Below are 113039 nucleotides of genomic sequence, written 5' to 3'. Positions count from 1 at the left end.
GCGAGCGATGCTACTGTTCCCAGTCAGGGAGTTTCGTAAAGAAACACCCACGAGAGCCCCAAAGAGGCTCTATCATATAACAATCGGGCAGTCAGCTGATAACAACCCGTGATCTTTGCAGAAAACCACGGATAAATCAGGCTTCGCTCGACACACTGGTTACCTGTCCGCCCGCTGGCAGGAAGCGGGATGCGAGGGGGAGAGATTGGTGGAGAGTAGCAGCGAGCGTCTGCTGACCCCAGGAGAGGTTGCCGCCCTCTTCCGGGTAGACCCAAAGACGGTTACACGCTGGGCTGCGGCAGGCCGCATCAGCAGTATCCGCACCCCCGGAGGGCATCGGCGTTTCCGCGAGTCGGAAGTGCACGCCCTTCTACGAGGCGAGGACGTTTTGACGGCCGACAGGCCGGCAGGTGAGTCCCCGCGCGTCTGACCGTGCAGACGGTGATCCTGCGACGGCAGGATCACCGCCGGCGCGACCCACTGTTCGCGTGCTTTCCGGCCACACTTCAGTACGGCAAGCATGGGGCGGCGCCAACCGCCGACCGTGGCTGGCGCCTGTCCGTTCGCCTCAGGCGTCCTCCTGCCGCGCCTTGAAGGCCAGGAACTCACGCTCCAGTTCGTCGTTCTCCTTCTCCCACTGGTTGCGGCGCTCGGCCAGCTCCTCCTCCGTCAGCGCCTCCGGCAACCACTGCTCGTAGTCCGGATCACCGGGCTGCACCTCGACGTACGCGTTCCCGATCAGACGCCCGTCTTCGCTGGTCAGGCTCTGCGGCACGCGCAGGGTCCCGTCCGCGAGCCGGATGACGTACATGTCCGATCACCTAGATTCCGTAGCGCCGGTTGAAGAAGAGCATGATGTCCAGCGCCATCCGCGTGTCTCCCCCGAGCATGTCCACGAGGGCCGGACGCTGGCGGGAGGCGATGGCGGCGAAGGCGTCGGCGAAGAACTCCTTGCGGCCGAGTCCCCCGCCCTGGCGGTGGAAGGTGGAGGCCAGCAGCGGCATGGCCGTGTCGTAGAGGCGGACGAACTCCGGCGAGTCGGAGACCCAGCCGCCGTACGCCGAGTCGATGTCGTCGATGGCGTGGCCGACCTCGTGCATCATCACGTCCGGGGTGGGTGACGGGCGGTCACCCACGACGATCTTGCGGTCGCCGTACGCGCCCGCGCAGATGTCCCAGGTGGCGCGGCCCGACGGAAGCGGGGCGCCGCGTAAGTAGCCCATGTCGTCGAGGTCCGGGACGCCGCCGTGGCCGACGTAGATGCCCTCCAGCCCGGCCGCGAGCTTCTCCTTCAGCCGCTCCGGCAGCCGGGCGAGGCTCTCCACCGCGCGTACGACGTCCGCCGACGGCGGGCCCACCCTGGCGTCCCACTGGCGGTGCAGGATGGACTCCAGCTTGCCGCAGTGGCGCAGGCCGTCGCCCATGGACGGCACGCCGGGCCGGTTGGGCTGGGCCCTGGGCTGGTCGTCGAGCTCGAAGTCGTACCAGGTGTAGCGGGGGCGTTCGACCACGGCCGCGGGCAGTCGCTCGCCACGCTCGCGCAACGAGAACCCGTCCCAGCTCGTCTCGGAGGGCCGTCGTACCTCGTCGCCCGGCCACGCCATCCGCTCACCCCGCTCATCACCCGGCCATCTCGTCCGCTCGCGCTCTCCGGCTCGCTCAGGCTGCCCTCTGGGCACGTCGGCGCCCCGGCCCCGGTTCTTGCGTGCCCTGGCGTCCGTACGGCTCTCAAGGGGCTTCTCGCGGGCGTTGAACCAGACGGAGCGGTCCGCGTCGCGGGGCGCCTCGCCGCGCCGCGAGAAAAGGTACGAGCCGCGCCGCCACCAACGGCCGCGCCGATGCCGGCCCTTGTCGCCAGACGCCTTGGAGTCAGAAAAGGCCATCGCACCTCTCAACGCCCGTGGAGTCCGGCGACTTCGCCGCATCGGCCTCCACGGTACGACGCATGTCTTCCCCTAGTCACCTGAAATGGGACATCGGGAAGCACGATCACGTCGCGGATGGCTTACAGTTCAGGAATGGCAGGTGTACTGATCGGCCTGGCGCTGCTGGTCTTCTGGCTCTTCTCGCTGTTCGACGTGGTCACCGCACCAGAAGATGAGGTTCGGAACGTACCAAAGGCCCTGTGGATCCTGATCGTCGTCCTGATCCCGGTGCTCGGCGGTCTGGTGTGGATGGCCCGCGGCCGTCCGCGGGCCCCGCGCGCCGCGTGGCCGGTGCCCCCGGGTCCGGGCGTGCCGAAGGGGCCGGACGACGACCCCGACTTCCTGCGCGACCTCGACCGCCGCATGCGTGGCGACGACGTCTGAGCCGATCAGACGTCGGCGTAGCTGTGCAGGCCGCTGATGAAGACGTTGACGCCGATCAGGTTGAACATCAGGCACGCGAACGCCACGAGCTGCACGATCGTCGCGGCCCTGCCCCGCCACCCGGCCGTCACCTTGGCGTGCAGGTAGGCGGCGTAGGCCACCCAGGTGATGAACGACCAGATCTCCTTGGGGTCCCAGCCCCAGTAGCGGCCCCATGCCCGGTCGGCCCAGAGCGCGCCCGCGATCACCGCGAACGTCCACAGCGGGAACGAGAACACGATCGCCCGGTGCGCCACCCGCTCCAGGTCGGCCCGCGAGGGCAGGCGTGACATCCCGTCGCCGCGCACCAGGTAGAGGACCCCGGCGACGCCGGCCAGCGTGAACAGGCCGCTGGAGATGATCGCGGCGCTGACGTGGATGGCGATCCAGTACGAGTCCAGCGCGGGCACGACCGGCCCGGCCGCCGTGTAGAAGAACTTGACCGCCAGGCCGAGGCCGAGGGCCGCCGTGACCATCACGAAGGCGCCGAGGAAGCGCACGTTGTAGCGGATCTGGGTGCCGAGGAACGCGGTCACGGCGGCGAAGCAGATGGCCACCACGAACTCGTACATGTTGCCCCACGGCCACCGGTCCACGGCCATGCCGCGGGTGACGATGGCGGCGAGGTTGGCCGCCCAGCCCACCCAGGCGAGCACCAGGGCCGCCTTGCCGGCCCTGAGCGCCCCAGATGACGGCTCCTTGGCCTCCGGGGTGGCGACGGCGCCGTCAACCGGGCCGTCGGCCGGGGGCGCCGCGTCGGCGCCGGCCGCTCCGACCGCGACCGGCTGCTTGAGCTCGGATCGCTCGGCGGCGGCCGCCTTGTCCGGCCGGGACCTGCCGAAGGCCAGCTCGATCGCGAACCCGATCATGGCGAAGAAGTAGAGCAGAACGGCGGCGACGACGAAAAGGTCGCTCAGCTCCGCGAGTTGCTCAGCGGACATCCTTTTCTCCTGCGGATAGAACCTTGACGATGTCGGCGAACTCCTCGGCGAAGCCCGCCGCGGAGCCCTCTGTGCGGGTGAGGCCGCCCACCTCGACCACGCCGTTCCCGAGCCGCACGAACACCCTGCGGCGGCGGATCATCAGGGACAGCGCGATGGCGACGACGGCCGTGGCGGCGGCGATCAGCACCGGCACGCGCCCGGGGTCGTACGCCGTCTGGAGCGTGATCCATTCCTTGACCCCGGTGAACTCCAGCTTGCCCGCCCCCTTCGGCAGGTCGATCGACTGGCCGACGGCGAGCGGCTTGGGCACGCTCTTGCCCATGATCAGCGGGGTGAGCTTCTTCATGAGCTCGGGCGGCGCGAGCTCGTAGACCGACTGCGGCTGCCCGGAGCGCAGCCCCAGGTCGCCGCTGAAGGCCCCGACGAGCTGCACCTCGGGGTTGAGCTCGCCGGGGAAGGCCGAGGCGTACGTGCCGTCCGTGAGCGGCACGCTGGTGGGCAGGAACTGCAGCAGGAACCCGAGCTGCGACGGCTGGGCGTCGGGCACCTTGACCACGCATCCCGAGGTCATCGTGGCCTTGGCCTCGATGAGGCACGGCACCGGGCCCTCGAAGGCGACCTGCCCCTTGCCGTCGGTGACCTTGAAGACGGGGGCGTAGCCGTTGCCGATCAGGTACGTCTGCGTGCCGTTGATCTCCAGCGGGTCGTTGACCTTGAGGTCGTACTCGCGGGCGGGCGACCCGGGCGAGTCGTTGACCTTCAGGCGGGCCGTGTAGTCGAGGGCCTGCCCCCGCTTCTCCCCCGTCACCTGGTAGGCGACCTTGAAGTCCTCCAGCTGGAAGGAGAACGGCTCCAGCGACTCGGCCGAAACCTGGCTGCCGGGGATGAACCGGTCGTAGGCGGCCACCGTGTTGGCGAACCCGTCGCCCTCGACGACCAGGACGTTGCCGCGGTAGCCGAACAGGGAGCCGAAGCCGACCGCGAACAGGATCCCCAGCAGGGCGACGTGGAAGAACAGGTTGCCGGTCTCGCGCAGGAAGCCCTTCTCGGCCGACACCCACCCGTCGCCGGTCACGACGCGGAAGCGCAGCTTGCGCAGCCGCGCGGCGGCCCTTCCGACCTCCAGGTCGCCCTCGAAAGAGGCGAAGTGCGGCAGACGGGACAGTTTCTTGGGTGCGGCCGGCGGCTTGCGGCGCAGCTCGCGCAGGTAAGTGGCGGTGCGCGGGATGATGCAGCCGATCAGCGAGGTGAACAGCAGCAGGTAGATCGCCGCGAACCAGACCGAGGTGAACACCTGGAAGAGCTGGAACCTGTCGTACCACTCGGCCAGCGTGGGGCTCTTCTGGTAGAGCTGCGCCACCTTGTCGGGGTCGACACCGCGCTGCGGCACCAGCGAGCCCGGCACCGAGGCGAGCGCGAGCAGGAAGAGCAGGATCAGCGCCGTCTTCATCGAGGTGAGCGTGCGCCAGCCCCATCGCAGCCAGGCGACCAGCCCGAACCCCGCCTGCTGCGGCGACTGCTCCTTCTCCAGCTCCTTGACGCTCATCAGATCACCGGCTCGAAGCCGCCGATCAGGCCCTGCATGGCAGCGATCATCTCTCCCCACAGCCCGGTCACGAGCAGTACCCCGACGGCCACCATCATGCCGCCGCCGATCCTGGTGATCAGGCGCGAGTGCTTGCGGATGGCCCGGAACGTGCGCAGGGCCTTGCTGTACGCGAGCGCCGCGCCCACGAACGGCAGCCCGAGGCCCAGCGCGTACGCGACGGCCAGGAGGGCGCCACGCGCGGCGCTGCCCTCGTTGAGCCCGAGCGCCAGCACGACGGCCAGCGTGGGCCCGATGCACGGCGTCCACCCCAGCCCGAACACCACGCCGAGCAGCGGCGCCCCGGCCAGCCCCGCGGCGGGCACCTTGTGGATGCGCACGTCCCGCATCAGCCCGGGGACGAGCCCCAGGAACGCGAGCCCGAGCAGGATGGTCAGCACCCCGAGCACCCGCGTGATGATCTCGACATGGTCCAGCATGACCGAGCCGAGCCCGCCGAACAGCGCCCCGCTGAGCACGAACACCAGCCCGAACCCGGCCACGAACAGCACCGCCCCCAGCACCAGCCGCCCCCGCTTGGGGTCGGCGCTCATGCCGGTCACGTACGACAGGTAGCCCGGCACCAGCGGCAGCACGCACGGCGACAGGAACGACACGACCCCCGCCAGCACCGCGATCGGCACCGCGAGCAGCAGCGAGCCCGAGGCCACGACGTCACTCATCGCGCACCTTGGTCACGGTGTTGAGCAGGTCGGTGTACTTGACCGCGCCGAGTGCCCGCGCCGCGATCCTGCCCTGCTTGTCGATGATCAGGGTGGACGGGATGGCCGCGGGCGGCACCGTGCCCTGGAAGGCCAGCGCCACCTTGCCCGGCTGGTCGAAGATGTGCGGGTAGCCGGTCTTCTCGGTGCGCTCGAACGCCAGCGCGTCGGCCTGGCGGTCCTTGAAGTCGACGCCGATGAACTCCACGCCGCCGGCCTTGGTCTTGGCCGCGACCTCCTTGAGCACCGGCGCCTCCGCCCGGCACGGGCCGCACCAGGACGCCCAGAAGTTGAGCACCACGACCTTGCCCTTGTGCGCGGCGAGCGAGGCGGTGGCCCCGTCGAGGGTCGGCCCCTCGATCGCGGGCGCGGCCTTGCGCTCGGCCGCGTCGAACACCTGCATCTTCCCGTCGCCGGCGACGAAACGGGTGTCGCCGGCCTGCGGCTGGCCGCCCTGGTTGCCCGCGCAGCCCGCGACCAGCAGGCCCAGGAGGACGAGAGAGATGGACTTGGCGCGCACGGAGGAAGATCTCCTTGTACTACAAGCGGTAGAGCTTGCAACTCTACCGGCGAGCCCCCTCGCCCCGGACATCAGGCCCCGGGAACGGACGGACCGGTCTGAAGCGACCCCGCGGGCTCGCTGTAGCCGACGCTGACGAGGCGGTCGCCGTCGAAGGTGAGGGTGGTGAGGCTGGCCAGCGCGCACTGCCTGCGCCGCGGGTCGTGCCAGAGCCGGCGGCCCTCGGCGGCCGACCTGATCGTCCAGATGGGGAGCTGGTGGCTGACGAGCACCACCTCGTGCCCGCGGGCCGCCGCCCTGGCGTCGTCGATCACCGACTTCATGCGCCTGACGATCGACGGGTACGCCTCGCCCCAGGACGGGCGCAGCGGGTTCCAGAAATAGCGGTAGTTGCGCGGGTTTCGCAGGATCGCCAGGCCCTGGCCCACCGGGCGGCCTTGGAGCAGGTTGCCCGCCTCGATCAGGCGATCGTCCTGGACGACGTCGAGGCCGAGCTTCTCGGCGAGGGGCGCCGCGGTCTCGAGGGCGCGCTCCAGCGGGGAGCTGTAGATGGCGACGATGTCACGGCCGCCCACGGCCTTGGCGACCGTCTCGGCCATGAGCTTTCCCGTCTCGGACAGGTGGTAGCCCGGGAGCCTGCCGTACAGGACGCCGGCGGGATTGTGCACCTCGCCGTGGCGCAGCAGATGGACGACGGTGGTTTCAGCCATGGTGCGCACAGCCTATCCGCTCCACCTCTATGAGCAGCGTGAGGCCCGGCGGCTCAGTTGACGGCCCAGGCGTTCTCCTGCTTCCTGCTCGCCTCGGCCAGCGCCTCCACCATGGCCCTGATCGCGGGACGGCGGGCCGCGTCCGTGCGCCACACGGCGTAGATGCGCCGGGTCTGGCGCGGCCTGATCGGCACGAGCCGCACGCCGTCCGGCACGCAGTCGCGGCCGAGCCGCGGCACGATCGCGCACCCCAGCCCGCCCCCCACCAGCGCGAGCTGGGTCGGGTACTCGTCGGCCATGCACGCGATCACGGGCTCCACCGAGGCGTTGCGCAGGGTGAAGACGAGCCAGTCGTGGCACACGGTGCCGGGAGACCCGCTGATCCAGTGGCTGTCGCGCAACTGGGCGAGCTCCAGCTCCCTGGCGTGGGCCAGCGGGTGGTCGGCGGGCACCGCGATGTCGGCCACGTCGTCGAGCAGCGTGGCCCTGGACAGGCCCTCTGGCAGGGCCATGGGCCGGTTGAGCCAGTCCTGGATGACGCCCAGGTCCAGCTCGCCCCTGGCCACCTCGCGCACCACCCGCTCCGGCTCGCGCTCGCTGAGCTGGACCCACAGGTCGGGGTGGCGCTCCCGGAGCGAGACGAGCGCGCCGGGCATGAGGCCGCGCACGGCCGTGGGGAAGGCCGCGATGTTCAGGCGGCCGACGACCTCGCCGCGCAGCGCCTCGAAGTCCGCCTCCGCCGTCTCGACCAGGGCGAGGATGCGCTCGGCGTGCTCGGCCAGCAGGCCGGCCGCGTCCGTGAGGCGCACGCCGCGCCCGTTGCGCTCCATGAGCCGGGCGCCGGTCTCGCGCTCCAGCTTGGCGATCTGCTGGGAGACCGCCGAGGGCGTGACCATGAGGGCGTCGGCCGCCGCGCCGACCGACCCGTAGACATGGACCGCATGAAGGGCCTTGAGCCGGTTCAAGTCCAACATGTAAGTCATCCTAAATGGTTTAGCGTAGAAAGTCTCGCTTGTCGTTGAATGTGTAGCGGATGAAAATAGATGCATGAGAATCCTTAAGACGAAGAAGCAGCAGCCGAGCTCCGTGTCCTACCTCAAGGTGCTGGCCGAGCAGGCTCGCGAGCAGCGCATCCGCTACCAGAAGCCCGCCCGCTGAGTGAGACCCCGCCACCTCGCCCTCGCCGTCGGCCTCGCGGCCGTCTGGGGCTTCAACTTCGTGGTCATGCAGGCCGGCCTGCGGCACTTCCCGCCGCTGCTGTACGCGGGCATCAGGTTCGCCCTGGCGGCGTTCCCCGCCCTGCTGTTCGCCGGCCGCCCGGGAGTCCCGTGGCGCTGGGTCGCGGGGGTGGCGGCCACCATCGGGGTCGGCCAGTTCGGTTTCCTGCTCGTGGGCATGCGAGCGGGCATGCCGGCCGGGCTGACCTCACTCGTCCTGCAGACGCAGGCGATCTTCACCGTGTTGTTCGCGGTGACGCTGCTCAGGGAGCGGCTCACCGCCCGCCGCGTGCTCGGGCTGGGCGTCGCCTTCGGCGGCCTGGCCCTGGTCGCGCTCGACTTCGGAGTGTCGGGCCCGCTCGGCGCCTTCGCCCTCTGCCTGGCCGCGGCGGCCGCCTGGGGCCTCGGCAACGTGGTTCAGCGCAAGGCCGCGCCGCCCGACTCGTTCCGCTTCATGGTCTGGGTGAGCGCCTTCTCCGCGATCCCGCTCCTGCTCCTGTCGCTCTGGCTGGAGGGCGTGCCGGTGCTGGACCCGGCCGCTGAGGGCTGGCTCTCGCTGCTGTACGTGGCGTTCGTCTCCACGCTCGGCGGCTTCGGCGTCTGGGGCTGGCTCCTGCGCCGGTACGACGCCTCCACGGTGGCGCCGTACACGCTGCTCGTGCCGGTGTTCGGCATGTCGTCGGCGGCGCTGGTGACCGGCGAGCCGATCTCCTGGCTGAAGCTGGTGGCGGCGGCCCTGGTCATCTCGGGCGTCCTGTACGCGGGCACGAAGCCCCGCCGCGCACTCGCGACCACCACCCCTTAGAGCACGGCGGCAGCCGCCTTCGCCGCGGCGGGCAGCGCCTCGGCCACGCGGCCCAGCGCCTCCTCGTCGTGGGAGGCCGACAGGAACCAGGCCTCGTACGCCGAGGGCGGCAGATAGACGCCCTGGTCGAGCATCGCGTGGAAGAACGCGGTGAACGCGGCCGTGTTCTGCGTCTTGGCCTCGGCGAAGTTCGTCACCTCGGCGTCCGTGAAGAAGATCGAGAACAGGTTGCCCGCCCGCTGCAGCCGGTGCGGCACCCCGGCGGCCGACAGCGCCTCGGAGGCCGCGTCGCCGACGGCGAGGGCGGCGGCGTCCACCCGCTCATAGGCCTCGGCGTCCAGGGCGCGCAGGGTGGCCAGGCCGGCCGCGCAGGCCAGCGGGTTGCCGGACAGCGTCCCCGCCTGGTAGACGGGCCCCTCGGGCGCGAGCAGGGCCATCACCTCGGCCCGTCCCCCGAAGGCCGCGGCGGGCAGGCCGCCGCCCATGACCTTCCCGAACGTCATCAGGTCGGCCTCCACCGGCTGCAGGCCGTACCAGCCCGCGGGCGAGACCCGGAACCCCGTCAGCACCTCGTCGACGATGAGCAGCGCGCCGTGGGCCGTGCACAGCTCGCGCAGGCGCGCGTTGAACCCGTCCTTCGGCGGGACGATCCCCATGTTCGCCGGGCAGGCCTCCGTGATCACGCACGCGACCTCCGCCTCCGCGAAGGCCGCCTCGACGGCCTCGACGGAGTTGTACGGCAGCACGATCGTGTCCGCCGCCGATGCCCCCGTCACGCCCGGCGTGTCGGGCAGCCCGAACGTCGCCACCCCGGACCCGGCCGCGGCCAGCAGCGCGTCGACGTGCCCGTGGTAGCACCCCGCGAACTTGATCACCTTCGACCGCCCGGTGAACCCCCTGGCCAGCCGCACCGCGCTCATCGTCGCCTCGGTGCCCGAGCTGACCAGCCGCACCTTCTCGACCGGCGCGACCCTGGCGACGATCTCCTCGGCCAGCTCCACCTCGCCGGGAGTGGCGGTGCCGTAGGAGAACCCGTCGGCGACCGCCCCGGACACGGCCTCGACGACCGAAGGGTGCCGGTGCCCGAGGATCATGGGGCCCCAGGAGCACACCAGGTCGACGTACCGGTTGCCGTCGACGTCGGTGATGTAGGGGCCCTGGCCGGAGACCATGAAGCGCGGCGTCCCGCCGACCGCTCCGAACGCGCGCACCGGCGAGTTGACACCCCCGGGCACGATCCGGCGGGCGCGGGCGAACAGGTCCTCGGAGTTCTGTGTACGGCTCACCCGACCCAGGTTAGCCGCGCCCCCACCCGCCCCCCGCACGCCCCCTTCGAGGCGACACCCTCACGACCTTGTCCCCGGAAACCCTCAGGCGCCCCGGACGGCGAGCCGCCGGGCGGCGGGGCCCGGCGCACGTCAACGGCGCCCAGCCGGGCGACGGCGGCCCGCAGAGGTCAGTCGGCCAGCCACTCCAGGATGCGCAGCGGGTCCGGCAACGGCTGCCCGTTGGGGGGCCGGAGCCAGGAGACGGGCTGCCCCGTCGGAAGGGCCGACGGGGGCGCGAGGACGTAGCTGTCGCGGCAGTGCCACCTCAGCCCGGGCGTGTCGTCGATCGTGGCGGGATCGCAGTCGAGCTGGCACGACCACCACTCGTCCTCGTCCTCCGGATTGCCCCGCGTGGCCACGTAAAACAAGACCCGGTCGCCGTTGGCGGCGACCGGGCCAGGGTGTGCTCCGGCGTTGTCGATCCGGGTGAGGGCCGACAGGCCGATGGCGAGCGGTACGTCGAAGACGTCGAACACGCGTCCGGTGGGCAGGATCACGTTGGCCTCGGGCTCGGCCTGCCACCAGCGCGTCAGCAGCGCCGTGTCCGTCGTGGCCTGCAGATTCCAGGCGGGCGAGAGCGGATGGGCGCCCGGATCGGGACAGCCGAGGCGGTCACAGGAGCAGGCACGCGGCCCGTGACGCAGCGGATGGGCCCCCGGCACGACGGGCCACCCCATGGCGGCGTATTCGAGCACGGTGCCGATGCGTGTCGGCCGCGACCGTTTTCTGGTACGCCGAGCCAGTGGTACCCCCACCATTGGTGTCTCCCGTCAAGTCCCCGCGCCTGAGGAGGTCCCGGCTCCGGGCAGCCATACGCGCCACGCGGGACACACCAGCACTTGTTATCGCACTCTAACGCACAGGCCTCACGAGTTGACGGGAAACCCCTTGGTTAGAGCCCTCGTGCCACTTCCGTTGCCCAGTACGTGAGGATCAGGTCGGCCCCGGCGCGCTTGATCGCCACCAGCGATTCGTTGATCATGCGGCCCCGGTCCACCCAGCCGTTGGCCGCGGCCGCCTCGATCATGGCGTACTCGCCGCTCACCTGGTAGGCCGCCACCGGGACGTCCACCTCGTCGCGCACGCCGGTGATGATGTCGAGGTAGGCCAGCGCGGGCTTGACCATGACGGCGTCGGCGCCCTCGGCGAGGTCGAGCCGGACCTCGCGCAGCGCCTCCTCCAGGGGCCCGGCGGGGTCCTGCTGGTGGGTGCTGCGGTCGCCGAACTGCGGCGCGCACTCGGCGGCGTCGCGGAACGGCCCGTAGAAGGCGGACGCGTACTTCACCGAATAGGCCAAGATCGGGACATCGCCATAACCGGCCCCGTCCAGGGCGGAGCGGATCGCCCCCACCTGGCCGTCCATCATCCCGCTCGGCGCCACCATCTGCGACCCCGCGGCGGCCTGGGCCACCGCGATCGAGGCGTAGCGCTCCAGCGTGGCGTCGTTGTCCACGTCGCCGGACGGGGTGAGGATCCCGCAGTGCCCGTGGTCGGTGAACTCGTCGAGGCAGGTGTCGGCCATGACCACGACCGCGTCGCCGACCTCGGCGTTCACCTCACGCAACGCCACCTGCAGGATCCCGTCGGGATCGTCGGCGGCCGAGCCCCGCGCGTCCTTCACGGCGGGGATCCCGAACAGGATGATCCCGCCGACGCCCGCCTCCGCCGCCTCGTGCGCGGCCTTGCGCAGCGAGTCGCGGGTGTGCTGGAAGACACCCGGCATCGAGGCCACGGGCTGCGGCTCGGCGATGCCCTCCTTGACGAACGCGGGCAGGATCAGGTCGGCGGCGTGCAACCTGGTGCCCGCCACCATCCGGCGCAGGGCGGGGCTGCGACGCAGCCGCCGCGGCCGGGCCACAGGGTACTGCGCGGTCATACGCCACTCCTCAATCGCGAGAACGCGAAGGCTAAGAATTCACCTGGCTCTTCTCCTGGCGCCACGGCGGTTCTGCGACGGCCGGCGCGGGGTGTCGCCCGCCGCCAGCGCCGCCTGGCGCTGCTTGGCTCCGTACTCGGCCACCGCGGCGGCCAGGGCGGAGGCCGACGGCTTGTCGGCCATCACGTCCACCCGGAGCCCGAACTCCTCGGCCGTCTTGGCCGTCTGCGGCCCGATGACCGCGATCACCGTGACGTTGTGCGGCTTGCCCGCGATGCCCACCAGGTTGCGCACGGTGGACGAGGACGTGAAGAGCACGGCGTCGAATCCGCCGCCCTTGATCGCCTCGCGGATGGGCGCGGGCGGCGGCGCGGCCCGCACGGTGCGGTAGGCGGTGACGTCGTCGCACTCCCAGCCCAGCTCGGTGAGCCCGGCCACCAGCGTGTCGGTGGAGATGTCGGCCCGGGGCAGCAGCACCCGGTTGATCGGGTCGAGCATCGAGTCGTACGGCGGCCACTCGGCCACCAGTCCCTCGGAGGACTGCTCACCCGACGGCAGCAGGTCGGGCTTGACCCCGAACTCGACCAGGGCCCGCGCGGTCGCGTCGCCCACGGCCGCCACCTTGAGCCCGGCGAAGGCCCGCGCGTCAAGACCGTATTCCTCGAACTTCTCGCGCACCGCCTTGACCGCGTTGGCGCTGGTGAAGGCCACCCACTCGTAGCGGCCCGTGACGAGCCCCTTGATGGCGCGGTCCATCTGCTGCGGCGTGCGGGGCGGCTCGACCGAGATGGTCGGCACCTCCTCGGGCACCGCGCCGTAGGCGACGAGCTGCTCGGACAGGCTGCGCGATTGCTCCTTGGTGCGGGGCACCAGCACCCGCCAGCCGAACAGCGGCTTGGTCTCGAACCACGACAGCTTGTCGCGCAGCCCCACGGCCTCGCCGACCACGATGAGCGCCGGCTCGGTGAATCCGGCGTGCTTGAGGTCGGGCTGGAGCCGGCCGAGCGAGGACACGACGGTGTACTGCTCGGTGGTGGTGCCGCCGCTGCTGACCGCGACGGGCGTGGTGTCGGACTTGCCGCCCGCGATGAGCGCCTTGCCGATGGCCACGGCGTCGCCGATGCCGTTGTAGATCACCAGGGTGCCGCGGCAGGCGGCGTGCGCGGCCCAGTCCTGCTCCTGCGCCGCGTCCACGATCCGGAACTCGGGGACGGCGCTCGCGGGCGGGATGCCCGCGTACGTGAGCACGGCGGTCGCGGGCGGCACGCCGGGAACGATCTCGAAGTCCACCTCCGCCGCGGTGCAGGCCGCGACCTCCTCGGTGATCGAGGAGAACAGCATCGGGTCGCCCTCGCACAGGCGCACCACGAGCTGGCCGAGCTTGGCCCGCTTGATCAGGTCGTCCTCGACGACCTCGACGCCCTCGCGGCAGTGGCGCAGCAACGGGCGGTGTTCTTCGTCGCCGAGCACCACGGCGTCGGCCTTGGCGAGCAGCTCGGCGGCGCGGAGCGTGAGCAGGTTGGGATCGCCGGGTCCCGCGCCCACGAACGCGACGAATCCGGAGGTTGGACTATCGGAGCTCAATGGGAATGCTCCCCCATCAATCTGTCGGCTCCTTCGGCGATCATCTCGGCCGCCAGGCGGCGGCCCAGGTTCGCGGCCTCCGAAGGAGATCCGGCGGTGGACTTGCGGACCGCCTCGCGGCCGTCGATGGCGACGACCACGGCGGTCAGGTTCAGAGTGTGCCCGTCATCGGCCGCGAAAGCACCCACCGGAGCGGCGCAACCAGCCTCGAGAGCCGCCAGCACGGCTCGCTCGGCGGTCACCGCGGAGCGCGTGCGCGGGTCGTCGAGAACGCTCAGGAACTCGATGAGGTCGGCCCTGTCGGACCTGCACTCCACGGCCAGCGCGCCCTGACCGGGAGCCGGCAGCAACTCCTCCACCTCGAAGATCTGTGCGATTTCGGCGTCACGGCCGATCCTGGTCAGGCCGGCCGAGGCCAGCACGACCGCGTCGAGCTCACCTGAGGTTACCTTGCCGATACGCGTGTCGGCGTTGCCACGGATCGGGACGTACTCCAGGTCGGGCCGAAGCGCGCTCAGCATGGCGATCCGGCGGGGCGAGCCGGTGCCGACCCGGGCGCCGGGCGCGAGGTCGGCGAACTTGCGCGGGCCGACCAGCGCGTCGCGGTGGTCGTGCCGGGCCGGGATCGCCGCCAGCGTGAAGCGCGGGTCCTGCTTGGTCGGCAGGTCCTTCAGCGAATGGACGGCGAAGTCGACCTCGTCCTCCATGAGCTTGTCGCGCAGCGCGCTGACGAACACGCCCGTGCCGCCGAGCTGCGCGAGGTGGGCCTTGGTGACGTCGCCGAACGTCGTGACACCCACCAGCTCGACCGCGCGTCCGGTGAGCCGCGTGTAGTCGTCGGCCACCATCTGGGACTGCGTGGTGGCCATCAGGCTACGACGCGTCCCCAGCCGCAGAGCTCCCGACGTCACAGCTCCACCTCCCTCACGGCCTCGGGCATCTTCGGATCGAGATTGAACAGCTCACGCAGCGCTTCCGCATAATGATCGCCTCCTGGGCAGGTGGCGAGTTGCTTGACACGCACAGTGGGCTCGTGGAGCAGCTTGTCGACGACGCGCTGCACGGTCATGGCGACCTCGTCGCGCGCCTTCTCGTCGAGGTCGGGCACCCGCATGAGCAGGCGGCCGAGCTCCGACTCGACCACGCTCGCCGCCTTGCTGCGCAGCGCCACCACGGTCGGGGTGACCTTGGCGGCCCGCTCGGCGTCGAGGTAGGCGCGCAGCTCCTCGGCCACGAGCGCGCGGACGGACTCGACGGCGTCGCCGCCGCGGGAGCCGATCCCGGACTCCTGGATCGTCTCCAGATCCACCAGCGTGACGCCGGGCACGGCCCGGACGCCCGGGTCGATGTCGTGCGGCAGCGCCAGGTCCAGCAGGAACGCGGGCCGGCTCAGCATGCCGGGCGTGATGACATGACGCCCGGCGCCCGTGCAGGTGATGACGATGTCGGCCCCGGCCAGCTCGTCGGCCACGGCGGCGAAGCCCACCGCCCGGCCGCCGACGGACTCGGCCAGCCGCGCGCCGCGCTCGTACGTACGGTTGGCCACCACGATGTCGGTGACCCCGGCGCGTGCCAGCGTGACGGCGGCCAGCGAGCTCATGGAGCCCGCCCCGACCACCAGCGCCCGCCGCCCGGCCAGGTCGCCGGCCAGGGCCAGCCCGGCGGAGACGAGGGAGGCGCCGGCCTGGTCGATGCCGGTCTCGTGGTGCGCCCGCTTGCCGACCCGCAGCGCCTGCTGGACCAGCTCGTTGAGAGTGGCTCCGACGGTGCCGTGGCGCTGCGCCAGCTTGAGCGCCTGGCGGACCTGGCCGAGGATCTGGCCCTCGCCCACGACCATGGAGTCGAGCCCGCACACCATGGAGAACAGGTGTTCGACGGCCCGCTCCTCGTAGTGCACGTAGAGGTGCGGCGTCAGCTCCTCGACCGGGACGCCCGAGTGGACGCCGAGCAGGCCGGTGACGGCGGTGACGGCGGCGTGGAAGCGGTCGACCGTGACGTAGACCTCGACCCTGTTGCAGGTCGAGACCACCATGGCCTCCGCGACGCAGGGATCCTGCTGCACGTCGTACAGGAGTTTGGCGAGCGCGTCGCCGGTGACCGAGACGCGCTCCAAAAGCGCCACCGGAGCGGTCCGGTGGCTGAGTCCGATAGCCAGAACACTCATTGACTGTCCACCGCCATGAGTGGCCCCCCAGCCTTGCGTTGCTCGTGGAACGCGAGAATCTGCAGTTCGATAGATAGGTCGACTTTACGGACATCGACGCCGTCCGGCACGGAAAGCACAACTGGGGCGAAGTTCAGGATGCTGGTCACACCCACGGAAATCACGCGATCGCACACTTCCTGCGCCGCGGCCGCCGGTGTCGCCAGAACCACGATCGAGACTCCACGCCGCTTGATGACGGCTTCCAGTTCGTCGATGTGCTCAACATTCAACCCCGCGATGGTGTCGCCCACGACTTCGGGGTCGGCGTCCACGAGGGCTGCGACCCGGAAGCCCCTGGAGACGAAACCGCCGTAGTTGGCCAGCGCCCGGCCGAGGTTACCGACTCCGACGATCGCGACCGCCCAGTCTTGCGTCAGGCCGAGCTCTCGGGAGATCTGATAGACGAGGTACTCGACGTCATAGCCTACGCCGCGGGTGCCGTAGGAGCCGAGGTGTGACAGATCCTTGCGCAGCTTGGCCGAGTTGACGCCGGCGGCGACGGCCAGGTCCTCGGAGCTGACGGTCGCGATGCCCCGCTCGGCCATCCCGTGCAGCGCCCGGAGGTACAACGGAAGCCTGGCGACCGTCGCCTCGGGAATGCCGCGGTCGCGGGGCTGGGACGGGCTCTTCACGTGCCGGAGCTCCAGGGGACGGGCGGTGTGGGGACCGCGTGAACGGAATCGAACCGTCTTTCAGGTTAATCCCTTTGTGAACCGATGCACAAAGTCGCGACGGTAGCGTGTGCGTATGCATCGCATCACGTTGCTCGGCAAGCCCGGCTGTCACCTGTGTGAGGACGCGCGAGAGATCATCGCCAAGGTGGCAGGCGAGCTCGGGGTGCCGTGGGAGGAGATCAGCATCGAGTCCTCCGAGGAGCTTCAGGAGAAGTACTGGGAGATGATCCCGGTCACGCTGATCGACGGCGTGCAGCACGACTTCTGGCGGGTCGACGAGGCCCGGCTGCGGGCGGCCCTCAGTACATGACCGTCGGGAGCGGCACCACCTTCGCGGCGTTGACATTGAGCTCGATGACGTTGGTGGCCAGCACCATCGCCTGCCGCTCGTTGAGGAACCTCTCGACGTGGGGCTGGCGCTGGTGGTCGCCGTAGGCGATCTCGTCGCGGTAGAGCTCGTAGACGATGCGCTGCAGGGGCGCCGACTTGACCGCGTGGCAGGCGTACACGAGCGTGTCGGGCTCGCCGCGGCGCACGGCCTCGACGGTCGCCTCGGCCAGCCGGTCGAACGCCTCGCCGGCCCCGTCCATGATCGTGAAGACGGTGAGCAGGCCGTAGATTTTCGGTGAGGGCTTGCCGGAGCCGGGCTGCTGTTGCTGCTGCGGCCCGGGCGAGAACAGCTCGGCGCCCGGGTAGACCGCGCCGGTCCCCGGCATCGCGAAGTCGGGGCGCTGGGGCGGCGCCTGCGCGGCGGGCGGCGCGCCGTTCATGATGTAGCCGGTCGAGGGGCCCGAGTCGGGCGGCGGCGCCATGCGCGCGGCGTAGTCGACCCCCTGGTCGCCCGCCCGGTATTCGGCCACCAGATCGCCCAGGCCCGACGACCTGCGCGGCGGGGCGGGCGGGAGCCCTGGACCTCCGGGAACGGGCTCCGGCATGCCCCTGGGGCCCGGCGGGGGCGCCTCGTCGCGGAACATGGGCCGCTCGTCATGGTGCTGCGCACGCTCCTCGCGGCGCTGAGAGCGATCGTCGCGGCGCGAAGGGCGCTCGTCGCGGTCGGAGTCGAAGTCGTCCTCGTCGTCGTCCTCGTACGGCGCCAGGGGCCGCAGCACGGTGTACCAGACGGCCGCCGCGGCGACGGCCAGCAGCGCCGTGGTGAACAGCGCCGGCACCGTGAACCTCATCGCGCCCACGAGCGCCATCCCCGAGGGGACGATGACCGCCGACGCGTGCAGGTTGTCGGTGTCGTACTCGTCACCCTGGCGCCACTTGAGCCCCGCCACGACGAGCATGCCGAGCATGACCAGGACGTCGACGACGTGCACGCCGAGCAGCAGCTTGTCGGGGATGATCGCCCAGAATTGGGCGGCCGCCGGCAGCGACTTGCCCAGCTCCTCGCTCTTGAGCGGGTCGAAGATGAGGATGGCCACCGACACGATCGTCAGGGCGATGCCGAACAGCCATGCGAGGAACCTCGGCGGCGCCTTCTCCGCCAGCAGCTGGACCATGCCGACGGCCAGCCAGAGCGGCGCCAGCAGCGATCCCGTGATCTGGTAGATCCGGAACGTGACCGAGCCGAACCCGAAGACGTAGCCGACGCCGATCACGGCCAGTGACAGGCAAAGAGACACGACTGCAACGGTCCAGGCGATCAACCACCCCTCAGGCTCGTCGCGAAGTCGTTGAATCAGGGCGCCCACCGCGATCGCGGCCAGGAGGGCGCCCGCGAAAGCTATGACAGCAACGAGGATCTCCATGGTGACTCCAATGCTGCCGGACGATGCCTCCCAGCCGGTAGCCGAAGAGGGAACGGGTCGGGAGACACGGTATCCGCCGATTACGCCTAGTCATGCCAGCAAGCTGTGGATTGTGGAATTTCCGGTTGATTTCTAGAGTGTTCGAGCACGCCGCACCCCTTACCCGTAGGGATACCGGATGCCTGACTCGTCACCGTTCGCCGGGCTGCTTGCGCCAGCGGTCGCTGTGCCTGCCCGGACGGGCGAGCCCGCCGTGCGTGAAGAAGTGCCCGACGACATCCGCACGCTGGTGCTGCACGCCAAAAGTGGCTGCACCGATTCCTTTGGCACGCTCTACGACCGATATGTGGATCTGGTCTACCGCTACATCTACTTCAGGGTGGGGTCACACCAATTAGCCGAGGACCTCACCAGCGAGACCTTCCTGCGCGCGCTGCGCAGGATCGGCGACTTCACGTGGCAGGGGCGCGACTTCGGCGCCTGGCTCGTGACCATCGCCAGAAACCTGGTCACCGACCACTTCAAGTCCGGTCGCTACCGGCTGGAGATCCCGACGGGCGAGATCATCGACGTACCCCTCGACGGCTCGCACATCCCTGAGAACGCCGTGGTCAACGCCATCATCAACGACAGGGTGCTGCGTGCCGTACGAGATCTCAATCCCGAGCAGCAGGAGTGTGTGGTCCTGCGCTTCCTGCACGGCCTCTCGCTCGCGGAAACCGCGCTGATCATGGGGAAGAAGAGTGGAGCGATCAAAGCGCTGCAGTTCCGTGCCGTCCGGGCGCTGGCCAGGGCACTTAAGCACGATCTGGCGTAACTTCCCCCATCCGCACCTCGTTAGTCAGATGTCACTGCCGGATCAGTCAGGGAGCTGTCATGGGTAGGGCGCGCAGGGAGCGGGAGCTCGTGCTCGAGCATCTCGCGGAGCTGCGCAGCCTGCCGCTCGGCGGCATGCCCGAGCCCGCCTTCCGCGAGCGGCTGCGCGCGGAACTCCTCTCCGGCGCGCTCCTGGACGCCCCCGAGCCGGAAAGGCCCGCTCACCGCCGCCCGGCGCGCCGAAGGCCGCTGCTGTCGCAGCTGGCCACGCTGGCGCTGGCGGCGACCATGATGATCTCCTCCTTCGCCACGTACCAGTCGGTGCCGGGAGACTCCCTCTACCCGCTCAAGCGCGCCGCGGAGAGCACGCTCGTACGCCTCAGCAGCGACGACGCCGAACGCGGCGAACGCGAGCTCGACTCGGCCAAGACCCGGGCCAGGGAGGTCGCCACCCTGCTCGGCTCGGCCGAGGGCGGCCCGCTGGTCGGCAGGACGCTGAAGGACATGGAGGAGTCGACGCGCTCGGGCATCAGCAGGCTGGAGCGGGCGGAGCCGCGCTCCCCTAAGATCAAGACTTTCGCCCGCGACCAGAAGAAGGTGGTCGGGCCGATACTCACGCAGCTCGACGAATCACAACTTGCCCAGGCGGAGGGATACCTTGACTACATCGAGGGTCTGGTCGCGCCTGGCTAGGAAAGTAAGCTGAGCGCCATGTGGCGGCTAATTCGACGAGGACACGAGGTGGCGCCCGAGGTCGCCGGCGAGGCCGCGGCGCAGGCGGCGGCCACCGTCGCCCCGGTCGAGCCCGACCTGGAGGCGGCGGCGTTCTTCGACGTCGACAACACGATGATGCGCGGGGCCTCGATCTACCACTTCGCCAGAGGGCTGGCGACGCGGGGCATGTTCACGACGTCCGACCTGATGAAGTTCGCGGTCGGGCAGGCCGTGTTCAGGCTGCGCGGCAACGAGAACCCCGAGCACATCGCGGTCGCCAGGGAGACGGCGCTGGCGTTCGTGGCGGGGGCCAAGGTCGACGACGTCGTACGGCTCGGCGAGGAGATCTACGACGAGGTCATGGCCGACCGCATCTGGGGCGGCACCCGTTCCCTCGCCCAGAGCCACCTGGACGCGGGCCAGCGCGTCTGGCTCGTCACCGCCACCCCCGTGGAGCTGGCCCGCGTCATCGCGCAGCGGCTCGGCCTGACCGGCGCCCTCGGCACGGTCGCCGAGACCCGCGACGGGATCTACACGGGACGCCTGGTGGGCGACCTCCTGCACGGTCCCGCCAAGGCGGAGGCGGTGCGGGCCCTGGCCCGCCACGAGGGGCTCGACCTGACCCGCTGCACGGCCTACAGCGACTCGGCCAACGACCTGCCGATGCTGTCGCTGGTGGGCTCGGCGGTGGCCATCAACCCGGACAGCGAGCTGCGCGAGCACGCCAGGAAGCACGACTGGCCCGTCAAGGACTTCCGCACCGGCCGCAAGGCCACCCTGACGGCCCTGCCCATCGCGGCCGGCGTGGGCGCCATAGCCGGCGGCATCGCCGCCGGCATCGCCCTCCGCCGCCATTACCGCAACTCCATCTGACCTTTTACGGCTGAGCACGGGCGGCTCCAACCGCCGCACGGGGCCGGCCCCCGTCCAGGGGGACGGTCACCAGGCGTGCGGGGCCGGGCGCCGTCACGGCGAGTCCTTCACCCGCCGAGGCCCTTGAAGAGCTTGGCCGCCTCCGGTTGTCTCCACTGCAGGCGGTTCTTGTCCGCCGGATACGGCTCCCAGGGGACCGTCGTGAAGTGCAGCTTGGTGCCTGACAGCTCGCCGGCCAGCTCGTACATCGACTCCAGGTCCAGATCGGTCTTGACCGACTTGCGCATCTCCTCCAGGAACGACTTGAGCAGCTCGGGCGAGGAGAACGCCGACCGGCCCTTCTTCAGCATCGCCAGCACGAGGGTCTGCTGCCGCTTCATCCGCTGGATGTCCGACCCGTCGCCGTAGTTCCGCAGCCGCATGTAGCCCAGTGCGGCCTCCCCGTTCAGAATGCTCTTGCCGGCCGGCAGCTTGAGCTTCGACGCCTTGTCGTCCACGGCCCTGGGCAGCGTCACCTCGACGCCCCCGATCGCGTCCACCATGCCCTTGAAGCCCGCGAAGTCCACCTCCACCGAGTGCTGGATCCGCAGCCCCGTCAGGGACTCCAGAGTGCGCTTGAGACAGCCCGCCCCGCCGGTGTCGTACGCGGAGTTGATCATGTCGACCCTGGAGGGCGACGAGCCGCAGCGGGGGATCGTGACCATCGAGTCGCGCGGGACGCTGACGGCGGTGGCGCGGCCGCGGTCGGCGGGGACGTGGACGATCATGATCGTGTCGGACCGCTTGCCGGCGTTCCGCCTGGCCATCTCGGGGCCGTACTTGGCGTTGCCGTCGCCCTCGCGGGTGTCGGAGCCGATCACCAGCACGTTCCGCGTGCCGCTCATGTCCACGGCCTGCGAACCGGCGGGCGGCGCGGCCGTGGGGCGGCCGCTGACGAGCACGGCGGGCACGGCGACGGCGCCGGCCGTGGCCACCGCGACGAGCCCCGCCGTCCACCAGGCGGCCCACCGGCGGCGGGGACGGCCGCGCAGCAGGCGTTCGCGCTGGCGGACGAGCGTCGCGGGCGCCTCGTGCCCGATCTGCGCCCCGAGGTCCCGGAGCAGCTTCAGGTCGTCCATCGTCACTCCTCCTCCATGGGGTTGGTGTCGCCGAGTGCGGCCCGCACCTTCCGCCTGCCCCTGTTGAGGCGGGAGCGCACGGTTCCGATGGGGATGCCGAGCGCCCGCCCGACCTCCTCGTACGTGAGATCGCCCCAGGCGATGAGCAGCAGCACGTCCCGGTCCTTGGCGGGCAGCGCCGCGAGGGCCCCGGCCAGTTCGGCGCGGACGGCCTGGGCGGTGACCCCGGCGGCCACGCGGTCCGCGGGCGACTCCACGTCGGAGTCGACAGGGGCGCGCAGGAGGGCCCGGTAGCGGGCCGCCTCCTTGCGGTGGTGCCGGGAGATGAGCTTGGTGAGGATGCCGAACAGCCACGGCCGGGCGTCCGGGTACGCCAGGTCGTAGCTCTTCCTGCGCGAGAAGGCGACCAGGAACGTCTCGCCGACGAGGTCCTCGGCCGGCTCGGGGCCGAGGCGTTTGGAGACGTACCGGTAGAGCATCGCGGAGTAGCGGTCGAAGAGCTCGGCGAACGCCTCGGGTTCGGTCCACGAGGCGCTCACGAGCTCCGAATCCGCACTCCTGGTGGCGGGTTGCGTGATCATCTCCGCCCTTCTGTGGGAGATCGGTCACGGATGTCTCGCCACAACCCGCCTAAAGGGTTCACACTTCTTTGAGCTGACCGCCGTCGATCACGAACTCGGCGCCGGTGGTGCTGCCGGACCGCGGCGACGCGAGCAGGACGACCGCGTCGGCGATCTCCTGCGGGTGGACGAGCCGCCCCGTGGCCAGCTTCATCATGGCCGGAGCGACCTCGGCGATCACGCTCTTCTTGTCGGAGCCCACCATGCCCGCGAAGACCTCGGCCGCGCCGCCCTCCTTGGTCCACCAGTCCGTGAGCACCGGGCCGGGCATCACCGTGTTGACCCTGACGCCCTGGGGCCCGTACTCCTCCGAGACGGCCTTGGTGATCTGGTTCACGGCCGCCTTGGCGGCGCCGTAGTCGACGTTGATGGGGCCGGCCTGCCTGCTCATGGTCGAGGAGACGTTGACGATCGAGCCGCCGCCCCGCTCCAGCATGACGGGCAGGGCCGCCCGGATCATGCGCACGACCGAGAACAGGTTGAACTCGAACATGGCCGCCCAGTCCTCGTCGGAGGGCGTAAGGAACCCGGCGCGCGGCAGCGTCGCCCCCGGCGGCGGGCCGCCGGCGTTGTTGACCAGGATGTCCACCCCGCCGAACTCCTCCATGGCCCGCGCCACGACCCGCGCGGGCGCCTCGGGGTCCATCAGGTCGACGGCCACGTGCACGACCTTGTCGGGCAGCTCGTCCGTACGGGTCCGCGAGGCCGCCACGACGTGGGCGCCCTCCTCGGCCAGAGTGGTGGCCACGGCCAGTCCGATGCCCTTGGACGCGCCGGTGACGACGGCGACGCGGCCGGAAAGCTGAAGATCCATGGGATTCCTCCCGGTGTTCGGCGAATGTGTCGCCCGTTGAACACCGGTGGCGCCCCGCAGGTTTCACACGAAGGGCGGGAAGGCGTGCCCCCGGCGCAGCCGCAGCTCGTTGAGCATCTGCTGGATGACCTCGCGTACGTGGTCGGTGAGGTTGAAGACCAGCATCGGGTCGTCGGCCGCGGACGGCTCGTACTCGTCGGTGCGGATCGGCTCGCCGAACTCGATCATCCACTTGGACGGCAGCGGCACCAGCCCGAGCGGCCCGAGCAGCGGGAAGAACGGCGTGATCGGCAGATAGGGCAGCCCGAGCATCCTGGCCAGGAACTTCAGATCGCCGAGCTTGGGATAGATCTCCTCGGCCCCCACGATCGCGGTGGGCACGATCGGCACCCCCGCGCGGATGGCCGAGGCCACGAAGCCGCCGCGGCCGAACCGCTGCAGCCGGTAGCGGTCGGCGAACGACTTGCCCACACCCTTGAAGCCCTCGGGGAACACCCCGACCAGCTCGCCCTTGCGCAGCAGCCGGTCGGCGTCCTCGGGGCAGGCCAGCGTGTGGCCGGTCTTGCGGGCCAGGTGGCTGAGCACCGGGAGCTGGTAGACCAGGTCGGCGCCGAGCAGCCGCAGCGGCCGGCGGGCCTCGTCGTGCAGGGCCACCTGCAGCATCAGTGCGTCGACCGGCAGCGTGCCCGAGTGGTTGGCGACGACCAGCGCCCCGCCCTCGTCGGGGATGTTCTTGAGCTTGACCGTCTCGACCCTGAACCAGTCGTTGTAGAGCGGCCTGATCAGCTCCAGGACCACCTTGTCGGTCAGCTCGGCGTCGTAGCCGAACTCGTCGACCTCGTACTCGCCCTCGACGCGCCTGCGCAGGAAGGCCAGCAGCCCGGCCACCCGATCGGGCTCCTCGAACGACGGCGCCGCGCTGATCGGGATCACCACGGCGTCCTCATGCTCCTGGGGAACGCTCAACTCCGCACACCTCCGAGCGGGTGCAGGCCGTGCGAGCGCAAGAAGTCGTCGAACGCCGCCCCGGTCGTGAACTTGGGCTTCCATCCGAGCGCCGCCTCCAGCGCGGAGGTGTCGACCGCGCGCCCATGGCACATCAGCCTGACCTGCTCGGGCGAGTATTCGACCAGCCCGATCCTGCGTACGGCGTTGCCCAGCACCTTGAACGCGGGCGAGGGCAGCGGCATCGAAGGCCGGCCCGCCCGCCTGGCGCACTGCGACAGCAGCAGCACGCCTGCCCCGGCCACGTTGAACGTGCCGGGGTGGTCTTCGGTCGCCATCCGGCGCAACACCTCGACCGCGTCGTCCTCGTGGATGAACTGCAGTCGCGGGTCGAAGCCGAACACGGTCGGCAGCACCGGCTGGGTGAAGTAACGGGTCAGCGGCGAGTCGACGCCGGGACCCATGAAGTTGGCGAAGCGCAGCATCGACACCGTCACGTCGGGACGGCGCCGGGCGAAGCCCCGGACGTAGCCCTCGACCTCGACCGCGTCCTTGGCGTAGCCGTGGGTGGGGCCGTCGTGGGGCTCCAGGTCCTCGGTGAACACCGCGGGATCCCGCGGCGACGAGCCGTAGACGGCGGTGGTGGAGCGGACCACCACGCGCCGCACGGTCGCCGACCGCTGGCAGGCACCGAGCAGTTGCATGGTGCCGATCACGTTGTGCTCTTTCATGGCGACCCTGCCACCGCTCCTCGACGGAGCGCTGACCAGGCTCATGTGCACAACAGTGTCGATGTCGGCAGCCGCGATCACCTGAGCGATGTCAGGGCTGCGCAAATCCACCCGGACGAACTCAGTCCGGCCGAGAGAGATGCCGCCGTCCCGCGTCAGCCAGGGGGGCGGCACGGTGTCAACTCCAATGACGCGGCTGATGTCCGGGTCGGACGCAAGAACGCTCGCCACCCGGGCGCCGATATGGCGCGAGACCCCGGTGACCAGCACAGTGTGGGTCATCAGCGCCTCGCAGCTGCGTAAGTTACTTCTTGTTACGCCGCTGGATGCGCGTCTTCTTGAGCAGCTTGCGGTGCTTCTTCTTAGCCATCCGCTTGCGGCGCTTCTTGATCACAGAGCCCACGGGACCCCCAGGTACTGATAGCAAGTCTGACCGGAGTGCGAGCGCACACCGGCTCACAGACTACCGGCGATCGACGGTGGATCGCCCCACCGGGGGGTGAGAGCCCGGTCGCGCCTTCCGGCGGCCGGGCCTCTCCCGGGACAGCTTTCACGACATTCACGACATGACGGGTCACGTCGCTACTTCAGCCTGCCTCGATGTAGGCCTCCCGCAGATAGTCGTGTACCGCCTGCTCAGGCACCCTGAACGACCGGCCGACACGGATGGCCGGCAACTCGCCAGAGTGGACGAGCCGGTACACCGTCATCTTGGACACCCTCATGACCGTCGCCACTTCCGCGACGGTCAGGAACTTCACCTCACTGAGAGGTCTTTCGCCTGCACCCATCGGACGCCTCTTCCGCACGTGTTTCCGGGTTATCCCCACTGGTGCCATTGCTCACGCACGTGTACTGCCGTCAGCGTAAGTCGGGACTCCGGGTGCGCAAACCCCCTAGTTTCTCAGTCGCCGGAGCCGCCTGTCAGCCGAACCAGCGAAATCGCTGGTGAGCAGCCGGGCAGAGCACCTCACCTGGACGTTGGAACTGTCCAAGTTGCCACACATAAGAGTCGCCGGAGCCCCATCAAAAGTTGGCAAAGGGACAGCGAGCCCCTTGGAATGCAGGCGCGAAAAGACGGTATGCGGAGGACCGAATTCGACTCAAAGGGCTCGTGAGACGTGAGTGACGATCCGCTCCGTCAGCGGAGCGTAAAAGCGTGGTAGCACATTGTCATCAAGCGGTACGACCACGTCAATCTTTCCTTCGGCCTCGCCGAGGAACAGCCCGGGGTCGTTGCTGTCGGCGAACGCCACCGTGTGCGCACCGGCCTCTCCCGCCGCTCCCGCCCAGCCGTGGTCGGCGATCACGAGGTCGGGAAGCTCCCCGCCGAGCTCGTCGATCATGTGGCGCATGGGCGTGGCGTCGTGGGTGTGCACGAACGCGCCCCGGTCGTCGAGCATGGCGACGTCCTGCAGGTAGCGGATCTTCCGCCGGCGCCCGAAACCGGCTCCGGAGTACGACCATCCCTCGCCGGGCGCGAGCAGCTGGGCCCCGCGTTCGGCGCAGAGCCGCGCCAGCGGCAGGTGCACGGCGAGCAGCCCGGTCGGGTGCCCGGTGGCGAGCAGGACGCGCGGGTTCTCCCGCGACAGCACGGCGGCGATGGACTCGGCCATGTCGTCGAGCGCGTCGATCGTCAGGTCGGGGTCGATGGTGTCCTGGCCCCAGCGGTGGTCGGGGTCGGGGACCACGCCGGCCGACTTGGTCATGAGCGCCAGGATGTCGCGGTACGACCACGGCTGGTCGAAGGTCAGGCCCAGCTTGTAGTGCGGGTCACCGTTGGCGAGCGAACTGTAGTGGTCGAGGTTGTTCTCTCGGGGGGTCGCGACGTCGCCGGCTATTCGAGTCTGGACAAGATGCTCTCGTAGTTGGTCGCGGCTAAGCACAGCACTTCCTCGTTAGGGCATCGGATCGAGGCCGTGCAGGGGGAACACCGCATGTCGGGTCGCCATGACAGCACGGTCAATGGGGTCCGCTGGGTCATAACCACCAGAGATGTCACGAAATTCCGGATTGCGACCATCCGTCATCGTCAGCGGCGGCGTCTCGCCCGTACGTTCCCTGACGAACTGGCGCCAGCTCTGGCTCGTCGGCGTGGCCGGATCGATCGGGTGACCGGCCAGTTCGGCGATGAGATGGGTCCACGCCCGCGGCACCACCTGCACCAGCTCGTAACCGCCGCCACCGGTGGCGATCCACCGGCCGCCGGCCGTCTCGTGGGCCAGGCGGTGCAGGGCGGCGTACGCGGCCCGCTGGCCGTCGACGCTGAGCATGAGATTGGCCAGGGGGTCGAGCGCGTGGCTGTCGCAGCCGTGCTGGGTGACCAGGATCTCCGGCCTGAACTCGCGCAGCAACGGTGGCACGACCGCGTGGAAGGCCCGCAGCCACCCCGAGTCGCCGGTCCCCGCGGGGAGCGCGACGTTGACGGACGTGCCCTCCGCCCCGGTCTCCTCCGGGAAGCCGGTGCCGGGGAACAGCGTGCGCGGGCTCTCGTGCAGGCTGATCGTCAGGACCCTGGGGTCGTCGTAGAAGGCCGCCTGGACGCCGTCGCCGTGGTGGACGTCCACGTCCACGTACGCGATGCGGCCGGCCCCCTGCCGCAGCAGCCAGGCGATGGCCAGCGCGGGATCGTTGTAGACGCAGAAGCCGCTCGCGGTGGAGGGCATCGCGTGGTGGAGGCCGCCGGCGACGTTGACGGCGTGCTCGGCCGAACCCTCCCAGACCGCGCGGGCGGCGGCCAGCGAAGCGCCGGCGATCAGCGCGGAGGCGTCGTGCACGCCCTGGAACGCGGGGTTGTCCGGCGTGCCGAGCCCGGCGCCGAGATCGGGCCGCCCGGCGACGGACACGCGCTTGACGGCCTCGATGTAGTCGCTCGTGTGGACCATGGCCAGCTCGGCGTCGGTCGCGGGCTCGCAGCCGGCCAGCTCGACCTTGTCGAGCACGCCGAGCGCGCGGGCGAGCGCCATGGTCAGCTCCACCCGGACGGGGGCGAGCGGATGGCTCGGGCCGAAGTTGTAGGAGGTGAGAGCGTCGTCCCAGATCACCCGCGCCGACCGGCTCATCCGTGTCCTCTCCCTGGTCCTTGGGGCCGACGTTACCGCAGGGCAGACGCCGCGTTGTAGTCCAGGACCAGCCAGCCGATCTAGAAATTTCCTGATTAGGGTCGTAGCGTGCGGCGAACCTTCCTCAAGATCGTGCGCTACTTCAGACGTCCCAGGGTCTTCGACACGACGCTGGTGGTCGTGCTCTCCCTTCCCGCTCTGATCGCGCTGCTCGTCATGCTTTCCCGGGGCGACATGGAGTCCGTGCGGAGCGTGGCGTTCTACCTGGCGGGCATGCCGCCCCTGCTCATGCGCCGCCGCAGGCCGCTGCTCACCGTCGCGCTGGTGACCTTGGTGGACGTCGCGAACATCGCGACCGAGACGGCGCTGAACAGCGGCGTGGCCGCGTCCATCGCGCTCTACAGCGTGGGCCGCTACACCGCGGGCCGCACGACCGCGATCACGACGGCGGCGGTGTTCGCCGAGTACGCGACGGCCGCGCAAGTGCTCAGGCAGTTCACCGGCGGCTGGGTGATCTCCCTGTTCTCCGTCGGCGTGCCCGTGGGGATCGGGTTGATCGTCCGGCTCAGGACCGAGCTCGCCGAGCGCGGCCGGCGCGAGGCCGCCGACGCGGCCGTGCGCGCCGAGCGGCGGCGCATCGCCAGGGAGCTGCACGACGTGGTCGCCCACCACATCACCGTCATCAACGCCCTGGTCGGCGGCGCGCGGGCGACTCTCCCACCCGAGCAGGAGGTCACCAGGAACGCGCTGGAGAGCGCCGAACAGACCGCCCGGCAGGCGATGTCGGAGATGCGCCGCCTGCTGGACGTGCTCAGGGCCGACGGCAGCGAGGGCCCGGACGCCGCGACGGGGGTGGGCGCGGACCGGCTACCCTCGTTGATCAAGGAGGCGAAGTCGGCGGGGCTGCCCGCCAGCCTGGTCGTGACGGGCGAGCCCGTCGCCCTGCCCGCGACCGTCGACCACGCCGTCTACCGGATCGTGCAGGAGGCGCTGACCAACACCCGCAAGCACGCGACCAGCGCCAGGGCGAGCGTGCGGCTGGCGTACGAGCCCCGGGCCGTGGAGGTCGAGGTGGTGGACGACGGGCCGGCCGCGGGCGGCGGCACGCCGGGGTTCGGGCTCGGCGGCATGGCCGAACGGGTGGCGTTATGCGGCGGCCAGCTCTCGACCGGGCCCCGCCCAGAAGGAGGCTTCCGCGTGCACGCCCGCATCCCCCTGGAGGCGCCGTGAAGATCAAGATACTGCTGGCCGACGACCACGAGCTGGTCCGCAAGGGCTTCCGGCTGATGCTCGACGCGCAGCCCGACCTCGACGTGGTCGGCGAGGCCGCGGACGGGGCCGAGGCGGTGGAGCTGTGCCGGCGGCTGCGGCCCGACGTGGTGCTGATGGACCTGCACATGCCGGGCCTCGACGGGGTGCGCGCGACCGAGCTGATCACCGCGGAGCTGCCGGAGGTGCGGGTGCTCGCGCTGAGCACGTTCGACCTGGACGAGAACGTGGTCGCGGCGCTCAGGGCGGGCGCCGGCGGGTTCCTGCCCAAGGACGTCTCCCCCGAGGAGCTCATCGAGGGGGTGCGCGTGGTGCACCGGGGCGAGTCGGCCGTCGCGCCGCGCCTGCTGACCCGGCTGATCGGCACGTTCGTACGCGTGACGGATCCGCGGCCAAGCGAGGACATCCATCACACGAGGCCGGGCGGAGCCCGGCCGGAGGGCAGGGCCCGTCCGAGGCCGATCCCCGCCGAGCTGGACGGGCTGACCGACCGCGAGCGGGAGGTCCTCGTGCTGATCGCCCGCGGCAGGTCCAACGCCGAGATCGCCCACGACCTGTCCGTCTCCCCCTCGACCGTCAAGAACCACGTGACGAGCCTGTTCGCCAAGATCGGGGTCAGGGATCGGGCGCAGGCCGTGATCGTGGCGTACGAGGCGGGGCTGATCCGCCCAGGAGAGTAGGACCAGGCTCCCAGGCCCCTCGCCGGAGACGGTTCCCGGGCAGGAGGAAACCGGGCGCACGCGACGGCACGCTGGGATCATGAGCGCGATACGAGCTACGAACCTGAGCAAGCGCTACGGCGGCACCACGGCCGTCTCAGACCTGTCCTTCGACGTCGAGCCGGGCCAGGTGACCGGATTCCTGGGGCCCAACGGAGCCGGCAAATCGACGACCATGCGCATGATCCTCGGGCTCGACCGGCCGTCCGGCGGCTCGGTGCTCGTGGACGGCCGGCCGTACGGGGAGCTGAGGCATCCGCTGCGCAAGGTGGGCGCGCTGCTGGACGCCAAGGCCGTGCACGGCGGGCGGAGCGCGCACAACCACCTGCTGGCCATCGCGCAGAGCAACGGCATCCCCGCGAGCCGCGTGAACGAGGTGCTGGACGCGGTGGGCCTGCGCGAGGTGGCCAAGCGGCGGGTCGGCGGCTTCTCGCTGGGCATGTCGCAGCGGCTGGGCATCGCCGCGGCGCTGCTCGGCGACCCGGAGATCCTGATCTTCGACGAGCCCGTCAACGGGCTCGACCCCGACGGCATCCTGTGGATCCGCACGTTCATGCGCAAGCTGGCCGCCGAGGGCCGGACCGTGTTCGTCTCCAGCCACCTGATGAGCGAGATGGCGCAGACGGCCGACCACCTGATCGTGATCGGCAGGGGACGGCTCATCGCCGACACGAGCGTGCAGGAGTTCATCGGGCGCAGCTCGCAGGGCTACGTACGGGTCCGCTCGCCCCGGCTGGCCGAGGTGGCCGAGCTGGTCAAGGTCGGCGAGCTGCACCCCGACCACCTGCGCGTGACCGCGATGAGCACGCTCGAGATCGGCACCCTCACCGCCCGGGCCGGGATCCCGCTGGAGGAGCTGACGTTCGTGCAGCCCTCGCTGGAAGCGGCCTACATGGAGCTCACCAAGGACAGCCTGGAGTTCTCGTCGTGATCGACATCCTCAGGTCCGAATGGACCAAGATCCGCTCGGTCCGCTCCACGGTGTGGACGCTGGCCGTCACCGCGCTGCTGATGCTGGGCATGGGCGCGCTCATCAGCGTCGCCGCCGAAAATTCGGCCGACGGGCCGATCGACGCACCGCAGGCGATCATGATGGGGCTGGTCGGCACCATGTTCGCCTCGCTGTCCATGGCCACGCTGGGCGTGCTGGTCATCTCCAGCGAGTACCGCACGGGCGGCATCCGCACGTCGCTGATGGCCGTGCCCAGGCGCATGAGCCTGCTGACCGGCAAGATCGTGGTGTTCACGGCGGTGTCCCTGGTCGTCTCCACGGTCGCGTCCGCGGCCTCGGTCGTCGTCAGCCTGGCGGTCACGCAGCCGCCGGCGCTCCAGACCGGTGACGTGGTCCAGGCCGTGCTCGGGGGCGGCCTCTACCTGACCGCCTGCGGGCTGTTCGGGCTGGGGCTGGGCACGCTCGTCCGGCACACGCCGGGCGCGATCGTCTCGGCCATCGCGCTGATGCTGGTCCTGCCGCAGGTGACGACCATGCTGCCCGGCCAGTGGGGCAAGACCGTGTCCGACTACTTCACCACCAACGCCGGCTCCCAGATCGTGATGCCCCGGGGCGGCAGCTCGCTCGGCCCGTGGAACGGGTTCGGCGTCTACCTCGTCTGGGTCGTGATCGCCATGATCGCGGGGGCCGCCCTGATGCAGAGGCGGGACGCCTGAGATCACTCGGCCCGGAGGGCGACGACGGGGTCCAGCCGGCCCGCCCTCCGCGCCGGCGCCACCCCGAAGAACACCCCGACCGCCGCCGACACCCCGAACGCCAGCGCGATCGACCACCACGTGATCGACGCGGGTACCTCGGTGAACGCCGCGATGGCCAGCGCGCCACCCACCCCGAGCACGATCCCGGCGAGCCCGCCGATCGTGGTCAGCAGCACCGCCTCGATGAGGAACTGGGCGAGGATGTCGCGCTGCCTGGCGCCCAGCGCCTTGCGCAACCCGATCTCCCGGGTGCGCTCGCGGACGCTGACCAGCATGATGTTCGACACGCCGACGCCGCCGACCAGCAGCGAGATCCCCGCGATGGCGGCCAGCACGCCGGTGAGCATGCCCAGCACGCTGCCGATCGTGCCGAGCAGCGCGGTCTGCGTGACCGCCGAGAACTGCTCGCCCGGATACCGCGCCCGCAGCGCCGCGGTCACCTTCTCCGAGAGCGGATCGATCTCCTCCGGCCCGGACGCGCCGACCGCCAGCCCGTTGATCCGCTCGATCCCGAACAGCCGCTGCGCCGTCGTCACCGGGATGTGGATCTCCTGGTCGCGGGAGAGCCCGAACGTCTGCCCGATCTCGGCGTACACGCCCACCACCCGGAACCTGGCTCCGGACACCGTCACCTGCCGCCCGATCGGGTCCAGGTCGCCGAACAGCCGGTCGGCCACCTCCGAGCCGAGCACCGCCACCCTGCGCCGGGTGTCCACGTCGGTCTCGCTCAGCGGGCGGCCCTTGTCCAGGGGGCGCTCGAAGATGTTGACGAGGTTCTGGTCGGTGCCGATCACCGTGACGAACGCCTCGACCCTGCCGACCCGTACGGTCTCGCCCGACTGCAGCGAGACCGTCACCTTCGACGGGTCGCCCACCACGCGCCGCAGGTAGGCGACGTCGGCCAGGCCCAGCTTGCTCTGCGTCGGGGCCGCGCCCAGGCTGATGCGGCCGGGCACGACGAGGATGATGTTCGTGCCCAGGCCCGAGATCTGCTTCTCGATCTCGTCCTTCGCGCCGGTGCCGATGGCCACCAGGATCACCACGGCCAGCACGCCGATGATCACGCCCAGCATGGTCAGCGCGCTCCGCAGCCGATTGACCCGGAGCGCCTCCAGCGCCATCACGAAAGACTCGCTGGATCTCACGCGCTGTCCCTCTCGATCAACCCGTCGCGCACGTAGATCTGCCGCCGGGCGTGGGCGGCGACGTCCGGCTCGTGCGTGACGAGCACCACGGCCACGCCGCCCTCGCCGTTGAGGCGGTCGAGGATGGCCATGACCTCGGCCCCGTTGGCGGTGTCGAGGTTGCCCGTGGGCTCGTCGGCCAGCAGCACCTTGGGCTCCCCGACCAGCGCCCTGGCGATGGCGACGCGCTGCTGCTCGCCGCCGGACATCTGGGACGGCCGGTGCTCCAGCCGGTGCCCGAGCCCGACCGCCTCCAGCGCCGTACGGGCCCGCACGCGCCGCTCGGCCCGGCCGACCCCCCGGTAGACCAGCGGCAACGCCACGTTGTCCAGCGCCGACGTCCTGGCCAGCAGGTGGAAGGACTGGAAGACGAAGCCGATGGTCTTGTTCCGCAGCTCGGCCAGCTCGGTGTCGGACAGTCCGGAGATCTCCACCCCGTTGACCTTGAGCACGCCCGAGCTCGGGCGGTCGAGGCAGCCGAGCAGGTGCATGAGCGTGGACTTGCCGGACCCGGACGGCCCGACGATGGCGGCGAACTCGCCCTGGTCGATCCGGAGCGTCACGCCGCGCAGCGCCTCCACGGCCACGCCGTCGAGCTGGTAGCGCCGGGTGAGGTCCACCGCCTCGATGGCGGCCGTCATGGGATCTGCTGCCCTTGCCGTACGGAGTCCGCGCCCTTGACCACGATCCGGTCGCCCACGGACAGCCCGCTCAGCACCTCGACCACCGCGTCTCCCTGGGCCCCCAGCTTGACCACGCGGCGCTCCGCCACGCCGTTCCTGATCGCCCAGACCACGCTCTCGCGCCCGCTGGAGACGATGGCCGAGGCCGGGGCCGAGACGGCGGAGGGCGACTCGCGCACGGTCAGCCGCGTGACGGCGCTCATGCCCGGCTTGGGCGTGGGCGCCTTGGAGCCGTCGTCGAAGGCGCCGGGCCCGAGCGCGAGCCGCACCGGGTAGCTGACGCCGCCCGTGGTGCCCTCCATGGGGGTGACGCCGATGCCGGTCACCACGGCCGTGTACGTGGCGCCCGGCACCGCGTCCAGCTCGACGCCGGCCCGCACGCCCTTCTTGACCAGCAGCACGTCGGTCTCGTCGACGTCGGCGTCCAGGGTGAGCTTGGAGACGTCGGTGACGCTGACGACGGAGTCGCCCGCCGAGACGGGGACGCCCGCGGCGACGGGGCTGCCGGACGTGGAGCCGCCCGCCGACGGCAGTGACGGGAGCTGCTGCCCGCCGCCGGGCAGCTGGCTGAGCAGCCCTTCGACGCCGCCCCCGCCCCCGCCCGAGGCGCGGCCGAGGGTGACGACGCCGCCGAACGGCGCCTTGATGGTGAGCGACCTGACCGTGCTCTCCGCCGCCTTGACCGCCGCCTTGGCCTGCGATTTCGAGGCTGCCTGCAGCGAGGCCATGGAGCTGGACAGCCCGCTGGTCACGCCGGACAGCAGGCCGCTGATCGAGCGGTTGAGCTGGGCGGTGATCGAGGCCAGGGCCCTGGTCTGCGCCTTGTGCTGGGCCTGGGCGAGGTCGATGGCGTTCAGGAGCTGCCTGCGCGTCCTCGCGTCCTCGACCTTCTTCGCCTCCCTGCGGGCCCTGGCGAAGTGGGCGGCCACCTTGCGGTCGAACGCCCGGGTGTCGAACGACGGCAGCCGGACCTGCGGCGTGCTGAAGCTCGCGGGGGTGGCCGCCTTGGAGGCCTGGCGGGCCTGCCGGAGCCGGCTCTGCGCCTGGGGCGAGCTGATCCTGACCAGGATCTGGCCCTTGCGCACGCGATCGCCCTCGCGGACGTACAGCTTGGCGATCGTGCCCTGGGCGGGCGAGCGCAGGGTCGCGGAGGCACGCGCGCCGATCGTGGCGGGGGCCTCCACGACCTCCGTGACCGGGCCCCGGCCGACCTCGCCGACCTGGACCGCGGGCGGCGCCTCGGACGTGCAGCCGGTCAGTGCGAAAAGGACGAGCAGCGGCGCGATGCCGCGACGTAACGTCACCCGACCCATCGTAGGAGCGGGGCCGGCCGGTCTCTCAGCCGGAGGCGAGCTGGCGCCCCCGGTCACGGGCGGCCTCGATCGCGGCCAGGAACGCGGCCCGCACGCTGTGCCGCTCCAGCTCCGCGATGGCGGCGATGGTCGTGCCGCCCGGCGAGGTGACGGCCTCGCGCAGGATCACCGGGTGCTCGCCCGAGTCGCGCAGCATCACGGCGGCACCGACGATCGACTGGATGACCATGTCGAGCGCGGCGGCCCGCGGCATGCCGAGCAGGATGCCCGCGTCGACCATGGCCTCGACCAGGTAGAAGAAGTAGGCCGGGCCGCTGCCGGACAGGGCCGTGGCGGCGTCCTGCTGGGACTCGGGGATGCGCAGCACCTTGCCGACCGGGCTGAGCAGGCCCTCGGTGCGCTTGAGGTGCTCCTCGCCCGCGTGGGCGCCCGCCGAGATCACGCTCATCGCCTCGTCGAACCTGATCGGCGTGTTGGACATCACCCGGACCACGGGCACGTCCACCCCGAGCCGCTGCTCCACGAACGCCGTCGTGATGCCGGCCGCGGCGCTGATCACCAGCCGGTCGGCGGGCACGTACGGGGCGATCTCGGCCAGCAGCGTGGCCATGTCCTGCGGCTTGACGGCCAGGATGAGGGTGTCGGCGACCTTGGCGGCCTCGGAGTTGGAGACGGTGCGCACGCCGTACGTCTCGCGCAGCGCCTGCGCCCGCTCGGCCCGGCGGCTGGTCGCCATGATGTCGCCGGGCTTGAACCCGGCGCGCAGCAGACCGGACAGCAGGGCCTCGCCCATCTTGCCCGTGCCCAGAATCGCAATCATTGGGGCAGCCTACCCTCGGCTCACCAGCGACCTGAGGAAGAAGGCCAGGTTGCGGGGGCGTTCGGCCAGGCGGCGCATGAGGTAGGGGTACCAGTCGGAGCCGTAGGGGACGTAGACGCGCATCCTGGTGCCCTGTCCGGCCAGGCGCAGCTGCTCGTCGGGGCGCACGCCGTAGAGCATCTGGTGCTCGTAGCCGGTCACGTCGCGGCCCTCCAGGACGGCGAGCGTGGAGGCGATCCGCACGAGCCTGGGGTCGTGGGTGGCGACCATGGGGTAGCCGGTGCCGGCCATCAGGATCCTCAGGCACCGTACGAAGGCGCGGTCGATGTCGGCGGGCCTGGTGTAGGCCCCGGGGGCGGTGTAGGCGCCCTTGCACAGGCGCACCCGGGCCCCGCCGAGCTTCTCGCAGCGCTCCAGCGAGTCCGGCAGGTACGCCTGCACCACCACGCCCACGTCGGGATGGTCCCTGCGCAGCGCGGCGTGCACGGCGTGCAGGGCCGGGATCGTGTCGTGCTCCTCGGCGTCGAGCGTCACCGTGACGTTCCGGGCCGCGGCGGCCCGGCAGATCGCGGCGGCGTGGTCGAGCGCGAGCCGCTCCGACAGCCGCAGCCCGAGCGCCGTGAGCTTGACCGACACGTCGGCGCCGGCGGGCAGCAGGGCCAGCAGCCGCAGGTGTTCGGCGACCCCCTGCTCGGCCTGCGCCTGGTCGGTCACCTCCTCGCCGAGGTGGTCGACGGTGACGAGCAGCCCCCTGCGGGTCAGCTCGCCGATCACCTCGCCCACGTCATCGGCGACGTAGCGCCTGACCACGCCCGCGGTCAGCGGCGACGTCGAGATGAGGCGCTCGGCGCGCTCACTCTTGGAGATGGCCAACAATGCGTGACGGAGCACGTGAACCACACTAGACCGGGGCATGATGAACCGCGGAACACTCCTGTCCGTCGAAGAGGTATGCGTGCAATGACTGCGACTCTCCTGGCCGGTTGTCTGGTGCTCGCGACGAGTTGCGGCGCGGCGCCACCCGCCGAGCGGGCCTCCACGGCGGTCCCGGCCAAACCGCCCGCCGTGGCCGCCCCGGTCACCACCACTCCGACGACAGGCCCCAAGAAGGGCCCTGAGCCGGTCAGGCCGACCGGCAACGCCATCAACGTCCACAAGGTCCGCTGGACCAAGGCCAAGGCGGTCTCCAAGAGGAAGGTCCAGCTCACCTGGTGGTCGGGCGTCGCCCCCTGCACGGTCCTGGACCGCGTCAAGGTCAAGGAGGGGACCAAGCACGTCACGGTCACCCTGTACGAGGGCACCTCGCCCAAGGCCAAGAACGTGTCGTGCATCATGATCGCGATCGAGAAGACCACGACGATCACGCTCAAGAAGCCGATCGGCAAGCGCAAGATCGTCGACGGCGCCAAGTAGCCCGACGCCCCGGCCCGGTGCCGGGGCGTCTTCATGCCCAGGAACCTTCTGCGGATCCGTCCCCGTTAGAGGGAATGCCGGCGCACTCACGAGGGTTGAGTCGAGTAGGCTCAAGTCGTTTGACAAAGACGACCGGCATTCGTAACTTGAGTCCACACGACTCAACTTTGACTACAAGGACGTACTCATGGCACGTGCGGTAGGTATCGACCTTGGGACGACCAACTCCGTCGTCTCGATCCTCGAGGGCGGTGAGCCCACCGTCATCGCCAACGCGCAGGGCTCGCGGACCACGCCGTCCGTGGTCGCCTTCGCGAAGAACGGCGAGGTCCTCGTCGGTGAGGTCGCCAAGCGGCAGGCCGTCACCAATGTGGACCGGACGATCCGATCGGTCAAGCGCGAGATGGGCACCAACTGGTCCCAGGAGATCGACGGCAAGAAGTTCTCGCCCCAGCAGATCAGCGCCTTCGTCCTGCAGAAGCTGAAGCAGGACGCGGAGGCCTACCTCGGCGAGAAGATCACCGACGCGGTGGTCACCGTTCCCGCCTACTTCAACGACGCCCAGCGCCAGGCCACCAAGGAGGCCGGCACGGTGGCGGGCCTCAACGTGCTCCGCATCATCAACGAGCCGACCGCGGCGGCCCTCGCCTACGGGCTCGACAAGGAGCAGGACCAGACCATCCTGGTCTTCGACCTCGGTGGCGGCACCTTCGACGTGTCGCTGCTCGACGTCGGCCAGGAGGACGGCCACGGCTTCGTCGAGGTCAAGGCCACCTCCGGCGACAACCACCTCGGTGGTGACGACTGGGACCAGCGCGTCGTCGACGAGCTCGTCAAGCGCTTCCAGAACGCGCACGGCGTCGACCTGTCCAAGGACAAGATGGCGCTCCAGCGCCTGCGCGAGGCGGCCGAGAAGGCCAAGATCGAGCTGTCCAGCCAGTCCGAGACCAACATCAACCTGCCCTACATCACGGCCTCGTCCGAGGGCCCGCTGCACCTCGACGAGAAGCTGACGCGCTCCGAGTTCCAGCGCCTGACGGCCGACCTGCTCGAGCGGACCAAGGGCCCGTTCCACCAGGTCATCAAGGACGCCGGCATCAAGGTCTCCGACATCGCCCACGTGGTGCTCGTCGGCGGCTCGACCCGCATGCCCGCCGTGACCGAGCTGGTCAGGGAGCTGACCGGGGGCAAGGAGCCCAACAAGGGCGTCAACCCCGACGAGGTCGTCGCCATCGGCGCCGCCCTGCAGGCCGGTGTGCTCAAGGGTGAGGTCAAGGACGTCCTGCTGCTCGACGTGACCCCGCTGTCGCTGGGCATCGAGACCAAGGGCGGCATCTTCACCAAGATCATTGAGCGCAACACGACGATCCCGACCAAGCGCTCCGAGGTCTTCACCACGGCTGAGGACAACCAGCCGTCGGTGCAGATCCAGGTCTTCCAGGGTGAGCGCGAGATCGCCTCCTACAACAAGAAGCTGGCGACCTTCGAGCTGACCGGCATCGCGCCGGCTCCCCGCGGCATCCCGCAGATCGAGGTCACCTTCGACATCGACGCCAACGGCATCGTCAACGTCTCCGCCAAGGACCTGGGCACGGGCAAGGAGCAGTCGATGACGATCACCGGCGGCTCCGCGCTGCCGAAGGACGACATCGAGCGGATGATGCGCGAGGCCGAGTCGTACGCCGAGGAGGACAAGAAGCGCCGCGAGGAGGCCGAGGTCCGCAACAACGCGGACGGGCTCGCCTACCAGACGGAGAAGTTCCTCCGCGAGAACGACGACAAGGTTCCCGGCGACATCAAGACCGAGGTCAACGACGCCCTGTCCGAGCTGAAGAAGGCTCTGGAGGGCACCGACACCGACGTCATCCGCACCTCCGCGGAGAAGCTCGCCACGGTCAGCCAGAAGATGGGTTCGGCGATCTACGCCGCGAGCCAGGGCCAGCAGGCCGGTGGCGAGGGCGCCCCGCAGGACGCCGCCGCCGGTGAGGGCCAGAAGGCCGACGAGGACGTGGTCGAGGCCGAGATCGTCGACGACGAGCCGAAGAAGGACAAGTGATGCCGCCGCGCGAAAACGGGCATGACGAGCCGGTGATCCGCGACAACCGCAAGATCGACCCGGAGACGGGACAGGTCAGGGACGCCACCGTCGCCGACCAGGCGGTCCAGCCGCCGTCGGCGGTCAACGGCGAGCTGGAGGCCCAGCTCGCCGAGCGGACCGCGGACCTGCAGCGGCTCCAGGCCGAATACGTGAACTACCGCAAGCGGGTCGAGCGCGACCGGGCCGCGGTCAGGGAGCAGGCTGTCGCGGGCGCGCTGGTGGAGCTCCTGCCCGTGCTCGACGACATCGGCCGGGCTCGCGACCACGGCGAGCTCACCGGGGGCTTCGCGAAGGTGGCCGAGTCGCTGGAGGCGGCCGTCACCAAGCTCGGCCTCAGCGCCTTCGGGCAGAAGGGTGAGCCGTTCGACCCGACCGTCCACGAGGCGCTGATGCACAGCTACTCATCCGACGTCACCGAGCCGACCGCGATCGAGGTGCTGCAGCCTGGATACCGGATGGGTGACAGGGTGCTGCGCCCGGCGCGGGTGGCCGTCGCCGAGCCCGGGGACGCCACTCCCGCGTCCAATGACGACGACGAAAACTGACACGAGGACGAAGGGCCGTAGATGAGCACCAAGGACTACCTGGAAAAGGACTACTACGCCGTCCTTGGTGTGCCCAAGACCGCCACTGCCGAAGAGATCAAGAAGGCTTACCGGAAGCTGGCCAGGCAGTACCACCCCGACACCAACCAGGGTGACGTGACCAAGGAGACCAAGTTCAAGGAGGTCTCCGAGGCTTACGACGTCCTGTCCGACACCAAGCGCCGCAAGGAGTACGACGAGGCGCGCACGCTGTTCGGGTCGGGAGTGGGCGGCCAGCGGCCCGGTGGTGGCGGTTTCCCGTTCGACTTCGGTGACCTGTTCGGGGGCACCGGACAGAGCACCGGCGGTGGTGCGGGCGAGCGGCTCGGCGACCTGTTCGGCGGGCTGTTCAACCGCGGCGGCGGCACCACCCGTACGACCACCACCTCCAGGCCGAGGCGTGGCCAGGACATCGAGTCCGAGGTCACGCTGACGTTCACCGAGGCGGTCGAGGGCACCACGGTGTCGCTCAGGCTGACCAGCTCGGCCGCCTGCGCCGCGTGCACCGGCACCGGCGCCAGGGCGGGCACGACCCCCAGGGTCTGCCCCACCTGCGAGGGCACGGGCGCGGCCAGCCGCAACCTGGGCAACTTCGCCTTCTCCGAGCCCTGCCGCGACTGCAAGGGACGCGGGCTGATCGTGGACGACCCCTGCCCCGTGTGCGAGGGCAGCGGCCGGGCCAAGAGCACCCGCACCATCCAGGCCCGCATCCCCGCCGGCGTGGCCGACGGCCAGCGGGTCAAGCTCAAGGCCAAGGGGGCGCCGGGCGAGAACGGCGGGCCCGCGGGCGACCTCTACATCCTCACGCACGTGAAGCCGCACGCCGTCTTCGGCCGGTCGGGTGACAACCTGACGATCACCGTGCCGGTGACGTTCACGGAGGCGGCGCTCGGTGCGGAGATCAAGGTGCCGATCCTCAAGGGCATGCCGGTCACGCTGCGCATTCCCACGGGCACGCCCAACGGGCGCACGTTCCGCGTGCGCGGCAGGGGCGTGACCCGCAAGGACGGCACCAAGGGAGACCTGCTGGCCACGGTCGAGGTGGTGGTGCCGAAGACGCTCGACGACAAGTCACGTGAGCTCCTCAACGAGTTCAACACCGCGACCGCGGGCGAAGACCCGCGCGCTGAGCTGATTCAGCGAGCCAGAAGCGAGTAGCCGATGGACGCCAACTATTTCGACCTGTCAGATGACACACCTGTCTACGTGATCTCGGTGGCCGCGCAGCTGTCGGGGCTCCACCCGCAGACGCTGCGCCAGTACGACCGGCTGGGCCTGGTCAGTCCTGGGCGCACGGCGGGGCGCGGCCGCCTCTACTCGACCCGCGACATCATCCAGCTGCGCGAGGTGCAGCGGCTCTCCCAGGAGGAGGGCATCAACCTCGCGGGCATCAAGCGGATCCTCGAGCTCGAGAACGAAGCTCTGCGGCTGCGTGAGGAGGTTCACCGCCTGCGTGCCGAGATGCGCATGGTCAGAGCGTTGATCCGATATGAGCTGCCACCGGGGGCATAGAAAGAATGGACTACAAGCTCACCCAGAAGAGCCAGGAAGCGCTCTCGGGTGCCATGCGGCGCGCCGCCGCGGAAGGCAACCCTGAGATCTCCCCGGCTCACCTGCTGACCACCCTGCTCTCCCAGACGGGCGGCACCGCCGCACCCCTGCTCGAAGCCGTCGGCGCCGACTGGCGCACGCTGCGGGCCCGGGCGGAGGAGCAGCTCGCGGCGCTGCCGAAGGCGCAGGGCGCGACGGTGGGGGCGCCGTCGAGCTCACGCCAGCTCCTCACGGTGCTCAACACCGCCGCCCAGCACGCCAACCGGCTCGAAGACCTCTACGTCTCCACCGAGCACCTCCTGGTCGGCCTGGCCGCCGACGGCGGCCAGGTGGCCGAGCTGCTCAAGTCGCAGGGCGCGACGCCGCAGGCGCTGCTCGACGCGTTCGAGAAGGTGCGCGGGCACGCCCGCGTCACCAGCGAGACCCCTGAGGACACCTACCAGGCGCTGGAGAAGTACGGCGTCGACCTGACCGAGCGGGCCCGCGCCGGCAAGCTCGACCCCGTCATCGGCCGCGACTCCGAGATCCGCCGCGTCGTCCAGGTCCTCAGCCGGCGCACCAAGAACAACCCGGTGCTCATCGGCGAGCCCGGCGTCGGCAAGACCGCGGTCGTCGAGGGCCTGGCCCAGCGCATCGTGGCCGGTGACGTGCCCGAGTCGCTGCGCAACAAGCGGCTGATCTCGCTCGACCTGGGCGCGATGGTGGCCGGCGCGAAATACCGCGGCGAGTTCGAGGAGCGGCTCAAGGCCGTGCTCTCCGAGATCAAGGAGAGCGACGGGCAGATCGTGACGTTCATCGACGAGTTGCACACCGTCGTCGGCGCCGGGGCCGCCGAGGGCGCGATGGACGCCGGCAACATGCTCAAGCCGATGCTGGCCCGCGGCGAGCTGCGCATGATCGGCGCGACCACGCTCGACGAATACCGCGAGCGCATCGAGAAGGACCCGGCGCTGGAGCGCCGCTTCCAGCAGGTCTACGTGGGCGAGCCCTCGGTCGAGGACACGATCGCGATCCTGCGCGGGCTCAAGAGCCGCTACGAGGCCCACCACCAGGTGCAGATCGCCGACAGCGCGCTGGTGGCCGCCGCCGCGCTGTCCGACCGCTACATCACCAACCGCTTCCTCCCCGACAAGGCCATCGACCTGGTCGACGAGGCCGCCTCGCGGCTGCGCATGGAGATCGACTCCCGTCCCGTGGAGATCGACCAGCTCCAGCGCAACGTCGACCGGATGAAGATGGAGGAGCTGGCCCTTTCCAAGGAGACCGACGAGGCCTCCGTCCAGCGGCTCGAACGCCTGCGCAAGGAGCTGGCCGACCGCCAGGAGGAGCTCAACGCCCTCGTCGGCCGCTGGGAGCACGAGAAGGCCGGGCTCAACAAGGTCGGCGAGCTGAAGAAGCAGCTCGACGAGGCGCGCGGCGCCGCCGAGCGGGCGCAGCGCGACGGCGACTTCGAGGCCGCGTCCAGGCTCATGTACGCCGAGGTGCCCCGGCTGGAGCAGGCGCTGAAGGCCGCCTCCGAGGCCGCGCCGCCGGACAACGCCATGGTCAAGGAGGAGGTCGGGGCCGACGACATCGCCGAGGTGATCTCGTCGTGGACCGGCATCCCCGCAGGGCGGCTCCTGGAGGCCGAGACGGCCAAGCTGCTGCGCATGGAGGATGAGCTGGGCCGGCGGCTGATAGGGCAGCAGAAGGCCGTACAGGCCGTCTCCGACGCCGTACGCCGGAGCCGGGCGGGCATCGCCGACATCGACCGGCCGACGGGCTCGTTCCTGTTCCTCGGGCCCACGGGTGTGGGCAAGACCGAGCTGGCCAAGGCGCTGGCGGAGTTCCTGTTCGACGACGAGCGGGCGATGACCCGGATCGACATGAGCGAATACTCCGAGAAGCACAGCGTGGCCAGGCTCGTCGGCGCGCCTCCCGGCTACATCGGCTACGAGGAGGGCGGGCAGCTCACCGAGGCCGTCCGGCGGCGCCCGTACACGGTCGTGCTGCTGGACGAGGTGGAGAAGGCCCATCCCGAGGTCTTCGACATCCTCCTGCAGGTGCTCGACGACGGGCGGCTGACCGACGGGCAGGGCCGCACGGTCGACTTCCGCAACACGATCCTGATCCTCACCTCCAACATCGGGTCGCAGTTCCTCATCGACCCCAAGTTGGAGAACGGCGCCAAGCGCGAGGCCGTCATGGGGGCGGTGCGAAACTCGTTCAAGCCCGAGTTCCTCAACCGGCTCGACGACGTGATCCTCTTCGACGCGCTGGGCACGGAGGAGCTGGCGCAGATCGTCGACCTGCAGGTCGAGCGGCTGGCGCGGCGCCTGGCCGACCGCCGGCTGACGCTGGAGGTCACGCCCGCCGCCCGCGAGTGGCTGGCGCTGACGGGCTACGACCCGCTGTACGGCGCCCGCCCGCTGCGCCGCCTGGTCCAGTCGGCCATCGGCGACAAGCTGGCCAAGGCCGTGCTGTCGGGCGAGGTCGTGGACGGCGACAAGGTCGAGGTCGACCTCGGGGACGACGAACTCGTGGTCCAGCGCGCCTGACCGCGCTTCCCGGAGCCCGGGGACCCTGGTGGGTCTCCGGGCTCCCGCGTGTCGTCCTTCGTCGTGGTTTCGGCACGTGGTGGCCCTGGTCGGCGTGTCATGCGCCGGTCATCCGGCCACGTCTTTGGTAAGGTCCCGTCCACTCTTCGGACAAGCCGCACGTCCGCGGCCGGCTGCGTGACTACGTTCAGCGTTCGTCGGATCACCGAAAACGATCAGGGACGTGAAGTGTCATCTCAGAAGATCCGGAGCATCATCGCGGTGGCCACTCTGACCGCGGGCATCACCTGGCTGGCCGCGACCCCCTCGACGGCCGGCTCGTGCAAGGGCGGGGAGCCCGCCCTGCTGTCACCCAAGTCGGTCGCCACGTACTGTGAGGAGCGCACCGATGTGCGCGTGAACGAAGCCGCCACCCGCGGCGGCAAGCTGGTCACCACCGAGAGCAACAAGCTCGCCATGGCGGCCGGGGAGATGGCCAGGCAGCTCGGCCTGACCGGGCTGGCCACCGGGCGCGAGGCGCTCGGCATCGCCGACCTGGGCGGGGTGGCGGCGACCTGGGGCATGCCCTCGCTGTTCTCGGCCTCGCCCGCGCTGTTCCCCATCGTGCCGGGCTCCGCCTCGATGAAGGATCTGGCGACCCTGGCCGAGGTGCCCGCGCTCCCGGCCCTCCCCGAGCTGCCGCCGACGCCGCTGGTGGCCAAGCTGCCCGCCGAGATGTCGCTCGGGAACGCGGCTCCGTACCAGAACCGCATCGCGGGCGCCCCCGTCGAGTCGCCGCTGGACCTGCAGAAGCCGGTCTCCGAGGTCGGGTCCCAGGTGGTCGACATCCTGCTGCCCAAGGCGGTGCAGAGCGTCGAGGACACCTCGATGCTGCCGGGCGGCCAGCCCGCGGTGGACGGGTTCACGGGGCTGGCTCGGGAGCTGGGGCTGCGCTGATCCACCCGGTCCGGGCGCGGGTCATGCGCCTCCACTGACAGGAGGGGCCGCGGTACGTACCCACCGCGGCCTCTCCGCCTCCCGCCCGGGATCCGTCCGACGGTCCCAGGAAGATGCACCACCCGGCTGGGCCCAGGCGAGAGCCGGGCCGCCCCGACAACCGAGGCGCCCTGAGCCGTCCCCTGGGCCGGAGCCGACCGAGACCCGGGCCGTCCCGGGAGCCGGGGCGCCCCAGGGCCCTGAGCCGTCCCCGGAGCCGAGAGCGGCCCCGGGGAGTGGTCAGCGGGCGAGGGCGTCCAGCTCGTCCTCAGGGAGCCCTAGGTCGACCCGGATGCGGTAGCGGGTGCGCAGGAGCGCCCCCTGCTCCGGATCGTTCTCGTCGCATCTCAGGACCGCCTGGGTGGCCCATTCGAGCCCTCCCTGGAGGTCCCCGTAGGCGACCAGCGTCTCGGCGATCGTGTGAGCGGTCGCCGTGGAGACGCCGCCCTCCGCGCGTATCGTCTCGATGACCTCCCTAGCCTCATCGGGCCGGTCGAGCTCGAAGAGCGTGTCGGCGATGCCGGCGCGGGGGTCGAAGCCCGCCTCGCCACCGTCCTCGACCGCGCGCTGGAAACACTCCATAGCGCGCGCCGGCTGGCCTGCCGCCCGCCATTCTTCGGCAGCGAGGACCAGGATGGACGCCCTGGAGACGTCGCCCGACGAATAGCCGAGGGCGACGTCGTATAGCCGACTGGCCAGGGAACTGTGGTCGTCGGCCAGTAGGGCCTGCTCAAGCAGACGATCAAGGTGCTCACGGGTCACATGCGCCACACCGCGAGACTACCGAGCCGGTCGGCGCTTTGCCCGGTCAATGCGCATCGCCGGTCAGTCACAAATTCGGTAACGCCGCGTCCAATAGTGCTGACTCTGAGCGTGTTCGCCCAGGTGACAGGGCATATACGAGTCGCTTTGCTGCTACGCGAGCAAGGGGGCTGTGATGGGCGTGTCCAAGCAGATGACCTTCACATTGGCCTGTGTCGTCGTGTTGGCGGCCCTCGTCCCCGGTGTGGCGGGTTATTTGTCGGCCCGATTGGAGGCCATCGAAGCCGCGGAACGCAGCCTGCATGCCCTGGAGGCCAGGCTGCACGTCCGCGAGGCCAGGGAAGCCCGTCCCGCCTCGATGTCGTCGCCGTGCCTGCGCACGCCGGCCACCCCGCGCTTCCAGCAGGTGCCCGCGATCGCCCTCGGCGATCACGGGAAGCGGGTGCCTGCCTGGCTGGCAGGCCTGATCAAGGAAGTGGCGGACTTCAAGCCGGACTAGCAGGACCGCAGCCGGCGCGAGCGGACTTCAAGCCGGGCTGGCAGGACCGCAGCCGGCGCGAGCGGACTTCAAGCCGGACTAGCGGGACGACCAGGACCGCAGCTGGCGCGACAGGAAGCCCCGGATCAGCTGTTTGGCCGCGTCGACGATCTCGGGCGAGCCCTTGGGGTCGCGGCGGAAGGCCAGCTTGAGCACGGCGTCGCCCGCCTCGACCGCCACCAGCACGGCCAGGTCGAGCTCCGGGCTGTCCGCCAGCCCGAACTCCTTGAGCAGCAACCCCCGCAACCGCCCCGCGATCACGGTGTTGTTGTCGGAGTCGGAGTCGAGCAGGTTGAGGTCGACGGCGTCGCCGAAGTGGAGGCTCTTGAAGCCGGGGACCGTCCGGTGCATGTCGACGTACTCGTCGATGATCGCGTCGATGGCCTCCCACCAGCCGCGATATTCCTCCGTCAGGAACCTGCGGTCGACCCTCCGCACGAACTCCTCGACGTTGCGCCGGGTGAGCTCCTGCGTGACGGCCCGCTTGTCGGGGAAGAACTGGTAGATCGACCCGATCGCGACCCCTGCCCGCTCGGCGATGCGGGTGGTGGACAGGGCTTCGTATCCGGTCTCGTCGAGTAGCTCGGCGCACGCGTCGAGCATCCGCTCCACGCGGCGTGCGCTGCGGCGCTGGGCCGGCTGGCGCCTGAGCGCTCTTGGCTGAGCGCAATCATCTTCGAGTTGCGGCGAGGACACCCCGTCATCTTCTCCCGGATGGGCGATCGTTACCTGCCAATTCCTGGATTTCTTATGGTTGCGCTCCGACGCGCGAGCGCGCGCATCGTGCCCGGCGAAATCCTGGAAAGGGCATACCCGATTTTCCCTTCCAGGTTGACCGGTACGACGGCCTGATTCCGGTGTACGGCCCGCAGAATGTGGGCGGCCACCCGCTCGGCGGGATAACCGCGCCGCGCCAGGCCCCGTACGGCCTCCTCGCGCAGGTCAGCGCCCACGTACGTGGCGTTGCCCGCGATCGGCGTCGAGACGAACCCCGGGCAGACGGCGCTCACCCCGATCCCGTGCCCGGCCAGTTCGGCCCTGAGGCAGTCGCTGAGCATCTTCACGGCCGCCTTGGAGGTCGAGTACGCGGGCAGCAGCCGGGACGGCGCGAACGCGGCCAGAGAGGCGACGTTGACGATGTGGCCGCCTTCCCCGCGCTCGACCATGGCGGCGCCGAAGAGCCGGCACCCGTGGATCACACCCCACAGATTGACGTCGATGGTCCTGCGCCAGTCGTCCACCGTATGATCGAAAAAAGACCCGGCGACGGCGATCCCGGCATTGTTCACCACAATGTCCGGCACTCCATATTGAGCGATGATATTTCGCGAAAAATCTTCCATTTGATCGATATTCGATACGTCGACCTGCACGGCGTGCCCCGTACCCCCGAGGTCCTCGGCAATGGCTTCGGCGGCCCGCGCCGCCGCGCCCGCGTCGATGTCCGCGCACACCACCTCGGCCCCATGGGCCGCGAACGCCCGCGCCGTCGCCAGCCCGATCCCGGACCCCGCCCCCGTGACCACCACCAGCTGACCGTCGAAAGCCCGCCTGGGCCGCCGGGCGGCGGGGGCGCCGCCGGCGAACTCGGCGATCATCCGGGCCACCGCCTCGGGACGGCTCCGGTGCGCCCAGTGCCCGGCCGCCACCTTCCGGTGCCGGAGCCTGGGCACCCACTGCCCGATCGAGGCCAGCAGCGCCGGGGTCACGAAGGCGTCCCGCGTGGCCTCGATGATCTGGACGGGCACGTCGCCCACGCCTGGATCGCCGGTCGTGCCCATGTTCCGCCGGTACATCCAGAGCCCGTTGCGCCCGTCCTTGACCAGCGTCGGCGCCGGATGCCCGGGCCGCGGCGAGATCCCCTCGCGCCGCAGCGTCCGGGAGATGATCCCCGGCATGACGGAGTCCCACGCCAGCTCCGGCACCACCAGAACCTGAAATGCCCCGATATACCAGGACTTGATGCGCTGCGCCGTGACGTCCCGCCGCTTCCCGTGCCGCAGGAAATGAGCGGTCTGCCGCAGCCCCGGCCCGCCCAGGCTGGTGAAGGACGCGATCCGTTCCCTGAGCCCGGCCCGCCCGAGGGCCTCCCAGCCCTGGAGCGACCCCCAGTCGTGCCCCACGAGATGCACCCGGGACGCGCCCACCGCGTCGATCACCGCGCCGAGGTCGGCCATCAGGTGGTCGAAGCCGTAGTCCCGGCGGTCCCGCGGCGCCGTGGACTGCCCCGCCCCGCGCACGTCGTACCGGACGACGTGGTAGCGGTCGCGCAGGAGCGCGGCCACCTCGTCCCAGACGCGGTGCGTGTCGGGGTAGCCGTGGAGCAGCAGCACCGTCGGGTCGGCCGGGTCGCCTTCCTCGAAGACCGCCAGCCGCACGTCACCGGACTCGACCCATCGCATCGCGACCCCCCTATTGGACGGCTTGTCAAATAGCGTAGAGGGTTCAGGGGCGCGCGGCCAGTCCGGCGCAGGAGCGCAGCGCCTTCCAGTCCGTGACCGCCTGGATCCGGGCGGGGCCCGTCATCGGTACGGGCACGCCCCCTTGGATGGTGGCCGGGGTCCAGCTGTCCTTGAGCACCTTCCGCCCGTTGATGGTCAGGGTCAGGACGCCGGTCCGGCCCGTGGTGCCGGGGGTGGAGTTGTAGAAGACGAAGTTGCCCATGCCGTAGTTGACGTACGCGTTGTCCAGGTACCCCGATCCGAGCAGGATGTGCGCGTGCCCGCCGACCACCACGTCGGCGCCCGCCTTGACCAGTTTGGGGGCCAGCGAGAGCTGCGCCGGGTTCGGGCACTTCTGCATCTCCGTGCCCCAGTGCAGGTGGACGATCACGGTGTCGGAGTTCTTCCGCGCCTGCCGCACGGCCCGCAGCAGGCTGACCTCGTCCTTGGCCGAGGCGAGCCCGCCCTTGTCGGCGGTGGCCGTCCACGACTGGATGAACTCCGCGTCGAGCACCTGCGTGGCCCCGATGATCGCCACCCGGTTGCCGTTCACGGTCCTGCGGAAGGGCCGGTACGCCTGCGCCGCGTCCTTCCCGATCCCCACCACGGGGAACTTGCTGCTCCTGATCGCCGCCAGCGTGTCCGTCAGGCCGGTCTCCATGTAGTCCATGCCGTGGTTGTTGGCCATGGACACCACGTCGACCCCGGCGGCCTTCAACGCGGTGAAGGCGGTCGGCGGCGCCCGGAAGGTGAACTGCTTCCCCGGCGCGGGCGTCCCGCCGGTGGTGATCGCCGTCTCCAGGTTCACCATGGATAAGTCGGACTTGCGCAGCACGCTCGCGATCGGTCCGAGCGCCGTGCCGGGGTTGGCCAGCCGCCCCCGCAGCATCCCCTCGAAGTGCACGTCCCCACCGAAGGAGATCGTGTACGGCCGCCGCTTCGGCTTCGGCTTCGCCGTCGGCGACTCTGCCACCTGCCGGTCCACCTGCTTGCTCTGCGGCTCTTTCTCGGGGGCGGATGAGCAGGCCACCAGGGACGCGGCGACGGCGAACAACGGGAGGGCACGGGGGAGTCTCATCTGCCGCCACTTCCGCTCGAATCCGGTCGTTTAGGGATTGAGCATGCCATGTAGGGCGGATTACCGCGCGGGCTCCCCCTTCTCCAGCAAGACGCGCATCGCCTCCCGGGTCGCGTCGTCCATCGGCGTGTACACGACCAGCCGGATCTCGGCCACCGCCGTGAGGCTGGTCGTGCTGAAGCGCAGCTCCCCCAGCTCCATGTGCTTGAACCGCTTCACCCTCGGCCCCGGCTCGGCCACGTCCTGCCTGGCCCACAACCGCGCGAACTCCGCGCTCTCGGAGCTGAGCCGGCGTACGAAGTCCTGCCAGCACGGGTCGTCCACATGACGGCTGTAGGCGCCCCTGAACACCGCCACGGCCCGCCCGAGCTCCTGGTCGCGGTTGAGCAGGAAGGTCGTGGGCGTGGGAGTGAGGCAGGTGTACCACAGCGAGTTGCGCTCGCCCTCCGGCGCGTTGACCAGCTCGGGGAACAGGGCGGCGTAGGCGGCGTTCCAGGCCAGGGCGTCGCACCGGCTGTTGGCCACGGCGGCGGGCATGTCGCCGAGCCGGTCGAGGATCTGCCGCATCTCGGGCGTCACCTGGCCCGAGTCGGTGTCGGCAGGGGTCTGCGCCTGACCCGCCAGCCGGTAGAGGTGCTGGCGCTCGACGGTGTCGAGCCTGAGCGTACGGGCGATCGCGTCCAGCACCTGGGTGCTGGCGTTGATCGGGCGACCCTGCTCCAGCCACGTGTACCAGGTCACGCCGACGCCCGCGAGCTGGGCGACCTCCTCGCGCCGCAGGCCGGGCGTCCGCCTGCGCGGCCCCGGCGCGAGGTCGACCATCTCTGGGGTGATCCGCTCGCGACGCGTACGCAGGAACGCCGACAGATCAGTGCGCTTTGCCTCTGCCACGCTCATGTCTCCACTATGGGATGAAGCACCTAATCTTATCCAGTTACCCTCAATACCAGTATAAGTGGGCTCTCGTTACTGGTACTGGATCCCCGGCAGACTGCTAGACATGACGCAAACTGCCGCTATCTCCCCCTCTGTGGACACCAAACCTCAGAAAGGGACCCGGGCCAGCGGCCTGCTCCTTGCGATCATCCTCGTGGGGCAGTTCCTGGCCATCCTGAACGTCAACATCGTCAACGTGGCCACCCCGACCATCGAGTCCGACCTGCACTCCTCAGGCGCCGGGCTGCAGATGATCGTCGCCGGATACACCATTGTCTATGCCGTCCTGTTGATCACCGGAGCCAGGGTCGGCGACCTGTTCGGCTACCGCAACGCGTTCCTGGGCGGGCTGGCGCTGTTCACGCTGACCACGCTCGGCGCGGGCCTGGCGCCCTCGACGGGCTGGCTGGTGGCCGCCCGCCTGCTGCAGGGCGCCGGGGCGGCGATGATGATGCCGCAGGTCCTGACGTTGATCCAGCGCAACTACCACGGCGCGGCCAGAGGCCGGGCGATGGGTTTGTGGTCGCTGGTGATCAGCGGTGGCATCGTGATCGGCCAGGCTTTCGGCGGGATCCTGCTGGGCCTCGGCGCGGGCTGGCGAGTGGTGTTCCTGGTGCTGGTGCCGATCGGCGCGCTGCTGCTGGCGGCCGGGGTCAAGGTGCTGCCCGCCGACGAGGGCGGAGGCCGGACGGGCCTCGACCCATGCGGCCTGGTGTCCCTGTCCGCGGCCGTGCTCCTGCTCGTCGTGCCGCTGGTCCTGGGCCGCGAGCTCGGGTGGCCGGTGTGGGGCTGGATCTCGATGGCGCTGAGCGTGGTGACGTTCTTCGCGTTCGTCCGCATCGAGCGCTGGGTGACGGCCCGCGGCGGGCGTCCTCTGGTGGACGCGCAGGTGCTGCGCGCGCCCGGCATGCGGCCGGGGCTGGCGATCCTGCTGTTCGGCCCGGCGACCTGGGGCGCGTTCCTGTTCACCTCGGCCCTGCACCTGCAGGGCGAGCTGCACCTGACGCCGCTGTCCTCCGGCATGATGCTGGTGCCGTGCGCGCTGGCCTTCGGCCTCGTCGGGCTCGCCTGGCCGCGCCTGCCGCTGCGCCTGCAGCGCCCGCTGGTGCCCTTCGGCTACGTGGTGGCCGCCCCCGCCTACCTCGGGCTGGGGCTCGCCACCGGCGGCGGCCTGCCGTACGCGGCCATGAGCGCCCTCGTCGGCGCCGGGCTCGGTGTGCAGGTCGCGGTGACGAACATGGCGACCGAGCAGGTCGACGACGCCTACGCGGCGGACGCGAGCGGCGCGCTGCTCACCGTGATGCAGCTCGGGCAGGTCATCGGCGTCTCCACGGTCGGAACGCTGTTCATTTCACTGAGCCAGGGCCACGGCACGGTGTCCGCCTCGCTGGTGTCCTCCATCGCGATGGCGGGCCTGGCCGTGGTCGCGGGAGTGAGCTCGCTCTTCCTCGTACGGCGCCGCGTGCCGGCCCGCGCCTGAACCCCGACGGCCCTCGTCCCCACCGGGGCGTGGGCCGTTCGCATGTCATCGGCGTATCCCTTTTTCCTGCAGGCCGGAGAAATACGAATTTCACGCGAAGAGGCGCAGGCTTCAGAGAGAAATTTTGCGCTGGACAGGGTGCTCGGCATGCCGGCCGATTCGGCGCGTCTGCAATTCTTCGGCGCGGAGGCCGGGACGCGCTTTCGGAGGGCACCCGCGATTTCCGGTGCCGCGCGGCGAAGAATCGCCCCCGCGAGCCGCCGTTGCGGCGGTCGCCGGGCTGCGATCGCCTGGCTCACCCTGGGGAGGAAGAGGCGCGACACCGGTTGATCAACATGGCGGGGAGTGTGCCATGATGTGCGAGTCTTCCGTGCTCGATCCTGCAGGGAGAGCTGGAAAGTCTCCGGAGGTCGCGCCTCCACCCGAACGGCCCTGAGCGTTGCTGCTACCAACTCGCAGGGCCGTTCGTCATGCACCCGCGGTCAAAGCGGTCAGGTCGAACTCGCCCTCGCGGACCCCGGTCGTGAAGGCGGCCCACTCGGCCGGGGTGAAGACCAGGACGGGCCCGTCCTGCTCCTTGCTGTCCCTCAGCGCGACGTTGCCGTCGGCCAGGGGGGCAACCTCAACGCACGCCGCTGCGCCGTTGCAGAAGGTGCTCTTCCGCCAGGCCGGCGTCGTAGTGTGGATGTACATTTTCTCCCCAAATGCGCAAAAGGGGCCCCATTGCCCCTTCTGAGGTTCGTCGTTAACGTCGCCAAAGCATGGCTTTACGCTGTATAAGAACGCGTGATTCGTCCTCATCCAAAGCTTCCGAACGGATGTGATCGAAAGCCGTCTCGTATCCAGCCACTCGTTCGAGGTCATCGACGAAGTGAGCAGTATACAGCTGTTCCAGGTACACAACGTCATCAAATGCGGAAAACTTCAGGTGAATAAAAGCACCGGTGTTGACCGGATGAAGTGAGTCCATGGTGAGGACTTGCACGCTGACGTGCGGCAGAAGTGAGACCTCCAGGAGATGCTCCATCTGCTCACGCATCACCGCCGGTTCGCCGAATCTGCGCGTCAGCGCCGACTCGTCGAGCACCACATTGAGAAGGCACGCGTCTGCCCTGTGGAGCACACGCTGCTGTCTGTCCAGCCGGGCCTCGACCCGGCTCCTGACACCGCTGTGCGTGATGCGCGCGATGCCACGAGTCGCCAGGATCACTTCTCTGGCGTAGTCCTCGGTCTGCAGCAGGCCGGGCACGATCTGGGGTTCCCAGTTGCGCTGGTGCGTGGCCTCCGCCTCCAGCCCGAGGAATCTTGTGTACTCCTCAGGCAGGGAGTCTTCGTAATCTTCCCACCACCCACGCTGCTCCGTGTCCCGCAACAGGCCGAAGAGCTCGTCAAGTTTCGGCCCATCGCAACGGTAGAGCTCCGCCATGGCCTTGATGTCGTCGGCGCTCGGCGCCGTCTTGGCCGCCTCGATGCGGCTGACCTTGCTCGGGGACCAGCCGAGCTCCTTGGCCGCCCTGGCACCGGTGAGCGCTCTTCGCTCCCGGAGAAGGCGCAGCTCCTGGCCCAGCCGGAGCCTGCGTACTGTCGGACTGCCCTGCTGCGATGGCACCGTCCACTCTCCTTGTCGGGAATGAAGGTGTGGCGGGAAGGGGGCGTTTAGGGCCCGACTGGTGGGGCCGTTCGCGCCCAATCTTACACTGCAAGTTGCACGCGGCGTGTCGCACAGCCTTGCCAGAAGGCTTTCACGGGGAGAGCCTAGGGGCAAGATGAACTCCACGTAGGGGGCATATCCGGGCGGAACTTCTCCTGCCAGAGGGCCGTCGCGACAGTTCCGGTGCAAGTTGCACGGCAATCGTGAAGAAAATTAAATCTTCCCTTGCTAAACGTATTGCAGCTTCGCTCACCTCGGGGGACGATCGGTTCCAGGAGGGTTCTCGAGTGGTGAGGAGGCCGGAGATGACGACACGGCCGTACACCTCGGGCCTTCCGTCCTCGATCGCGCGGCCCTGCCCGGGCCGTCTCGCCGGCAACGTCGCCGCCCCGGATATGAAACTCCGCCCCAGGGAGGCCGCTTGCCGGAAGGACTTCGGAATCGCCTGAAGAACTCAGCGACAATCCGCTCATTCGATCCTGGAAAAAACCGGGCCGCGGCTGACCACCAGCGCGCCGCATTCGGGCTGCCACCCTGCGGCGAAACCGGTCGTCAGCCGTCGGTCCGGCGAAGAAGCCACCTCTGAAAATGCCGCGAAAGGGGTCTTCTCATGTACTCACAAGGTACCAAGGGACTCGCCCGAATCAAGTGCCGGATCCGAGAGCTTATGGCTTGGGCCGATCGCGAGATCTGCATGGAGCCCGACGAGTTCGCCCACCACGTGGGCTGGACCGTGAGCAGGACCGGGTTCGGCTCGCGTCGCTACCGCGACCCACGGTTCGACCAGCTCAGCGTGCCACAGCGCGTGACCGAGGAGGTGTCCTGACGTGCCGAGGAACCCGCGCAACCAGATCTACCCCGCCAACGAGGACCTTCCCGCCGCCGGACGCGGCGGGCCGCTGGTCAGGCTGTGGCGGGCCCGCACCGAGCTGATGCTGCTCGCCGCGCTGGCGCTGCTCGCGCTGGCCCTGCTGAACGCCACGCAGGAGGGGCGGTGGTTGCCGTTCGTCCTGCTGACGAGCGCCGTCTCGGTGCCGGCCGTCACCAGGACCGGGCGCAACTGGGTGAGCGCCCACTTCTGGTGCGTCGTCTCCAGGCACCGCCTGCACCGGGTCTGCCTGGAGACCACGATGCACACCAGAGCCGGGCGGATCCCGCTGGTGCTCTGGATCACGCCGACGACCACGGGCGAGAAGGCGCTGATCATGACCAGGGCCGGCATCTCCGCCGAGGAGTTCGAGGCGTACAGCGAGGAGATCGCGGCCGCCTGCTGGGCCAGGAGCGCGAACGTCTACCGGCACCGGCGCCGGGCGCAGTTCGTGATCGTGGAGATCGTCAGGCGCGACGAGGTCCCGGGAACGACCTCTCCCGGACTCGACCGGCTGTACGGCAGACAGGCCTGGATCTCGCTGAGAGCCGACCTCGAGGAGCCGCCTGATCTGCGCGCACAGGTCGCGCTGGCGAAGGCGGGCTGAGAGACCTGGGGGAATCCGGGACATTTCCCCGGGTGGGAAGCCCCGGAGACCGCGGGGGCTCCGGGGCTTCCCCATGCGCGCGGTACGGGCCAAGATGAGTTCAGCTGGCGAACTCAGGAGCTCGTGATGACGTCGACCGTCCACCGGACTTGTCCCCTCTGCGAGGCCGTCTGCGGCCTGACGCTCACCCTCGACGAGGGCGGGCACGTGACCAGCGTGCGCGGCGACAAGGACGATCCGTTCAGCAAGGGGTTCATCTGCCCGAAGGGGGCCAGCCTCGGCCGGCTCGACGAGGATCCCGACCGGCTGCGCAAGCCGCTGATCAGGGAGGGCGACCTGTGGCGGGAGGTCGGCTGGGAGGAGGCGTTCGCCGCCGTGAAGGCGGGCCTCGACCGGGTCTCCGACCGCCGGTCCGCCGCGATCTACCTCGGCAACCCCAACGCCCACAGCATGGCGGGCGCCCTGTACGGCGCGCCCCTGATCAAGGCGCTCGGCACCCGCAACGTCTACTCCGCCAGCACCGCCGACCAGATGCCGAAGCACGTCGCGAGCGGGCTCATGTTCGGGCATCCGCTGGCCATCCCGGTCCCCGACCTGGACAGGACCGACTATCTGCTGATGCTGGGGGCCAACCCGCTGGAGTCCAACGGCTCGCTGTGCACCGCGCCGGACTTCCCCGGGCGGCTGAAGGCCCTGCGCGGCCGCGGCGGCCGGCTCGTGGTGGTCGACCCGCGCCGTACGCGCACCGCCGCGCTGGCCGACGAGCACGTCTTCGTCCGCCCCGGGACGGACGCCTACCTGCTGTTCGGCATCGTCCACACGCTGTTCGCCGAGGACCTCGTCAGGCTGTCGCACCAGGTCAACGGGCTGGCCGAGGTGCGCGAGGCGGCCAAGCACTTCCCGCCGGAGGCGGTCTCCGGGCGCACCGGCGTGCCCGCCGAGGTGATCGTGCGGCTGGCCAGGGAGCTGGCGGGCGCCCGTACGGCCGCCGTCTACGCCAGGATCGGCACCTGCACGGCCGAGTTCGGCACGCTGGCCCAGTGGCTCGTGGACGTCCTCAACGTGCTCACCGGCAACCTCGACCGGCCGGGCGGCGCCATGTTCCCCAAGCCCGCGACCGAGTGGAGCGCCCGGCGAGGGAGTGCCGCCGCCTGGAGGAGCGGCGGGAGCGAAGCGACCAGAGCGGGGGAAGGCGGCGGCATCCGGGCGACCGAGCCCGCCTCACGAAGTGAGGCCATGAACACGCGGCCGTACACGGTGGGTAGGTGGAGGAGCCGCGTCAGAGGGCTGCCGGAGAGCAACGGCGAGCTGCCGGTGGCCACGCTCGCCGACGAGATCGAGACGCCCGGCGAGGGGCAGGTCACGTTCCTGATCACGGTGGCGGGCAACCCCGTGCTGTCGGCGCCCCACGGCGCCAGGCTCGACGCGGCCTTCGGGCGGCTCGACTTCATGGTGAGCGTGGACCCGTACCTCAACGAGACCACCAAGCACGCGAACGTCATCCTCCCGCCGCCGCGGATGCTGCAGTCGGGCCACTACGACTTCGCGCTGCTCGGGTTCGCGGTCCGCAACTACGCCCGCTACTCGCCGCCGCTGCTGCCGCTGGACGGGCAGCCCTCCGAGGCCCAGATCCTGGCCAGGCTGGCCGTGATCGCCTCCGGCCTGGAGGGTGACCTGGACGAGTTCGTGATCGGCGAGATGCTGCGCAAGGCCACCGAGACCCCCGGCTCCGGGGTCGAGGGACGGGACGTCGCCGAGCTGCGCGCCGAGCTGGAGGGCGAGACGGGCGGCGAGCGCCGGCTGGACCTCATGCTCAAGCTCGGCCCCTACGGCGAGTGGGCCGGCAAGGGCGACCTGTCGCTGCGCAAGCTGCTCGACAACCCGCACGGCCTGGACCTCGGCGCGCTGGAGCCCCGGCTCGGCGAGGTGCTGAAGACCGCCTCGGGCCTGATCGAGCTGGCGCCGCCGCAGATCGTCGAGGACGTGGAACGGCTGCGCGGCAAGCTGGACGAGGACCCGCCGGAGATCGTCCTGATCGGGCGGCGCCACCTGCGCTCCAACAACAGCTGGCTGCACAACGTGGGGCCGCTGGTCGGCGGCAGCAACACCTGCACGCTGCAGATCAACCCGGCCGACGTGACCAGGCTCGGGCTCGACGGCGAGGCGGTGGTCCGCTCCGCGAAGGGGCAGCTCACGGTGCCGCTCGAACCCACCGACACGATCATGCCGGGCGTGGTCAGCCTGCCGCACGGCTGGGGTCACGCGGGCAGCGCGCAGAGCGTGGCGGCCGAGCACGCGGGGGTCAGCGTCAACACGCTCACGGACGAATCCACCATCGACGTACTGAGTGGTAACGCAGTGTTCAACGGAGTTCCGGTCACGATTTCACCAACCGGGGTGATCATCGCACAATAGGGTGTCGCGCGTGACTATCGCGCCAGAAGAGGACCGTCTGAACGCCCAGATCGCCTTCGCCGTCGAGATCGACAAGTTGAAGCGGATCATCCGCCGCAACCATTTGATGGACGGCTCGCGGCGGGAGAACACCGCCGAGCACTCCTGGTACGTGGGCACGCTGGCGATGATCCTCGGCGAGCATGCCCCACCCGGGACCGACCTGCAACGGGTGGTGGCCATGTTGCTGGTGCACGACCTGGTCGAGATCGACGCCGGCGACACGTTCATCTATGACCCCGTGGAAGTGGCCGCGCAGGAGGGCGCCGAGCGGGCCGCCGCCGACCGCATCTTCGGACTGCTGCCCGCCGACCAGGGGCAGTGGCTGCGGGAGCTGTGGGACGAGTTCGAGGCCAGGAAGACGCCGGAGGCCAGGTTCGCCAAGGCGCTCGACCGTTTCTCCCCGATCCTGGCCAACCACCTCACCGAGGGCGGCACGTGGCCGCTGTTCAAGGTCAAGGCCGCGCAGGTCAGGGAGAAGGTACGGATCATCGAGGAGGGCTCGCCGTCCCTCGGCGCGTACGCGCTGGAGCTGGTCGAACTCTCCGTGGCCAGGGGACACCTGTCCGAGTGATCCCCACATGGGCGGGGTAGGGGACTTGTCGTGAAAGAGGAAGTGCGAGCGAAACGTCGGCCGTTGCGGGGTTTGGCCGGGCCGGTTGCTCTCGCCGACCGGCTCGAGAAGTCCAAGGCCCTGGACACGCCGATCAGAGTGCTGGCCAAGGCCGTACGCCAGCGCATCCGCCCCGGCCGGCTGCGTGACCTGCTGCACGGTGTGCCCACGGGCAAGCCGCTGCACCCGCCGCTGGCCACGATCAGCCTGGGCTGCTGGCTGTCCGCAGCCGTGCTGGACCTGACCGACGGCGATCCGCGGGCCTCGCGCGTGCTGCTGGCCACGGGCATCGCCAACGCGCTGCCCACGGCGGCGGCCGGGCTGACCGACTGGTCCTCTCTCCACCGCGAGCAGCAGCGCGTGGGCTTCGTCCACATGCTGTCGAACGTAGCCGCGCTGGGCCTGTTCTCCGGCTCCCTGCTGGCCCGGGTACGCGGGCGCGAGCAGATGGGCCGCTCCTTGACCCTGGCCGGGCTCGGCCTGGCCGGGCTCGGCGGCTATCTCGGCGGCCACATGGCCTACCGGCAGGCGGCCGGGGCCAACCACGCCCCGCAGGTCGCCCACCTGGTGCCGCTGGGCTGGCACGACCTGTGCCTGCTCAGGGACCTGCCGGAGGGCCGGCCCGTCGCGCGGCGGCTCGGCTACATCCAGCTCTTCGTGCTGCGCCAGGGCGAGGCCGTCACCGTGCTCGCCGACCGCTGCCCGCATCTGGCCGGCCCGCTGCACCAGGGCAGGCTGGTCATGGAGAACGGGGAGGCGTGCGTGGTCTGCCCCTGGCACGGCAGCACGTTCAGGCTGGCCGACGGCTCGGTGCGGCACGGTCCGGCGACCGCTCCCGCGCCCATGTTCGAGACGCGGATCCGGCGTGACGGCACGCTCCAGGTGCGGCCGGGGTTGACCTGAAGTTCGCTTGAGGTTCTACCGTCGGCCTCATGAGCACGATTCTGGTGACCGGCGCGACCGGCAATGTCGGCAGGCATGTGGTGTCCCAGCTCGCGGGAGCGGGGCTGGAGGTTCGGGCCCTCGTGAGGGACCCGGAACGGGCGAGGCTGCCCGAACACGTGGAGGTGGTGCGCGGCGACCTGTCCGCGCCCGAGACGCTGGAGCCCGCGTTGAAAGGCGTGGAGAGCGTGTTCCTGCTGTGGCCTCATTTCGCGGCGGACGGCGCCGCGGAGGTGGTCACGGCCATCGCCGGGCACGCGCGGCGCGTGGTCTACCTGTCGGCCAACGTGGCGGACGAGCCGGTGACGCACTACCACGAGATCGAGCGGCTGATCCGGCACTCGGGGCTCGGGTGGACGTTCCTGCGGCCCGGCGGCTTCGCGACCAACACGCTGGGCTGGGCCGGGCAGATCAGGCAGGGCGTGGTGCGCTGGCCGTACGGGCAGGCTTCGAGGCCATTGATCCACGAGCGGGACATCGCGGCCGTGGCCACGCACGTGCTCACCTCGGCCGGCCACAACGGCGCCACGTACGTTCTGACGGGCCCCGAGCTGCTCACCCAGGCCGAGCAGGTGCGCGTGATCGGCGCGGCGACCGGGCGCGAGGCGCGCTGGGAGGAGCAGCCGCTGCAGGAGGCCCGCGAGCAGCTCATGGCCGCCTGGGGGAACGCGGCCTTCGTGGAGGGCGCGCTGAAGGCGTGGGCGAGCTTCGTGACGGCTCCCGAGCAGGTCACCGACACCGTGGAGCGGCTGCTCGGCAGGCCCGCGCTGACGTTCGGCCAGTGGGCGGAGGACCACCTGGCCGACTTCAGCTGACCTCGTCCGCGGGGTGCTCCACGAGGGCCAGGATGCGGTTGGACATGAACCTGGCCGTGCGCACCGGCGTGCCGCTGCGGGTGACCTCGCTCACCTCGACGAGCCCCCGCCTCGTGGTCACGTCGACCCGCCGTCCGGCGCGAGTGGCCCTGATCTCGTACGTACGCGGTGTGCCTCCGGCATCGATGACGATCTCTACCCAGTCGCCCTTCATGTACGAATTCATACCCGCGAGCACGGCATTTTATCCGTACACCAGTACGAAAATTGCCGCAACACCGACGCAGACGATGATCCCCCGAAGCACGGGCGCCGGGATGCGCCGCCCCACCCTGGCGCCCAGGAAGCCGCCCGCCACCGCCCCCGTGGCCACCCCCGCCACGGCGAGCCAGTTCACGTGCGCGACCACGATGAACAGCGCGGCGGCCACCGCGTTGACGATCAGCGCGAGGACGTTCTTGGCCGCGTTGACCCGCTGGAGGTGGTCGTCGAGGAAGCTGCCGAGCAGGCCGATCAGCAGCACGCCCTGGGCCGCGCCGAAGTACCCGCCGTAGACCCCGGCGGCCAGCACGCCGAGCCACAGCTCCAGCCCTCCGTGCGGGTGGGCGTGCTGACGCCGGTCGGCCAGCCACCGGTTGAGCCTGGGCTGCACCACGACCAGCAGGCAGGCCAGCGCGATCAGCGCGATGACGACGACCTGGAACACCGACGGGTCCAGGAACAGCAGCAGGATCCCGCCGGCCAGCGCGCCCAGGGCCGAAGCCAGGCCCAGGCGCAGCAGGCGTTCGCGCTGGCCCCGCAACTCGGGGCGGTAGCCGTACGCGGCCGTGAACGAGCCCGGCACGAGCCCGATGGTGTTGGAGATGTTGGCCGTGACGGGATCGACGCCGATCGCCAGCAGCGTGGGGAACGTGATCAGGGACCCGGACCCGACCACCGCGTTGATCGCACCGGCCACCACCCCGGCCGCGCAGACCGCGGCCAGCTCCCACCCCGTCACGAACCCTCCTTACGCGTCCGGGCTCTTAGGGGGTGTGAAGAGGCCGCCCAGATTCTCCAGAACTTTGCCCATTTCTGATGGGACGATCCAGATTTTATTGGCGTCGCCTTTGGCGATCTCGGGCAGGGTCTGCAGGTACTGGTAGGCGAGCAGGTGCTGGTCGGGCTGCCCCTCATGGATGGCCTTGAACACCATGCCGATCGCGTCCGCCTGTCCCTTGGCGCGCATGGCCTGGGCCTCGGCCTCCGCCTGCGCGCGCAGCACGGCCGCCTCCGCCTCGCCGCGCGCCCGCAGCACGGCCGCCTGCTTCTCGCCCTCCGCCTGCAGGATCGCCGCCTGGCGCTGGCCCTCCGCGGTCAGCACGGCGGCGCGCTTGTCGCGGTCGGCGCGCATCTGCTTCTCCATCGAGTCCTGGATGGAGGAGGGCGGGTCGATGGCCTTGAGCTCGACCCGGTTGACCCGGATGCCCCACTTGCCCGTCGCCTCGTCGAGCACGCCGCGCAGCGCGGTGTTGATGTCCTCGCGCGAGGTCAGCGTGCGTTCCAGGTCCATGCCGCCGACCACGTTGCGGAGCGTGGTGACCGTGAGCTGCTCGACGCCGACCAGGAAGTTCGCGATCTCGTACGTGGCCGCCTTCGGATTGGTTACCTGGAAGTAGATGACGGTGTCGATGGACACGACCAGGTTGTCGGAGGTGATCACCGGCTGCGGCGGGAAGGAGACCACCTGCTCCCGCAGGTCGATCATGTCCTTGATGCGGTCGATGAACGGCACCACGAGGTTGAGCCCCGGGGTCAGCGTCCGGTGGTAGCGCCCCAGGCGTTCGATGATGGCTGCCGTGGCCTGGGGGATGATGCGGACCGTGCGGGCCACTCCGAAGCCCACCGCCGCGACCACGACAAGGGCGACGATGAGCTGCTCGACGGACATGGCGACGCTCCGAAGTCGAGGGGACCGACTCCGTAGATCCTATTTCCTTTCAGCTTTCGGTGGCTTTTATGTGAATAAATAGGGATCAGTGGGCGCGCGCGTACCAGCGGCCCTCGGCGCTGCGCTCCAGCGAGAGCGGCACCCCGAACGTCTGCGACAGGTTTTCGGGCGTCATAACGTGCTCCAGCGGCCCCTGCGCCACCACCGAGCCGTGCCTCAGGAGCAGCCCGTGCGTGAACCCGATCGGCACCTCTTCCACGTGGTGCGTCACCAGCATGAGCGTCGGCGAACGGTAGTCGCCCGCCAGCACCGAGAGCCGGCGCACCAGGTCTTCGCGCCCGCCCAGGTCGAGCCCGGCCGCGGGCTCGTCGAGCAGCAGCATCTCGGGGTCGGGCATGAGGGCGCGGGCGATCTGCACGCGCTTGCGCTCCCCCTCCGACAGCGTGCCGAACCGCCGCCTGATCAGATGGGCCGCGCCCATCATGTCGATCAGCTCGACCGCCCTGGTCACGTCGTTGGAGTCGTACTCCTCCGTCCAGCGGCCCATGATCCCGTACGAGGCGGTCAGCACGAGGTCGATGACCTTCTCCTCCGGCGGGATGCGCTCGGCCAGCGCGGAGCTCGCCAGCCCGATCCGCGGGCGCAGATCGAAGACGTCCGCCTGTCCCAGCCGCTCCCCGAGCACCTCGACCAGACCCTCGCTCGGATAGAGCAACGTGGCCGCGACCTGCAGCAACGTGGTCTTGCCCGCGCCGTTGGGGCCGACGACGACCCAACGCTCGTCGGCGTTGACCGTCCAGTCGATGCCGCGCAGCAGGGCCGCTCCGTCCCGCCTGACGGCGACGTCCTGTAGCCGCAGCACCTGACCACCCATCCCCGATACCTCCTTAGGAGTCACGCTCGGGACAAACCTATTGCAGGGCGAGCGCATATCGTGGATCGGTGCGCCCTGAATCGCCTGTCTGTCCCTCCCTGGTCGCCTGGGGCAACGCCTGGCTCGCCGGTCACGTCGGTCTCGACGAGGCGGCTGACCACGTGGAAGCCACCGGCGGTCCCACCGTGGCCGACGACGTCCCGTTGCGTAAATACCTCGCAAACCTGCGCTCCGACGGCCTGCGGGAGCTCCGGCTCGCGCTGCCCGCGCCCGGCGATCCGCTGGGGCTGTCGGGGCCGGCGCCGTTCAACTCGGCCGCGGTGGACGCCGGCCAGGCCGCCATCGTGGTGCTCGACGGCCGCAACCTCGGCCTGGTGCCGACGCCCGACGTGCGCGGGTCGTCCTATGTCGGGGTACGCCTGGAGATCCACGACTCCGGGCCCGTACGCCATGATCTGCCGTCGCTGGCGGAGGCCGAACGCGAGCTGTCGGAGGCCATGCGCTCGGCCACCGACGCCCTGTCCGGCGTCGAAGGCCCCCTGCAGTCCCGCCCCTCGTCCGTCGGGGACCGGGGCGGCGAGCTGGCGCCCGGCTACCCCGCGCGGGCACACCGCGTCTCCGCCCTGGCCACTCGGCTGGCCACCGTGGTGCGGCTGGCCGACGAGCGCGGGCTCACGTCGGGGCAGATCGCCGCCCGCGCCGCGGCCCTGCGCGAGCTGGACCGGGCGGTACGCCGTGCGCTCGTGGCGGCGCATCACGCGATCTTCGAGCCGCTCAGGACCCCGTAGCCGGCCCGCTAAGAGGTCGCGATCTTCCACAGCCTGACCACCTTGTCCTTGCCCGCGGACACGATGACCGCGTGCCCGTCGAGTGGGACGATGCCCACGGCGTACACGCCCTTCTTGTGGGCCTTGACCGGTTTGCCGAGTGTCTTGCGGGTCTCGGGGTCCCAGAGCCTGATCGTGCCGTCGGTGCTGCCGGACAGCAGCACCGTGCGATCGTCGAGGGTGCCGAAGGAGAGCGAGTAAACGATCTTCTTGTGACCGGTGAGGGTGGCGACGGTCTTGCGACTCTTCGGATCCCAGATCCTGATTTTTCCGTCTTTACCGCCAGATGCCACGACCGTCTTCCCGCCCGCCTTGCCGACCGCGACCGAGTACACGCCCCTGGAATGGCGCTTGTACGCCTTCCCGTACGCCTTGCGCCGGGCCATGTCCCACATGCGCACCGTCCCGTCCTCGCCGGCCGAGATGGCGACGGCCCGGTCGCCTATGTGGGTGGCGCTGAGCCAGTTGACCGGCCTGCGGTGGGCCCTGATGATCTTGCCAGTCGCCTTGCGCTTCTTCAGGTCCCAGAACCTCAGATAGCCGTCGGCGTCGCCGGTGACCGCGACGTACCTGCCCTTCACCTTGGTGACGGCGACCGCGTAGACGGCGTCGCCGTGCCAGCCGAGCACCTTGCCCTTGTGGGTCTTGAGGTTCCACAGGCGCACGCTGCCGTCGTACCCGCCGGAGACGGCCATGGGGGTCTTGCCGACCATCACGCAGGCGACGGCGTACACCTCCTCGCTGTGGCCCTTCATCGTGGCCAGCGACTTGTGCCTGGCCAGGTCCCACAGCCGCACCCGGCCATCCTGCCCGCCGGTGACCAGCCACGTCCTGCCGCCCGAGGAGATCGCGGAGATCGTCTGGACGCCCTTGGTGTGACCCTTGAACGACTTCCCGTCCTGCTTGCCGAGGACGGGGACGACCTTCCGCGTGGGTGTGGGTGTGGGTGTGATCCGGGTCGGTGTCGGCGTCGGGATCTCCGCCTGCGGCTGGGCCTGCGTCCGGACGGGGCTCGCGCTCACGGAGGTGGTCACCTGGGCCGCGTTCCCGCCGGTCGGCGAGCCGGTGCCGAACATCTTCGGCCCGAAGTACAGCACGCTGCCGGCCAGGGCGAGCGCCACGACGAGCGCGCCGGAGACCATGGCGGCCCGCCTGCGCCTGGCGTGGACCTCGTCGGGCCGCTCCTCGATCGGCGCATGCTTGAAGAACGCGTCGTTGTCCTCCGGCCCGCCGACCTCCCCGCCCGGCGGCCTCCGCGGCGGAAACCCCTGCCCCCGGCCCTGCCCTTGGCGGCCCTTCCCCTGACGGCCCTCCCCTTGGCCCCCGCCCGGCCCCTGGCCCTGCCCTTGGCGGCCCTTCCCCTGACGGCCGTGCCCCTGCCCCTGCCCCTGGCCCAGGCGACCCTGGCCCTGCTCCTGGTCCGGCGCCGACGGCGGGCGCCCCTCACCACCCGCGGCCGCCTCCGCCCCGGGCACCACCGGCCCGGCCGCCGGTGGACGGGACGCGGCCGGGTGGGGCGTGGCGCTCATCGGATAGGGCGGCGGCACCCGGGACGGACCCGACGGGGGCTGCCGAGGCACATAAGGCACCCCATGCGACGCGCCCCCGTGCTGCGGCGCGCCCCCGTAGCCGGGGGTCGCACCCTGCCCAGGCACGCCACCCTGCCCCGGCACGCCCCCGTATCCCGGCGTCGCACCCTGCCCGGGCGCCCCACCCTGGCCTGGCGCACCGCCGTATCCCGGCGTCGCGCCCTGCCCCGGCGCGCCACCGTAGCCCGGTATCGGGCCCCGGCCGCCGGGGGCGCCCTGCTGTGGCGGCACGTAGGGCGCCGCAGGTGGGCCGGCCGCGGGGGGCTGGGGCGGCGCGTACGCCTCCCCCGAGGGGTTCGCCCACCCGTACCCGCCAGGAGGGGCAGGCGCCGCCGGGCCGCCGGGATTCGCCCACCCGGTGCCGGCGCCTGGTGGCGCCTCGGGCGTGGGCCCATGGGGGTCGGCCCAGCCGGCGACGGCTGAGGGCGGATCCGGCGGGGCCTGCTCGGCAGCGAGTTGCGAGCCCGTGTTGAGCGCGTCCTCGGGCCGTGGCGACTCCCCCTCGTTGGCCAGCAGCGCGAACAGCACGTCGGCCGCCGCAGGCCGCTCGTCGGCCCGCTTGCGCAGGCACGACCGCACGACCGGCCGCAGGGACTCGGGCAGCGCCGAGAGGTCGGGCTCCTCGTGCATCACCCGGTAGACGACCGCGGGCAGGCTGTCCTGGCCGAACGCGGGCCGCCCCGTGGCCGCGAACACCATGGTCAGAGCCCAGCTGAACATGTCGCTGGCCGGCCCCACCCGCTCGGCCGAGATCTGCTCGGGCGACATGTACGCGGGCGTCCCCACGACCCCGCTGCTGATCGTCATGGCCGAGTCCAGCGCCCGCGCGATGCCGAAGTCGATCACCCGCGGCCCGTCGTGGCCGAGCAGCACGTTGCTGGGCTTGAAGTCGCGGTGCACGATCCCGGCGCGGTGGATGGCGGCCAGCGCGGTGACCGTCCCGACGGCCAAGCGGTAGAGCGCGCCGCCCGTGCGCGGCCCGTCCCGCTGCACCACCGCCTGCAGGGAGACCCCGTCCACCAGCTCACTGACGATGTACGGGTGCTCGCCGTCCATGTGGGCTCCCAGCACCTGCGCGGTGCAGAACTGGGCCACCCGCCGCGTGGCCGCCACCTCGCGCAGGAAGCGTTCGGAGTCCAGTCCGGGCTTGTCCAGCCGGGTGTTCAGCAGCTTGATCGCCACGCGCCGCCCGTCGGGCGACTCTGCCTCGAAAACGATCCCCTGCGCCCCCTTGCCCAAGCGGCCGAGCAGCCGGTATTCGCCCAGTGTTCGCGGATCCGTCGGCTGTAAGGGGTGCGTTTCCGGCACCTGGCCCTCCCCCGTTGTGCTAGACCCCCGTTCACAAGTGGGATAAGCGCGGGTGAACACCCACAAACCACCCCAAGTCACGAAAGATCATCGCTCTTTGCGAAAAATTTGCCCTACGCAATAATCGTGGAGATGATCGGGGATTTCCAGCACCGTACGGGGAGCCGTCATATGCGTAGAAGCTTCAGCCTGTTCTTAGCCGGCGGTCTGGCCGCCGCGCCGCTGGCCGTACCCGCCCAGGCGAGCTCCGCCACCGCCACCGCTCCCACCACCGCGGCGGTCGCGCAGTTGAAGCCGTTCTCCACCTTCAAGATCTCCGTCAAGCACAGCGGCCGCACCAAGCGCGGCGGCAAAATCACCTATAGCGTCCGCGCGAAGAATCTGGGCCCCTACTACGCCGACTACTACTGGATCGGCGGCGAGGTGCCCAAGGGCGTCGTGCCCACTCTGCGCTGGGGCGCCGCGAAGGGCACCAAGTGCACCTGGGAGGGTCGCTGGTTCTGGTGCTGGGGCCCGCTGCGGCTGGAGAAGGGCAAGACCGACTGGCTCAACTTCCAGGTGACGCTGAAGAAGGGCACCAAGGGCACGGCCACGGCGCGGGTCGGCGTTGTGTCGTTCGACGTCGACCAGGGCATGGAGAACATCGACGAGGAAGAGCTCAAGCGCCTCGGCATCAAGGGCTACTACTGGCTCAAGAAGGTCAACACCAAGATCGTCTCCCCGCCGCGCCGGCCGGGCCGGAGCTGGTCGCCGCCTCCGCCGGTCAAGACGTACAACCCGCCCACCAGCCACGAGGAAAGCAACAAGAAGAAGGACACCTGACCTTCACCTTGGGCCGCCTCCGCGAAGCGGAGGCCATAAGCACAGCACTACCCCAGGCCGTGCCGTACGGCGTACAGCGCGGCCTGGGTGCGGTCCTGGACGCCCAGCTTCATCAGCACGTTGGAGACGTGGGTCTTGACCGTCTTCTCCGCGACGGCGAGGCTCCTGGCGATCTCCCGGTTGGACCGGCCGGCCGCGATGAGCGCGAGCACCTCACGCTCGCGGTCGGTCAGCGGCACCGGCGACGGCGGGTCGTCCGGCGCCGCCAGCATCGCCTCGGCTGCCTCGGGCGCCAGCAGCACCTGCCCTCCGTGCACGGCCCGCACGGCCTGCACCAGCGCGGTCGGATCGACGTCCTTGTAGAGGAACCCCGACGCCCCCGCCCGCATGGCCGGGCCGACGTCGGAGCGGTCGCTCACCGAGGTCAGCACGACCACCCTGGTCGTCGCCCCGGCCAGCCGTTCGAGCGTGCCGAGGCCGTCGAGCACCGGCATCTTCAGATCCAGCAGCAGCACGTCGGGCGCCAGCTCCCCGACCAGCTCGACCGCCTGCGCCCCGTCGCCCGCCTCACCGACCACCGTGATGTCGTCCTGCAGGTCGAGGAACGTACGCAGCCCCTGCCGCACCACCGGATGATCGTCGGCGATCAGCACCCGGATCAAACGCCCACCTCCACACGCACCGTGGTCCCCGTGCCGCGGCCCGACTCGACGGTCATGACCCCGCCCACGGACTCCGCCCTGTCACGCATCGACACCAGGCCCAGGCCGCGCGACTCCGCCTGCTCGAACCCGTTGCCGTCGTCGCGCACGATCAACACCAGCTTGCCCTCCGCGCACGCCAGGCGCACGGAGACGCTCGTGGCCTCCGCGTGCCTGAGCGCGTTGTGCAGCGCCTCCTGGGCCACTCTGAGCACCGCCACCTCGACCGCGGGATCCACCGGCGGCAGCTCCGCGCACTCGAACGTGACCAGGGACGGGTGGAGCCGGTCCAGCATGCGCACGTGCTTGCGCAGCGTCTCGGACAGGCCGTGCCGGTCGAGCTCGGCCGGTCGCAGCTCGACGATCACCGCCCGCAGCTCGGACAACGCCTCCCCGGCCAGGCGCTGGACGCGTTCGAGCTCGGCGGCGGCCTTCCCGGGGGCCCGGTCGAGCATGGCGGAGGCGGCCTGCGCGGTCAGCCTGAGCGAGAACAGCTTCTGCGTCACGGCGTCGTGCAGCTCGCGGGCCACGCGGTTGCGTTCCTCCAGCATGGCCAGCTCGCGGCCGCGCTCGTAGAGCCTGGCATTGGTCAGCGCGATGGCGGCGTGCGCGGCGAACAGCGTCAGCAGCTCCTGGTCGGCCTGCGTGAAACCGCCCGGCGTGCGCTTGTTGGCCAGGAAGATGATGCCGAGCACCTGGTCGCCGTCGCGGATCGGGACGCCGAGGAAGTCCTTCATCACCGGGTGGGCCTTCGGCCACCACTCGAACCTCGGATCTTCACGCAGGTCAGGCAGCCTGACGGGGCTCCCCTCGCGGAGCATCGCGCCGAGCATGCCATGCTGTCTGGGCAGCGGCCCGATCGCGTCCCACTGCTTGTCGGTGATGCCCTCGGCGACGAACTCGCCGAACGACCCCTCGTCGTCGGGCACGCCCAGCGCGGCGTAGCGGGCGTCGAGCAGCCGTTGCGCCGAGCGTACGATGACCTGCAGCACCTCGCGGACCGAAAGATGGCGGGTGACCGCGAGCACCGCGGAGCTCACCGCCTGCAGGATCTCGTCTCGGTCGGAGGTCACGGGACCAAGCTTATGGTCCTAGGACGATGTGCCCAGGCGACGGCGGGACTTCGGCCCGATGTGCGCCGCCCGCGGCGTTCCTAACGTCGGCGACATGACGAACACCGCACTCATCACCGGCGCTTCCCGCGGCCTCGGACTCGCCCTCGCGAGATCTCTGGCGGACGCCGGCTGGAACCTCGTGCTCACCGCCCGCGGCACGGACGACCTGGAGCGGGCCGCGGCCGAGCTGGGCGCCACCGCGATCCCCGGCGACGTGACGGAGCCCGCGCACGTCGAGCGGCTGGCCCGGGCGGCGCCCGAGCTGGACCTGCTGGTCAACAACGCCGGCGACCTCGGCGTGACGCCGCTGCCGCCGCTGGCGGGATACCCGCTGGAGGCGTTCAGGGTGCTGCTGGAGACCAACGTCACCGCCCCGCTCGCGCTGATCCAGGCCACGCTGCCCGCCCTGCGCGCGGCGGGCGGAGCCGTCGTGAACATCACCTCGGACGCCGCCACCGGCGCGTACGAGGGCTGGGGCGGCTACGGCGCCACCAAGGCGGCCCTGGAGCAGCTCTCCAACGTGTTGTCGGCCGAGGAGCCCGCGGTCCGGGTCTGGTGGGCCGACCCCGGCGAGATGAACACCCGCATGCTCGCCGACGCCGTGGGCGCCGAGGAGGCCGCGGCCGCCACCGACCCCGCCAAGGTGGCCGCCGCGCTGCACGACCTGGTGCGGTCCCGTCCGGCCAGCGGCAAAGTGAGCCTGCAATGACCGTCGCGCTCGACTTCGCGCTGCCGCCGGGCCTGTCGGCGAGCGAGCCCCCCGAGGCGCGGGGGATGTCCAGGGACGCGGTACGCCTGATGGTCTCGCGCGGCGACCTCGCCCCCTCGCACCACCACTTCGTCGACCTGCCGGGGCTGCTCGACCCCGGTGACCTGATCGTCGTCAACAACTCGGCGACCCTGCCCGCGGCCGTCCGGCTCGACCGGCTGGCCGTGCACTTCTCGACCGCCAAGGAGGACGGCACCTGGCTGGTCGAGCTGCGCCGCCGTACCGCCACCGCCTCCGAGCCCTACGGAGGGGGCGAGCCCGGCGAGTGGCTGCCGCTGCCGGGGCGGGCCACGCTGCGGCTGATCGAACGGGAGACGCCGCGTCTGTGGCGGGCGTCGCTGGATCGGGAGGTGGAGCCGTACCTGCGGGCGCACGGGGCGCCGATCCGCTACTCGTACGTGAGCGGGGACTGGCCGATCGAGGCGTACCAGACCGTGTTCGCGACCGTGCCGGGGAGCGCGGAGATGCCGAGCGCGGCGCGGCCGTTCACCGCGGAGCTGGTGACGGCGCTCGTGGCGCGCGGGATCGGGATCGCGCCGATCACCCTGCACACGGGGGTGGCCTCGCCGGAGAAGGACGAGCCGCCCTACGCCGAGCGGTACGAGGTGCCGGCGGGCACGGCGCGGCTGGTCAACCTGGCGCGCGAGAACGGCAACCGGGTGGTGGCCGCGGGCACCACCGTCGTACGGGCCCTGGAGACGGCCGTGGGGGCGGACGGGCGGGTGGCCGCCGCCGCCGGGTGGACCAGGCACATCGTCACACCTCAGAGCGGCGTACGGGCCGTCACGGGGCTGATCACCGGGCTGCACGAGCCGCGCTCCAGCCACCTGCTCATGCTGACCGCGATCGCGGGCGAGACGGCACTCGCGCGGGCGTACGGGGAGGCGCTACAGAACGCATATCTCTGGCACGAGTTCGGTGACACGCACTTGATTCTGAAGAAATAGTCTTTACATAGATTTTGCCAACATGATAGGAACAGCGGGCATTTACGGGGGCTTCAACTGTGTACGCCTCCCCGTGACCACTTCCTCACCGGAGACGTTTAATGCGTAACCTGACCAAGGCCGCGTCGCTGGCATTGCTGGCGGCGGCCCTGCTTGTCCCGGCTGTTCCGGCTTCCGCTTCCGCCACCATGGTCGCCGATGAGCCGTTCTCGGTCTTCGACGTCAAAGTGAAGGCCGCGAAGACCGCCAAGGCCGGCGGCAAGCTCAACTTCACCATCGTCGCCACCAACAAGGGGCCCTACGAGGCCGACGCCTACTTCGTCGGCGGCGAGTTCCCCAAGGGTGTCGACCTCAGGCGGATCATGTACCGGACGAGCGTCAAGGGCACCGAGTGCGGGCTTGAGGGCCGCGCGTTCTACTGCCTCGTGCCGAAGGTCCTGAAGAAGGACGACGCCATCGCCCTGATCTTCGAGACCAAGCTCAAGAAGACGGCGAGGGGCACGCAGACCGCCAAGCTCGGCGTGGTCTCCTACGACGTCCAGACGGGCATGGAGAACATGAGCAAGGAGGAGCTCGACCGGCTCGGCATCCCCGAGCACGGCTACGTGAAGACGGTCAAGACCAAGATCGTCCGCTAGTACGCGGCTCTCTGGAACGTTTCGAACCACTGGAACGTTTCGGGCCCCGTCCACGGCGACGTCCACCACGACGCCCACGGCGACGTTCGAGCCACATGCACCACGACGTCCACGGCGACGTCCATCGCAACGTTCACCGCGACGTTCGAGCCACGTCCACCACGACGTCCACCGCTGCGCCCGCGCCCGAATGCCCGCCCTGCTTCGCGAGCATCGGGCCGGGCGCAGTACCGTGGCTGGATGTGGACCAGCGCAGCCTCCTGATCACCCTGACCGGCCCCGACCGGCCCGGCGTCACCTCGCGGCTTTTCTCCGTTCTGTCCGCCTTTCCAGTGACTGTGGCGGACATCGAACAGGTCGTCATTCGCGGCCGGCTCACGCTCGGCGTGCTCGTCACGTACGCCGGCGGCCCCCCGACGGGCACCGGCACGACCCTCGGCGCCATGTGGACCGCGGTCGAGCGGGTGGCCGAGGACCTCGGCATGGAGGTTGAGCTCTCCACCGGCTCCCAGACCAAGGAGCAGCGCCGCCGCGGCCGCCTGTCGGTCAGCGTGCTGGGCGCCACGCTCCAGCCCGCCGCCATCGCGGGCATCGCCGGGCGCATCGCCGCCGCCGGCGCGAACATCGACCGCATCGAACGCCTCGCCCAATGGCCCGTCACCTGCATCGAGCTGTCCGTCTCCGGCGCCGACCCCAGCTCGTTGCGGGTCGAGCTGGCCGCCGAGGCGGCCGTCCAAGAGGTGGACGTGGCCGTGCAGCGCACCGGCCTGTCGCGGCGGGCCAAGCGGCTCATCGTCATGGACGTCGACTCGACCCTCATCCAGGGCGAGGTCATCGAGCTGCTCGCGGCCCACGCCGGATGCCTGGACGAGGTCGCCAAGGTCACCGAGCAGGCCATGCGCGGCGAGCTCGACTTCGCCGAGTCGCTGCGGCGCCGGGTGGCGCTGCTGGAGGGGCTGCCGGCCGAGGTGTTCGAGGAGGTGCGCAAGGAGGTCGTGCTCACGCCCGGCGCCCGCACGCTGGTGCGCACGCTCAAGCGGCTCGACTACCGCTTCGCCATCGTCAGCGGCGGCTTCACGCAGATCACCGACGGGCTGGTGGAGGAGCTCGGGATCGACTACTCGGCGGCCAACGTCCTCGAGGTCATCGACGGCCGGCTGACCGGTCGCGTCGTGGGCGAGATCGTGGACCGGCCGGGGAAGGCGCGGGCGCTGGAGCGGTTCGCGAGGGAGGCCGGCCTGCCGATCTCTCAGACGGTGGCCATCGGCGACGGGGCCAACGACCTCGACATGATCGCGGTGGCCGGGCTGGGGGTGGCGTTCAACGCCAAGCCGGTGGTGCGGCAGGCGGCCGACACGGCGGTCAACACGCCCTACCTCGACTCGATCCTCTACCTGCTGGGGATCTCCAGGGACGAGGTCGAGGCGGCGGACGCGGAGGACGGCACCGCCCTGACCGCAGGCTGACCTCCAACCCACCCGCCCATCCTGGAGCCCCAGGATGGGCACTCCGGGACTCCGACCGCGGCCAGCCCCCTCGCCAGTCCCTGAGCGCCCCTTCGTGGTCTCTCGGTGCTCCTTGGGTCCCTCAGTGCTCCTTGGGTCCCTCAGTGCTCCTTGGAGCCGCCAGCGCAGCTAGGGACCTGTCAGGACACCCCGGGGCCGCCAGCGCAGCTTGAGGCCGCTAGTGCACACTTGGGGCCACCGATGCAGCTCGGGCCGTCAGCGCACCTCGGGACGGCCACCGCACCTCGGGACCGCCAGTGCACCTCGGTGCCGCCACCGCACCTCGGGGCCGTCAGTGCGCCTTGGGGTCCCAGAGCGTGATCAGGCGCCCCTCACCCATCCACAGCTCCTCCCAGGCGGACTCCACCTCGATCACCGCGAACGCGCCCGGCCGGAACACATAGTCGCCCCCGGCCAACCCCACGGCGAGCTCGTGCACGCCCGGGTTGTGCCCGCACAGCACCACCGTGCCCAGCTCAGGATCAACCCGGCGGACCAGCTCCAGCAGCTCATCGGGGTACGCCTCGTAGATGTCCCGCTCGTAGCTGATCTCCACCTCGGGAAAGGCGAGCTCGGCGGTGCGCTTGGTCCTGAGCGCCGGCGAGCACAGCACGACGTCCGGGTTGAGCCCGGCAGCCCGTATCTCGTCGCCCGCCTGCCTGGCGTCCCGCTCGCCCCGCTCGGTCAACGGCCGCTCCCGATCGGCCGACCCGGGGATGTGGGCGGCCTTCGCATGCCGCAGCACAATCAACGTCCGCACCAGATCACCCTGTCCTCGAAGCCCAGACGGCCAGCCCGACGATCACGGCCAGGATGACGAGCATCCCCAGCAGAATCAGGCCCAGGGTCTTCCCACCGCTGGGCTGCTTGTCACCTTTCACGCGCCCAGTTTCCCACCGAGCCACCCCGCCCCCACGCCCGCCTTCACCCAGCCCTCTCGCTCAACCCCCTCACCACTCCCCGGGCACCGCCATGTCCGAATCCGCTCACCCACTCCCCAACCACCACCCGCCAGACTAGGCTCACCCACTTCGGGACTTGATCCGGTGCGGTAGCCCGGGCCGCTGTGCAGTCGACGCGGGTTGTGCCCGCCCTCAATAAACCCCCAGGCAATCGCCCACATCCCGCAGGTGCCAACGCCGACGTCCACGCCCCCAGCACCGCGACCGCCCTTCACGCCGCGCACCCCCCACGCCGAGGACCCCGTCACGCCGAGCACCCCCTCATGTCCCCAGCACGCCACCTCCTCCCCTCCTGCCGAGCGCCCCCCTCAAGTCCCCACAGGCCACCTCGTCCCCTCACCGCCGTGCACCCCCCAAGTCCCCAGCACGCCACCTCGGGTCCCCCAGCACCACTACCTCCTCCACTCACGCCGATGCCCCCCTCCTGCCCCACACGCCACGTCGGGTCCCCCGCACCACCACCGCGTCCCCTTGCGCCCAGCATCCCTCGTGTCCCCAGCACGGCCACCTTGTCCCTCACGCCGAGCACCCCATCCCGCCGCGCACCCCATCTCGCCCGACGAGACGTCCTCGATCGCCCGCACCGGCAAAGAAGCCGACGACCGGCGGCGGCCCGGCATCCGAAGGTTCGGCGGAAAAGGCGAGACGCCCGCCCCTACGCAGTAGGGCGGGCGTCTCTCCAGGGTATTGCGGGGTGTTACGAAGCCACGGGCTGGTGCTCGCGGTTGTCGTTGTTGGCCGATTCGGTGGTCACGGAGCGCCGCTTGGACACCACGATGGCCCCGACCACCACGGCCACCGCCACCACCGTGACGCCGATCCGCAGAGTCGGGTTGCCCGCATACTGCACCACCGCGGGCGCGACCAGAAGCGCCACCAGGTTCATCACCTTGATCAGCGGGTTGATGGCAGGCCCGGCCGTGTCCTTGAACGGGTCGCCGACCGTGTCGCCGATGACGGTGGCGGCGTGCGCCTCCGAACCCTTGCCGCCATGGTGACCGTCCTCCACCAGCTTCTTGGCGTTGTCCCAGGCGCCGCCGGAGTTGGACAGGAAGACGGCCATCAGCGTGCCGCACGCGATGGCCCCCGCGAGGAAGGCGCCCAGCGGCGCGTACCCGAGGGCGAACCCGACCGCGATCGGCGTCATGACCGCCAGCAGACCGGGCGTGGCCAGCTCGCGGAGCGAGTCACGGGTGCAGATGTCCACGACCCGGCCGTACTCTGGCTTCTCCGAGCCGTCCATGATGCCCGGCTTGTTGCGGAACTGGTCGCGTACCTCGAAGACCACGCGCATCGCGGCCCGTCCGACCGCCATGATCGCGAGCCCCGAGAAGAGGAACACGACCGCGGCCCCGATGACCAGGCCGACCAGGACGTTCGGCTGGTCGACGCTGAGGCTGAAGGTGGAGAACGTGCCGAGCGCGGACTTGACCGCCCCGCTCGCCGTGGCCAGGGCGTCCTCCACCGAGGTACGGAAGGCGCCGAACAGCGCGGTCGCCGCCAGCACGGCCGTGGCGATCGCGATGCCCTTGGTGATGGCCTTGGTGGTGTTGCCGACCGCGTCCAGGCTGGTGAGCACGCGGGCGCCCTCACCTTCGACGTCGCCCGACATCTCGGCGATGCCCTGGGCGTTGTCGGAGACCGGCCCGAACGTGTCCATGGAGACGATGACGCCGACCGTGGTCAGCAGACCGGTGCCCGCCAGCGCCACCGCGAACAGCGCGATCGTCACATTCCCGAACCCGAGCAGGAACGCGCCGTAGACCGCGCCGCCGATGACCAGGGCGGAGTAGACGGCCGACTCCAGGCCGACGCTGATGCCGGCCAGGATGACGGTGGCCGGGCCGGTGGCCGAGCTCTCGCCGATCTCGCGTACGGGACGGCGGTTGGTCTCGGTGAAGTAGCCGGTCAGCAGCTGGATGGCGCTGGCCAGCACCAGCCCGATGAGCACCGCGCCGATGGCGATGAGCCGCGGGTTGGCGTCGGACTGCTCGGTGGCGCCGGTCAGGGCGCTGAAGCTGTCGGGCAGATACAGGAACGCGGCCACCGTCACCAGCACCGCGGAGATCGCGGCCGAGATGAAGAAGCTGCGGTTGATCGCCGACATGCCGTTGCGGTCGCGGTCGCGCATTCCGGTGACAAAAATGCCGATGATCGCCGTGATCACGCCGACCATGGGGACGATCAGGGGGAAGACCAGCCCCTGCTCGCCGAAGGCCACCTTGCCCAGGATGAGGCTGGCGACCAGCATGACCGCGTACGACTCGAACAGGTCGGCCGCCATACCCGCGCAGTCACCGACGTTGTCGCCCACGTTGTCGGCGATGGTCGCGGCGTTGCGCGGGTCGTCCTCCGGGATGCCCTGCTCGACCTTGCCGACCAGGTCGGCGCCGACGTCGGCGGCCTTGGTGAAGATGCCGCCACCGACTCGCATGAACATCGCGAGCAGCGCCGCCCCGAACCCGAAGCCCTCGAGCACACCGGGGGCGTTGCCCTGGTAGATGAACACGACCACGGCCGCGCCGAGCAGGCCGAGGCCCACGGTGAACATCCCGGCCACACCGCCGGTGCGGAACGCGATGCGCATGGCGCGCTTCTCGCCCGATTCGTTGGCTGCGGCGGCGACACGGACATTCCCGCGCACGGCCAGCCACATGCCCGTGAACCCGGTCAGTGCGGAGAAAACCGCCCCAACCACGAAGAAGATCGAACGTCCGACGACTACTTCTGTTTCCCCCGGTAGCAGGAGCAACAGAATAGGTATTGCGACGACGAAGATCGCCAATGTGCGGAACTGGCGCGCCAGATAAGCGGCGGCGCCTTCTTGTACGGCACGCGCGATGTTCTGCATGCGCTCCGTGCCTTGGCCGGCGGACAGCACTTCGCGCACCAGGCCGCCGGCGACGGCTAGTGCGATCAGTGCGACCGCGGCGACCACGATCACGATGGTGAGATTGTTTCCACTCAGGGCCAGATTTGACGCTGGCTCCGCTGCCAGCATGTGCCTGCTCATCGTTCTCCTCGGCAAGACCGGTCGTCCTGCCCGGGCGGTGCTGCAGTTTTCCTCGGCGGGTGTTGCGGCACCATCCGGGTTGTGGGTGCCGCTTCCGGTTGAATCCGCGTTCCGCCGGATCACCTTGGCCGGTGCCGGGAGTCTACGCAGGCACTGAACGGATATGAAGGCTCTCGAGGTGGCTAATTGTGCGCGCGTCCAGTAATCCCCTGACAGCGGGCCGGTTTGCGGCCTGACAGGCGAAATTTCCCCGCGTTTAAGGTCATGAAAACCTGCCGATAGTGCCGGACCGAAACTCTGGAGGCCTGGAGCGATGCTGGAGGGACCCGGGAGACGGAAGACGGCCGCCGAAACGACCGCCCAACACGGTCACTCCCACCCGCCACCGCCACCCGACCACGGCACCACCGCCCAGGACCCGGCACGCAGGACCCCCGCCCGCCACCACCCCACCCGACCCCCGTCGACACGGCCCCATCGAGCCCCGCCCACGCCGCGGACCGGACCTCATCCGACGACCGGAACGCCCATCCGATCCCTCTGGGGTACTCGCGGCGCGATGACCGGAACCACCGTCCGCCTTGTGCGCTCATCCACGCACATGACCACCCACACTGAGGCCATCTTCCCGCGGTGGTCTCATTCACCTCAGGTGACCGCCGACGCCACATGACCGTCCATGCCAGCTGACCGACCGGCGACAGGCGCCTTCATCCATGAGCCGGTTCGCGCCACAAGCGCCTTCGCCCCGCATTCACCCCACGAGCCGATCCACGCCACAGACGTCTTCCCCCGCGTTCACCCCACGGCCCCGCACACGCCACAAGCGCCTTCGCCCCGCATTCACCCCACGAGCCGATCCACGCCACAGACGTCTTCCCCCGCGTTCACCCCAGGAGCCGGTCCAGTCACAGGCACCTTCCTCTCGCGTTGCTGTCCACGCGGTGCGCTCCTCGCATCTCCGGGATCGCACGCCTCGCGCGACCATCCGCCCCGCGAACCCGGCTCCCCTCGCACGACCATCCGCGCCGCCGTCCCGCTCACCCCTCGCGCCGTCCGCGAGCCGCGACCCCGCTCGCCCGTCCCGCCGTCCACGAACGACGACCCCGCTCACCCGGCTCACCTTGCACGACCATCCGCGCCACAGACCCGCTCACCCCTTACGCCGTCTGCGAGCCATCGTCCCCGCGAATCCGCCCGCTCCCCAAGCACCAGCCGGTGAACGAATGCCGCGATCCATCCCTGTCGGCGGAAACCGGAAGCCACGGTGCTCGTGTGCCGTGACGGCGGCCGGCCGCGTGCGGGTCAGCGGGCGTCTCCCTGGAGGCGCTCAGCCACGTGCGGCGGGTGGGACCGCTCGTGCTTTGCCGTACAAGATGGGGGTTTTGAGTACAGAACGGCCGCAAGCCGGGCGCCACAAAGGGACGCCCGGCGGAGCGAGGCGGGATGGGGGAGCCGGCTCAGACCTTGGCGGCCGCGGGCCAGCTCATGCGGATATTGGTGCCCTTCGGGCTGGGGAAGACCTCGACGTCGTCGGCCAAGCCCGCGATGACCGCAAGGCCGAAGCCCGACATGAACGAGTCAGAGAGCATGCCCAGATCGAGGGGCTGCTCCTGATTGATCTCATCGCTGGGGGCCTGGTCGCTGACCGTGACTTCGAAACGCCCGGAGTCGTCACGCAGCTCGATGCGGATGGGCTCGCCCGGACAGTGGACGCGGTGCGCCTCGACTGCCCGGGAGCACGCCTCACCCACAGCGAGCCTGACTTCGTCCAGCAGGGACTCCTCCACGCCGGTGCGGCGAGCGATCGCCGTCGCCACCAGCCGCGCGGTCCGCACATGGGCGGGAAGAGCGCTGAACGTCAGCTCGACGGTAGCCATGCTACTTGTCTTTGCCGTGAGCTTCCTTGGCCTCGTCGACCGAAGCGTAAATCCCGAAGACCTTGGTCAGACCGGTGATCCGGAAGATCTTCAGGATGCGCTCCTGGGTGCAGACCAGCTCGAGCGAGCCGTCGTGCGCACGAACCCGCTTGAGCCCCCCGACCAGGACACCAAGGCCCGTGGAGTCGAGGAAGTCCACCTTCTCCATGTTGACGAGCAGGTGGAAGTTGCCCTTGTTCACCAGGTCGATGAGGAGCTCACGCAATCTCGGCGCCGTGTAGACATCGATCTCACCCTCGACCTCCACGATGGTGAGTCGGTCTTCGGTGCGGTGATCCAACTTCAGATCCACAGATCCTCCAGCGCCTCGCCTGCGAAACTACTCTCTTGGGACTGGCAATCTGGAGCGTGGCCCCAGATCGTCCGACCCTGACGCGCGGCATTCAACCATGCGTCTGGCTTGTGTCTATACGAAATCACGATTCCCGGCGACTTTGCCCATCGATGCAAGACTGGAAACAGTGACTTCCTCCGCATCCTCCCCACAACAGGCGGGTCCACTCCTCCGCCACCTACTCGGTGTTCCCGCACGTCATGAGCGTGTCACCCATGTGGAGCATGTTCCAGCACGTCGGGCGGGTCAAGCGGGATGGCCGAAATGGACGCCAGAAGTACTTGTTACGCGCTTGGCGAACCGCGGGGTGACAGGACTCTGGCCTCACCAGTACGAGGCCGCCGACCTGGCATTTCGTGGCCGAAACGTGATCATCTCAACGGGTACGGCGTCCGGGAAGTCGTTGGCGTACCTCACTCCCGCCGTCGCCTCCTGCCTCGACGGCGGCACGATCCTGTACCTGACCCCGACCAAGGCCCTGGCCGCCGACCAGCTGCGCGGCCTGCGCGACCTGCGGATCACCCAGCTCCGCGCGGCCTGCTTCGACGGCGACACGCCGTTCGAGGAACGTACGTGGGTGCGCCAGCACGCCAACTACGTCCTGACAAATCCGGACATGCTGCACCGGAGCATCCTGCCCCGCCACTCCCAGTGGTCCTCATTCTTCCGCCGGTTGCGCATGATCGTCATCGACGAGTGCCACGGCTACCGCGGCGTCTTCGGCTCCCACGTCGCCCAGATCCTGCGCCGCCTGCGCCGCGTCTGCGCCCGTTACGGCTCGCGCCCCACATTCCTGCTCGCATCGGCGACGGCCAGCGAGCCGGGCGCGTTCGGGATGAGGCTGACGGGGCTTGAGATGGACGAGGTGACCGTGGACGCCTCGCCCAAGGGTTCCACCACCATCGCGCTGTGGGAGCCGCCCCTGACCGAGCTACGGGGCGAGGGAGGGGCACCTGTGCGGCGGACGGCCACGGCGGAGGCGGCGGATCTGCTGGCGGACCTCGTCCTGGCCGACGTCCGCACACTTGCCTTCGTACGTTCCCGCCGCGGCGCCGAAACAGTCGCCCTGACGGCCCGCGCCAAACTCGCCGACGTAGCCTTCTCCCTCTCCACCCGCCACCCCCGACCCGCCACCCCCCACCACCCGAACACCGCAGACCCCACCACCGGCCACCCGAACACCGCAGACCCCACCACCGGCCACTCGAACACGGCAGAACCGGCTCCCACCGACCGACCGAGCGCCGCCAACCCGACCAGCACCTTCCAGCCACCCTCAACGGAACCGACCACCACCACCCAGCTGGAGCCGGCCCCGACCACCACCCAGCTGGAGCCGGCCCCCGACCGCCGACCGAACACAGCCGAATCAGCGCGCACCGGCCGGCCCACCCCGTTGGAAGCGGACCCCGCCCTCAGCCACCAGCCGGACACCGCGCACCTGATGGGCCCCACCAGGCCGGGACCATCCCATCCCACCGGCCTCTCGACAGACCCCGCGGTCGGCACCTCAGGGCATGAGGGCCCGGCAACCGACCCTGCCTCGGAAAGCTCCCTCGCCTGGGCGCTCCCGGACGCCCCCGCCCAGCCGGACTGGACCGACCTCCCCAACAAGATCGCCGCCTACCGCGCCGGGTACCTCGCCGAAGACCGCAGGCTCCTGGAGAAGGCCCTCCGCTCGGGCACGATCATGGGCCTGGCCACCACCAACGCCCTCGAGTTGGGCGTGGACGTCTCAGGCCTGGACGCCGTGCTGATCGCAGGCTGGCCCGGCACCCGCGCCTCCCTCTGGCAGCAGGCGGGCCGGGCGGGCCGCGACGGCCAGGACGCGCTCGCCGTGCTGATCGCCAGGGACGACCCGTTGGACACCTACCTCGTCCACCACCCCCAGGCCCTGTTCGGCCAGCCCGTGGAGGCGATCGTCCTCGACCCCGACAATCCGTACGTCCTCGGCCCCCACCTCTGCGCCGCGGCCGCCGAGATCCCGCTGACCGACGACGACCTGCCCATCTTCGGCACCACCACCTCAACGGTCCTCGATGACCTGGTCTCCCAGGGGCTGCTCAGGAGGCGCCCCGCGGGCTGGTTCTGGACCAAGCGGGAGCGTGCCACCGACCTCGCCGACATCCGAGGCGGCGGAGGCGCTCCCATCCAGGTCGTGGAGTCGTCCACCGGCCGCCTCCTGGGCAGCGTGGACGAGCCGTCCGCGCACACCACCGTGCACACGGGCGCGGTCTACATCCATCAGGGCGAGACCTTCCTGGTCGAGCTTCTGGACCTGGAGGCGGGAGTCGCCCTGGTGTCCAGCGCGACCCCGGACTTCACGACGTTCGCTCGCGACATCACCGACATTTCCATCCTCGCCACCCAGCGCTCCCATCCCCTGGGCCCGGGCACGCTCCACTTCGGCGAGGTGGAGGTGACCCGGCAAGTGGTCTCGTACCTCAAGAGACGCCTCCAATCAGGCGAGATGCTCGGCGACGAGCCCCTGGACCTGCCACCCCGCACCCTCCGCACCCGCGCCGTCTGGTGGACGCTCCCCGCCTCGGCGGTGGCGCCGCTCGCCGAAGCGGGCATCGACCTCGGCGGTGCCGCCCACGCCGCCGAACACGCCTCCATCGGCCTGCTCCCCCTGTTCGCCACCTGCGATCGGTGGGACATCGGCGGCGTCTCCACCGAACTGCACGCCGACACGGGGCTGCTCACCGTCTTCGTGTACGACGGCCACGAGGGCGGGGCGGGCTTCGCCGAACGCGGCTACGCCCGTGCGGCCGACTGGCTGACCGCCACGCGCGAAGCCATAACCTCCTGCGAATGCGAACGAGGCTGCCCTTCCTGCATTCAATCCCCGAAATGCGGCAACGGTAATGAGCCCCTGGACAAACGAGGCGCCATCCGCCTTCTCAACACACTGCTGTCCCCTCAGTAAAACGCCACGAGACCGCACAGGAAATGCCGTCGAGGGCACGGCTCTTCTCCGCGTGAGCGGCGCGCGCAGCCCGTCAAGCGGGCCCACTGGACCTACCGGGGGTGCCTCCAGAACCCAGCTCCACCTGCGCTGTCGAACGCCAGCCCAGACTTCGGTCCTGCTTGATCCGTGATCCGAAGGGACCGATTTAGCTTTCGCCGTCTCTGTGCCGATGGCCCACGAAAGCGCGTTCCTCGCCTTCGCCCTTTTCGTCATCGTCGCCGGACCAGAAATCAGCCGCGCCCGGCCGCGGGCGTTCCCAGAATCCGCTGTCCTCCATTGACCGTGGAGTCGGCGGCAGATAATCGTCCCAGCGATCCTCCATTCGCACGGCAGGCCGGACGGGGGAGGCGTCGGACTCGGGGACATCCGTGACCGCGGAACTGGGCAAGGTGATGTGAACGGGCCCCTGACGAGCCTCCGGCACGTCTCGCACCTCCTCCCCCTCGAACGCGGCGGCGGCCTCCTCAGGCTTCCGATCGAGCGCGGGCGGCGCCGGCGACCGGTCCGAAGCCGTCCCTTCGGAACGCTCATCAGACACCGGCCGCTGAGCCCGGGACTGATCGGGAACCCGAGTCTTGGCGACGGCCAGGATCACGGCCGGCCGCCGCCGGGGCGGGGCCGTGGTGACCGAGACGCTTTCGTTCGCATGCGTGGTCTGAATTTCGCCGACCGGCGACGTGCCCACACCTGTGGCCGCTGCGGCCGTACCAGGTGTGGGGCTCTCGCCCGTGGCGAGCGCCCGGCGCCTCGCCCAGGCGCCCGCATGGGCGCCGAACAGCAACAGGAGGATGCCCGCTGCGACGTAGAGGCCGTACTGCCCGAGGTTCCCGATCGGCGACTCGCTCGACTGCGCTTTCACGTCGGGCTGGACGGGAGCGTTGTCCGCGCCATCCTTCGCATCGGATGGCCGCAGACCGCCCGTTTCGTCGGCCGTGGGGATCGGCAGGTTCCCGTTGGGGTCGGCGTCGGGTATTGCCGGAAGCTTGGCCGTCGTCCGCTTGTGCGTCGTCGGTTTGGTCGTCGGCAGGGTCTGCCTCTTGGCCGGCAGCGTGGGCAGCGGGTCGACGTTCTTGGTGGTCTTCGGCGTCCGGGCACCTGTGGTCTTCTTCGTCGGCGTGGGCGTCGGCGCGCCGGGGAAGGCGACGTACGCGGCGGCCGAATTGCCCGACCCGATCGACCCGCCGTCGCCGTCACCCCTGAACGCCTTGACCGTGAACCCCACCTTCTGGCCCTTCGCCTTGGTCGGCACGGCCAGCACCGCCTGGCATGTGGACCCGGCGCACGCGCTGTCGGCGGGCAGCCTTCCCACGATGCCGGACTGGCTGTTGGAGACCTCGTACGACTGCAGATCAGGCTCCGAGCCCTTGCTCCAGGTCAGCCGGACCTTGGCGCTGCCCTGCCGGGTCGCGTTCACGTTGCCCGGCGCCTCGGGCGGCCGCCGGAGCTTGAACGTGCTGCTCGCGTACCTGCTGCCCGTGATCTCTCCCTTGAGGGTCACGGTGAAGGTCCCGTTCGGAGCGTTGCCGCCGTCGAACGTGCCGGAGATCGTCTGGTTCGCTCCCCCTCCGGCGACCTTCTCGCTGGGAGTGGAGGGTCCCTCGACGTAGAGGCCCATGTTCAGCTGCATCACGCCCGTGTGCGCGGAAACGGTCACAGACGAGCTCGAAAGCACCTGGCCGTCAGCGGGCGAGGTGATCTGCCCGGACGAGTCGGCCCGCCACGTCACCGCGGCGGCCTGAGCGGTCCCGCCAAGCGCGATGGAGCCGGCCACGATCATCCCTGTGGCCACCACTCTGCCGACTACCGTCACGACGCTTCCCTCCATCGAGAGCCTCGCGCCGCCTGACCGCCCTGGGGCGCTCACGCGACGACCGGAAGTGCAGTCCGCCCGGCCGATACGGTCACCGACCGTCCCCGGACCCGCACCCTAGCGACTAAGCTCCGGCGCTCCCAGGCGCCTGTCACATACGGCATGGACCGAGGGTAAGCGGAACCTTACGGTACATACACAACTCTTGGACACCACGTCCAAGAAGTCGTGACTGGATCGCGACCTAGCCCCGCAAGCCCCAAGCGCCCCACCGTTTTCGGATCACCATTCGATTCATTCTCTGCATTTCACACCAACCGAAATGCGGTTATTAAACACATAGATGCCACAGAGTCCCATAGTAGCCATTTGCCCCAAAAGCGCACACGGTCGACTACCTCCAGGACGCGAAGAAGGAGGCACGAAGTGGGCAATCACGCCCGAAGCGGACCCGCTGACTGACGCAGGTCAACCCCGACCCCGCCGCTCACCACACGCTTCCCTGTGGGCAAGATTCCTTCCTTCACCGTTACCTGGTCCGAGCAACCATCGCCTCCACGCTTCACCACCATTTACCAAGCTGACAGACCCACCACTTGTGCAAGTTCGCCCTGCAACGCTGACCCCCGCCGTCCTGAGCATGGAGGAGTCCGTCGCGGACAGACGTCAATGCCAACCTGCTCTCAGCCAACGCGCGACCTGCTCCTCGCCATCAATTCCTCGACAACGACGGCTCCGGCGGATTAACGGGCCATTCTTGCTGGACCGGCCCGAGATCTGGCCGTCAGCGTGCGAGGGCCCAATATCGGCAGTGAGATCGACAGCGAGGTCCAAACGTCGGCGACTTCGTCAGTGATTTCGCATTGAGTCAGCTTCACGCCGTTCTGGCTGGCCAGGGAAGCGGCTCGGGCGCAGGCGGCTTCTGGATTGATTATCGCTAGCTTGGCTGCTGCAAGGGCGCTCATATCGGCGGCACTGTTTACGCGATGGCGTGCCACACGTGCCGCCCCCAACGTGGCGAACGCTGTGGCGACCGCCATAAGGAGACCCATGAGAGCTACACCCCAGAGTGTGGCCGAGCCCTTTTCTTCAGGATTGATGGGAACCTCCTCGCCTTCCAGGTCGTTTGTCTGCGATCAAGGGGAATATCCGGGCTCGGTGTCGGCGGTGGCCGTCGCGGATATTTGTACTGCGGGCAATGATTGGGCCCAGGGTGGTCGTACTTCTACGGTGATCTGAACTTTCGTGGTTTCCGTGTCGCGGGTTACGGCTACCTGCGCCCCCGGTCGGGTGGCCGTGCGAGCTCGGGTCATGACCTGGTCGAGGGGCTCGCCCCTGGCCGCGGCTCGTGCCGCGGCGCGGGCGGCGTCCACGCACTCGAGCTGGACGCCGACGGCTTGAATGGCCCACAGCGCGGCTGCGAGGACGACCATGAGCGCGGGCAGCATCGCGGCGGTCTCGGCCGTGACCGAGCCCCGCGATGCCGACCGCTTCCTGCCCAGGGAAATCCGCGCTTGGCGGACGGTCATCCGGTGACGGTGTTCAGTGCTCGATCGATAAGGGCCTTCAGCATTTCCTGAACCTCTGGACTGCTCACTACCTTGAACAAAAGTGCGGCGAAGGCGCAGGCCGCAATCGTGCCTACCGCGTATTCCGCCGTGGACATACCGCGCTCACGATTGATCGTTGCGCAATGAAGCCATCTGTTGGGCCGCGTCGGAGCGGGGCGGGGAGTAGGCCCACACTGGGCCGGCTTGGGTGATCCGTTTAGTGTGCTCGCGGCGAGCTTGGGCAGCGTCGAAGTTTCCCTCAGAGACGTGGTCGAGGTTTCCCTTGGCGACTTAGCGGTGTGAGTGGTGGCTTCTGCGGCGGCGTTGAGGGCTGACGAGGCGCTTCGGGTGATGTGGGTGCGGCTGAGTGAGAACTGGCGGACTGTTTTGTTGCTCGATGCGGTGCGGCTGGGTTCCGGGGTGGCTTTGATGTCGTCTGGCATGGTGGCGGGACTGTGCATCTTGCCTCCAGGTGGTGCTCGAAGCCGGGGCCTTGTCCGGCGGGAGTCCTTAGATTGGCCGAAGCCGGGCCGTAGGCAATGAACCGAACTGCGTTCTGTGGATGGACGAGATTCCCGCGGGCCACGTTGTGGATGAGTGTTCCGGAGCCAGGGCGCGGAGTTGGTGTCCGGAGAGCGCTATTGAGCCTTGAGGTCGAGTCGAGGGCTTGCGGACGGTGTTGGCGACATCGAGAGCCCCCAGGCAGCGGGTTGCGTGCTCCAGGGGCGACATCGCCGCGCCAGGAGCGGCATTGGGCGCACCTGCGGCGGCGTAGAGAACTCCCAGGAACAAGTTGCTCGCTCAGGGCGGAGTTGACGACGTAAAAGCCCGATGGATGGGTTGACCACCAGATGCGGCGTTGCGTACCCAGAAGGAGATGTAGAGGACACGAGAAGCTACATCGCGCTCTTAGAGGGCGTCCGAAGTGCGAAGTTTGTGATTGATTGCCGGTTACGTGCGTCGCCAGGTTGGGGTGGATTCGCGGTTACGTCGGGGGAGGTTGCCGATGGAGGCCAGGCGGATCATGGCTGCGGCGGGTCTGACCGCGTCTCGTAGTCACGGACCAGCCGGCGGTGGAGCATAAGCCAGCCCAGGGTGCGTTCAACGACCCAGCGGCGCTTGACCACGTGAAATTTGGGCTGGTTGGAGCGCCGTGGTGCGACCTCGACGTCGATGCCCAGGCCGGCGGCGTGGGCGGCCATCGCCTCCTTGAACCCGGCGTCCGTCCAAGCCTTGCTCACGCTCGGGTTGGCGGCGGCGGCCTTGTAGCAGCTCGATGCCGATGGCGTTGTCGTGCACGCTCGCGGAGGTCACCACCGCCGCGATCTCCAGCCGACCGAGCACATCGGAGGCGATGCCACGCTTGCGACCCCGGCTCTTCTTGCCCGGATCCAGCCCGGTGGTGTCCGCCGACGCGTTGACGCTGGTGTGCCCCGTCTGGGTGTCCAGCACCACGGCGGTGGGGTCCTCGGCGCGGCCCGCCTGCTCACGCGCCTGCCAGCACAGCAGGTCGTGGGTGGTCTGGTCGGTGCCGTCATCGCGTCAGCGGCCGAAGTAGTAGACCGCGGCGTTCGACGGGAGATCGTGCGGCAGGTAGCACCGCTGGCAGCCGGTCCGGCCTGGTTCAGGATGCGGAGTGAAGACGTTCGCCACGATCGTGGACGACGACGGCACTGTCACAGATCGGCGCGCCAGAGCCGCTCCAGGCAGCCCCGCGCAGGGCAGGCAAGGCCATGCCGAAGAACAGGCTGGGCTCGACCACCGGGTCATGGCAATGAGAGAGCTCGCCACGTTCACCTCGATGTGGCCAGCCAGCGGCCTGATTACCTACACAAGGCCACGACGAAGCAGGCGAGGTTCGCCTCTTGGTGATCAGCTGGTTCTGGAAATGTTGAAGCTGTGTCGTTGCTTCAGGGGATGATGATCGTGGAGGCCAGGCCGGCTATTACGGGGATGATTCCCAGCAGGACGAATGCCGGGAGGAAGCAGAGGCCGAGCGGGGCTACAGCTTTTACGCCGACGCTTCTGGCTGCGGCGACGGAATCGGCTCTGGCGGCTTCGCGGGCGTCGTCTGCCAGGCGGGTAAGGACGTCCGCTACCGGTGCGCCGCTTTGAGCCGCTCGGCTCATGGCTCGGGAGAGTTGGGCCGTAGCTGGGTCCTTGGCGAGGGTGGCCCAGGTGGGATCGGGATCGGCGCCCAGGCGTAGTTGGGTGCTGACCCATTTCAGCCGCTGGCCGAGGGGGCCGCCGATCGCGTTGGCAGCGATTTCCGTGGCGTCGCTCACCGGGCGACCGGCCAGCAGGCATGCGGTCATCAAATCGGCGGCGAATGGGAGGTCGGCTGCAATTTGTCGGCGGTCGCGGTGGGTCCGCTGGGGTTGTTGTTTCTTGTGAAGGAACGCTGCGGCGGCTGGGGCGATCAGGAGGCCGGTGATGGTTCCGGGAATGCCGCCGATCAAAAGCGCGGTGAACAGGCCGGTGCAGGTGGCGATGGTGATCGTCTTACGGGAGAGGCGGGTAGGAGGGGAATCTTGCCAGAGCGGCTCGTCACTGCGGGCTTGCGTTGGCTGGTTTGGATGTGGTTGTTGAGGGTGCGGATGGGGTGGCGGGCGTAGTCGGGACAGTCGTTTTGCTGGGGTTCGGGGGGAGGACCACAGCCACGTGGCCAGGCCGGCGAGCAAGGCCGAGAGGCATTCGAGCATCAGTGGGTCCGATCGGTTTGGTGTGGTGCGCCTGGTGACGGACGGGCTCTGACGGTCTCAGTGGGTTGGCGAGCCCTGCGTGTGTTGGCGAGCCCTGCGTGTGTTGGCGAGCCCTGCGTGTGTTGGCGAGCCCTGCGTGTGTTGGCGAGCCCTGCGTGGGTTGGCGAGCCCTGCGTGTGTTGGCGAGCCCTGCGTGGGTGGACGAGCCCTGCGTGGGTGGACGAGCCCTGCGTGGGTGGACGAGCCCTGCGTGGGTGGACGAGCCCTGCGTGGGTGGACGAGCGGCGGCGGCGCGACCCCCCCCTGCGTGAGTTGCGGTTTCGAATGGGGCGAGGTTTTGTGTGAGCTGTTCTGCTAGCTGACGGGCGCTATGAGTGACGCTGCTGTGGGGATGATGGCGCTAGGTAGCTGGTGGCGCAGTGTAGGTGAGGCGCTGTATGAGCGGCGGCGCTATGTAGCTGGCGGGGCTGTGTGCATAACGGCGCTGTGTGTAACTGGCGGCGCTATGTGCATAACGGCGCTATGTAGCTGGCGGCGCAGTGTGCAGGGCGGAGCTATATGCGTGGTGGTGCCGTGTAGCTGACGGCGCAGTGTGCGCGATGGCGCTATGTAACTGGCGGCGCGTGCGTGGCAAAACCATGCAGCCGACGGCGCTGTACGGGCGACGTTGCAATGTAGCGGCAGCGCGCGTGCATGGCGGAACCATGCAGCTAACGCACAGTGTGCAGGACCTTGCTATGTAGCGGCAGCGCGCGTGCATAGCGGAACCATGCAGCTGCCGACGCTGTATGCGCGATGGCGCTATGTAGCGGCGGCGCGCGCGTGCATGGCGGAGCCATACAGATGACGCGCAGCGTCGACCTTGCTATGTAGTGGCGGCGCGCGTGCATGGCGGAGCCATGCAGGTGACGGCGCAGTGTGCGCGATGGCGCTATGTAGCTGTGGCGTTGTGTGAGTGACGGTGTTGTAGGCGTGGTGGCGCTATGTAGCTGGCGGCGCTGTGTCACTGGGCTGGTCCGCGGGGGTGGGTAGGTGTTTGGGTCCGTTTGTGGGTGCGCTCTTGGGCTGTGGGGTGTTGGTTAGGTTTGCGCTTGGGTGGCCATGTGGTTGGTCCACCACAGGCCGCAGGCGTCGAGGGCGATGCCGGATATCAGGCACATGAGGCCCGGCAAGCTGCCGAGGAGGAAGTCCAGCGGGTGCATGTTGAGGGCTGCGGCCATGAGGAGGCCGAGGGCTGGGAGTACGGCCAGGAGGCGGGCGGTGGTGCGAGGGCCCGCGAGTTGGGCGGCGACGTCCTGGCGGTGGGCTTGGGCTGCGCGTAACGTGCTCGCGACTCGATCGACCAATGCGGCCAGGCCCGCGCCTACCGTGACGCCTACTTCCCAGCAGGCTGCCAGTTGGCGGAGGCCTTCGCCGCCCTGGGGTGGGGCCGATGAGGTGAGGGCTGCGGAGACGTCGCCGCCGTCTCTTGCCGCGGCGACGACCGGGCGCAGAGTTTCTGCGGATGGGAAGTCCACTGAGGCGATTGCCCTGGTCAGGGCCTCTCCGGGGGTGCGTCCGGCCGATAGCTCTGCCGACAGGGACTGGCATAGCTCGATTGATGCGTGGCGCCAGAGTTGCGCGCGGCGGGCGGGGGTGGGGCGCGTGAGGCGGATGGTCAGGGAAGTCCAGCGGGGTTTGTTTCCGCCTGTGACCAGTCTGGTCAGGCGGGTGGTGGGGAGGTCTGGGGCCGTCCACAGCCATACAGCGAAGGCTGTGGACAGCGTTGCTATGAGGGCGCCGGTCATTGCGTGGCCTTCGTGCTGGGACTCATGGTTGGGCTCTCCGGAAGAGGGCTTCGTAGGCGGGGCCGGGTTGGGAGTTGCCCTTCGCGTCGAAGGTCAGGGCCGGGATCGACTCGACGAAGCCGGCTGACGTCCTGGAGAGCAGGCAGATCTCGGCGATGCGGCGTCGGCCGTCCGGGCGGCCGCGGGTCAGGTGAATGACGGCGTCGAGCGCCGCGGCCAGCTGGCTGTGCACGGCTTCCCTGGTCAGGCCTGCCGCGCAGCCCAGCGCTTCCAGGCGAGGAGGGACGTCGGCGGCGGTGTTGGCGTGGAGGGTGCCGCAGCCGCCTTCGTGGCCGGTGTTGAGAGCGGCCAGCAGGTCCACCACCTCGCTGCCTCTGACCTCCCCTACCACCAGGCGGTCCGGGCGCATGCGCAGCGCCTGGCGTACCAGGTCGCGCAGGCTCACGCCGCCTGCGCCCTCGAGGTTGGCCGGGCGGGTCTCCAGGCGGACGACGTGGGGGTGGAGGGGGCGGAGCTCGGCTGAGTCCTCCACCAGGAGGAGGCGCTCTGCCGGGTCGGCGAGCGAGAGCAGGGCTGACAGGAGCGTCGTCTTGCCGGTGCCGGTGCCGCCCGTCACCAGGAACGCCAGCCTGGCGGTCACCATGGCGGTCAGCACCGGGATGGCGGATGGGGTGATCGTGCCCGCCGACACCAGGTCGTCCAGGGTGAACGTACGGCGTGGCGGTAGGCGTAGCGAGACGCAGGTGCCGCCGGACGCGACCGGTGGAAGCACGGCGTGGAGGCGGACGCCGCCGGCGAGCCTGGCGTCCACGTACGGGGAGGCGTCGTCGAGTCTTCTGCCCGCGACGGACGCCAGGCGCTGGGCCAGCCGGCGGACGGCCCCGTCGTCCGCGAAGGTCACAGAGGTACGGCGCAGGCCGCTGCCGTCGTCTACCCACACCTCGCGCGGGCCGTTGACCAGGACGTCTGTTACGTCTGGCCGGGCCAGGAGCGGCTCCAGAGGGCCGGCACCCATGAGGTCGGCGCAGAGGGCCCTGGCGACTGCGAGGATCTCCGCGTCCCCGTACACGGATTTCTCGGCTCGCAGGGCCACTGCCACCTGGGCGGCGCTGGGCTCGACGCCCGTTCTGGCCAGGCGTACGCGGACTGCCTCCACCAGGTCCTGGGATACGCCGCCTGCGGATGTGGGCGAATTGGGGGTGCTCATGTCGGGAGGAGGTCTCGTAGGAGCGTGGTGCACAGGGCGCCCGTCACGGTGCGTGGGCCCAGCTTGGGCAGCTCGCCCCGGTTGAGGGTGGCGGTGAGTCTCGGCTGGTCGGGCAGGGTGCCTGCGGACGGGATGCCCAGGGCGCCCGCGGCCATGTCGTCGTCCACCACGCCTGGGCGGAGGATCGCGCGGATGTCCGAGGTGTGCTTGCGGGTCTCGCCCAGCACCTGCACGGCCGAGAGGATGCCGCGTACGTCCGCCGTGGCGACCACCAGCGTGGTCTTCGCTCTGGTGAGGGCCTCGATCGCGGCCGGGTCGAGGTGCCGGGGAAGGTCGACGACTATCAGGTCGAAGCCTCGCTGGCCTGCCTCGAGGACGGAGCGCATGGCTTGGGCGGGGATCGCCGCCACCTCACCTCTGTGGAAGGAGAGGACCGCCAGGTCGCCGAACGACGGCAGTGCGGCCTGAAGCGCGCTGGAGTTGATCCGGCCCTCTCGGGCGACCAGGTCTCCCCAGCGGGCGCCCGATGCCTCCTCGTGGCCCAGCAGTGCGTCTATGCCGCCGCCCAGTGGGTCGGCGTCCACCAGCAAGGTACGGAGGTGGTCGCCCGAGGCGCGCAGGGACAGGCACGCCGACAGCACGCTCGCGCCTGCCCCGCCTCGGCCCCCGATCACGCAGATGACGGATCCTGAGCGAGGGTCTGGCTCCATGGCATCCGCCAGCCGCTCCACCAGGTGGCGCTCGTCGTTGGGGAGGGTCACGACGGCCTGGGCGCCCACGGCCACGCATTTTCGCCATGTGTCCGGGTCGTCGGGGGCGCGGGTCACGAGGACGACCTGCTCTCGGGTGGGGGGTGCGCTCGCGGCCACGGCGTCTGCCTGGTCGGCGCCTACCGCTATCAGCGGGGCCAGGTTCCAGAACGGGCGGGCGTGGGCGGGGACGTGGGCCACGTCGAGTTGGGCGCCGGCTGCGGCGGCTATGCGGACCAGGTCGTCGAGCAGGGCGTGGTCTTCGGTGATGACCAGGGGGCGGTGCATGTCGGCCTCTCGGGGTGGGGCGGGGTCGGGTGATGTTGGGAGGCCAACGTTGGTGGAGATGGGTGGGGTGGCGAGAGGGTGAATGCGGTTCTGGGGATTGTGGGGTGGGTTGTGGTGGGCCTGTGGATAAGTGGGCTGGTCTGGAAGGGCAAGTGGGCATGGCAACGTCGGGGGCGGGGACGGGGACGCACGAATGCGGTGCGGTGGTCGGGTGCCACCGTGGTGGAGGGCGTGCTGGCCAGGGGGGCTCAATGACAAGGCGCGGCGGGGGCGCGGTCGAAGTGCTCCGTGGAAGGGCTTGGTGGGGAGACGCGCCTCAGGAAGGGTGGTGGGTGAGGGCCGGTCGAAGAGCGGCGATCCGCAGGACGACACGGTGGATGGGGCGCTCGGTGAGGTACGCCGTGAGAGGACTCTGTGGTGAAGAGCAGTCGCGGAAGGCGCGCTGGCGAAGGCCCCCGGTAGGAAGTGCGCGTCGCTAGAAGGGCGCTCGGGAGGGCACGGCGGCAGAGCGCACAGTGAGAGGCCCCGCTCTGGGAAGGTCCCGTCGCGAAGAGCCCGTCGCGAAGAGCCCGTCGCCAGAGGGACGCCTTGGGAGGGCCCGAAGGTAGGGGGCGCTCGCTGACAGGCGCGGCCGGAGAGTGCGCAGTGGAGGGGCTCGGTGAGAGGCGCGCCGCCGGAAACCGCCGCAGTGGGGTGCCGGGGAGGGCGTGCGCGGAGGGTGCGGTGGTGGATCGCGCGGTGCGGGGAGCTTGGTGCCCGGGGCGGAAAGCTTGGGGCCCGGGGCGGGGAGCTTGGTGCCCGGGGCGGAAAGCTTGGGACCGGGGGCGTGGAGCTTGGGGCCCGCGATGCGGGGAGCTTGCGGTGTGCGGAGCTTGGGGTGGAAAAGGGGCGACCCCCGCCGGGGGGGAGAGCGGGGGTCGCCTGATCGGTCCGGCTCCGGGGGGGTAGAGCCGGTCCCGTTTCAGAAGAAAGCTTTCATCACTTCACCAGAGCCTGGCAAGGGACTGGCAAAGCTACCCCGTGCACGGTCGCTCCAGTTTCGGGCGATACCCCCGTATGCTGCCCGATGGACTCGAGTTTCGTCGAGGAGCAATCTCGCATTTTCGCCAAGTTTTTTGTCTTTGGCATAACGATCACATAAAGGTGATCACTCTCCGTAATCATCACAGGTTGGTAACCAGATCACGGAGGGTGGCGATGGCGATGTATGCCAGGACCCCGCTCATAGCCGGGTAAAGGTCTTGGTCCGAGGGCTTCCCATCAGGGCGGATCCGACGTAGAAAGGTGTCACGGACCACTTGTCCGGGCGCATCAGCCGGGTACCCACGCGCGACCAGCCGCGGGAGGCGCGTCGTGACGGGCTTGACCCGCTCCGACGAATAGAGGTGCACGCTTGGTAACCCGGTGTGATGTGCCAGCAGACGGCGTCTCTTGACTGAGGCGCCGTCAGCTATGTCGGCGGCCCGGCCCAACGCTCCCACCTGCGCTTCCGCCGCCGCGACCTCAGCCCCGTTGCATGGCCTCACAGATTGCGGTCGCCTCGCGCACGCCGAGGCTTACTGCGGAGGCACACTGTTGTACCCACTGTGCGACGCCCTCCGGGGACCCGCTCAGGTAGCCCCTCAACCCCTCGGCGTACGAGGAGTGCTCCAGGTGCCCGACCTCCACGGCCACGAGGGACTTCGGGTCCAGGCCGTACTCGACCAGGGTCAGCCGCTCGGCCGCGCGCGCCACGATCCCGTCCGCCGTACCGAAGGGACGCAGTACGGCCAGCTCGGCGTGCACGACGGCGGCCAGCACGATCGCGGGCGCCTTCGTAGGCCGTTCGAGCAGCCCGAGCAGCCCCTCCATGCGCGTCGCCGTCTCCGACGCGCCGGGCGCGGGCCCCAGCCGCAGCGGGTCCGGCGCCTCGTCCACCGCCCGCGGACGGCCCAGGGCGGACTGCGGCGCCAGACCGGCGGCCGCCACCGTGTGCAGGCGGGCCAGGACCTGCCTCGGCGCCGCCCGCCAGGTCGAGCCCAGGCGGCCCAGCTCCGCCGACGCCCGCAGGGCTCCCTGGACCAGCGGGTCGTGGATCTCGTCCCGGCGCAGGGCGTCGAGGGACACGTCCACACCCTCCAGGGCGGCCGAGGCCCGGGCGCCGCGCAGGGACGACTCCGTGGAGACGGCCGGGCTGGCCCGGCGCAGGACTCGGTGGCGGTACAGCCGGTCGACGGCCTGCCTGGCGGATTCGACCGCCTCGGGGACGCCGGGGAACTCCGCGATGACAGCCAGTGGGTCACTCACGGAAACCGACCTTACCCGCGGGTACGACCGCTCCCGCTCCACCGGGTGACGACCGTACCGGCGCCCCGGGCGAAGGCGGCGCGCGCTCAATAGGTGACGGTGGGTCGAGAAAACCCCGCGCCCGAATATGCGCAACCCTTTATGGGTCCCCACCTGATTTCAGGATGACAACGTTTCAATAGCGGCTGTCATGCGACCTGATAAGCGGCGCCCCTCGGTACAGACCTGTCTAGACCTCTTGTGTGTGGAGGCCGTGAGCTGGTGAAGTGGGACACGACCTATCCAATCTGGCCATAGAAGGAGCACGAGGTGGCCCCGGAGACCCCTGGCAACGAGACCCAGGCGCTGTCCAACCTGCTACAGGAGAATCGCCGGTTCGCACCGCCGGCTGACCTGGCGGCGGCCGCGAACGTGACCGCCGCCGCATATGTCGAGGCCGCCGCTGACCGTCTCGCCTTCTGGGAGCGTGCAGCCGAGAGGCTGGCGTGGGCCAAACGGTGGGAGACGACTCTCGAGTGGAACGCCCCCTTCGCCAAGTGGTTCGTCGGCGGCGAGCTCAACGTCGCCTACAACTGCGTCGACCGCCACGTCGAGGAGGGCCGCGGCGACAAGGTCGCCTACTACTGGGAGGGCGAGCCCGAGGGTGACACCCGTACCCTCACCTACAGCGACCTCCAGCGCGAGGTCAGCAAGGCCGCCAACGCCCTCCAGGAGCTGGGCGTCGGCAAGGGCGACCGGGTGGCCGTCTACATGCCGATGATCCCCGAGCTGCCGATCGCGATGCTGGCCTGCGCCCGCATCGGGGCGGTCCACTCGGTGGTGTTCGGCGGCTTCTCGGCCACGGCGCTGAAGAGCCGGATCGACGACGCCGACGCCAAGCTCGTCATCACCGCCGACGGCGGCTACCGCAGGGGCAACCCGTCGGCGCTCAAGCCCACGGTGGACGAGGCCGTCGCCGAGTGCCCGCAGGTCGAGAAGGTCCTCGTCGTACGTCGTACCGGCCAGGACGTCGCCTTCGGCGACAAGGACGTCTGGTGGCACGACCTGGTCGACCGGCAGAGCGACCAGCACACCGCCGAGCCCCACGACGCCGAGGACCCGCTGTACATCCTCTACACCAGCGGCACCACCGGCAGGCCCAAGGGCATCCTGCACACCACCGGCGGCTACCTCACCCAGACCGCCTGGACGCACCACGCCGTCTTCGATCTCAAGCCCGAGACCGACATCTACTGGTGCACGGCCGACATCGGCTGGGTGACCGGCCACTCCTACATCGTGTACGGCCCTCTCGCCAACGGCGCCACCAGCGTCATCTACGAGGGCACCCCCGACACCCCGCACCGCGGCCGGTTCTGGGAGATCGTGCAGAAGTACAAGATCACGATCCTCTACACGGCGCCCACCGCGATCCGGACGTTCATGAAGTGGGGCGACGACATCCCCGCGAAGTACGACATGTCCAGCCTGCGCATCCTGGGCTCCGTCGGCGAGCCGATCAACCCCGAGGCGTACGTCTGGTACCGCGAGCACATCGGCGGTGAGCGCTGCCCCGTGGTCGACACCTGGTGGCAGACGGAGACCGGCGCCATCATGATCAGCCCGCTGCCCGGCGTCACCGCGGGCAAGCCGGGCGCCGCGATGCGCCCGCTGCCCGGCATCGCCGCCGACGTGGTGGACGACCAGGGCAACAGCGTCCCCGACGGGGGTGGCGGCTTCCTCGTCGTACGCGAGCCGTGGCCGGCGATGCTCCGCACGATCTGGGGCGACGACCAGCGCTACATCGACACGTACTGGAGCAGGTTCGAGGGGATGTACTTCCCCGGCGACGGCGCCAAGAAGGACGACGACGGCGACCTGTGGCTGCTCGGCCGCGTGGACGACGTCATGCTCGTCTCCGGCCACAACATCTCCACCACGGAGGTGGAGAGCGCGCTGGTCAGCCACCCGAAGGTGGCCGAGGCGGCGGTGGTCGGCGCGACCGACCCGGTGACCGGCCAGGCGATCGTGTCGTTCGTGATCCTGCGCGGCTCAGCGGAGGAGAGCGACGACATCGCCTCCGACCTGCGCAACCACGTGGCCAAGACCCTGGGCCCGATCGCCAAGCCGCGCCAGATCCTGGTCGTGCCCGAGCTGCCCAAGACCCGCTCCGGCAAGATCATGCGCCGCCTCCTGCGCGACGTGGCGGAGAACCGCAGCATCGGCGACGTCACCACCCTGGCCGACAGCACGGTGATGAACCTGATCTCGGAGAAGCTCCCGTCCGCCAAGTCTGAGGACTGATCCCACATTCCAGGCGTATGTCCCAATAAAGGGGCATACGCCTGGCTCCTGAGACCCTGGGGCGAAGCCCGGCGTACCCGACGCGGGCGCTATCTTGTTCGATCGGGTAGTTCTGGGATAGCGGGATTCGCGCTCGACAAGTTTCGGCGTGTTCGGGGCGCCTGGCTGTCAGCGTGGCTCGGCCTGGCGAAACTGTCGGAAGAGCTCCTGGCGGCGGTGCCGCTTCACACGGTACGCGAGCGTCGCATCGCGCTGGATGATGTTTGACACGGCCACCAGGCCTCGATAGGAGACGTTCATGCCGCAGACTCCCGAGGAAGAATCCCTGGGCTCGCTGGTCGCCCAGGCCAGCAGTCAGATCTCGGACCTGGTCCGCTCGGAGATCGAGCTGGCCAAGGCCGAGTTCAGGTTCGACGCCAAGCGGGTCGGCACGGCGGGCGGCCTGTTCGCCGCCGCCGCCTTCATGGCGCACCTGTGCCTGATCCTCGCCTCGTTCACGATCGCCTTTGTGCTGGCGCAGTGGCTGCCCAACTGGCTGGCCTTCCTCATCGTGACCGTGTTCTACCTGCTGGTGGCGGGTCTGCTGGTGTTCGTCGGGGTCAGGCGGCTCAAGGGGCTGGCCGGGATGAAGCGCACCGCCCGGTCGATCAAGGGGCTCAAGGAGATCGCCACGCCCGAGGATGAGACGCTTCCGGCGGTTCGTCCCGATCGTGAGCCGGTGAGACGTGATGGCACCTGACGAGTCGGTCGTACAGATCGAGGGGCCCTGGACGCACCGCGCGGTCCACGCGGGCGGCACCCGCTTCCACGTCGTCGAGGCGGGCGAAGGGCCGCTGGTGCTGCTGCTGCACGGGTTCCCGCAGTTCTGGTGGACGTGGCGCAACCAGCTCGTCTCGCTCCCCAAGGCGGGTTACCGGGCGGTGGCGGCCGATCTGCGCGGCTACGGCGGCAGCGACAAGCCGCCGCGCGGCTACGACCTGCCCACGCTGGCCGCCGACGCCACCGGCCTGATCAGGGCGCTGGGCGAGACGGGGGCGATCGTGGTGGGGCACGACTGGGGCGGGCTGCTGGCCTGGACGATGGCCGTGCTCGACCCCAAGTGCGTGCACCGGCTGATCGCCGTGTCCGCCCCCCATCCGCTGCGCCTTCGCAAGGCGCTGCTGACCGACCCGTTCGGCCAGCTCAGGGCCAGCGGGCAGTCGCTGGGTCACCAGCTGCCGCTGCTGCCCGAGCACCGGCTCAGGCGCCGCGACGCGGCCCTGGTGGGCAGGCTGCTGGAGGACTGGTCACGGCCCGGCTGGCCCGATCCCGAGACCGCGCGCACCTACCGCGAGGCGTTCCGCATCCCCGCCGTGGCACACTGCGCGCTGGAGTACCACCGCTGGTTCGGCCGCTCCCAGCTGCGCCCCGACGGCCGCCGCTACGCCAGGGCCATGCGCACCGAGGTCGAGGCCCCCACGCTCCACCTGCACGGGGCGCTCGACCCGCGCGCCCTGCCGCGTACGGCACTGGGTTCGGGCCGCTACGTGGCGGCCCCGTACCGGTGGCGGCTGCTCGAAGGAGCCGGCCACTTCCCCCATGAGGAGATCCCCGACGTGTTCGACACCGAGCTGCTCGGCTGGCTGGCCGATCCGGAGCCCGAACGATGAGAGACCGCGATCCCGAGGGCAGGCCCCGTAACGCCAGGCCGCGCGACGCGTACGGCAGGCCGCTCCCCTACGGCGAACCCGGCGTGCCCCGGGTCCCCGACGACTACGCCCCCACCTCCGAGCAGGCTCTGGCCGACGCCCGCGGCTTCCTCGGCGAGGGCCTGCCGTTCAACGCGCACGAGGTGTTCGAGGGCCGCTGGAAATGCGCGCCGGAGGACGAGCGCGAGCTGTGGCAGGGCCTCGCGCAGATCTGCGTCGGGCTGACGCACCTGCAGCGCGGCAACGGGCGCGGGGCGCTGACCCTCTTCAGCCGCGGCGCCGCCAGGGTCCAGGGGTACGGCGGGGCGTACGACGCGGTCGGCAAGGCGGCCTCGGGGTTCGGTCAGGACAGCGACCCCGACGAGGCCGTCGCCGCCATCCTGGACAAGCTGCCCGGCTGAGACCGGGCGTCAGTCGCACTTCTGGGTGCTGGCCGGGGTGGTGTCGTTGCGGCCCTGGGCCGCGTCGGGGGCGACCTCCTCGGCCGTCAGGACGTAGCCGGTCTCCTCTTCGTTGATCGCGGCGGCGAAGATCACGCCGTAGACCCGGCCGTCCACCGTGAGCAGCGGGCCGCCCGAGTTGCCGGGCAGCACCTTGCCGCGGATCGCGTAGACCTTGCGCCTGACCGTGGCGTCGCGGTAGATGTCGGGCCCCTCGGCGTCGAGCTGCCCGCCGATCCTGGCCGGCTCCGCGGTGAACCCCTTGCTCTTGGGGAACCCGGCGATGATGGCGCTGTCGCCGCGCGAGCCGTCGCCGTCGAAGGAGAGCTGCGGCAGGTCGAGGCCGGGCACGTAGAGGACGGCGATGTCGCGGCGCGGGTTGTAGCGCACGACGGTGGCCGCGTGCGGCGTGTTGGTGGAGTCGATGACCTGCAGGTCACGGGTCACGCCGGCGACCACGTGGGCGTTGGTCATGATCCGGCCGGGAGCGTAGACGAAGCCGGTGCCCTCGATGTGCTTGTTGCAGCTCTCCGCGTTGCCCTGCACCTTGACGATGGCCCTGCGGGCGCGGCTCAGCTTGGCGCCCTGCAGCACGCTCTGGTCGGGCGGCGGCACGTCGACGATCGTGCCCGCACCGATGGCGTCGAAGACGGGCGGGAACTCCGAGCGATCGATGAACTTCTTGAACGGCTGCTGCCAGTTGCGCGCGGCCTGCGGGATCACGTCGTCGACGGTGGTCAGCAGCGCGGAGTTCTTCACCTGGTCGACGAGGGGGCTGAAGGCCGTGGAGACGATCAGCGAGCCGATCAGCCAGGCGATGACCAGCACGGACAGCGCGCTGGAGAACGTGCCGCCGACCGCGTCGGCCACCTTGGCGGGCTCCCACGTGACGTGGCTGCGCACGACGGCGCCGAGCGTCGAGGAGGCGAACTGACCGATGGTGGCGGCCAGGAAGACGATCACGATGGCCAGCAGCGCCTGCGGGGTGTCGCCGCTGACCAGGGCCTTGGAGATCGGTGGCGCGATGAAGACGCCGAGCACGGCTCCGCCGACGAACCCCACGAAGCTCATCGCACCGATGATGAAGCCCTGCCGGTAACCCGAGACGCCGAAGGCGATCACGAGGCCGATCAAGATGAGGTCAAGCAGATCACCGCGCACGTTTCAAAGCTAACCAGGGATACGGTCAAGTGTGCACGTCTTCCGCCAGGACGGCGTCACCGCGTGACTACCTTGAGCGGTATGCCGTCGGCCGAGGGAACAGTGCGCGATCTCATCGAGGCCGCCCTGTGCGACACCGACCCCGACGGCCCCCTGCGCTGGCACGTGATCTCCGTGCTGCGCCAGCGAAGCGATCTGGAGTCCTTCATCGAGGCGCGCCGGCTGTGTGCCGCGGACACCGTGGCGGAGCGGCTGCTCGGGGTGGACATCATGGGGATGCTGCGGCCGTTCGTGGACCGTACGCTGCCGGTGCTGCGCTACCTGGCGGCCAGCGAGGACGACGCCATGGTGCTCTACTCGGTGCTGATCGCGTTCGGGCACCTGGCCGACCCGCGGTCACTGCCGTCGGTGATCGACCTGGCCGGCCACGAGGACGCGAGGGTGCGCTACGGCGCGGCGTACGCGCTGCAGCACGTGCTCGGCGATCCCCCCGACCGGGCCGGCCTGGAGACGCTGCGCGCGCTGGCGGCCGACAGCGACAAGGACGTGGCGAGCTGGGCCTCCCTGGGCGTGGCCCTGCGATCGGCCCGCTAACCCCGCGACGCCAGGTCGATCACTTCCTGCGGGAGGTCCTCCACCTGCGCGGGGTCCCACGGGCGCTCCAGCCCGCCCTCGCGCAGCACGGTGTCGAGCACCATCGCGGTGAACCCCCACACCAGCATCCCCCGCACCCGGAACGCGGGCCCCGCCGTCCCCCTCGGATGCCGCAGCGTGACCCGGTTGGCGGGATCGACCAGCTCGGCGATCGGCACCCGCTCCACGGACTCCACCTCGTGCGGCGAGGCCGCGTGCACGGCCGACGGCTCGCGCCACCAGGCGATCACGGGCGTGACCCGGTTGTCGCTGTGGCCGAGATACAGCTCGGGCATCGTGCACAGCACGTGGACGCCCGCGGGATCGACCCCGGTCTCCTCCTCGGCCTCGCGCAGCGCCGCGGCGACGGGTCCTCCGTCGTCGGGGTCGACGCCGCCGCCGGGGAAGGCCGGCTGGCCCGCGTGCCTGCGCCCGTGCGTGCTGCGCTGGATGAGCAGGACGTCGGGGCCGAGCGGCCCCTCACCGAACAGCATCAGCACCGCGGCGGCCCGCCCGCTGCCGTTGGGAGGAGTCCACCACCGAGGTACGTCGAAGCGCTGAGCCTGCGCCGCCAGTGTGTCGAGCCAGTCGGGCACTTGGGTCACGCATCCTCCAACACGCCGGGACACCGGGGGCTTCCCGCGATCACGAGAAGGGGCCGGACCTGACGAGCTTCTCGGCCTCGGCCGCCGCCGTGGGGCCGGTGCCGTACGACGGGCAGAGCGCGGCCAGCGGGCACACGCCGCACGCGGGCCTCCGCGCGTGGCAGATGCGGCGGCCGTGCCAGATCACCCGGTGGGAGAAGATCGTCCACTCGCGTTTGGGCAGCAGCTCCCCCACGACGTGCTCGATCTTGACGGGGTCGGTCTCCTCCGTCCAGCCGAAACGCCGCACCAGTCGCTGGAAGTGGGTGTCGACGGTGAGCCCCGGCACGTCGAACGCGTTGCCCAGCACCACGTTGGCGGTCTTGCGGCCCACGCCGGGCAGGGTGACCAGGTCCTTCAGCTTGCCGGGCACCTCGCCGCCGTACTTGTCGCACACTGCCTGCGCCATGCCGATGATGCTGTTGGTCTTCGCGCGGAAGAAGCCGGTCGAGCGGATGATCTCCTCCATCTCGGACCGGTCGGCGGCGGCGTAGTCCTCCACTGTCGGATATTTCGCGAAGAGGACGGGGGTGACCATGTTGACCCGCTTGTCCGTGCACTGGGCGGAGAGGATGGTCGCGACCAGAAGTTCTAACGGGTTGCCGAAGTCGAGTTCGCAGTGGGCCTCTGGATAGGTGTCCGCGAGGATGCGGTTGATCTTGCGGGCCCGCCGTACCAATGCGAGCCGGGTCTCCGGCTTGCGCCCCGCCGCGTTCGTGGCCATGCCGCAAGACTAGAAGCTTCCGCGAAGTGTTGAACCCAGGACCGCCTTGCTCGCGTACAAGGGGGCGACACGGGAGGCGGTGGCCATGAGCGGTCAGGGTGCGGTGCTGTCGGACTTCGTGCGTACATCGGGGCCCTTGCGGGGACAGGCGCTGCATCGCCTGGCCCTGGCCTGCGCCTCCGCGGTGGCCAAGCTGCACGCCCGCGGCAACGTGGGGCTCCGGCTCAGCCACGAGAGCGTCGCGCTCGGCGCGCACGGCCAGGTGCTGATCGGCTGGCAGCCCGGCGTCACGCCGGGCTCGGCGGCCGACGACGTGCGGGCCTGGGCCGATCTGGTGGTCTTCGCGGCCACGGGCCGCACGGACGGCGACCCCGCCGTCCTGCCTCCCGCGCTGCAGCTGGCGGTACGGCAGTGCCGCCAGGCCGACCCCACGGCCCGCCCGCGCGCGGCCGAGGTGCTCCGCGTGCTGCTCGGCCAGTCGGTCGCGGCCGCGGTGGCCTCCGTGGACGGCCTTCTCGCCTCCTGAGCCTCTTCTGCCGCACAGGGAGGGTCGATAGCCCCTGAAATCAGGGCATCCGGTACCTTTCCCCTGGATACGACTCATCCGAAAAGCGCAGAACACTCCAGCATTCCCATAACCTGTGTGTGCCACGCAGAGTGGGGTGAGTCACAATGGCAGCAGAGGAGGCAGAGTGAACACCGAAGATGTGCTGGGCAAGGCCCCCCTGTTCGCCGCGCTGGACCGCGAGAGCGCCGCGGCGCTGCGTACGAGCATCACGGAGGTCCAGCTCTCCAAGGGACAGACGCTCTTCCACGAGAACGAGACCGGCGACCGGCTCTACGTCGTGCTCGAAGGCAAGATCAAGCTGTCCCGTACCTCGCCCGACGGACGGGAAAACCTGCTGAGCGTGCTCGGGCCGAGCGAGATGTTCGGCGAGCTGTCGCTGTTCGACCCGCGGCCGCGGACGGCCTCGGCGACGGCGCTGACCGACGTGCGGCTGGCCGGGCTCGGCCACGACGACCTGCGCCCCTGGCTGACCGGCCGCCCCGAGGTGGCGCTCCACCTGCTGCGCGCGCTCGCCCAGCGGCTGCGCCGCACCAATGACGTGCTGGCCGACCTGGTCTTCACCGACGTGCCCGGACGCGTGGCCAAGCAGCTGCTCGACCTGGCCGAGCGGTTCGGCACCAAGACGGACGACGGCCTGCGGGTGCACCACGACCTGACGCAGGAGGAGCTGGCGCAGCTCGTCGGCGCCTCGCGCGAGACGGTCAACAAGGCGCTGGCCGACTTCGCCCAGCGCGGCTGGCTGCGGATCGAGGCCAAGGCCGTGGTCATCCTCGACATGGACCGGCTCTACAACCGGTCCAGGTAGTCGAGCTGGGCCACGACCGACATCTCGGCGGCGGCCCAGAGTGAGCGGTCGACGTCGGCGTACACGATCTTGACGATCTCCCGCGGCGTGCGCGCGCCCTGGGCGCGCGCCGCCCTGATCTGGTCGAGGCGCTGCCGCCGGTGCGCGATGTAGCCGTCGAGCGCGGCGATCGGGTCGGGCAGCACGGGACCGTGGCCGGGCAGCAGCGCCCGCGCCTCCAGGCTCTCCGCGGCCGCCCTGAGCCGGTCGAGGCTGCGCAGGTAGTCGGCCAGGCCGCCGTCTCGGGCGATGATCGTGGTGCCCCTGCCGAGCACGGTGTCGCCGGTCAGCATCGCGTGGTCCTGCGGCAGCCAGAAGCAGAGCGAGTCGAACGAGTGACCCGGCGTCCCGTACACGTGGATCTCCAGGCCCGCCACGGTCACCACGTCGCCGTCGGCGAGCCCCTCCTCACCCAGTCGGTGCCGCGGATCGAGCGCCCGGACGGGCGCGCGCACCATCTCGGCGAAGCGCCTGGCGCCGCCGCTGTGGTCGAAGTGCCCGTGGGTGAGCAGGATCTCGGTGACGCGCCGCGCCCCGAGGTGATCGCGTACGCGGCGCAGATGCGACTCGTCCTCCGGCCCTGGGTCGACGACCACCACCTGGTCCCCGCCGATGATCCAGGTGTTGGTGCCGTCGAGCGTCATGGCGGACGGGTTGGGCGCGAGCAGGTTCTCGGCGTACTCGGTACGGGAGCCGTCGGGCGTCCCGATCGGGATGTGCAGCCCGCTCACCGGGTCACCAGCCGCATCTCGCCCTGGATCTCCACGGCCCTCGGCATGATCGGCACGATCTCTCTGCGCTCGGCCAGGATCCCCGCCACGCCGTCGTGGGCCGCCAGCTCGCTCAGCGTGTGGTACGTCGGCGGCATCAGGAAGATCTCCCCCTGGTGCGCCAGCTCGATCGCCTCCGCGGGGCGCTTCCAGGCCACCTGGTCGGCCTCACCGCCGACGTCCCGGGTGCGCTGGCCCTCGGGGAGGACGGCGACGAAGAACCGCGTGTCGAAGCGCCTGTGCTCGATCTCCGGGGTGATCCAGTGGGCCCACGGCTTGAGCAGGTCGGACCGGAGCACCAGGCCGCGCCTGGCGAGGAAGTCGGCGAAGCCCAGGCTCCTGTCGATCAGCGCCAGCCGGTCGGACTCCCAGTCGTCGCCCGTCGTGTCGGCGACCACGGACTCGGGCCCGGGACCGGCCAGCAGCACGCCGGACTCCTCGAACGTCTCGCGTACGGCCGCGCACACCAGCCCGCGCGCGACCTGCTCGCTCGCGTTGAAGACCGTGCCCCACTCGGCCGGCGACGGGCCGGCCCAGGCCACGGCCTGGTCGGTGTCGCGGGCGTCCACCGAGCCGCCGGGGAAGACGTACGCGCCCGCCGCGAAGGCCATCGTGGCCTTGCGCCGCAGCAGATAGACCTCAGGCGTTGTGCTCCCGCGCAGAATCACCACTGTGGCGGCGTCGCGGGTGGGGACCGGCTCGACCCTCCCGGCGAGGAGGTCTCGCGCCCGCGCGGCGAGCTCGACTGGAAGCGGCAATCCGGTCACATCGGTCATAGTGCCTCAGGCTACTTCGGCGATCAGCTCCACTTCCACAGGTGCGTCCAGCGGGAGGACGGCCACGCCCACGGCGCTGCGGGCATGCCTGCCCGGCTCGCCCAGCACCTCGGCGAGCAGCTCGCTGGCGCCGTTGCCGACCTTGGGCTGCTCGGTGAAGGAGGGATCGCTGGCCACGAACACCACGACCTTGACGATCCGCACCACCTTCTGCAGGTCGCCCACCTCGGCCTTCAGGGCGGCGAGCGCGTTGAGCGCGCAGATGCGGGCCTGCTCCGCGCCCTCCTCTGTGGTCAGGTCGGCACCGAGCTTGCCGGTCCGCTGCAGCTTGCCGTCGACGAACGGCACCTGGCCGGAGGTGTAGACGAGGTTGCCCGTGCGCACGGCCGGCACGTAGGCGCCCGCCGGCGCCGCCACCTCGGGCAGCGTCAGACCGAGATCCGCGATCTTCTGCTCGGGGGTCACTGCTTCTCCCTCTTGAAGTAGGCGACGAGCTGCTCGGGCGAGGCACCCTGAACGATCTGGACCAGCTCCCAGCCGTCGGAGCCGAAGTTGTCAAGGATCATCTTGGTGTTGTGGATCAGCACCGGAGCGGTGAGGTACTCCCATTTCTTCATGAAGGTCAGCTTCTCATAAGAAACCCGCCCGCCGGCCTGCCTTGTGCCTGCTCAAGAGCGTGGTCGCCGACAAGTTCCCGACGGGGGTGTGAGCAATCTCAAAGGGTGGCCGTCGGCTTCCGGCAAGTGACCCTTCGGTAGCCTCGAATAGTGGACTCTCCGGACACGGATTGGGCCGGTGTGCGGCTGCACGTGGTCACCGGCAAGGGCGGCACCGGCAAGACGACCGTGGCCGCCGCGCTCGCGCTCGCGCTGGCCGCGGGCGGTCGCAAGGTGCTCCTCGTCGAGGTCGAGGGCAGGCAGGGCATCGCGCAGATCTTCGATCTGCCGCCGCTGCCCTACGAGGAGCGCAAGATCGCCGTCGCGCCCTCCGGCGGCGACGTGTACGCGCTGGCCGTCGATCCCGAGGAGGCCATGCTCGAGTACATGGAGATGTTCTACGGGATGCGGCGGGCGGGCAGGGCGCTGACCAAGATGGGCGTCGTCGACTTCGCCACCACCGTGGCCCCCGGCTTCCGCGACGTGCTCGTCACGGGCAAGACGACCGAGGCGGTGCGCAGGCGGGGCAAGAACGGCCGCAGGGTCTACGACGCGGTCGTGCTCGACGCGCCGCCCACGGGCCGCATCACGCGCTTCCTGAACGTCACCCAGGAAGTGGCGGGCCTGGCCAAGGTCGGGCCGATCAAGAACCACTCCGAGCTGGTCAACGGGGTCGTGAAATCTCCCGAGACGGCGGTGCACTTCGTGACATTGCTGGAGGAGATGCCCGTGCAGGAGACGCTCGACGGCATCTCCGAATTGCGTTCGGCAGGGCTGCCCACCGGCGGAATTTTCGTCAATATGGTGCGCGAATCACTGATCCCACAGGCCGCTCTTGACACAGCTGTCAAGGGCCGTTTCGACCCCGGTGAGCTGGTGCTCGGGCTCAAGGCCGCCGGGGTGGCCGACGGGGCGGAGGCCACGTCGATCGCCGAGGCGCTCGCGGCGGAGATCTCCGAGCACGCCCACCGCACCGAGCTGGAGCGCGCCGAGCGCGAGTCGCTGGGCGAGGCCGGGCTGAAGAGCTACGAGCTGCCGCTGCTGGCCGACGGCGTCGACCTGGCCGGCCTGTACGAGCTGGCAGAGAGCATGCGCACCCAAGGAGCAGCGTGAAGAAGCCCGCCGCACTCGACGTCGACGCGATACTCGACGACCCCGGCACCAGGATCATCGTCTGCTGCGGAGCCGGCGGCGTGGGCAAGACCACGACCGCCGCGGCGCTCGGGCTGCGGGCCGCCGAACGCGGCAGGTGCGCCGTGGTGCTCACCGTGGACCCGGCGCGCCGGCTGGCCCAGTCGATGGGGCTGACCGAGCTCGACAACACCCCGCGCCTGGTCAGCTCGCCCGACGGCGGCGGCCAACTCTACGCCATGATGCTCGACATGAAGCGCACGTTCGACGAGATCATCGAGGCGCACGCCGATCCCGTGCGGGCCCGCCAGATCCTGTCGAACCCCTTCTACCAGTCCCTCTCCTCCAGCTTCTCCGGCACGCAGGAGTACATGGCCATGGAGAAGCTGGGCCAGCTGCGCCGGTCGGACGAGTGGGACCTGATCATCGTGGACACGCCGCCGTCGCGGTCCGCGCTCGACTTCCTCGACGCGCCCGAGCGGCTCGGGCGCTTCCTCGACGGACGGTTCATCCGGCTGCTGACGGCACCGGCCAAGGTCGGGGGACGCAGCGCCTTCCGGCTGCTCAACGCCGGGTTCGGGTTGATGGCCGGAGCGATGACCAAGCTGCTCGGCGCGCAGGTGATCAAGGATCTGCAGACGTTCGTCTCCGCGCTCGACGCCGTCTTCGGCGGCTTCAGGCAGCGGGCCGAGATGACGTACCAGCTGCTGCAGGCCCCCGGCACGGCCTTCCTCGTGGTGGCCGCGCCCGAGCGGGACGCCATGCGGGAGGCATCCTACTTCGTCGAAAGGCTCGCCGAGGAGCGCATGCCACTGGCCGGCCTGGTGGTCAACCGGGTGCACATGTCACCCGCCTCGGTCCTGTCGGCCGCCCGTAGCGCCGCGGCCGCCGAAGACCTGGAGGCGCGGGGCGAGCATGAGCTGACCGCCGCCGTGCTGCGGCTGCACGCCGGGCGAATGCAGCTCACCGCTCGCGAACATCGCGAGCAGGAGCATTTCGTCTCGGCCCACCCCACGGTGCCCGTGGTGCAGGTTCGCGCCATGTCCGAGGACGTCCACGATCTCACTGGTCTGCGGCAGATCGGGGACTTGCTGGCGAGCGCATGAAAGTACGGCCGGCGGACGGCGCCGGCCGTACTACGGCTCGCCGGGCCTGGTTCAGCCCGCGATCAGCTCGTTGGTTCGTTCGTACTCTTCCTTGGCCGACTCGAGCAGGTCTCGCCACGAGTCCACGTCAGGCCGCCGTCGAAGCAGCGCACGCCGTTCGCGCTCGGTCATACCGCCCCACACCCCGAACTCGATGCGGTTGTCCAGCGCATCGGCGAGGCATTCAGTACGGACCGGGCAGCCCCGGCAGATGAGCTTGGCCCTGTTCTGCGCGGCGCCCTGCACGAACAGGGCATCCGGATCCGCACCCTTACAGGCGGCACGGGAGGTCCAATCCGTGATCCACATTGTTCGACCCCACTCCCCTTAGGTGGTCAGTCGTCATTTGGGGCCGACGGGCGCGGGCGCCGAGCCTCCGTATTCAGTTGCCGCAGAGGAGAACGTACGCAACTACACGTTCGGGCCGACAGACCCCAGAGGACCAATTTCTCGCCGCCATCTTGACCGGGAATGACTAGTCACCCCCATCAGTCAAGGCGAAATGGTGTCGGGCTACCGATTAGGTCAGTCTTTCGACGTACTCTTGGTAGCGTGCAAGCGCAGCGCAAAGATCGTTCCAACCCCGTCCTCAGCATCCTGCGTCTGATCATCGCCGGATCGGTCGCGGGGGTGCTCGCCGCGGCCGTGGCCCTGCCTGCGGTCGGAGGGGCGGGGATGTCCACGAAGAGCGCTGTGGAAAGCCTCAACCTCAAGCCCGAAGAGCTCGACGAACCCCCTCTTCCCGAGCGCACCGTCCTGAAGGACGCCAACGGCAAGCAGTTCGCCCAGTTCTACTTTGAGAACCGGCAGTCTGTCCGCCTTGACCAGGTCGCCCCGATCATGCAGACCGCGCTGATCGCGATCGAGGACTTCCGTTTCTACCAGCACGGGCCGATCGATGTTGAGGGAACGGCCAGAGCGCTCGTGAAGAATTTGTCGGGCGGCGGCGTGATGCAGGGCGGCTCGTCGATCACCCAGCAGTACGTCAAGCAGGTGCTGGTCAACAAGGCCGAGACGCCCGAGGAGCAGGCGGCGGCCATCGCCCCGACGCTCTCCCGCAAGCTGTCCGAGCTGCGTAACGCGATGGCGATCGAGAAGAAGTACTCGAAAAACCAGATTCTCGAGAAATATCTGAACATTGCCTACTTCGGCGCGGGCGCCCACGGCATCCAGGCCGCGGCCCGGCGCTTCTTCGACAAGCCCGCCTCCGAGCTCAACCTCGCCGAGAGCGCCACGCTGGCCGGCGCCGTGCAGAACCCGGCCCGCACCGACCCGAGCGTCGGCCCCGAGTCGCGGGCACGGCTGCTGCAGCGGCGCAACCTCGTGCTCGACCGGATGGCCGAGATCGGCAAGATCTCGCGGCAGGAGGCCGACGAGGCCAAGGCGAAGAAGCTGGGCTGGAAGAACATCAAGGCGCCCGGCGGCTGCGAGGCCAGCAAGTATCCGTACTTCTGCCTCTACGTCCAGTACGAGATCCTCAACAACGAGGACTTCGGCAAGAACCAGGACGAGCGCAAGAAGCTGCTCCAGCGGGGCGGTCTGACGATCAAGACCACGATCGACCCGAAGATGCAGGCCGCCGCCGACAAGGCGATCAAGAAGTTCGTCTCCAGGAAGGACAAGCCCGTGGCCTCGCAGGCCATGGTCGTTCCCGGCACCGGCGAGATCAAGGCCATGGCCGCCTCGCGGAAGTTCGGCGGGAGCAAGAAGAAGAACGAGATGAGCTACAACGTCGTGGCCGACGCGGCGCACGGCGGCGGGCGCGGGTTCCAGCAGGGCTCGACGGCCAAGGTCTACACGCTGGCCACGGCGCTGGAGGAGGGCCTGAAGTACAACGACGGCTTCCCCTCGCCCGCGGGCTACCAGGCCGACGGTTACAGCACGTTCAAGAACTGCAAGGGCGAGAACGTCGGCGACCCGTCCCACACCGTGCACAACTCCAGCGAGGGCGGCGGCGGCTTCAAGACGCTGCAGACCGGCACCTGGGGCTCGGTCAACACGTTCTTCCTCAAGCTCGAGCAGAAGGTCGGGCTCTGCAGCGTGGTCAAGATGGCCAAGAAGCTCGGGGTCAAGCGGGCCGACGGGCAGAAGCTGTCGGAGGTGGAGACGTTCACGCTGGGGGTCAACGAGGTCGATCCCGTGACGATCGCCAGCTCGTACGCCGTCTTCGCCTCGCGCGGGCAATACTGCAAGCCGCTGGCGATCACGGAGATCAAGGACAGGAACGGCAAGGCGAAGCAGTACAAGCCGAAGTGCTCCCAGGTCCTGGAGGAGGAGGTCGCCGACGCGGTCAGCGGCATCCTGTCCGGCGTGTTCACCAAGGGCACGATGCAGGAGGTGGGCGGCATCGGCCGCGACGCGGCCGGCAAGACGGGCACGACCGACAACTACGCCTCGGCCTGGTTCGCCGGTTACACCCCGAACATGTCGTCGGCCGTCAGCCTGGGCGACCCGCGCGGCACCAAGGGCAACGAGCTGATCGGGGTCACGATCGGGGGGCGCTACTACCCGTACGTGTACGGGGCCTCCATTTCCGGGCGGATCTGGAAAGACTCGATGCTGGCCGCGCTGAAGGGGGTCGAGGCCGCGGAGTTCACGCCGGTGGACCAGTCGCGGTTCGGCGGGTGCACGGAGAACTGCGCGCCGAAGAAGCCCGAGAAGAAGGACAAGGACGAGGAAGGGCCGCCCTCCCGTGGGGACGGCGACCCGTTCGACATCTTCGACCCGCCGAACGGGGACCGGGGAGACGGCCGCGGCGGGGGCGGCTTCGGCAACGGCCGCGGCCGCTGACCGACGGCCCCAAGACCCACTCGGGTCCCCGCCGCCTACCCCTGCGGCGGGGATCCCTCTCAGGCCCGCTGAGACCGCCTCCAGGCCCTTCTGAGGGGACCGCCAGTACCCCGGAGGCCGCAAGACGCCACGCAAGCCGCCAGCCCGACTCCTGGACCGCCTGGGCGCCATGGGCCCGCAGCACCAGACAGCGGGGCTGACATCCGGCATCCGGCATCCGGCATCCGGCATCCGGCATCCGGCATCCGGCATCCGGCATCCGGCATCCGGCATCCGGCATCCGGCATCCGGCATCCGGGAGATGAAACAGCCGGACAGCGGGGCAGGGGACCAGCCGGTCAGTCCGGCGGTGGAGCAACCGGGGCTGGAACTATCCCGCCAGCCGGGCGCGGACGGCGGCGGCCACGCGGCCACCCTCGGCCCGCCCGGCGACCTTCGGGTTGACCGCCTTCATGACCTGCCCCATGGCCTGCGGCCCGGCGGCGCCCGTCTCCGCGATGGCGGCGTCGACGAGGGCGCCCAGCTCCTCGTCGCTGAGCTGCGCCGGCAGGTACTCCTCCAGCACCGCCTGCTCGTCCAGCTCGGCCTGCGCCTGCTCGGCCCGCCCCGCGTTCCCGAACGCCTCGGCGGCCTCCTTGCGCTTCTTGGCCTCCTTGGTCAGCACCTTGATGACCTCGTCGTCGCTCAGCTCCCTGGCCTGCTTGCCGGAGACCTCCTCGACGTTCACCGCGGCCAGTGCCATCCGAATCGTCCGGAGACGTACCTCGTCCCGGCTCTTAAGCGAGGCCGTCAGATCGGCCTTCAGCTTGTCCTTCAATGCGCTCATGCGCTCCATCTTGCCGTCTGCGCGGACTGTCCGGACGCCACGCGCCCGATGTCGGGCATCATGAGTAGGTGAGGAAAGCCGTCGCAGTGCCCTTGTCCATGCTCGGTCTCGGCCTGGCCGGGCTGGGTTACGCCTCTGTCGTGGAGCGCAACTGGTTCCGCCTGCGCCGCTTCGACGTGCCGGTGCTGGAGCGCGGTCAGCGGCCCGTACGCATTCTCCACCTGTCCGACCTGCACCTGACGCCGCGCCGTACGATGCTGATCAACTGGGTCCGCTCCCTGGGTCCGCTGAAGCCGGACCTGGTGGTCAACACCGGCGACTCGATCGCGCACCCGGACGCCGTCCCCTCGCTCCTGCACGCCCTGGAGCCCCTGCTGTCCCGCCCGGGCCTGTTCGTCTACGGCTCCAACGACCTGTACGCCCCCAAGCCCAAAAACCCGGCCCGCTACCTCTGGCGCACCTCCAAGAACGACCGCCGCCAGCACGTGCCCTCCCTGCCGTGGGAGGAGCTGGGGGCCGGCATGGCGGCCGAGGGCTGGCTCGACATGAACAACACCACGGCCCGCATCAAGGTGGGCGACCTCGACGTGGCGGTGGCGGGCATCCACGACTCCCACATCAACCGCGACCGCTACGACCTCGTCGCCGGTCCGGCCCCCGCCGACGCCGACCTGCGGCTGGGCGTCATGCACTCCCCCGAGCCCCGCAACATGACCCGCTTCGCCGCGGACGGCTACCAGTTCCTCCTGGCCGGCCACACCCACGGCGGCCAGCTCTGCATCCCGTTCTACGGCGCCCTGGTGACCAACTGCGGCATCGACCGGGCCCGCGTCAAGGGCCTGAGCCGCCACGACAGCGCCTGGCTCCACGTCTCGGCCGGCCTCGGCACCTCCCCTTACGCCCCCGCCCGCTTCGCCTGCTTCCCGGAGGCGTCACTACTCACTCTCGTTCCCCGCCGTTGACGCGGTCACAAGCACCTTGAGAGTCCGCTAGACTTTTCCAAGCACGCGCAAGACCGGCGTGCACCGGGGTGTAGCGCAGCTTGGCAGCGCGCTTCGTTCGGGACGAAGAGGTCGTGGGTTCAAATCCCGCCACCCCGACAGCTGTACCGCAGGTCAAGGGCCTGGTTCTCATGATCGAGGACCAGGCCCTTGATCGTTTGACCGTCATTTGACCGTCCGTATGAACGCCGTCCAGGGGCACTGATGGAGTTGCCCCGGTTCGATAGACACATCAGGGCTTGCGACTACGCGGCAGCATAGTCGAGGTCTTGGGCGTTCTTGAGCGCGTGTCGGCGTTCGTATTCGGCGGGGCTGAGCTGGCCGTTGG

The 113039-nt window shown here is 69.9% G+C and carries 111 protein-coding genes, 1 tRNA gene and 1 pseudogene; 45 read left to right on the top strand and 68 right to left on the bottom strand.

What is annotated here, in order from left to right; all coding sequences use genetic code 11:
- Nucleotides 1-208: 208 nt before the first annotated feature.
- Complete coding sequence (locus ACFKCF_RS45595) at nt 209-430, top strand: BldC family transcriptional regulator (RefSeq protein WP_026214226.1); 222 nt, start codon at nt 209-211, stop codon at nt 428-430.
- A 138-nt stretch (nt 431-568) separates the two neighbouring features.
- Here ACFKCF_RS45595 and ACFKCF_RS45590 read toward each other — a convergent pair whose 3' ends face one another.
- Together ACFKCF_RS45590 and ACFKCF_RS45585 are read right to left on the bottom strand one after the other, a co-directional pair.
- On the bottom strand, nt 569-811 hold the full coding sequence (locus ACFKCF_RS45590) for a hypothetical protein (protein ID WP_185069981.1): 243 nt from the start codon (nt 809-811) through the stop codon (nt 569-571).
- Between the two features lie 10 nt (nt 812-821).
- Nucleotides 822-1883, bottom strand: a complete 1062-nt coding sequence (locus ACFKCF_RS45585) for a hypothetical protein (protein WP_394501617.1) — start codon at nt 1881-1883, stop codon at nt 822-824.
- 135 nt (nt 1884-2018) lie between these two features.
- Here ACFKCF_RS45585 and ACFKCF_RS45580 point away from each other — a divergent pair, with 135 nt between their 5' ends.
- Nucleotides 2019-2309 carry a PLD nuclease N-terminal domain-containing protein gene (locus ACFKCF_RS45580; RefSeq protein WP_394501616.1) on the top strand — a complete coding sequence of 97 codons (291 nt, stop codon included), beginning with the start codon at nt 2019-2021 and terminating at the stop codon, nt 2307-2309.
- 5 nt (nt 2310-2314) lie between these two features.
- Here the strand turns inward: ACFKCF_RS45580 and ccsB are convergent, their stop codons facing one another.
- The 6 genes from ccsB to ACFKCF_RS45550 form a co-directional block, all read right to left on the bottom strand.
- Nucleotides 2315-3289, bottom strand: coding sequence for a c-type cytochrome biogenesis protein CcsB (ccsB, locus tag ACFKCF_RS45575; RefSeq protein WP_394501615.1), 975 nt, complete (start codon nt 3287-3289; stop codon nt 2315-2317).
- Complete coding sequence (locus ACFKCF_RS45570) at nt 3279-4838, bottom strand: cytochrome c biogenesis protein ResB (RefSeq protein WP_394501614.1); 1560 nt, start codon at nt 4836-4838, stop codon at nt 3279-3281. The genes ccsB and ACFKCF_RS45570 overlap by 11 nt, the downstream gene beginning before the upstream one ends.
- Nucleotides 4838-5560 (bottom strand): cytochrome c biogenesis CcdA family protein, encoded by a 723-nt coding sequence (locus tag ACFKCF_RS45565; protein WP_394501613.1) that lies wholly within the window; start codon nt 5558-5560, stop codon nt 4838-4840. The genes ACFKCF_RS45570 and ACFKCF_RS45565 overlap by 1 nt, the downstream gene beginning before the upstream one ends.
- Nucleotides 5553-6119 (bottom strand): TlpA family protein disulfide reductase, encoded by a 567-nt coding sequence (locus ACFKCF_RS45560; RefSeq protein ID WP_394501612.1) that lies wholly within the window; start codon nt 6117-6119, stop codon nt 5553-5555. The genes ACFKCF_RS45565 and ACFKCF_RS45560 overlap by 8 nt, the downstream gene beginning before the upstream one ends.
- A 71-nt stretch (nt 6120-6190) precedes the next feature.
- Nucleotides 6191-6829, bottom strand: a complete 639-nt coding sequence (locus tag ACFKCF_RS45555; RefSeq protein WP_394501611.1) for a histidine phosphatase family protein — start codon at nt 6827-6829, stop codon at nt 6191-6193.
- 53 nt (nt 6830-6882) lie between these two features.
- Complete coding sequence (locus ACFKCF_RS45550; protein WP_394501610.1) at nt 6883-7803, bottom strand: LysR family transcriptional regulator; 921 nt, start codon at nt 7801-7803, stop codon at nt 6883-6885.
- Between the two features lie 184 nt (nt 7804-7987).
- On the opposite strand from ACFKCF_RS45550, the gene ACFKCF_RS45545 reads away from it, so the two are divergent.
- Entirely contained in the window at nt 7988-8851 is an 864-nt protein-coding gene (locus ACFKCF_RS45545; protein ID WP_394501609.1) for an EamA family transporter, read from the top strand.
- Here the strand turns inward: ACFKCF_RS45545 and hemL are convergent.
- The 7 genes from hemL to ACFKCF_RS45510 all read right to left on the bottom strand — a co-directional run bounded on the left by hemL (nt 8848) and on the right by ACFKCF_RS45510 (nt 16477).
- On the bottom strand, nt 8848-10137 hold the full coding sequence (gene hemL / locus ACFKCF_RS45540) for a glutamate-1-semialdehyde 2,1-aminomutase (protein WP_394501608.1): 1290 nt from the start codon (nt 10135-10137) through the stop codon (nt 8848-8850). The two genes, ACFKCF_RS45545 and hemL, sit on opposite strands and share 4 nt — an antisense overlap.
- 170 nt (nt 10138-10307) lie before the next feature.
- Nucleotides 10308-10937 (bottom strand): bifunctional DNA primase/polymerase, encoded by a 630-nt coding sequence (locus tag ACFKCF_RS45535; RefSeq protein WP_394501607.1) that lies wholly within the window; start codon nt 10935-10937, stop codon nt 10308-10310.
- Between the two features lie 134 nt (nt 10938-11071).
- Complete coding sequence (hemB, locus tag ACFKCF_RS45530; RefSeq protein WP_394501606.1) at nt 11072-12055, bottom strand: porphobilinogen synthase; 984 nt, start codon at nt 12053-12055, stop codon at nt 11072-11074.
- Between the two features lie 39 nt (nt 12056-12094).
- Complete coding sequence (locus tag ACFKCF_RS45525) at nt 12095-13639, bottom strand: uroporphyrinogen-III synthase (RefSeq protein ID WP_394501605.1); 1545 nt, start codon at nt 13637-13639, stop codon at nt 12095-12097.
- The gene (gene hemC, locus ACFKCF_RS45520; RefSeq protein ID WP_394501604.1) at nt 13636-14550 is read right to left on the bottom strand and encodes a hydroxymethylbilane synthase; all 915 of its coding nucleotides are present in this window, start codon (nt 14548-14550) and stop codon (nt 13636-13638) included. Before hemC ends, ACFKCF_RS45525 begins: the two co-directional genes overlap by 4 nt.
- Nucleotides 14547-15803 carry a glutamyl-tRNA reductase gene (locus tag ACFKCF_RS45515; protein ID WP_394501603.1) on the bottom strand — a complete coding sequence of 419 codons (1257 nt, stop codon included), beginning with the start codon at nt 15801-15803 and terminating at the stop codon, nt 14547-14549. The genes hemC and ACFKCF_RS45515 overlap by 4 nt, the downstream gene beginning before the upstream one ends.
- The gene (locus tag ACFKCF_RS45510) at nt 15800-16477 is read right to left on the bottom strand and encodes a redox-sensing transcriptional repressor Rex (protein ID WP_185069965.1); all 678 of its coding nucleotides are present in this window, start codon (nt 16475-16477) and stop codon (nt 15800-15802) included. Before ACFKCF_RS45510 ends, ACFKCF_RS45515 begins: the two co-directional genes overlap by 4 nt.
- Before the next feature lie 115 nt (nt 16478-16592).
- On the opposite strand from ACFKCF_RS45510, the gene ACFKCF_RS45505 reads away from it, so the two are divergent.
- Entirely contained in the window at nt 16593-16829 is a 237-nt protein-coding gene (locus tag ACFKCF_RS45505; RefSeq protein ID WP_355378682.1) for a glutaredoxin family protein, read from the top strand.
- Here ACFKCF_RS45505 and ACFKCF_RS45500 read toward each other — a convergent pair.
- On the bottom strand, nt 16819-18273 hold the full coding sequence (locus ACFKCF_RS45500) for a putative quinol monooxygenase (protein WP_394501602.1): 1455 nt from the start codon (nt 18271-18273) through the stop codon (nt 16819-16821). The genes ACFKCF_RS45505 and ACFKCF_RS45500 overlap by 11 nt on opposite strands.
- 178 nt (nt 18274-18451) lie before the next feature.
- Between ACFKCF_RS45500 and ACFKCF_RS45495 the strand changes: the two genes are divergently transcribed.
- From ACFKCF_RS45495 to ACFKCF_RS45485, 3 genes are read left to right on the top strand one after another with little or no spacing between them, the layout of a single operon-like run.
- Nucleotides 18452-19090 (top strand): sigma-70 family RNA polymerase sigma factor, encoded by a 639-nt coding sequence (locus ACFKCF_RS45495; RefSeq protein ID WP_185069962.1) that lies wholly within the window; start codon nt 18452-18454, stop codon nt 19088-19090.
- A 59-nt stretch (nt 19091-19149) separates the two neighbouring features.
- Complete coding sequence (locus tag ACFKCF_RS45490; RefSeq protein ID WP_394501601.1) at nt 19150-19782, top strand: DUF5667 domain-containing protein; 633 nt, start codon at nt 19150-19152, stop codon at nt 19780-19782.
- Between the two features lie 18 nt (nt 19783-19800).
- Nucleotides 19801-20676, top strand: a complete 876-nt coding sequence (locus ACFKCF_RS45485) for an HAD family hydrolase (protein ID WP_394501600.1) — start codon at nt 19801-19803, stop codon at nt 20674-20676.
- Between the two features lie 107 nt (nt 20677-20783).
- Here ACFKCF_RS45485 and ACFKCF_RS45480 read toward each other — a convergent pair whose 3' ends face one another.
- The 9 genes from ACFKCF_RS45480 to ACFKCF_RS45440 all read right to left on the bottom strand — a co-directional run bounded on the left by ACFKCF_RS45480 (nt 20784) and on the right by ACFKCF_RS45440 (nt 27966).
- Nucleotides 20784-21794, bottom strand: coding sequence for an LCP family protein (locus ACFKCF_RS45480; protein ID WP_394501599.1), 1011 nt, complete (start codon nt 21792-21794; stop codon nt 20784-20786).
- Nucleotides 21795-21796: 2 nt separating this feature from the next.
- A complete protein-coding gene (locus ACFKCF_RS45475) occupies nt 21797-22375 on the bottom strand; it encodes an RNA polymerase sigma factor (RefSeq protein ID WP_394501598.1) in 579 nt (192 codons plus the stop codon).
- Between the two features lie 58 nt (nt 22376-22433).
- Nucleotides 22434-23228, bottom strand: a complete 795-nt coding sequence (locus ACFKCF_RS45470; RefSeq protein WP_394501597.1) for an SDR family NAD(P)-dependent oxidoreductase — start codon at nt 23226-23228, stop codon at nt 22434-22436.
- A gap of 63 nt (nt 23229-23291) precedes the next feature.
- Nucleotides 23292-24194 (bottom strand): lysophospholipid acyltransferase family protein, encoded by a 903-nt coding sequence (locus ACFKCF_RS45465; protein WP_394501596.1) that lies wholly within the window; start codon nt 24192-24194, stop codon nt 23292-23294.
- A complete protein-coding gene (locus ACFKCF_RS45460; RefSeq protein WP_394501595.1) occupies nt 24191-25186 on the bottom strand; it encodes an NAD-dependent epimerase/dehydratase family protein in 996 nt (331 codons plus the stop codon). The genes ACFKCF_RS45465 and ACFKCF_RS45460 overlap by 4 nt, the downstream gene beginning before the upstream one ends.
- Before the next feature lie 22 nt (nt 25187-25208).
- A complete protein-coding gene (locus ACFKCF_RS45455) occupies nt 25209-25307 on the bottom strand; it encodes a 30S ribosomal protein bS22 (protein WP_018654693.1) in 99 nt (32 codons plus the stop codon).
- A gap of 184 nt (nt 25308-25491) precedes the next feature.
- Nucleotides 25492-25695, bottom strand: a complete 204-nt coding sequence (locus ACFKCF_RS45450) for a helix-turn-helix domain-containing protein (protein WP_026214222.1) — start codon at nt 25693-25695, stop codon at nt 25492-25494.
- Nucleotides 25696-26007: 312 nt separating this feature from the next.
- Nucleotides 26008-26790, bottom strand: coding sequence for a phosphatase (locus ACFKCF_RS45445; protein WP_394501594.1), 783 nt, complete (start codon nt 26788-26790; stop codon nt 26008-26010).
- A 12-nt stretch (nt 26791-26802) separates the two neighbouring features.
- The gene (locus ACFKCF_RS45440; protein ID WP_394501593.1) at nt 26803-27966 is read right to left on the bottom strand and encodes an acetoin utilization protein AcuC; all 1164 of its coding nucleotides are present in this window, start codon (nt 27964-27966) and stop codon (nt 26803-26805) included.
- A 108-nt stretch (nt 27967-28074) separates the two neighbouring features.
- Between ACFKCF_RS45440 and ACFKCF_RS45435 the strand changes: the two genes are divergently transcribed.
- The 4 genes from ACFKCF_RS45435 to ACFKCF_RS45420 all read left to right on the top strand — a co-directional run bounded on the left by ACFKCF_RS45435 (nt 28075) and on the right by ACFKCF_RS45420 (nt 31622).
- Entirely contained in the window at nt 28075-29196 is a 1122-nt protein-coding gene (locus tag ACFKCF_RS45435; protein ID WP_394501592.1) for a sensor histidine kinase, read from the top strand.
- Nucleotides 29193-29915: a response regulator gene (locus ACFKCF_RS45430; RefSeq protein WP_394501591.1), complete on the top strand. Its 723-nt coding sequence runs from the start codon at nt 29193-29195 to the stop codon at nt 29913-29915. Before ACFKCF_RS45435 ends, ACFKCF_RS45430 begins: the two co-directional genes overlap by 4 nt.
- Before the next feature lie 79 nt (nt 29916-29994).
- Complete coding sequence (locus tag ACFKCF_RS45425; protein ID WP_394501590.1) at nt 29995-30885, top strand: ABC transporter ATP-binding protein; 891 nt, start codon at nt 29995-29997, stop codon at nt 30883-30885.
- Complete coding sequence (locus ACFKCF_RS45420; RefSeq protein WP_394501589.1) at nt 30882-31622, top strand: ABC transporter permease subunit; 741 nt, start codon at nt 30882-30884, stop codon at nt 31620-31622. The genes ACFKCF_RS45425 and ACFKCF_RS45420 overlap by 4 nt, the downstream gene beginning before the upstream one ends.
- Nucleotides 31623-31624: 2 nt before the next feature.
- On the opposite strand, the gene ACFKCF_RS45415 is transcribed toward ACFKCF_RS45420, so the two are convergent.
- From ACFKCF_RS45415 to ACFKCF_RS45395, 5 genes are read right to left on the bottom strand one after another with little or no spacing between them, the layout of a single operon-like run.
- On the bottom strand, nt 31625-32809 hold the full coding sequence (locus ACFKCF_RS45415; RefSeq protein WP_394501588.1) for an ABC transporter permease: 1185 nt from the start codon (nt 32807-32809) through the stop codon (nt 31625-31627).
- Nucleotides 32806-33489 carry an ABC transporter ATP-binding protein gene (locus ACFKCF_RS45410; RefSeq protein ID WP_394501587.1) on the bottom strand — a complete coding sequence of 228 codons (684 nt, stop codon included), beginning with the start codon at nt 33487-33489 and terminating at the stop codon, nt 32806-32808. The genes ACFKCF_RS45415 and ACFKCF_RS45410 overlap by 4 nt, the downstream gene beginning before the upstream one ends.
- Nucleotides 33486-34835: an efflux RND transporter periplasmic adaptor subunit gene (locus ACFKCF_RS45405; RefSeq protein WP_394501586.1), complete on the bottom strand. Its 1350-nt coding sequence runs from the start codon at nt 34833-34835 to the stop codon at nt 33486-33488. Before ACFKCF_RS45405 ends, ACFKCF_RS45410 begins: the two co-directional genes overlap by 4 nt.
- A gap of 34 nt (nt 34836-34869) precedes the next feature.
- On the bottom strand, nt 34870-35664 hold the full coding sequence (gene proC / locus ACFKCF_RS45400; RefSeq protein ID WP_394501585.1) for a pyrroline-5-carboxylate reductase: 795 nt from the start codon (nt 35662-35664) through the stop codon (nt 34870-34872).
- 9 nt (nt 35665-35673) lie between these two features.
- Entirely contained in the window at nt 35674-36555 is an 882-nt protein-coding gene (locus ACFKCF_RS45395) for a proline dehydrogenase family protein (RefSeq protein WP_394501584.1), read from the bottom strand.
- A gap of 69 nt (nt 36556-36624) precedes the next feature.
- On the opposite strand from ACFKCF_RS45395, the gene ACFKCF_RS45390 reads away from it, so the two are divergent.
- From ACFKCF_RS45390 to ACFKCF_RS45360, 7 genes and pseudogenes are all read left to right on the top strand, one after another.
- Nucleotides 36625-37077 (top strand): hypothetical protein, encoded by a 453-nt coding sequence (locus tag ACFKCF_RS45390; protein ID WP_394501583.1) that lies wholly within the window; start codon nt 36625-36627, stop codon nt 37075-37077.
- Between the two features lie 187 nt (nt 37078-37264).
- Entirely contained in the window at nt 37265-39133 is a 1869-nt protein-coding gene (gene dnaK, locus ACFKCF_RS45385; protein ID WP_357751312.1) for a molecular chaperone DnaK, read from the top strand.
- Nucleotides 39133-39720, top strand: coding sequence for a nucleotide exchange factor GrpE (gene grpE / locus ACFKCF_RS45380; protein ID WP_394501582.1), 588 nt, complete (start codon nt 39133-39135; stop codon nt 39718-39720). The genes dnaK and grpE overlap by 1 nt, the downstream gene beginning before the upstream one ends.
- A gap of 21 nt (nt 39721-39741) precedes the next feature.
- Nucleotides 39742-40917, top strand: a complete 1176-nt coding sequence (gene dnaJ / locus ACFKCF_RS45375) for a molecular chaperone DnaJ (protein ID WP_394501581.1) — start codon at nt 39742-39744, stop codon at nt 40915-40917.
- Nucleotides 40918-40920: 3 nt separating this feature from the next.
- Nucleotides 40921-41244 (top strand): annotated as a pseudogene (locus ACFKCF_RS45370) (heat shock protein transcriptional repressor HspR); the annotation flags it as partial.
- Nucleotides 41245-41276: 32 nt separating this feature from the next.
- Nucleotides 41277-43847, top strand: coding sequence for an ATP-dependent chaperone ClpB (clpB, locus tag ACFKCF_RS45365; protein ID WP_394501580.1), 2571 nt, complete (start codon nt 41277-41279; stop codon nt 43845-43847).
- Nucleotides 43848-44108: 261 nt separating this feature from the next.
- A complete protein-coding gene (locus ACFKCF_RS45360) occupies nt 44109-44783 on the top strand; it encodes a hypothetical protein (RefSeq protein ID WP_394501579.1) in 675 nt (224 codons plus the stop codon).
- A 279-nt stretch (nt 44784-45062) separates the two neighbouring features.
- Here ACFKCF_RS45360 and ACFKCF_RS45355 read toward each other — a convergent pair whose 3' ends face one another.
- Entirely contained in the window at nt 45063-45593 is a 531-nt protein-coding gene (locus tag ACFKCF_RS45355) for a hypothetical protein (protein ID WP_394501578.1), read from the bottom strand.
- 166 nt (nt 45594-45759) lie between these two features.
- Between ACFKCF_RS45355 and ACFKCF_RS45350 the strand changes: the two genes are divergently transcribed.
- On the top strand, nt 45760-46083 hold the full coding sequence (locus ACFKCF_RS45350; RefSeq protein ID WP_394501577.1) for a hypothetical protein: 324 nt from the start codon (nt 45760-45762) through the stop codon (nt 46081-46083).
- A gap of 78 nt (nt 46084-46161) precedes the next feature.
- Here the strand turns inward: ACFKCF_RS45350 and ACFKCF_RS45345 are convergent, their stop codons facing one another.
- The 4 genes from ACFKCF_RS45345 to ACFKCF_RS45330 all read right to left on the bottom strand — a co-directional run bounded on the left by ACFKCF_RS45345 (nt 46162) and on the right by ACFKCF_RS45330 (nt 50538).
- Complete coding sequence (locus tag ACFKCF_RS45345; protein WP_394501631.1) at nt 46162-46725, bottom strand: TetR/AcrR family transcriptional regulator; 564 nt, start codon at nt 46723-46725, stop codon at nt 46162-46164.
- Between the two features lie 122 nt (nt 46726-46847).
- Nucleotides 46848-48524 (bottom strand): SDR family oxidoreductase, encoded by a 1677-nt coding sequence (locus ACFKCF_RS45340; RefSeq protein ID WP_394501576.1) that lies wholly within the window; start codon nt 48522-48524, stop codon nt 46848-46850.
- A gap of 43 nt (nt 48525-48567) precedes the next feature.
- The gene (locus tag ACFKCF_RS45335) at nt 48568-49641 is read right to left on the bottom strand and encodes a CapA family protein (protein WP_394501575.1); all 1074 of its coding nucleotides are present in this window, start codon (nt 49639-49641) and stop codon (nt 48568-48570) included.
- A 60-nt stretch (nt 49642-49701) separates the two neighbouring features.
- Nucleotides 49702-50538 carry a helix-turn-helix transcriptional regulator gene (locus ACFKCF_RS45330; RefSeq protein ID WP_394501574.1) on the bottom strand — a complete coding sequence of 279 codons (837 nt, stop codon included), beginning with the start codon at nt 50536-50538 and terminating at the stop codon, nt 49702-49704.
- 133 nt (nt 50539-50671) lie between these two features.
- Here ACFKCF_RS45330 and ACFKCF_RS45325 point away from each other — a divergent pair, with 133 nt between their 5' ends.
- A complete protein-coding gene (locus ACFKCF_RS45325; protein ID WP_394501573.1) occupies nt 50672-52057 on the top strand; it encodes an MFS transporter in 1386 nt (461 codons plus the stop codon).
- Nucleotides 52058-52525: 468 nt separating this feature from the next.
- Here ACFKCF_RS45325 and ACFKCF_RS45320 read toward each other — a convergent pair whose 3' ends face one another.
- Nucleotides 52526-52750, bottom strand: coding sequence for a DUF397 domain-containing protein (locus tag ACFKCF_RS45320; protein ID WP_394501572.1), 225 nt, complete (start codon nt 52748-52750; stop codon nt 52526-52528).
- 52 nt (nt 52751-52802) lie between these two features.
- Nucleotides 52803-53666, bottom strand: coding sequence for a helix-turn-helix transcriptional regulator (locus ACFKCF_RS45315; RefSeq protein ID WP_394501571.1), 864 nt, complete (start codon nt 53664-53666; stop codon nt 52803-52805).
- A 709-nt stretch (nt 53667-54375) separates the two neighbouring features.
- On the opposite strand from ACFKCF_RS45315, the gene ACFKCF_RS45310 reads away from it, so the two are divergent.
- From ACFKCF_RS45310 to ACFKCF_RS45285, 6 genes are all read left to right on the top strand, one after another.
- Complete coding sequence (locus tag ACFKCF_RS45310; protein WP_364253693.1) at nt 54376-54534, top strand: hypothetical protein; 159 nt, start codon at nt 54376-54378, stop codon at nt 54532-54534.
- Nucleotide 54535: 1 nt separating this feature from the next.
- A complete protein-coding gene (locus tag ACFKCF_RS45305) occupies nt 54536-55183 on the top strand; it encodes a hypothetical protein (protein ID WP_394501570.1) in 648 nt (215 codons plus the stop codon).
- Between the two features lie 126 nt (nt 55184-55309).
- Complete coding sequence (locus ACFKCF_RS45300) at nt 55310-57598, top strand: molybdopterin-dependent oxidoreductase (RefSeq protein WP_394501569.1); 2289 nt, start codon at nt 55310-55312, stop codon at nt 57596-57598.
- Between the two features lies 1 nt (nt 57599).
- Nucleotides 57600-58211, top strand: coding sequence for an HD family hydrolase (locus tag ACFKCF_RS45295; RefSeq protein WP_394501568.1), 612 nt, complete (start codon nt 57600-57602; stop codon nt 58209-58211).
- A gap of 63 nt (nt 58212-58274) precedes the next feature.
- Nucleotides 58275-59153 (top strand): Rieske 2Fe-2S domain-containing protein, encoded by an 879-nt coding sequence (locus ACFKCF_RS45290; RefSeq protein ID WP_394501567.1) that lies wholly within the window; start codon nt 58275-58277, stop codon nt 59151-59153.
- A gap of 29 nt (nt 59154-59182) precedes the next feature.
- On the top strand, nt 59183-60007 hold the full coding sequence (locus ACFKCF_RS45285) for an NAD(P)H-binding protein (RefSeq protein ID WP_394501566.1): 825 nt from the start codon (nt 59183-59185) through the stop codon (nt 60005-60007).
- Here ACFKCF_RS45285 and ACFKCF_RS45280 read toward each other — a convergent pair.
- The 4 genes from ACFKCF_RS45280 to ACFKCF_RS45265 form a co-directional block, all read right to left on the bottom strand.
- A complete protein-coding gene (locus tag ACFKCF_RS45280; protein ID WP_394501565.1) occupies nt 60000-60233 on the bottom strand; it encodes a hypothetical protein in 234 nt (77 codons plus the stop codon). The genes ACFKCF_RS45285 and ACFKCF_RS45280 overlap by 8 nt on opposite strands.
- 18 nt (nt 60234-60251) lie before the next feature.
- Nucleotides 60252-61007 carry a sulfite exporter TauE/SafE family protein gene (locus ACFKCF_RS45275; RefSeq protein ID WP_394501564.1) on the bottom strand — a complete coding sequence of 252 codons (756 nt, stop codon included), beginning with the start codon at nt 61005-61007 and terminating at the stop codon, nt 60252-60254.
- A 9-nt stretch (nt 61008-61016) separates the two neighbouring features.
- A complete protein-coding gene (locus ACFKCF_RS45270) occupies nt 61017-61937 on the bottom strand; it encodes an SPFH domain-containing protein (RefSeq protein ID WP_394501563.1) in 921 nt (306 codons plus the stop codon).
- Between the two features lie 85 nt (nt 61938-62022).
- A complete protein-coding gene (locus tag ACFKCF_RS45265; protein WP_350739664.1) occupies nt 62023-62811 on the bottom strand; it encodes an ABC transporter ATP-binding protein in 789 nt (262 codons plus the stop codon).
- Between the two features lie 68 nt (nt 62812-62879).
- Between ACFKCF_RS45265 and ACFKCF_RS45260 the strand changes: the two genes are divergently transcribed.
- Nucleotides 62880-63599, top strand: coding sequence for a hypothetical protein (locus ACFKCF_RS45260; RefSeq protein WP_394501562.1), 720 nt, complete (start codon nt 62880-62882; stop codon nt 63597-63599).
- Nucleotides 63600-63607: 8 nt separating this feature from the next.
- On the opposite strand, the gene ACFKCF_RS45255 is transcribed toward ACFKCF_RS45260, so the two are convergent.
- Nucleotides 63608-66535, bottom strand: a complete 2928-nt coding sequence (locus ACFKCF_RS45255) for a protein kinase (RefSeq protein WP_394501561.1) — start codon at nt 66533-66535, stop codon at nt 63608-63610.
- Nucleotides 66536-66706: 171 nt separating this feature from the next.
- On the opposite strand from ACFKCF_RS45255, the gene ACFKCF_RS45250 reads away from it, so the two are divergent.
- On the top strand, nt 66707-67357 hold the full coding sequence (locus tag ACFKCF_RS45250; RefSeq protein WP_394501560.1) for a hypothetical protein: 651 nt from the start codon (nt 66707-66709) through the stop codon (nt 67355-67357).
- A gap of 47 nt (nt 67358-67404) precedes the next feature.
- Here ACFKCF_RS45250 and ACFKCF_RS45245 read toward each other — a convergent pair whose 3' ends face one another.
- Both ACFKCF_RS45245 and ACFKCF_RS45240 read right to left on the bottom strand, forming a co-directional pair.
- Nucleotides 67405-68019, bottom strand: coding sequence for a response regulator (locus tag ACFKCF_RS45245; RefSeq protein ID WP_394501559.1), 615 nt, complete (start codon nt 68017-68019; stop codon nt 67405-67407).
- A complete protein-coding gene (locus tag ACFKCF_RS45240) occupies nt 68016-69131 on the bottom strand; it encodes a GAF domain-containing sensor histidine kinase (RefSeq protein WP_394501558.1) in 1116 nt (371 codons plus the stop codon). Before ACFKCF_RS45240 ends, ACFKCF_RS45245 begins: the two co-directional genes overlap by 4 nt.
- A gap of 94 nt (nt 69132-69225) precedes the next feature.
- Between ACFKCF_RS45240 and ACFKCF_RS45235 the strand changes: the two genes are divergently transcribed.
- The 4 genes from ACFKCF_RS45235 (at nt 69226) to serB (ending at nt 72993) form a co-directional block, all read left to right on the top strand.
- Nucleotides 69226-69882, top strand: coding sequence for an SDR family oxidoreductase (locus tag ACFKCF_RS45235; protein WP_394501557.1), 657 nt, complete (start codon nt 69226-69228; stop codon nt 69880-69882).
- Nucleotides 69879-70889, top strand: a complete 1011-nt coding sequence (locus ACFKCF_RS45230) for an S-adenosylmethionine:tRNA ribosyltransferase-isomerase (RefSeq protein WP_394501556.1) — start codon at nt 69879-69881, stop codon at nt 70887-70889. The genes ACFKCF_RS45235 and ACFKCF_RS45230 overlap by 4 nt, the downstream gene beginning before the upstream one ends.
- 101 nt (nt 70890-70990) lie before the next feature.
- Nucleotides 70991-71527 carry a hypothetical protein gene (locus tag ACFKCF_RS45225; protein ID WP_394501555.1) on the top strand — a complete coding sequence of 179 codons (537 nt, stop codon included), beginning with the start codon at nt 70991-70993 and terminating at the stop codon, nt 71525-71527.
- 242 nt (nt 71528-71769) lie between these two features.
- Complete coding sequence (gene serB, locus ACFKCF_RS45220; protein WP_394501554.1) at nt 71770-72993, top strand: phosphoserine phosphatase SerB; 1224 nt, start codon at nt 71770-71772, stop codon at nt 72991-72993.
- A 331-nt stretch (nt 72994-73324) separates the two neighbouring features.
- Here the strand turns inward: serB and ACFKCF_RS45215 are convergent, their stop codons facing one another.
- The 4 genes from ACFKCF_RS45215 to ACFKCF_RS45200 all read right to left on the bottom strand — a co-directional run bounded on the left by ACFKCF_RS45215 (nt 73325) and on the right by ACFKCF_RS45200 (nt 79239).
- Nucleotides 73325-73792 carry a SixA phosphatase family protein gene (locus tag ACFKCF_RS45215; RefSeq protein ID WP_394501553.1) on the bottom strand — a complete coding sequence of 156 codons (468 nt, stop codon included), beginning with the start codon at nt 73790-73792 and terminating at the stop codon, nt 73325-73327.
- An 899-nt stretch (nt 73793-74691) separates the two neighbouring features.
- Nucleotides 74692-77007, bottom strand: a complete 2316-nt coding sequence (locus tag ACFKCF_RS45210; protein WP_394501552.1) for a sodium-translocating pyrophosphatase — start codon at nt 77005-77007, stop codon at nt 74692-74694.
- A gap of 1460 nt (nt 77008-78467) precedes the next feature.
- Nucleotides 78468-78887, bottom strand: a complete 420-nt coding sequence (locus tag ACFKCF_RS45205) for an ATP-binding protein (RefSeq protein ID WP_394501551.1) — start codon at nt 78885-78887, stop codon at nt 78468-78470.
- 1 nt (nt 78888) lies between these two features.
- Complete coding sequence (locus ACFKCF_RS45200) at nt 78889-79239, bottom strand: STAS domain-containing protein (RefSeq protein ID WP_043629845.1); 351 nt, start codon at nt 79237-79239, stop codon at nt 78889-78891.
- A gap of 409 nt (nt 79240-79648) precedes the next feature.
- Here ACFKCF_RS45200 and ACFKCF_RS45195 point away from each other — a divergent pair, with 409 nt between their 5' ends.
- Nucleotides 79649-82210, top strand: coding sequence for a DEAD/DEAH box helicase (locus tag ACFKCF_RS45195; protein WP_394501550.1), 2562 nt, complete (start codon nt 79649-79651; stop codon nt 82208-82210).
- 187 nt (nt 82211-82397) lie between these two features.
- Here ACFKCF_RS45195 and ACFKCF_RS45190 read toward each other — a convergent pair whose 3' ends face one another.
- From ACFKCF_RS45190 to ACFKCF_RS45145, 10 genes are all read right to left on the bottom strand, one after another.
- Nucleotides 82398-84062 carry a hypothetical protein gene (locus ACFKCF_RS45190; RefSeq protein ID WP_394501549.1) on the bottom strand — a complete coding sequence of 555 codons (1665 nt, stop codon included), beginning with the start codon at nt 84060-84062 and terminating at the stop codon, nt 82398-82400.
- A gap of 743 nt (nt 84063-84805) precedes the next feature.
- Nucleotides 84806-85162: an Rv3654c family TadE-like protein gene (locus ACFKCF_RS45185; protein ID WP_394501630.1), complete on the bottom strand. Its 357-nt coding sequence runs from the start codon at nt 85160-85162 to the stop codon at nt 84806-84808.
- A 36-nt stretch (nt 85163-85198) separates the two neighbouring features.
- Nucleotides 85199-85591 carry a TadE family type IV pilus minor pilin gene (locus ACFKCF_RS45180; RefSeq protein WP_394501548.1) on the bottom strand — a complete coding sequence of 131 codons (393 nt, stop codon included), beginning with the start codon at nt 85589-85591 and terminating at the stop codon, nt 85199-85201.
- Entirely contained in the window at nt 85588-86055 is a 468-nt protein-coding gene (locus ACFKCF_RS45175) for a DUF4244 domain-containing protein (protein WP_394501547.1), read from the bottom strand. The genes ACFKCF_RS45180 and ACFKCF_RS45175 overlap by 4 nt, the downstream gene beginning before the upstream one ends.
- 579 nt (nt 86056-86634) lie before the next feature.
- Nucleotides 86635-86853 (bottom strand): hypothetical protein, encoded by a 219-nt coding sequence (locus ACFKCF_RS45170; RefSeq protein ID WP_394501546.1) that lies wholly within the window; start codon nt 86851-86853, stop codon nt 86635-86637.
- Nucleotides 86854-87522: 669 nt separating this feature from the next.
- Nucleotides 87523-88314 carry a type II secretion system F family protein gene (locus ACFKCF_RS45165; protein ID WP_394501545.1) on the bottom strand — a complete coding sequence of 264 codons (792 nt, stop codon included), beginning with the start codon at nt 88312-88314 and terminating at the stop codon, nt 87523-87525.
- Between the two features lie 1079 nt (nt 88315-89393).
- Nucleotides 89394-90101, bottom strand: a complete 708-nt coding sequence (locus ACFKCF_RS45160) for a type II secretion system F family protein (protein ID WP_394501544.1) — start codon at nt 90099-90101, stop codon at nt 89394-89396.
- Between the two features lie 22 nt (nt 90102-90123).
- Nucleotides 90124-91308, bottom strand: coding sequence for a TadA family conjugal transfer-associated ATPase (locus ACFKCF_RS45155; RefSeq protein ID WP_394501543.1), 1185 nt, complete (start codon nt 91306-91308; stop codon nt 90124-90126).
- Nucleotides 91305-92345 carry a septum site-determining protein Ssd gene (gene ssd, locus ACFKCF_RS45150; RefSeq protein WP_394501542.1) on the bottom strand — a complete coding sequence of 347 codons (1041 nt, stop codon included), beginning with the start codon at nt 92343-92345 and terminating at the stop codon, nt 91305-91307. The genes ACFKCF_RS45155 and ssd overlap by 4 nt, the downstream gene beginning before the upstream one ends.
- 1503 nt (nt 92346-93848) lie before the next feature.
- The gene (locus ACFKCF_RS45145; RefSeq protein ID WP_394501541.1) at nt 93849-94631 is read right to left on the bottom strand and encodes an oxidoreductase; all 783 of its coding nucleotides are present in this window, start codon (nt 94629-94631) and stop codon (nt 93849-93851) included.
- Nucleotides 94632-94940: 309 nt separating this feature from the next.
- On the opposite strand from ACFKCF_RS45145, the gene acs reads away from it, so the two are divergent.
- Complete coding sequence (gene acs / locus ACFKCF_RS45140) at nt 94941-96914, top strand: acetate--CoA ligase (protein WP_394501540.1); 1974 nt, start codon at nt 94941-94943, stop codon at nt 96912-96914.
- Nucleotides 96915-97082: 168 nt separating this feature from the next.
- Here acs and ACFKCF_RS45135 read toward each other — a convergent pair whose 3' ends face one another.
- The gene (locus tag ACFKCF_RS45135) at nt 97083-97214 is read right to left on the bottom strand and encodes a hypothetical protein (RefSeq protein WP_281398242.1); all 132 of its coding nucleotides are present in this window, start codon (nt 97212-97214) and stop codon (nt 97083-97085) included.
- On the opposite strand from ACFKCF_RS45135, the gene ACFKCF_RS45130 reads away from it, so the two are divergent.
- From ACFKCF_RS45130 to ACFKCF_RS45120, 3 genes are read left to right on the top strand one after another with little or no spacing between them, the layout of a single operon-like run.
- Nucleotides 97213-97653 carry a phage holin family protein gene (locus tag ACFKCF_RS45130; RefSeq protein ID WP_394501539.1) on the top strand — a complete coding sequence of 147 codons (441 nt, stop codon included), beginning with the start codon at nt 97213-97215 and terminating at the stop codon, nt 97651-97653. The two genes, ACFKCF_RS45135 and ACFKCF_RS45130, sit on opposite strands and share 2 nt — an antisense overlap.
- The gene (locus tag ACFKCF_RS45125) at nt 97643-98563 is read left to right on the top strand and encodes an alpha/beta fold hydrolase (protein WP_394501538.1); all 921 of its coding nucleotides are present in this window, start codon (nt 97643-97645) and stop codon (nt 98561-98563) included. The genes ACFKCF_RS45130 and ACFKCF_RS45125 overlap by 11 nt, the downstream gene beginning before the upstream one ends.
- Nucleotides 98560-99003 carry a DUF309 domain-containing protein gene (locus ACFKCF_RS45120; protein ID WP_394501537.1) on the top strand — a complete coding sequence of 148 codons (444 nt, stop codon included), beginning with the start codon at nt 98560-98562 and terminating at the stop codon, nt 99001-99003. The genes ACFKCF_RS45125 and ACFKCF_RS45120 overlap by 4 nt, the downstream gene beginning before the upstream one ends.
- A 9-nt stretch (nt 99004-99012) precedes the next feature.
- Here ACFKCF_RS45120 and ACFKCF_RS45115 read toward each other — a convergent pair whose 3' ends face one another.
- Nucleotides 99013-100203 (bottom strand): MarP family serine protease, encoded by a 1191-nt coding sequence (locus ACFKCF_RS45115; protein ID WP_394501536.1) that lies wholly within the window; start codon nt 100201-100203, stop codon nt 99013-99015.
- An 81-nt stretch (nt 100204-100284) separates the two neighbouring features.
- Between ACFKCF_RS45115 and ACFKCF_RS45110 the strand changes: the two genes are divergently transcribed.
- A complete protein-coding gene (locus ACFKCF_RS45110) occupies nt 100285-100797 on the top strand; it encodes a HEAT repeat domain-containing protein (protein ID WP_394501535.1) in 513 nt (170 codons plus the stop codon).
- Here the strand turns inward: ACFKCF_RS45110 and ACFKCF_RS45105 are convergent.
- Both ACFKCF_RS45105 and nth read right to left on the bottom strand, forming a co-directional pair.
- Nucleotides 100794-101441, bottom strand: coding sequence for an NUDIX hydrolase (locus ACFKCF_RS45105; RefSeq protein WP_394501534.1), 648 nt, complete (start codon nt 101439-101441; stop codon nt 100794-100796). The two genes, ACFKCF_RS45110 and ACFKCF_RS45105, sit on opposite strands and share 4 nt — an antisense overlap.
- A 40-nt stretch (nt 101442-101481) precedes the next feature.
- Nucleotides 101482-102204, bottom strand: coding sequence for an endonuclease III (gene nth / locus ACFKCF_RS45100; protein ID WP_394501533.1), 723 nt, complete (start codon nt 102202-102204; stop codon nt 101482-101484).
- 85 nt (nt 102205-102289) lie between these two features.
- Between nth and ACFKCF_RS45095 the strand changes: the two genes are divergently transcribed.
- A complete protein-coding gene (locus ACFKCF_RS45095) occupies nt 102290-102730 on the top strand; it encodes a hypothetical protein (RefSeq protein ID WP_394501532.1) in 441 nt (146 codons plus the stop codon).
- Nucleotides 102731-102896: 166 nt separating this feature from the next.
- On the top strand, nt 102897-103577 hold the full coding sequence (locus ACFKCF_RS45090) for a Crp/Fnr family transcriptional regulator (RefSeq protein WP_185069893.1): 681 nt from the start codon (nt 102897-102899) through the stop codon (nt 103575-103577).
- On the opposite strand, the gene ACFKCF_RS45085 is transcribed toward ACFKCF_RS45090, so the two are convergent.
- From ACFKCF_RS45085 to ACFKCF_RS45070, 4 genes are read right to left on the bottom strand one after another with little or no spacing between them, the layout of a single operon-like run.
- Nucleotides 103559-104347, bottom strand: coding sequence for an MBL fold metallo-hydrolase (locus ACFKCF_RS45085; protein WP_394501531.1), 789 nt, complete (start codon nt 104345-104347; stop codon nt 103559-103561). The genes ACFKCF_RS45090 and ACFKCF_RS45085 overlap by 19 nt on opposite strands.
- Nucleotides 104344-105162 (bottom strand): NUDIX hydrolase, encoded by an 819-nt coding sequence (locus ACFKCF_RS45080; protein WP_394501530.1) that lies wholly within the window; start codon nt 105160-105162, stop codon nt 104344-104346. The genes ACFKCF_RS45085 and ACFKCF_RS45080 overlap by 4 nt, the downstream gene beginning before the upstream one ends.
- Before the next feature lie 6 nt (nt 105163-105168).
- Nucleotides 105169-105627: a RidA family protein gene (locus ACFKCF_RS45075; RefSeq protein ID WP_394501529.1), complete on the bottom strand. Its 459-nt coding sequence runs from the start codon at nt 105625-105627 to the stop codon at nt 105169-105171.
- A complete protein-coding gene (locus ACFKCF_RS45070) occupies nt 105624-105779 on the bottom strand; it encodes a hypothetical protein (protein WP_211370275.1) in 156 nt (51 codons plus the stop codon). Before ACFKCF_RS45070 ends, ACFKCF_RS45075 begins: the two co-directional genes overlap by 4 nt.
- A gap of 150 nt (nt 105780-105929) precedes the next feature.
- On the opposite strand from ACFKCF_RS45070, the gene ACFKCF_RS45065 reads away from it, so the two are divergent.
- Nucleotides 105930-106931, top strand: coding sequence for an ArsA-related P-loop ATPase (locus tag ACFKCF_RS45065; protein WP_394501528.1), 1002 nt, complete (start codon nt 105930-105932; stop codon nt 106929-106931).
- Nucleotides 106928-108055 (top strand): ArsA family ATPase, encoded by a 1128-nt coding sequence (locus tag ACFKCF_RS45060; RefSeq protein WP_394501527.1) that lies wholly within the window; start codon nt 106928-106930, stop codon nt 108053-108055. The genes ACFKCF_RS45065 and ACFKCF_RS45060 overlap by 4 nt, the downstream gene beginning before the upstream one ends.
- 51 nt (nt 108056-108106) lie before the next feature.
- Here ACFKCF_RS45060 and ACFKCF_RS45055 read toward each other — a convergent pair whose 3' ends face one another.
- Nucleotides 108107-108403 (bottom strand): WhiB family transcriptional regulator, encoded by a 297-nt coding sequence (locus ACFKCF_RS45055; RefSeq protein WP_090771382.1) that lies wholly within the window; start codon nt 108401-108403, stop codon nt 108107-108109.
- 243 nt (nt 108404-108646) lie between these two features.
- On the opposite strand from ACFKCF_RS45055, the gene ACFKCF_RS45050 reads away from it, so the two are divergent.
- Entirely contained in the window at nt 108647-110884 is a 2238-nt protein-coding gene (locus ACFKCF_RS45050) for a transglycosylase domain-containing protein (protein ID WP_394501526.1), read from the top strand.
- 370 nt (nt 110885-111254) lie between these two features.
- Here the strand turns inward: ACFKCF_RS45050 and ACFKCF_RS45045 are convergent, their stop codons facing one another.
- Nucleotides 111255-111710 (bottom strand): GatB/YqeY domain-containing protein, encoded by a 456-nt coding sequence (locus tag ACFKCF_RS45045; RefSeq protein WP_394501525.1) that lies wholly within the window; start codon nt 111708-111710, stop codon nt 111255-111257.
- Nucleotides 111711-111808: 98 nt separating this feature from the next.
- Here ACFKCF_RS45045 and ACFKCF_RS45040 point away from each other — a divergent pair, with 98 nt between their 5' ends.
- A complete protein-coding gene (locus ACFKCF_RS45040; protein WP_394501629.1) occupies nt 111809-112672 on the top strand; it encodes a metallophosphoesterase in 864 nt (287 codons plus the stop codon).
- Between the two features lie 64 nt (nt 112673-112736).
- Nucleotides 112737-112810, top strand: a tRNA-Pro gene (locus ACFKCF_RS45035).
- Nucleotides 112811-113039 lie beyond the last annotated feature (229 nt).

Origin of the sequence: Nonomuraea sp. JJY05, from assembly GCF_043496855.1 — a bacterium.
Taxonomy (GTDB): Bacteria; Actinomycetota; Actinomycetes; order Streptosporangiales; family Streptosporangiaceae; genus Nonomuraea.
The sequence above is the reverse complement of the archived record's forward strand: the minus strand, read 5'-3'. Positions and strand labels throughout refer to the sequence as shown.

Excerpts from the sequence above, each read along its gene's own strand:
- ACFKCF_RS45280 (WP_394501565.1), bottom strand. The coding sequence starts at position 60,233 with ATGAATTCGTACATGAAGGGCGACTGGGTAGAGATCGTCATCGATGCC.
- ACFKCF_RS45225 (WP_394501555.1), top strand. The coding sequence starts at position 70,991 with ATGCGTAACCTGACCAAGGCCGCGTCGCTGGCATTGCTGGCGGCGGCC.
- ACFKCF_RS45300 (WP_394501569.1), top strand. The coding sequence starts at position 55,310 with ATGACGTCGACCGTCCACCGGACTTGTCCCCTCTGCGAGGCCGTCTGC.
- ACFKCF_RS45205 (WP_394501551.1), bottom strand. The coding sequence starts at position 78,887 with ATGGCTACCGTCGAGCTGACGTTCAGCGCTCTTCCCGCCCATGTGCGG.
- ACFKCF_RS45490 (WP_394501601.1), top strand. The coding sequence starts at position 19,150 with ATGGGTAGGGCGCGCAGGGAGCGGGAGCTCGTGCTCGAGCATCTCGCG.
- ACFKCF_RS45270 (WP_394501563.1), bottom strand. The coding sequence starts at position 61,937 with ATGTCCGTCGAGCAGCTCATCGTCGCCCTTGTCGTGGTCGCGGCGGTG.
- ACFKCF_RS45570 (WP_394501614.1), bottom strand. The coding sequence starts at position 4,838 with ATGAGCGTCAAGGAGCTGGAGAAGGAGCAGTCGCCGCAGCAGGCGGGG.
- nth (WP_394501533.1), bottom strand. The coding sequence starts at position 102,204 with ATGGCCACGAACGCGGCGGGGCGCAAGCCGGAGACCCGGCTCGCATTG.
- clpB (WP_394501580.1), top strand. The coding sequence starts at position 41,277 with ATGGACTACAAGCTCACCCAGAAGAGCCAGGAAGCGCTCTCGGGTGCC.
- ACFKCF_RS45120 (WP_394501537.1), top strand. The coding sequence starts at position 98,560 with ATGAGAGACCGCGATCCCGAGGGCAGGCCCCGTAACGCCAGGCCGCGC.
- ACFKCF_RS45565 (WP_394501613.1), bottom strand. The coding sequence starts at position 5,560 with ATGAGTGACGTCGTGGCCTCGGGCTCGCTGCTGCTCGCGGTGCCGATC.
- ACFKCF_RS45340 (WP_394501576.1), bottom strand. The coding sequence starts at position 48,524 with ATGCGATGGGTCGAGTCCGGTGACGTGCGGCTGGCGGTCTTCGAGGAA.
- ACFKCF_RS45505 (WP_355378682.1), top strand. The coding sequence starts at position 16,593 with ATGCATCGCATCACGTTGCTCGGCAAGCCCGGCTGTCACCTGTGTGAG.
- ACFKCF_RS45480 (WP_394501599.1), bottom strand. The coding sequence starts at position 21,794 with ATGGACGACCTGAAGCTGCTCCGGGACCTCGGGGCGCAGATCGGGCAC.
- ACFKCF_RS45210 (WP_394501552.1), bottom strand. The coding sequence starts at position 77,007 with ATGAGCAGGCACATGCTGGCAGCGGAGCCAGCGTCAAATCTGGCCCTG.
- ACFKCF_RS45080 (WP_394501530.1), bottom strand. The coding sequence starts at position 105,162 with ATGACCGATGTGACCGGATTGCCGCTTCCAGTCGAGCTCGCCGCGCGG.
- ACFKCF_RS45470 (WP_394501597.1), bottom strand. The coding sequence starts at position 23,228 with ATGGATCTTCAGCTTTCCGGCCGCGTCGCCGTCGTCACCGGCGCGTCC.
- hemB (WP_394501606.1), bottom strand. The coding sequence starts at position 12,055 with ATGACCGCGCAGTACCCTGTGGCCCGGCCGCGGCGGCTGCGTCGCAGC.
- ACFKCF_RS45345 (WP_394501631.1), bottom strand. The coding sequence starts at position 46,725 with ATGCTCGACGCGTGCGCCGAGCTACTCGACGAGACCGGATACGAAGCC.
- ACFKCF_RS45235 (WP_394501557.1), top strand. The coding sequence starts at position 69,226 with ATGACGAACACCGCACTCATCACCGGCGCTTCCCGCGGCCTCGGACTC.
- ACFKCF_RS45350 (WP_394501577.1), top strand. The coding sequence starts at position 45,760 with ATGGGCGTGTCCAAGCAGATGACCTTCACATTGGCCTGTGTCGTCGTG.
- ACFKCF_RS45175 (WP_394501547.1), bottom strand. The coding sequence starts at position 86,055 with ATGCCAGACGACATCAAAGCCACCCCGGAACCCAGCCGCACCGCATCG.
- proC (WP_394501585.1), bottom strand. The coding sequence starts at position 35,664 with ATGATTGCGATTCTGGGCACGGGCAAGATGGGCGAGGCCCTGCTGTCC.
- ACFKCF_RS45440 (WP_394501593.1), bottom strand. The coding sequence starts at position 27,966 with ATGAGCCGGTCGGCGCGGGTGATCTGGGACGACGCTCTCACCTCCTAC.
- dnaK (WP_357751312.1), top strand. The coding sequence starts at position 37,265 with ATGGCACGTGCGGTAGGTATCGACCTTGGGACGACCAACTCCGTCGTC.
- ACFKCF_RS45450 (WP_026214222.1), bottom strand. The coding sequence starts at position 25,695 with ATGGGTGCAGGCGAAAGACCTCTCAGTGAGGTGAAGTTCCTGACCGTC.
- ACFKCF_RS45130 (WP_394501539.1), top strand. The coding sequence starts at position 97,213 with ATGCCGCAGACTCCCGAGGAAGAATCCCTGGGCTCGCTGGTCGCCCAG.
- ACFKCF_RS45180 (WP_394501548.1), bottom strand. The coding sequence starts at position 85,591 with ATGACCGTCCGCCAAGCGCGGATTTCCCTGGGCAGGAAGCGGTCGGCA.
- ACFKCF_RS45165 (WP_394501545.1), bottom strand. The coding sequence starts at position 88,314 with ATGCTCGAATGCCTCTCGGCCTTGCTCGCCGGCCTGGCCACGTGGCTG.
- ccsB (WP_394501615.1), bottom strand. The coding sequence starts at position 3,289 with ATGTCCGCTGAGCAACTCGCGGAGCTGAGCGACCTTTTCGTCGTCGCC.
- ACFKCF_RS45580 (WP_394501616.1), top strand. The coding sequence starts at position 2,019 with ATGGCAGGTGTACTGATCGGCCTGGCGCTGCTGGTCTTCTGGCTCTTC.
- ACFKCF_RS45330 (WP_394501574.1), bottom strand. The coding sequence starts at position 50,538 with ATGAGCGTGGCAGAGGCAAAGCGCACTGATCTGTCGGCGTTCCTGCGT.
- ACFKCF_RS45535 (WP_394501607.1), bottom strand. The coding sequence starts at position 10,937 with ATGGTGGGGGTACCACTGGCTCGGCGTACCAGAAAACGGTCGCGGCCG.
- ACFKCF_RS45285 (WP_394501566.1), top strand. The coding sequence starts at position 59,183 with ATGAGCACGATTCTGGTGACCGGCGCGACCGGCAATGTCGGCAGGCAT.
- ACFKCF_RS45590 (WP_185069981.1), bottom strand. The coding sequence starts at position 811 with ATGTACGTCATCCGGCTCGCGGACGGGACCCTGCGCGTGCCGCAGAGC.
- ACFKCF_RS45095 (WP_394501532.1), top strand. The coding sequence starts at position 102,290 with ATGAGCGGTCAGGGTGCGGTGCTGTCGGACTTCGTGCGTACATCGGGG.
- ACFKCF_RS45250 (WP_394501560.1), top strand. The coding sequence starts at position 66,707 with ATGCGTAGAAGCTTCAGCCTGTTCTTAGCCGGCGGTCTGGCCGCCGCG.
- ACFKCF_RS45125 (WP_394501538.1), top strand. The coding sequence starts at position 97,643 with ATGGCACCTGACGAGTCGGTCGTACAGATCGAGGGGCCCTGGACGCAC.
- ACFKCF_RS45160 (WP_394501544.1), bottom strand. The coding sequence starts at position 90,101 with ATGACCGGCGCCCTCATAGCAACGCTGTCCACAGCCTTCGCTGTATGG.
- ACFKCF_RS45155 (WP_394501543.1), bottom strand. The coding sequence starts at position 91,308 with ATGAGCACCCCCAATTCGCCCACATCCGCAGGCGGCGTATCCCAGGAC.
- ACFKCF_RS45230 (WP_394501556.1), top strand. The coding sequence starts at position 69,879 with ATGACCGTCGCGCTCGACTTCGCGCTGCCGCCGGGCCTGTCGGCGAGC.
- ACFKCF_RS45045 (WP_394501525.1), bottom strand. The coding sequence starts at position 111,710 with ATGAGCGCATTGAAGGACAAGCTGAAGGCCGATCTGACGGCCTCGCTT.
- ACFKCF_RS45110 (WP_394501535.1), top strand. The coding sequence starts at position 100,285 with ATGCCGTCGGCCGAGGGAACAGTGCGCGATCTCATCGAGGCCGCCCTG.
- ACFKCF_RS45390 (WP_394501583.1), top strand. The coding sequence starts at position 36,625 with ATGACTGCGACTCTCCTGGCCGGTTGTCTGGTGCTCGCGACGAGTTGC.
- grpE (WP_394501582.1), top strand. The coding sequence starts at position 39,133 with ATGCCGCCGCGCGAAAACGGGCATGACGAGCCGGTGATCCGCGACAAC.
- ACFKCF_RS45310 (WP_364253693.1), top strand. The coding sequence starts at position 54,376 with ATGGCTTGGGCCGATCGCGAGATCTGCATGGAGCCCGACGAGTTCGCC.
- ACFKCF_RS45460 (WP_394501595.1), bottom strand. The coding sequence starts at position 25,186 with ATGACCCACACTGTGCTGGTCACCGGGGTCTCGCGCCATATCGGCGCC.
- ACFKCF_RS45135 (WP_281398242.1), bottom strand. The coding sequence starts at position 97,214 with ATGAACGTCTCCTATCGAGGCCTGGTGGCCGTGTCAAACATCATCCAG.
- ACFKCF_RS45265 (WP_350739664.1), bottom strand. The coding sequence starts at position 62,811 with ATGGGTGGTCAGGTGCTGCGGCTACAGGACGTCGCCGTCAGGCGGGAC.
- ACFKCF_RS45040 (WP_394501629.1), top strand. The coding sequence starts at position 111,809 with ATGCTCGGTCTCGGCCTGGCCGGGCTGGGTTACGCCTCTGTCGTGGAG.
- ACFKCF_RS45550 (WP_394501610.1), bottom strand. The coding sequence starts at position 7,803 with ATGTTGGACTTGAACCGGCTCAAGGCCCTTCATGCGGTCCATGTCTAC.
- ACFKCF_RS45055 (WP_090771382.1), bottom strand. The coding sequence starts at position 108,403 with ATGTGGATCACGGATTGGACCTCCCGTGCCGCCTGTAAGGGTGCGGAT.
- ACFKCF_RS45410 (WP_394501587.1), bottom strand. The coding sequence starts at position 33,489 with ATGACGGCCGCCATCGAGGCGGTGGACCTCACCCGGCGCTACCAGCTC.
- ssd (WP_394501542.1), bottom strand. The coding sequence starts at position 92,345 with ATGCACCGCCCCCTGGTCATCACCGAAGACCACGCCCTGCTCGACGAC.
- dnaJ (WP_394501581.1), top strand. The coding sequence starts at position 39,742 with ATGAGCACCAAGGACTACCTGGAAAAGGACTACTACGCCGTCCTTGGT.
- ACFKCF_RS45555 (WP_394501611.1), bottom strand. The coding sequence starts at position 6,829 with ATGGCTGAAACCACCGTCGTCCATCTGCTGCGCCACGGCGAGGTGCAC.
- ACFKCF_RS45425 (WP_394501590.1), top strand. The coding sequence starts at position 29,995 with ATGAGCGCGATACGAGCTACGAACCTGAGCAAGCGCTACGGCGGCACC.
- ACFKCF_RS45335 (WP_394501575.1), bottom strand. The coding sequence starts at position 49,641 with ATGAGACTCCCCCGTGCCCTCCCGTTGTTCGCCGTCGCCGCGTCCCTG.
- ACFKCF_RS45585 (WP_394501617.1), bottom strand. The coding sequence starts at position 1,883 with ATGGCCTTTTCTGACTCCAAGGCGTCTGGCGACAAGGGCCGGCATCGG.
- ACFKCF_RS45495 (WP_185069962.1), top strand. The coding sequence starts at position 18,452 with ATGCCTGACTCGTCACCGTTCGCCGGGCTGCTTGCGCCAGCGGTCGCT.
- ACFKCF_RS45485 (WP_394501600.1), top strand. The coding sequence starts at position 19,801 with ATGTGGCGGCTAATTCGACGAGGACACGAGGTGGCGCCCGAGGTCGCC.
- ACFKCF_RS45070 (WP_211370275.1), bottom strand. The coding sequence starts at position 105,779 with ATGAAGAAATGGGAGTACCTCACCGCTCCGGTGCTGATCCACAACACC.
- ACFKCF_RS45500 (WP_394501602.1), bottom strand. The coding sequence starts at position 18,273 with ATGGAGATCCTCGTTGCTGTCATAGCTTTCGCGGGCGCCCTCCTGGCC.
- ACFKCF_RS45320 (WP_394501572.1), bottom strand. The coding sequence starts at position 52,750 with ATGTACATCCACACTACGACGCCGGCCTGGCGGAAGAGCACCTTCTGC.
- ACFKCF_RS45515 (WP_394501603.1), bottom strand. The coding sequence starts at position 15,803 with ATGAGTGTTCTGGCTATCGGACTCAGCCACCGGACCGCTCCGGTGGCG.
- ACFKCF_RS45475 (WP_394501598.1), bottom strand. The coding sequence starts at position 22,375 with ATGATCACGCAACCCGCCACCAGGAGTGCGGATTCGGAGCTCGTGAGC.